Raw genomic sequence first — 80,933 nt, forward strand, 5'->3', positions numbered from 1 at the left:
CCGCGTCCCGCATGGCCCCGTCGGCGACGATGGTCACGCCCTCCATCAGGTTGGCGTCCGGCCCCGGAGCGTCCTCCGCAAAGCTGGCTACGACCTGCTGGAACTCGGCGATCGCGGTGATCGCGAGTCCATTCCAGGCGGCTACCACCTTGTCGTCGCGGGCCGGCTGCGGGCGGGTGTCGCGGACCATCAGCAACCGGTGCGCGATCTCCTGCCAGCGGGACTGCACCTCCGGCGCCGCGTCGTCAACGTCCCGGGCCAGCCGGAGCACGCTGGCCGACTGCTCGGCGGCTTCCGCCCCGGTTCCGGCTGACCCGGCCGGCGCGGCAGCGTGGGGGGTGAACGAGCCCTGCTCGGTGACCCCGAACAGGTCGGCGGCCCACCGGCCGTCCGCCTCGCCGAGGGCCGCGACGAGCTGGGCGGGGGTCCAGACGTAGGTCAGCCCCTCCACCCCGGCGGCATCGGCGTCCAGCGCGGAGGCGAACCCCTCACCCGGGCGGTGCAGCTCGTCGGCGAGGAAACGGGCCGTGTCCCGGGCGATGCGGCGGGCCATCGGGTCACCGGTCAGCCGCCACAGGTGGGTGTAGACCCGCAGCAGCAGGGCGTTGTCATAGAGCATCTTCTCGAAGTGCGGCACCAACCACTGCCCGTCCACGCAGTAGCGGGCGAAACCCCCGGCGAGTTGGTCGTACAGGCCGCCCCTGGCCATCGCCTCCGCGGTGTGTCGGACGAGCTCCAGGGTCCGTTGGTCGCCGGTGCGCTGGTACTGCCGCAGCAGGAAGAGCAGGCTCAGGTGCGGCGGGAACTTCGGCGCCCCGCCGAACCCACCGTTCGTCTCGTCGTACTCCGCACCGAGCCGGTCGGCGGCGGCGTCGAGCAGGTCGGCGGTGAGCGGGGCGGCCGGGCCCCCGACCGCCTGGGCACCGCCAATCGCCTCGACGACCGCGGCACCCTGCTGGAGCACGGCGCTGCGCTGGTCCCGCCAGGCGGTGGTGACCGACTGGAGCAGCCGGAGAAAGTTGGGCTTCGGGAAGTAGGTGCCGCAGAAGAACGGGGTTCCGTCCGGGGCGGCGAAGACCGTCATGGGCCAGCCACCCTGCCCGGTCATGGCCTGGGTCGCGGTCATGTAGACGGCGTCGACGTCCGGACGCTCCTCGCGGTCTACTTTGATCGCCACGAAGCCCTCGTTCAGCAGCGCGGCCACCTGCTCGTCCGCGAAGGACTCGTGCGCCATGACGTGACACCAGTGACAGGCGGCATAGCCGACCGAAATCATGATCGGGACGTCTCGCCGGCGGGCCTCGGCGAACGCCTCCGCACACCACGGCCACCAGTCGACCGGGTTGTCCTTGTGCTGGAGCAGGTACGGGCTGGTGGCGTCGGCGAGTCGGTTCACGGGACGACCCTATCGGCGCGGACGGTCAGGAGGCGCCGTCGGCCCGGAGGGGAACAACCGGGAGCGCGCCCCGTTGGCCAGAGCACCGAGAACCGCACCGATCTTGTCGGCCGGCATGGGCTTGAAGAAGTGGTAGCCCTGGGCGGCCGTGCAGCCGAGTTCGGCCAGCGCGCTGCGCTGCTCGGCGGTCTCCACCCCCTCGGCAACCACCCGTAGCCCCAACTGCTGGCCAAGCCCCACCGTGGTGCGCACGATCGCCGCCGCCTCCGGCGAGTCGGCCATCCGGAGCACGAAGGAACGGTCCACCTTCAACTCGTCCACGGCGACCCGGGTGAGGAAGGTCAACGACGAGAACCCGGTGCCGAAGTCGTCCACGGCCAACTGCACGCCCATCGTGCGCAGCGCGCCGAGCACCTCGTCGATCACCTCCAGCTTGCTCATCACCACCGTCTCGGTGATCTCCAGGACGAGCCGCCGCGCCGGCACCCGGTGGCGGCGCAGCGCATCCGCGATCTCGGTCGGCAGCCGCGGGTCGAGCAGGCTACGGGCGGAGAGATTCACCGAGATCGGCAGGTCCAGCCCGTCCCGGGCCCACTGCGCCGCCACGCCGAGCGCCTTGTCCAGCACGTACCGGGTGAAGGTGCCCAGCTGCTCGCTGTTCTCCACCGGACGGATGAACTCGTGCGGGTTGAGCCAGCCGCGTCGGGGGTGCCGCCAGCGGATCAGTGCCTCCACCCCGGTCGGCGCCCCGGTGGCCAGGTCCACCGCCGGTTGCAGGACCAGCACCAGCTGGTCGTCGGCGGCCAACGCCTCGCGCAGCTCGGCCAGGAGCGCGAGCCGGTCGGTGCTGGTGGCGTCCCGCGCGGAGTCGTACGCGGCGACGCAGCCGCTGCCCTCCTTCGCCTGGTACATCGCGATGTCCGCCCGGCGCAGCAGCTCCGCCATGTCGGCGGTGCCGGCGCCGGCGACCACCACCCCGACGGCGGCCTCCACGGACATTCGGACCCCCGCCACCTCGGTGGGGGCGGCGAGCCGTTCGGTGATCTCCCGGGCCTGGCGCAGCGTGTACGCCATCGGGGCGGCGCTGTCGCCGGGCACCGGCACCGAGGTCAACAGGAGGGCGAACTCGTCGCCGCCGAGCCGGCCCAGCAGGTCCCCGCCGCGGGCCAGCCCGCCCAGCCGGTCGGCGGTCAGCCGGAGTAGCTGGTCACCGGCGGCGTGCCCGAGCGTGTCGTTGACCTCCTTGAACCGGTTGATGTCCAGCAGCAGCAACGCCACCGGCCGGTCCCGGGCCAGCCGCTGCAGCACCTGGTCTCCCTTGCTGAGCATGGCCGTCCGGTTGGCCAGGCCGGTCAGCGCGTCACTCGCCGCCGCCGTCGCGTTCCCCCGCTCGTCGCGGTGATCGAGCGCGGCGGTCGCCTCGGCGAAGGCCCGCCAGGCACGTCGATCCCGGTCGACACGGAGCTGGTGGCGGTAGGTCTGCTGGAGCAGCCAGAGCGGCAGCGGGAGGATCAACAACCAACGTGGGTCGACCTCGATGAGGGCCACCACGACCAGGCCCACCACCACGTTCCCGACGAACATCAGCAGTTTGCCGCGCAGCGCCTCCCCCAGCAGGGCACCCGTTGGGACGCCGTGGTGCAGGTGGAGGGTGACCGCATCCAGCCCGACACAGACGAGCAGGTAGGTGACCGCACCCGCGAGCATCGCGAACGCAAGCGGTGGGGTCGGTGTCGCCAGCAGCGGCCGCCCCAGCAGGGTGGTGACGAACCCGGCCAACGCCGTCGCCACGGTCAGCGACGATGCGATCCGGGCGATCTCCACCGGCCGCCGACGGGTACCGAGTAACGACATCCCCGACCAGGCCAGACCGGCGCCGAGCAGGGTGGCCGCCGGAATCCAGCCGGCGGGCACCTGGTGGAGGCAGATGACGAGCGCGGCCTCGCCCCAGGTGAGGCTGACCGCTCCCGCCGCAGCCCGGAACTGGAGTTGGGCGAGCTGCGCGAATGCGAACACCGTGACCGCGAACCCGAAGCGTGCGGGGCCGCCGAGCGGGTCGTCGCTGGGCAGACCGCTCGGCGCGGTGACCGCTGCCACGGCTGCCACCAAGGCCGTCACCAGCACCGCCGCCGTGAGCGCACGGGCCCGCTGTGACCGGCCGGAGGGACCTGCCCGCGACTGGCCGGGCAGCGCGGTGTTCACCACCCCGCTCCGGCCCCGAGCTCTCCGACAGTACGACGGGCAGCCTCAGCTGCGCTGGTCATCGGCGCCCCCTCCTGCCCAGGCCGACGAAACTTTCCGTCCCCGGCGGGAAGGCTAGGCCAATACCGGTTACCGCAACAGGGGGCTGGGGTGCCGATAGTCGTGAATCATGCGGCCAGGGCCCGTTCAGGGCTGCTGGGGCCCGGTGCCGGATTTCATCGATGAATCCGGCGCCGGGGCGCCACCGGTCGCCGCACTGGCTGCCGCAGCCGGACCAGCGCCGGACGCAACGGAGCCAGCCGCAACGGAGTCGGAGGCGGACGGAAACTGGTCGGGCAGTCGGCGCAGTCGGGCGTTCATGTTGCGGATCAGCAGAACGGTGGCGGTCGCCAGCACGAGGATCAGGAACAGGCCCATCGGGCCGGCCAGCCCGCCCGTGCGGGTGTTCCCGAAGTTGTTTTGGGCGAGCACCTCAGCGGCGGTAAGCATGGCGTCCTCCGTTGCGCGAGTGGTGACCAGCCTAGCCCGCCCCCGGGGCGGGGCCGATGGACCCCCTCATCGGGGTGCGCCGGGCTCGGCGATGCCAGCGAACAGGTCCGACTCGGGCAGGGGGCTGTCGACCAGGGACCGGACGAGTTGGAAGTCCTCCGTGGGCCAGGCGCGCTGTTGCACCTCCATCGGCACCTGGAACCAGAATCCGTCCGGGTCGATCTGGGTGGCGTGGGCGCGCAACGCGTCGTCGCGGACCGGGAAGTACTCGGCGCACCCGACCCGGGTGGTGATTCTGGGGCCCTTGTCTGTCCGGCCCTCCCAACGTGTGAGCCACTCCTCGTACGGCGACTCGAAGCCGGCGGCGAGCAGCGCCTCGTGCAGCACCAGGATCTTGCCCTTGGAGAAAACGATGTCGTAGTAGAGCTTGAGCGGCTGCCAGGGCTCGCCGAGCTCGGGGTAACGCTCGGCGTCACCGGCGGCGTCGAAGGCCGCAACGCTGATCTTGTGGGTCATGATGTGGTCGGGGTGGGGGTAACCGCCCTCCTCGTCGTAGGTGGTGACGACGTGCGGACGGAACTCCCGCATCAGGCGCACCAGCGGGCCGGCGGCCTCGGCCACGTCCTGCAGGGCGAAGCAGCCCTCCGGCAACGGTGGCAGCGGGTCCCCCTCCGGCAGCCCCGAGTCCACGAAGCCGAGCCAGGCCTGCTCGATACCGAGAATGGCCCGTGCGGCGTCCATCTCGGCACGGCGGATGTCAGCGATGTTGGCCCAGACGTCGGGCCGGTCCATCTTGGGATTGAGCACGCTTCCCCGCTCGCCGCCGGTGCACGTCACGACCAGGACGTCCACCCCCTCGGCCACGTACTTCGCGGTGGTCGCGGCACCCTTACTCGACTCGTCGTCCGGGTGTGCGTGGACGGCCATGAGTCGCAGTCGCTCTGCCAAGGTAGGCGCTCCTCATCTCTGCCCCGGCGGTCCCGCCCAGGCCGCTCGGCTACGGAACCTTCCCCGCCGTCGTGCCGCACACCGCGAACACCCGCACCCCTGGGCACTCCACCGGCGCTGACCTGCGATGCTTACGGCGCTGCTGGAGCTCCCACGGTGCCGGACCTGTCCATGATGCGTGACGTGCCGGACGGCTGGGAGAATGAACCTGCCACTCTTACCAAACCATTCTTGCTGATGGCCCCGACAACGATGCCAGGAGAGGCCCGCGGGTGAGCGAGACGCACGCCACACATTCAGCCGGCGCGCCGGTGTTCCCACCCGGCCGGTACGGGCGGCGGCGGGAACGCCGTCGGCGCCGCCCGGTGCTGACCGCGCTGGTGGGGCTCGCCCTGGTGGCGGCCCTCGGCACGATCGTGGTCCGGCTCTACCAGCAGTACGGCGGGCTGGAGTACGACGCGACCGTGATCACCTATACCGAGATCACCGACTCCCAGGTGCTGATCGACTTCCGGGTCACCGTACCCCCGGGCGGGTCGGCGGTCTGCGTGTTGCGGGCCCGGGACCGGGACGGCGCCCAGGTGGCCCGGGAGCAGGTCACGGTGACCGCCCGGCCCGACGAGCGGGAGGTACGCGCTCAGCACCGCCTGGTGACCGAGGGACGCCCTTTCATCGGCGAGGTACTTCGCTGTCGTCGCCCGGCCTGACCTGCGCTGACGGCCACGGCGGGGCGGCGTGCGAGGGGTTGGACGTTGATCGTCGGGCCGACGACGTCGGCGGGCACTGGTAACTTGGAATTTCACCTGCCGCCAGCACGACTGAGGAGATCGCCTGTGTCCACTGGCAACGAGGCGCCCGCCACCTGGCTGTCCCAGGAGGCGCACGACCGCCTCCAGGCGGAGCTCGACGCGTTGATCGCCAATCGGCCGGTCATCGCCGCCGAGATCAACGCCCGGCGTGAGGAGGGTGACCTGCGGGAGAACGGCGGCTACCACGCCGCCCGCGAGGAACAGGGCAAGGCCGAGGGACGGATCGTCTACCTGAAGGAGCTGCTCCGCACCGCTCAGGTGGGCGAGGCACCGACTGCCGACACGGTCGCGCCGGGCATGGTAGTAACGATCTACTTCGATGATGACAAGGATGACACCGAGCGTTTCCTGCTCGGTTCCCGCGAGATCTCGTCGACCACCGAGCTGACGGTCTACAGCCCCGAGTCCGCCATCGGGCAGGCGATCCTGGGCTGCCGCCCGGGCCAGACCTGCACCTACACCGCACCCAGCGGCGCGGATATCAAGGTGACCGTGGTTGCCTTCGAACCCTTCGGCAGCTGAGGGCAGCGGCTGAACCACCCGTTTCGACGTGCCGGTGGCCCGGGGCCACCGGCACGTCGGGATTTCGGGCTCCGGCGGAGCTCGGGCTGGGCGGCCTCACGCCTCGCCGGCGAAGACCACCTGGTAGCCACTCGCCCGCAGCACGCTGATCAGCGTGTCCGAATGTTCGGTGCCGCGGGTCTCCACCGACAGCGCCACCTCGACCTCGCCGAGTCGCAGGTGCGGGTTGGCCCGCTGGTGCTCGACGTCCACGACGTTCGCCCGCTGCTCGGCGATCTCATTGAGCAACAGGGCGAGCTGGCCCGGTCGATCCGAGCAGCGGACGGTGACCCGCAGATAGCGCCCGGCCGCCGCGAGCCCGTGCTCGATCACCCGCAGCATCAGAAGCGGATCGATGTTGCCACCGGAGAGCACCGTCACCACCGGCGCCTCGACGTCAACCACGCCGGCCAGCAGCGCCGCCGCCCCCACCGCACCGGCCGGCTCGACCACCTGCTTGCCCCGCTCCAACAACATCAGCAACGCCCGGGAGATGTCCTCCTCGCGCACGGTCACGACCTCGTCGACCAACGCGCGGACGTGCTGGAAGGTCAGCTCACCGGGGCGGCCCACGGCGATTCCGTCCGCGATGGTGCCGAACGACGGCAGCCGTACCGGCTCACCGGCGGCCAGCGAGGGCGGGAAGGCGGCGGCGCTGGCCGCCTGTACCCCGACGACCCGCACGTCTGGACGCAGCGCCCTAACCGCGACCCCGATGCCGGAGACCAGCCCGCCGCCCCCCACCCCGGTGACGATCGTGCGGACCTCCGGGCACTGTTCGAGGATCTCCAGCGCCACCGTGCCCTGCCCGGCGATCACATCGCGGTGGTCGAACGGGTGGATCAGCGTTGCCCCGGTGCGCTCGGCGTAGGTCTGCGCGGCCACCAACGTCTCGTCAACCGTGTTGCCGGCGAGTTCGACCTGCGCGCCGTACCCCTTGGTGGCCTCCACCTTCGGCAACGGTGCGTTCACCGGCATGAACACGGTGGCGTCCGTGCCGACCAGGCCGGCAGCGAGCGCCACACCCTGGGCGTGGTTGCCGGCACTGGCCGCGACCACACCGTTGGCGCGCTCCGCCGCCGACAGCCGGGAGATCCGCACGATGGCCCCCCGCACCTTGTACGAACCAGCTCGCTGGAGGTGCTCGCACTTGAGCCACACCGGCCCGCCGAGCGCCGCGCTGAGGGGACGGGACGGTTCCAACGGGGTGGTACGAACGACACCGGCGAGTAGCTCCCGCGCGGCCCGTACGTCGTCCAGGCCGACCAATTTCGTCATGCCCTGATCGTGCCACCCGCCCCGACCAGCGCCGGGCCTGGCCACCGCCCTCACTTCCCGCTGTCGTCCTCCAGTGCCGGGACGCCTCAACCGGCAGCCGGCGAGGGCGTCCCGCCCCGTGGATAGCCAGTGGCGTGGCGGGCCCAGGGGGCCTGCATCTCGAACTGACCGGCCACACCGAGCAGCAGGAGCTCGGACCCGGGCGGACCGACCAGCTGGACCGCCACCGGCAGCCCGTCCGGGCGACGCCCCACCGGCACCACCAGCGCGGGCAGTCCGGCGACGTTCCACGGCGCGGTGTACGGGGCGTACCGAAGGTTGGCCAGCACGTTCGCCGGCCAGGAGCGAGCCGACCAGCTGATCGCCGCCGGGGGGATGCTGGCCAGGGCCGGGGTGAGCAGCAGGTCGATCGAGTGGTCGGTGAAGAGCCCGATCGAGCGTTCCCGCCAGTCCGCCCGGTCGGCCGGGCGGACGTACCCCCGGCGCTGCACCCACTCCCCGAGCCGGACGTGCCGGCGGTTGCGCTTCTGCAGACTCCGCCGGTCCAGGCCGGCGGCCTGGACATCCGCGGCAGCCGCGGCGAACCAGGTGGCGAGGCCCTGCAGGCCGAGCGCCGTCGAGTAGCTCGGGTCGGCGGGCACGGTGTCGTGCCCGGCGGCGGCGAGCAGCCGGCCGGCGGCGGCGACCGCGTCCCGGTTCGACGCGTCCGGCGAGATGCCCCGCACCGGGGCGCGCAGGGACACGCCGACCCGGAGCCGGGCCGGCGGGACAAGCTTCTCCTGCCGCCGGCCGGCGAGCGTCTGAAAGCCGACCGCCGCGTCGGCGACGGTGGTGGTCAGCATCCCGTGCTCGGTGAGGCCGAACCAGTCGTCCGCGCCGAGTTGGCAGGGCACCACCCCGCGCCCGGGCTTGAGGCCGACCAGACCGCAGCAGGCCGCCGGAATCCGGATCGACCCGAGCCCGTCGTTGCCGTGGGCGATCGGCACCAGCCCCGCGGCCACCGCCGCGGCCGATCCCCCGGACGAGCCGCCGGGGGTACGGCCACGGTCCCACGGGTTTCGGGTCACCGCGGTCGAGTCGTCGGTCACCCCCCACAGGCCCAGCTCCGGCATCCGGGTGACGCCGAGAATCACCGCGCCCGCACCGCGCAGCCGCCGGACCACCTCGTGGTCGGCCTCCGCCACCGGGGTCTGCGCGGCGACCGAACCGTTCCAGGTGGGCAGTCCGGCGACGGCGGTGTTCTCCTTGACCGCCACCGGCACCCCGGCCAGCGGAAGGTCAGCCAGGTCCTCCAGCTCGTCGACCTTCTCCGCCTCGGTGACCGCCGCACCGGCGCGTACCCGCCGGAACGCGGCCAGGTCGGGGTCGACCCGGGCGAGGTGGTCGAGATGGTCGGCGACGACCTGGGTGGCGGAGATGTCACCGCGGCGCACGCCGCGGGCGATCTGCTTGGCAGTCGCCCCCACCCAGGTCGGTGCGATGTCCTGCACGGCCACCCTCCCCCAGCCCCTGCGATCAGCCCAGCGCCTGCTCCAGATCAGCCAGCAGGTCGTCTATCGTCTCAATGCCGACAGACAGTCGCACGAGATCGCCGGGAACTTCAAGCGGCGAGCCGGCCGCACCGGCGTGGGTCATCCGACCCGGATGCTCGATCAGGGACTCCACCCCGCCGAGAGATTCGGCGAGCACGAACAGCTTTGCCCGGTTACAGATCTCTACGGCCCGCTCCTCGCCGCCGACCGCGCGGAAGGAGACCATCCCGCCGAAGCGCCGCATCTGCTTCACGGCCACCTCGTACCCGGGGTGGGTGGGCAGGCCTGGGTAGCTGACCGAGGCGACCGACGGGTGCCCGTCCAAGAAGGTGGCGATCCGCTCGGCGTTGTCGCAGTGCCGATCCATGCGTACGCCGAGGGTCTTGATCCCGCGCAGCGTGAGCCAGGCGTCGAACGGCCCGTTGATCGCACCCATCGCGTTCTGGTGATAGCCCAGCTCGGCACCGAGCTCGGGGTCGGCAACGACCAGCGCCCCACCGACCACGTCGGAGTGTCCACCGATGTACTTGGTGGTCGAGTGCACCACGACGTCGGCGCCGAACGTGATCGGCTGCTGCAGGTACGGGGAGGCGAAGGTGTTGTCCACCACGAGCAACGCCCCCGCCTCGTGGGCGATCGCCGCGAGGGCGGCGATGTCGGCGATGCCGAGCAACGGGTTGGTGGGGGTCTCCACCCAGACGATCTTCGTCTGGCCCGGCCGGATCGCGGCCCGTACCGCGTCGGGGTCGGAGACCCGGGCCGGGGTGTAGGACAGGCCCCAGCGCTCGGTGACCCGGGCGAAGAGCCGGTAGGTGCCGCCGTAGGCGTCGTCCGGGATGACCACGTGGTCACCGGGGGCGCAGACCGCCCGCAGCAGCGTGTCCTCGGCGGCGAGGCCACTGGCGAAGGCGAGACCGACGGCGCCGCCTTCCAACGCGGCCAGGCACTCCTGCAGGGCGTCCCGGGTCGGGTTGCCGGAGCGGCTGTACTCGTAGCCCTGGCGCGGCGCGCCGACGGCGTCCTGCGCGTACGTGCTGGTCTGGTAAATCGGGGGGATCACCGCACCGGTGCGGGCCTCCGGGGCCTGACCGGCGTGGATGGCGAGCGTCTCGAAGCCGTTACTCATGACCGGAACGTTAGTCGGGCCCGGTCTGGGCTACCCTGCCGAGGGATGAGCGGATGCGTGTTCTGCGAGATCGTGGCGGGCGAGGTGCCGGCGTTCCGGGTTGTGGACGAGCCCGGTGGGGTGGCCTTCCTGGACACCCGGCCGGTGTTCAAGGGCCACCTGCTCGTGGTGCCGCGTCCCCACCTGGTCACGCTGGCGGACCTGCCGGCTCCGGCGCTGCCGGGCTACTTCGGGTTGGTCCGCCGACTCGCCGTCGCGGTGGAGGCCGGACTGGGTGCGGGCGGCACGTTCGTGGCGATGAACAACAAGGTGTCGCAATCGGTTCCGCACCTGCACACCCATGTGGTGCCGCGGACGAGGGGCGACGGGCTGCGCGGCTTCTTCTGGCCCCGCGCCCGCTACCGGGATGACGCCGAGGCGGCCGACCACGCCGACCGGATCCGCGCGGCGCTGCCCGGTTCCGCCTGAGCGCCACCATCGCGGGGTAGGGCAGCCCTCGGCGCGGGTAAGGAAGCCGTGGCGCGGGTAAGGAAGCCGTGCGCGGGTTGGGAGCCGCCATCGCGGGCAAGGAAGCCGTTGGCGCGGGTAAGGAAACCGGGCCGGCCGGCGTTGCAGCCGGGGAAGGGTATGAGAGGAGTCCCATCGTGTTCCTGCGCCGTACGAAGGCCCAGCTGATCACCCCGGAGGAGGCCCTGCCCGGCCGCCCGGTCGCGACACCGGTCACCGACCCGCACGAGGTGTTGGGCACCCCGCTGACGGGTCCGTTCCCCGAGGGAACCGAGATCGCCGTATTCGGGATGGGTTGTTTCTGGGGCGCCGAGCGGCTGTTCTGGACGCTGCCCGGCGTGCTCACCACCTCGGCGGGCTACGCGGGCGGCTACACGCCGAACCCGTCGTACGACGAGGTCTGCTCCGGCCGGACCGGGCACGCCGAGGTCGTCCAGGTCAACTACGACCCGACGAAGATCACATACGAGGACCTGTTGAAGGTCTTCTGGGAGAACCACGACCCGACCCAGGGCATGCGGCAGGGCAACGACATGGGCACCCAGTACCGGTCGGCGATCTACACGACCACCGACGAGCAGCTGACCACCGCGCTGGCGTCCCGCGACGCGTTCGCACCGGTCGTGGCCCGCGCCGACAAGGGCGAGATCACCACGGAGATCAGCCCCCTCGGCGAATATTATCTGGCTGAGGGGCATCACCAGCAGTACCTCGCGCCGACCAAGAATCCCGGCGGCTACTGCAACCACGGCCCCACCGGGCTCAGCTTCTGCGCCCCTTCCGATCAACCGGCACACCGAGACTGACCAGGTAGACCCTTCCCGGGCAGCGCGAACGGCGGCCGGCCGATACGTTTAGGCGCGTTGTCACGACCAGGTGGGGGGTACGTCGGTGCGCGACCAGCGGCAGCAGGGCTACCGGTTGAACGGGCTGCACCACACGCAGTTGGCCATCCCGCCGGAGTCGGAGCCGACCGCGCGAGAATTCTACGGCGGTGTGCTGGGCATGGCCGAGATAGCCAAGCCGCCCGTCCTCGCCGCGCGCGGTGGTTGCTGGTTCCGCTCCGGCGGGCTCGAGATCCACCTCGGCGTGGAGCTGGATTTCCGGCCCGCCCGCAAGGCCCACCCGGGAATCCTGGTGAATGACATCGACGCCTTGGCCAAGCACCTCAGCGAGCATGGGACCGAGGTCGACTGGGACGACAACTTCCCCGGGCACCGTCGGTTCTACGCCCATGACCCGCTGGGCAACCGGCTGGAGTTCCTGGAGCCGGAGCAGCCCGCCTAGCGTGGAGCTGGACCAGCGACCGCGACCACCAGGTACCCGCAGTACCAGGTTCTAGCTTGATCCGGCGATATGTGCCCAGTCGGCGATGAGCGTGACCATACCCGCCACCCGCTTGACCACCAGCTCGGCGGCCTCGTCCTGGCTGTAGTTCGACGACCCGACGTCGTTGCTGACCACCCGGCCGAGCACGGCGGGACCAAACCAGCTGAACTTCGCGGCGCCACACGCGCCGACCGCGACGCGAACCGCGTCCTCGGAGCCGGACCAGCCACCGTCCCATAAGCCCTTGAGGTAGCCGTCGATACAGCCCTCCGCGATCTCCGATAGTAGGTCCGGATCCATCAGGCCGTCCGTGAAGCTGTCCAGGATGAGGTTGGAGATGTCCTCGCCGACCGCGCCCTCTCCGGTGAACGCCCAGTCGATCAGCACCGATCTGCCGTCCACGTCGATGAGGTTGGCGGGCCAGACATCGAGGTGGCACAACGTACGCTCAACGCCCTGTGCGACCGCGAGCGTCCGGTTGCGCTCGGCCCACAGCCGACGCAGGCTCTGCCGCACTGGATCGGGCCAGAACGCGACGCCCGGGTGGCCCCAGTCGGCGTCCTCGATGTCCACCGACAGCGGCGGCCCATCGGTGAGGTACTGCCGCAGCCAACCGCGCGAGAGCCAGGGTAGGTCCGGCACCCGCCCGGTCCACCGCGCCTGCCCGGCGCCGAGTTCGTAGGCGAACCGGGCGATACGGCTGGGCGACCATTCGAAACCACCGGTGCCCCAGACGTGGTCCAGCCAGAGTTCGACCAGGCCGTCGGCGCGTACGCTGGTCTCCAGCAACTCCGGCCCGCTGATGCCGGCCTCGGCGTAGACAGTCGAGGGCACGCCTTCCGCATAGGCCAGTGACTCCCGCCGCCAGTAGTTCCAGTGCGTCGGCTCGGCGGCGGTTGGCCAGCAGCCGGTGTACCCGGGCGTACCCGGCCGGTAGATCTTCAACACGGCTTGACCGGCCGTCCCCCGCACGCGCCAGATCCCGTAGGTCGCGGCGTTTCCCTTGTTGTGCCGCAGCTCCTCGACCGCCAGGACCGGCAGACCGACCTGGGAGGGGACGTGGTGGACAGCGAGCGAATGTCCCGCCCCGATGTCCAAGATTTGCCCGGAATGCGGAGCATCGCCCATCAACAGCCTCCATCAGTCGGATCGCGACGGGTCCCGGCGGAGGAGCCAAATTTGCCCAACTTGGGCCATCTCTGTCGCCAGCCGCGGCGAGCACGGTGGGTCACTCGCGCCGACGACCCGCCCGAGGATATCGGATTCCATAAATGGGTCGATCATCACATCGGGTGACGGCGGCAGATCCTCGCAGAGTGACCACGCGTGACACGAACTGCCACCCTCACCCCCATGAACCGTCACTCTGTGCAGTGGAGGACGGGAATTCTAGCAACCCTTTTACACGACCGTCATAGTCTCAACAGGCTAATCGCAATATCCTCTGGCAGCATGGGCTGACATGTGCGGACTTGCGGGAGAGTTTCGCCGTGACGGTTCCCGGGCCGACGTGGCCGCGGTGGAGCGCATGGCGGCCACGATGAGTGACCGAGGCCCGGACGGCAGCGGGGTGTGGGCACAGGGAGCGATCGCCCTGGGACACCGCCGCCTTAAGATCATCGACCTCTCGGCCGCCAGCGGCCAACCCGTCGTGGACGCCGCCGCCGGCCTGACCGGCGTCTTCAACGGCTGCATCTACAACTACCGGGAACTACGGACGGAACTGCAGGCCAAGGGGCACCACTTCTTCTCCTCCGGAGACAGCGAGGTGGTGGTCAAGGCGTACGCCGAATGGGGCCTTGACTTCGTTGACCACCTCGTCGGCATGTTCGCCGTGGCCATCACCGAGCGGGACACCGGCCGACTCGTGCTGGCCCGGGACCGGCTCGGCATCAAGCCGCTCTACCTGGCCGAGTCGCCGGACGTGGTCCGCTTCGCCAGCACCCTGCCGGCGCTGCTGGCCGGCGGTGGCGTCAACACCGAGATCGACCCGGTCGCGCTGGCGCACTACCTGAGCTTCCACAGCATCGTGCCGCCACCGCGCACCATCCTGCGCGGGGTGGCCAAGCTCCCCCCGGCCACCATCCGGGTCTACGAGCCGGACGGCCGCAGCCACGAGCGGGTCTACTGGAATCCGTCCTTCACCCGGAACCCCGAACGCGCCGGCTGGTCGGCCCAGGACTGGCAGGACGCCCTGCTGGGCTCGCTGACCACCGCCGTACGGCGACGGATGGTCGCCGACGTACCGGTCGGCGTGCTGCTCTCCGGCGGCCTGGACTCGAGCCTGGTGGTGGCCCTACTCGCCGGGGAGGGCCAGCGCGGCCTCTCCACCTTCTCCATCGGCTTCGACTCGGTCGGGGGCCGGGAGGGCGACGAATTCCGCTACTCGGACCTGGTGGCGAAGACCTTCGACACTGACCACCACCAGATCCGCGTCCCGTCGCAGGACCTGGTGCCGCCGCTGGAGGCGGCGGTCGCCGCGATGAGCGAGCCGATGGTCAGCCATGACTGCGTCGCGTTCTACCTGCTCAGCCAGGAGGTGGCCCGACACGTCAAGGTCGTCCAGTCCGGTCAGGGCGCGGACGAGATCCTGGGCGGCTACCACTGGTACCCGCCACTGGCGCAGGTCGCACGGGAGGAGGCGCTCGAGACGTACGCCCGGGCGTTCTTCGACCGGGACGCGGCCGGGCTGGCGCGCGTACTCGACTCGGCCTGGCTGGCCGACGGGGACCCGGCACGCGAGTTCGTCGCCGCCCACCTGGCCCAGGCCGGGGCGCAGACCGCGGTCGACGCCGGCCTGCGGATCGACACGCAGATCATGCTGACCGACGACCCGGTGAAGCGGGTCGACAACATGACCATGGCACACGGGCTGGAGGCCCGGGTCCCGTTCCTCGACCACGAGTTCGTGGAGCTCGCGGCGGCCTGCCCGCCGGAGCTGAAGCTGGCCCAGGGCGGCAAGGGCGTGCTCAAGGAGATCGGCCGGCGGGTCCTGCCGCACGAGGTCATCGACCGGCCGAAGGGCTACTTCCCGGTTCCGGGCCTCACCCACCTGGAGGGCAAGCTCCTCGACCGGGTCCGCGACGCGCTCTCCGCGCCGGAGGCCCGCCGGCGAGGGCTGTACCGCACCGACTACGTCAACGCGCTGCTCGACGACCCGAACGCCGAACTGACCCCGTTGAACGGAAACAAGCTGTGGCAACTCGGACTCCTGGAAATGTGGCTCCAGAACCACGGAATCGGTTGACCATGTCGGGAAGCCTCGCGACCGGGGTAGCACTGGCAGATCAGGTACGGGGCCGGAGCCGTCGGTTCGAGCGGGTCGGCCCCGGCGGCGACCCGGTTGCCGCCGCGGCCACCTCAGCCAGCCCGGCCGTCGCACCCGCGGCGGAGCACGTCGACGACGCGCCCGCCGCGGGCGTGGTGCTCGACTGCGGCTGGGGCCGGTTGGTGTTCGGCCAGACCTACGCCGACCAGGCCGACGTCGCCGACGTACTGCGCTCGGAGGCGGCCGGCGCCCGGGACATCTGCATCTACCTGGACGATCCGCACGTACTCGTCTCCCGGCTGCCGGACGAGCTGTTCATCGACCCGTCGCTGACCTTCCGGCTGCCGCTGCACGGCGAGGGGCTCGCCGCCCCGGAAATCCCCGGCCTGCGGATCCGGCCGCTGCGGGACGCGCAGGACGCCGAGGACGTCAATCGGATCTACGCGGCCAACAGCATGGTGACCGCGCCGGTGGAGGTGCTCGTCGCCAACGCCGCCACCGACAGTTTCCTGCACCTGGTCGCCGAGAACGCGACCGGCGAGATCGTCGGCACCATCACCGGGGTGGACCACGTCGCCGTCTTCGACGACCCGGACGGCGGTTCCAGCCTCTGGTGCCTGACCGTGGACTTCAACGCCGCGCCGCCCGGCACCGGCCAGGCGCTCATCACCGAGCTGGCGGCCCGGTTGGTCAACCGGGGACGGGCGTACGTGGACCTGTCGGTGCTCGCCGAGAACGAGGGCGCGATCCGGCTCTATGAACGGCTCGGTTTCTACCGCGTCACCGCGCTCTGTGTGAAGCGGAAGAACCCGATCAACGAGCGGCTCTTCCTCCCCGCCATGCCGGAGGGGTACGACGAGCTCAACCCGTACGCGCAGATCGTCGCGGACGAGGCGATGCGCCGGGGAATCCGGGTGGAGGTAACCGACCCGACCTGGGGTGAGCTGCGGCTGACCAGCGGGGGCCGGACGATCCTCACCCGCGAGTCGCTCTCCGAGCTGACCTCGGCGGTAGCGATGAGCCGCTGTGACGACAAGCGGGTCACCCGGCGGATCCTCGCCCAGGCCGGGCTCTCCGTACCGCGGGGCCGGACGGCCACCGGGGACGGGGCCGACGCCGCGTTCCTGGCCGAGGTCGGTGGGTTGGTCGTGAAGCCGGCCCGGGGCGAGCAGGGCAAGGGAATCACCGTCGGCGTACACACCGCCGAAGCCCTGCGGACGGCCGTCGAGCTGGCCACCCGGTACTGCCCGGAGGTGCTGCTCGAGGAGTTGCGCGCCGGTGAGGATCTACGCGTCGTCATGATCGATCATGAGGTGGTGGCGGCCGCGGTGCGCCGGCCAGCGTCGATCATCGGTGACGGGGTGCACGACATCGCTGAGCTGATCACGCGACAGAGCCGCCGTCGGGCCGCCGCAACCGGCGGCGAGTCCCGCATTCCACTGGACGAGATGACCCGCGAGGTGGTCGCCGAGGCCGGCTACACCCTGACCGACATCCTGCCGGAGGGCGAGCTGCTGATCGTCCGCCGGACCGCCAACCTGCACACCGGTGGCACGATCCACGACGTCACCGCGGAGCTGCACCCGGAGATCGCCGAGGCGTGCGTGACCGCGAGTAGGGCACTGGACATTCCGGTGACCGGGCTGGACCTGTTGGTACCCGCCGCGGAGAACCCCGAGCACGTCTTCATCGAGGCGAACGAGCGACCCGGCCTGGCCAACCACGAGCCGCAGCCGACCGCCGAACGCTTCGTCGATCTCCTCTTCCCCGGGACCCGTGCACCGCAACGCCTCTGGTCCCCCGCGGGTGCGGCAAGCTCTGGAGTATGACCCCGAGCCAGCCCATGCCCCTCCCACTCGACCTCGACTACCTACGCCACGTCCTGGTGGAGCTACTGGAGATCCCGAGCCCGGCCGGCCGCACCGACCACGTACAGCAGTACGTGGGCGAGCGGCTGGCGGCGCTCGGGATCCCGTCCACGCTGACCCGACGCGGCGCGCTCAGCGCCTATCTGCCGGGTCCCCGGACGACCGGGGCCGACCGGGCGATCGTGGTACACACCGATGTCATCGGCGGGATGGTAAAGCGGCTCAAGGAGAACGGGCGGCTGGAGCTCCAGCCGATCGGGACGCACAGCGCACGTTTCGCCGAGGGCGCCCACGTACGGGTCTTCACCGACCACCTGGATCGGGTGGTCACCGGTCAGGTACTGCCGTTGAAGGCCAGTGGGCACCGTTACAACGACGCGGTGGACTCCCAGGGCATCGGCTGGGAGTTGGTCGAGGTCCGGGTGGACGAGCCGGTGTACGACACCGCCGGCCTCCGGGCGCTGGGGATCGACGTGGGCGACTTCGTGGCGCTCCTGCCGAACCCGCAGGTCACCCCCGCCGGGTACGTGAAGTCCCGCCACCTGGACGACAAGGCGGGCGTGGCGGCGGTGCTGACCGCCTGCAAGGCGTTGGTTGACGCCGGGGTCACCCCGGCGGTCAGCGCGCACCTGTTGATCACGGTCACCGAGGAGATCGGCCACGGCGCCTCCCACGGGCTGGATCCGGATGTGGCCGAGATCGTCTCGGTGGACGCGGCCGTGGTCGCCCCCGGCCAGCAGTCCCGGGAGGACGCGGCGACCCTGGCGATGGGCGACGGGGTGGGCCCGTTCGACTACCACCTGACCCGCAACCTGGCGGCGATCGCCCGCGAGAACGGCGTCGACCTGGTCCGGGACGTCTTCGACAACTACCGTTCGGATGTCGCGGCGGCGGTCGAGGCCGGTGCGCATGCCCGGGTGGCGCTGCTCGGATTCGGGGTGGACGCCACCCACGGCCATGAGCGCACCCACCTGGACGGGCTGCGCCACCTGACCCAGCTGCTCTGTCTCTACCTCCAGAGCGAACTGGTCTTCCCGGAGTGGGATGCGGAGCCCGCGGGTGAACTCGCGAAGTTCCCGTCGCTGGCCGTGCAGCCCGCGCAGGAGGACGGACCGCGTGAGGGTCCGATCGGCCTGCCCGACCTCCGCTGAGCACGCCCAACGACCTCCGCTGAGCACGCCCAACGCCCGGCGGCCCGCAACCGGGCGGCCCCGCAACCGGGCGGCCCCGCACCCGGACGGCCCCGCACCCGGCGGCTACCGCGAACTCGATCCGCCTTCCGGCCGCTTGTGATCGAAATCCGTTGCCCCGGGCACAGCGCTGTGGATAGCGTGACGCTACACGGGAAAGGAGGTGGTCCAGACTTGTATAGCAATCGGACTCGTGAGGTGGCTGCCCGCTAGCCGCTGTCCTCGACAGTCGTCCACCCCACCGGGTGGGCGGGAAAGATCGTCGAGACCGTGTGGCAGCGGTGCGGCGAATCCATGACAGCCACCCGACCCCCGGGGTGCCGGCCCAGTCCAGCCGGCCCGCGCGTCAGCGCGGAAGCCCCGGGGGTCGTTCATTCCCCAGCAGCGGCCAGGGCAACAGGAGGGCGGCATGTCGACGCGGGAACTGGTGGTACTCGGGACGGCCAGCCAGACGCCGACCCGCACCCGAAACCACAACGGGTACGTCCTGCGCTGGGACGACGAGGTGATCCTCTTCGATCCGGGGGAGGGCAGCCAGCGGCAGCTGCTGCACAGCACGGTCACCGCCACCGACCTGACCCGGATCTGTGTCACACACTTCCACGGCGACCACTGTCTCGGGCTCCCCGGCACCATTCAGCGGCTCTCCCTGGACCGGGTGTCGCACCCGGTCACGGTCCACTTTCCGGCCGGCGGTGCCGAGTACTTCGCCCGGCTGCGGCACGCGTCGAGTTTCTACGAGACCGCCGAGCTGGCCGTCGTACCGATCGCCACCGACGGGCAGCAGATCGCGATCCGCGGCGGCATGCTGGAGGCCCGCCGGCTCCGGCACCCGGTCGAGACGTACGGATATCGGCTGGTCGAGCCGGACGGGCACCGGATGCTGCCGGAGCGGCTGGCCGCCCACGGCATCGCCGGCCCGGCCATCGGCGAGCTGCTCCGCATCGGCCACCTCGACGTGGCGGGGCGGCGGGTCACCCGGGAACAGATGAGCGCGCCGCGGCCGGGCCAGCGGTTCGCGTTCGTGATGGACACCGGCCTCTGCGACGCGGTGTACGACCTCGCCGACAACGCCGACCTCCTGGTCATCGAGGCCACCTTCCTGGCCTCGGAGGCCGCGCTCGCCGCCGAGGTTGGGCACCTGACCGCGGGGCAGGCGGCGCAGGTCGCCACCGAGTGCGGGGTACGCCGCCTCGTGCTCACCCACTTCTCCCAGCGCTACCCGGACCTGGACCGCTTTGCCGCCGAGGCCCGGGAGCACTTCACGGGTGATCTGGTGGTCGCCGAGGACCTGACGACCGTGCCGGTACCACCCCGGCGGGTACCCTCGGCACGGTGACTTTCACGCTCCGCCCTGGGACGGTGGACGACCTGATCGCGGTCGGGGCGCTGCACCAACGTTCCCGAGTCGCCGCCTACGCGCCCTTCCTGAGCACCGAGATGCTGGCCGAGCCGACCCCGGCGGCGCTGGGACAGTACTGGCGGGAACGCTGGAGTTACGAGCGCGCCGACCACGTGCTGACCGTGGCGGAACGGGATGGCCACTTGGTCGGCTTCAGCTACCTTGGCCCGGACGACCAGGGTGACCCCGCCACCGGGCTGCTCCACGCGGTCTACCTGGAGCCGGCGGAGCGGGGCCGCGGGCTGGGCCGGAGGCTGGAGGCCGACGCCCTGGCCGAGATGCGCTCCCGTGGCTGGCGGGTCGCGGCCCTCTGGGTGTTACGGCAGAACGGACCGGCCCGCCGCTTCTACGAGCGGGACGGGTGGCGGCCAACCGGCGTCACCCAGGAGGAAATGATCGGCTCGACCCCCGCCGTGCTGCTCCGCTACCGGCGGGAGTTGTAGCTCCGGTTGGGCAAGGTGCCCGGCAGGGCCCCGGCCCACGCCCAGGTCGGCGAGGGCCCTGCCGGTTGAGCCAGCGTCCGTCAGCGGGAACCGAGGTGGGCGAGCAGGTCCTGCCGGGTGAGAACCCCCTTCGGTTTGCCGTCGATCAGCACCAGAGCGGCATCGGACTTCTCCAGCAGGGCCACCGCCTCGCTGACCGGCTGCCCACCGCCGATCATCGGCAGTGGCGCGGCCATGTGCCGCTCGATGGTGTCGTGCAGCTGCGCCTGGCCGGTGAAGAGCGCGTCGAGCAGGTCCCGCTCCGCGACCGACCCGGCCACCTCGCCGGTTACCACCGGCGGTTCAGCCTTCAGCACCGGCAGCTGGGAGACGCCGTACTCGCGCAGGTAGTCGATCGCGTCCCGCACCGTCTCGGTCGGGTGCACGTGCACCAGCTCCGGCAACCCACCCGGCTTGCCGGCGAGGGTCTCGGCGATGGTCGGCTCGTTGCCAGAGTTGTCCAGGAAGCCGTACCGGGCCATCCACGAGTCGTTGAAGATCTTGGACAGGTAGCCGCGCCCCCCGTCCGGCAGCAGCACCACGACCACGTCGTCCGGACCGGCCGCACGGGCCACCTCCAGCCCCGCGACCACCGCCATCCCGCAGGAGCCACCGACCAGCAGCCCCTCGGTCCGGGCCAGCCGACGGGTCATCTCAAACGACGCCTTGTCGGAGACCTCAACGATCCCGTCGGCGATCTCCCGGTCGTAGGTCTCCGGCCAGAAGTCCTCACCGACCCCCTCGACCAGGTACGGCCGCCCGGTGCCGCCGGAGTAGACCGACCCCTCGGGGTCAGCGCCGATCACCTTGACCCGCCCCTCCGACGCCTCCTTCAGGTAGCGCCCGATACCGGAGATCGTGCCACCGGTGCCGACCCCCGCGACGAAGTGGGTGATCCGACCCTCGGTCTGCGCCCACAGCTCCGGACCGGTGGTCTCGTAGTGGGAGCGGGGGTTCGCCGGGTGGGCGTACTGGTTGGGCTTCCAGGCGCCAGGGATCTCCTGGGCCAGGCGATCGGAGACGTTGTAGTAGGAGCGGGGATCCGCGGGCGCGACCGCGGTCGGACAGACGACCACCTCGGCGCCGTAGGCGCGCAGCACGTCCTGCTTGTCCTGGCTGACCTTGTCCGGGCAGACGAAGACGCACCGGTAGCCCTTCAGCTGGGCCACCAGCGCCAGCCCGACCCCGGTGTTGCCACTGGTCGGCTCGACGATCGTGCCGCCCGGTCGGAGGATCCCCGCCTGCTCGGCGTCCTCCACCATGCGCAGGGCGATCCGATCCTTGACCGACCCGCCGGGGTTCAGGTATTCCACCTTCACCAGGACGGTGGCCTGGATGCCCTCAGTCACGTTGCGCAGGCGTACCAGCGGGGTGTTGCCGATCAACTCGACGACGTTGTCGTAGTACTGCACCTGGTTGTGCCCTTCTCCTCCGGTGCCGCCGGGTGGGGCGGCCGGGCAGACGAATACGGATGTCGCGCGCTCAGCCTACGTCCCGTCAGCCCGCCACCTCGCCCGGGACGACCGAAGCCTGGCGCGCCTCCCACTCCAGAAACCGCTCGGTCTCGGCGAGTACGCTGCCGGCGAGCCAGGTGACCATGACCGCGTCGTCGGCCAGCCCGAGCAGCGCCAGCCCAAGCTCCGGCAGCAGGTCGACCGGCGAGACGATGTAGGCCGCGGCGGCGGTCATCAGCGCCAGCCGGAGGCCCCCGTCATACCGTCCCCGGACGGTCGCCAGGATCATCCGGGGCAGCGCCGCCACGCGCGCCCCGAGCCCCGGCCCGCCTCGTACCCCGACCACGAGTGCCCGGGCCAACGCGAGGAACGCCGCCCGCCGGTGCAGTGTCTTCCCCATCTGCTCACTCCTTCCCCACACCAGCGTGCCGCCCCGACACAAGTCGGGCCGGACCTGTGCCCGGCAGCGGGGAGCCGTCTCGGGCGACGGTGTCCGGTGGCGGGTTCGCGTAATGTCGGTGCATGGGGGTCGCTGATTCCGTTGTCCCGGCCGGTCCACGCTGGCAGGTCGCCTGGCGCGTCACCCGGCTGGTGGTGCTCGGCGCGGTCGCCACGGCCGCCGCCGCGGCGACCGCCGGTGGTGTCCTGATCGGCCAGGCCCGGCAGGCACGACGAAGCATCCCCACAGCCGAGGCGCCGCCACCACGCTGCGATGGAGTCTACGGGGCAAAGCTGCCCGGACCAGCGGTCACCATGGTCGTACTGGGCGACTCCTGCGCTGCCGGCTACGGCGTGCACCGCCGCCGCGAAACACCGGGGGCGCTGCTCGCCACCGGGGTTTCCCGCCGGCTACACCGACCGGTCCGGCTACACCGGTTCGCCGTGGTGGGGGCGCTCTCCGCCGTCCTGCGTCACCAGGTCGAGGCGGCGCTCGAAGCGCGACCCGATGTCGCCGTCATCCTGATCGGCGGTAACGACGTCACCAACCGCACCCCGCCCGCCGTGGCCGTGCGTTACCTGATCGAGGCGGTGACCACGCTTCGCGGCGCTGGCTGCGCGGTGGTCGTCGGCACCTGCCCGGACCTGGGGGCGATTCGCCCCATCCAGCCGCCACTGCGCTGGCTGGCCCGCCGCTGGAGTCGCCAGCTCGCCGCCGCCCAGACGGTAGCCGTGGTCGAGGCCGGTGGCGCGACGGTCTCCCTCGGCGACCTGCTCGGTCCCCGGTTCACGGCCGAGCCGGCCCGGTTGTTCGCCTGGGACCGGTTCCACCCATCGGCGGAGGGCTACGCGATGGCTGCCGCCGCGCTACTGCCGACCGTCCTCTCCGCCCTCGGGGCAGGGCCGGAGCGGGGGGCTGCGCCAGCACGGGTCCGCGGCGTACGGTCGCTGCCGGAGGCCGCCCAGGAGGCGGCGCGGCACGCGGGGACCGAGGTCAGCGGCGCCCAGGTTCGGGGCCACGACCGCGGTCCGGCGGGTCGCTGGGCGCAGCTGCGCCGACGAGCCTTCTTCGGTGCCGTGACCCAATCCGACCCGGCCGTGGACCCGCCCCACGATGGAGAGGATGGCATGCAGGAGCGGAACGTTGAGCGCGGGGCGGTAGCACCGTGACTGGCCACTTCCGCCCGGGCTTCTCCCGCCGACTCGGGCGGGCCACGGCCGGCTGCTTCGCCGCCGCGGCGGTGGGGGGCGCCGCTCTCCTGGCTGGACAGGCCGTCGCCGCCCACCATCGGCGTTATGCCCAACCCGAGCTGGGGCTGGCCCTGCGGGCCACGATCGGCCAGGCCGACGCTCCCCCGTTGCGGCTCGTGCTGCTCGGGGACTCGTCCGCCCTCGGGGTCGGCGTGAGCCGGCTGGCGGAGACCGTCGGTGGGCAGCTCGCCCACCTGCTCGCTGAGGGGCCGGCCGGGCAGCTGGTCCACCTCTCCAGCGTGGGCGTCTCGGGCTCCCGCTCCACCGACCTGGCCACCCAGGTCGCTCGGGCACTGCTCGGGGAACGACCCGATGTGGCGGTGATCCTGATTGGTGCGAACGACGCCACCTCCCTGCGTCGGTCGACCACCGCCGCGGCCTGCCTCGGGGCCACGGTGCACCGGCTCCGTGAGGCGCGGGTGGAGGTCGTGGTTGGGACCTGCCCCGACCTCGGGGCGGTACGCGCGATCGCGCCCCCGCTACGGCACCTGGTCGGCTGGTCCGGACGGCGGACGGCGCGGGCCCAGACCCTCGCGGTACTCACCGCCGGTGGGACGGTGGTGGATCTCGCCACCGAGGCCGGTCCGGTCTTCCGGGCCGACGCCGGCACGCTCTGCCACGACGGATTCCACCCGTCTGCCGACGGGTACCGGGTGTGGGCGCACGCTCTCTTCCCGGCGGTGGCCGCTGCGGTAACGATGGCGGCTCGGCACGGCCCGCCACGGTGACATTTCCCGGGCCCGGCACGACTTCCGCCTGATGTTACTGACCGGTTAGGTTTGGTCCATGCCGATTGAGTCGTCCCGCGACGCTGTCATCGTCGCCACCACCCGCTCCCCCATCGGCCGGGCCCGCAAGGGGTCCCTGCGCGAGTTCCGCCCGGATGATCTCACCGCCACCATCGTGCAGGCCGCCCTCGACAAGATCCCCCAGCTCGACCGGAGCGAGATCGACGATCTGTACCTGGGTTGTGGTCTGCCCGGCGGTGAGCAGGGCTTCAACCTGGCCCGCGTGGTCGCCACCCTGATGGGGCACGACGACCTGCCCGGAGCCACCCTGACCCGCTACTGCGCCTCGTCCCTGCAGACCACCCGGATGGCGATGCATGCGATCCGGGCAGGCGAGGGTGACATCTTCGTCTCCGCCGGCGTCGAGGCCGTCTCCCGGTACGCCCGGGGCACCTCCGACAGTCTGCCGCCGGAGGCACAGGCGCTGGTCGGTGGGGGCTGGGAGAACCCCCGCTTCAGCGCCGCGCGGGAACGTTCGGCGGCGCGCGCCAAGGGCGGGGCCGAGGTGTGGACGGATCCACGGGACACCGACGACCTGCCCGACATCTACCTGGCCATGGGGCAGACCGCGGAGAACCTGGCCCAGGTCCACGGCGTCACCCGGGCCGAGATGGACGCCTTCGGCGTGCGCAGCCAGAACCGCGCCGAGCAGGCGATCGCCGCTGGGTTCTGGGCTCGGGAGATCACCCCGGTGACCACCCCGGACGGCACCGTGGTCAGCGCCGATGACGGTCCCCGCCCCGGTGTCACGCTCTCCGCCGTCGCCCAGCTGGATCCCGTCTTCCGACCCGACGGCCGGATCACCGCCGGCAACTGCTGCCCCCTCAACGACGGCGCCGCCGCCGTAGTGATCATGAGCGCACAGCGGGCGAGTGAACTCGGCGTCACCCCGCTGGCGCGAATCGTCTCGACCGGCGTAACCGCGCTCTCGCCGGAGATCATGGGGCTCGGCCCGGTCGAGGCGTCGAAGCAGGCCCTGAAACGGGCTGGGATGACCATTGACGACGTGGACCTGGTGGAGATCAACGAGGCCTTCGCCGCACAGGTGATCCCCTCCTACCGGCAGTTGGGCATAGCGGAGGAGAAGCTGAACGTGATGGGCGGCGCCATCGCGGTCGGCCACCCGTTCGGCATGACCGGCGCGCGGATCACCGGCACCCTACTCAATGCCCTGCAGTGGCACGACGCGACGATCGGCCTGGAGACGATGTGCGTCGGCGGCGGCCAGGGTATGGCCATGGTGATCGAGCGTCTGACCTGAGGGTTTGCGGGAGCCGGCCCGGTACGGGCCGGCTCCGCGCGGGTCGCCGCGGCCGCGCGGGTCGCCGTGGCCGCGCGCGGGTGGCGCTCAGAGGGCCGCGCGGGTCGCCGTGGCCGCGCGGGCGGCCTGCGCCAGCGCTGCGTCCGATGCCCTCGCGGCAAGCAGATCGGCCGCCACCACCCGCAGCTGGTCCGGCAGGGCAACGTCGTGGTCAAGTCGGGGCACGAGCCGGTGCGGCCGCGCCTCGGCGTCGGCCGCCAGATTCGCGAGCTCCTGCACGAGCCGGTGCACGAGATCGGCCCGGGAGACATCTCCGCCGGCAGCGCTGGCGGCCCACCGTGGCTGCTGCCAGTGCCCCACCTGCCGCACGATCAGCTCCACCGTCCGCCTCAAGTCCCCGGCCTGCTCCACCCCGCCGAGTCTACGCCGGGCACCTCGGCCGCATGCCCGTCGATCTCGCTGACCAGCGTCGTCGCCCTCGGGCGACGAACCGCCGCGGAGCAGCCAGCCGCGATCATCAAAACCGGCGATGCCCGGCCCCATGAGCGGGCCGGGCATCGCCGGTTCAGCGGAGCCGATCAGTCGTCGCCCTGGAAGTAGCTCAACAGTCGAAGGATCTCGATGTAGAGCCAGATGAGGCTCACCAGGATGCCGAAGGCGGCGACCCAGGAGTAGCGCTGCGGCAGCCCCATCCGGACGCCGTCCTCGACCTCCTTGAAGCTCAGCACGAAGCTGAGCGCCGCCACGACGATGACGACGAGGCTGAACCCGATCGCCAGCGGGCTGCCGTCGCGGAGCCCGGTGTTGATGCCGAAGAGCGACAACACCAGGTTGATCATGATGACCGCGAAGAGGCCGGCCATCACCGCGACCATGCCCTTGACGAACTTCGGGGTGGCCCGGATGGCCTTGGCCCGGTAGAGCATCGCCATCAGGAAGAAGACGCCGAAGGTGGCAACCACCGCTTGGAGCACGATGCCGTCGTAGAGCGTCTCGAAGTACTTGCTGACGGCACCAACAAGCACGCCTTCGACGACGGCGTACGCGACAACCAGCGCCGGGTTCGCCATCCGCGAGAACGAAATGATCAGGCCGAGCACCAGGCCGACCATCGCGGCGCCAATCCACGCGACGCCGAGCAGCGCCTCCGGGATCATGATCCACGAGGCAGCGGCGACCACGCCGAGGATGCCGAGTAGGCTGACCGTCTTCACCACCACGTCGTCAACCGTCATGGTGTTGACGGTCGGCGGCGCAGCCGGGTAGCCGGCCTGCGTCGGGTACTGCTGGGGGTAGCCGGGCTGTCCGTACGGCCCGGTCGGGGCGTACCCGGTCGCCCGCTCCCGCTCGGCCGCCTGGCCGAGCCGGGCGAGCACCGGGTTCGAGGTCTTCACTGTCAGGCCTCCCTCAGGGGGTTGGTGCACGTCAACGTGCAGCATCAAGGATAAACGGCCAACAGGATTCGTGGAGATCGCACAGTGGGGCGGTGTTGAACGACGCTCCGACGAGGGCTGACCGCAGGTGCCCGGGGCGGGGATCGAACCCGCACGCCTTGCGGCAGCCGCTTTTAAGGCGGCCGTGTCTGCCATTCCACCACCCGGGCGGGTGACACCGGCACGTCGACACGCGACGGTGCAGTGCCACCGTAGCCGGTCTTTGGCCAGCAGGCGTACCCGCAGTCCCAGGTGCCCGGGCGTCGCCGGGGCTCGCCGGCGCCGCGCCGCCCCCGGGGGCGAGCCCCGCCCCGGCTACCGGGGGTTGACCGGCTGGGACGCCTCGGCGAACTCCTCACGCGGATCATGCAGCTGACCGAGGGCGACCACCTCACGCCTGAGAAAGAACGCCAACGTCCAGTCGGCGACCACCCGGACCTTTCGGTTCAGCGAGGGAATCCGGCTCATGTGATACGTCCGATGCATGAACCAGGCGGGCAGGCCCCTCATCTTGATGCCATAGACCTGCGCGACCCCCTGGTAGAGGCCGAGGCTGGCGACACTGCCGGCGTGCCGGTGCTGGTAGGGCACCGGCGCCCGGCCCCGGATGACGTTGACGATGTTGTCGGCCATCCGGTTCGCCTGACGTACCGCGTGTTGGGCGCTCGGCGAGCAGTAGCTACCAGGCTCCTTCGTCAGATCCGGCACCGCGGCGCAGTCCCCGGCGCTCCAGGCGTCCGCCACCACCCGATCACCGTCGACGACCTGCAGTGTGGGTTGACAGGTGATCCGCCCCCGCTCGTCGCGGGGGAAATCCGTCGCGTCCAGCATCGGCGAGGGCTTCACCCCAGCCGTCCAGACGATCGTGTCGGCCGGAAAGCTGTCGCCGTCGGAGAGCGTCACCAGCCCGTCAACGCAGGACTCCAGCCGGGTACCCAGCCGAATGTCCATCCGGCGCCGGAGGAGCTGCCGCACCGTGTAGGCACCCATGTCCGGGTCGACCTCGGGCAGCACCCGCTGCGTCGCCTCGACGAGCACCCACCGCATGTCGCCCTGGTTCAGCTCCGGGTAGTACCGCAGCGCGCTCCGGGTCATGTCCTCCATCTCGGCGAGCGCCTCGATGCCGGCGTAACCCCCGCCGACGAAGACGAACGTCAGAGCCCGCTGGCGCAGCGCCGGATCTGGCGTGGCCGCGGCGACATCGAGCCGATCCAGCACATGGTTGCGCAGGTAGATCGCCTCGCCAATGGTCTTGAACCCGATGCCATGCTCGTGCAGCCCGGGAATCGGCAGGGTCCGGGAGACCGAACCGGGGGCGATGACCACCTGGTCGTACCGGATCTCGCGGGTCGGACCGACGATCGGCTGGACCGAGGCGGTCCTGGCGGCGTGGTCGATCCGGGTGACCGCGCCCACGACGACCGTGCAGCGGCGCAGCTCCCGCCGCAGCGGCACCACGGAGTGCCGGGGCGAGATGCTGCCCGCCGCCGCCTCCGGGAGGAATGGTTGATAGGTCATGTGGGGCTGCGGGTCGACCACGACAACCTCGGCCTCCCGCGGGCCGAGCTTCTTCGACAACCGCAGCGCCGCGTAGAGCCCGACGTGTCCGGCACCCACCACAAGGATCCGCTTCGGATTCACGCCTCTATCTTTCCTCGGTGACCCGGCAAATCCCCGGCTACGGAGCCGGTTGTGACCCAACACAACCAGTGACCCCACCTAACCCGGACATACCACCGTCAACGCCGACGGAGTAGCCACCCCAGCAGCGCGGTCACCAGCACCGCCACCACCAACCCGGCCACCGTCACCGCCTCCAGCCCCTGCGCTCCGCCGACACCGGCCAGCTCAACCAGGAGCACGCCGAGCACCGCCGTACCGAGCAGCACGGCGACCGCCCGGAGTAGCCAGCGCAGTACCACGGCCGGATCCACCACCGCGTCGTACGGCAGCACGGCTACCAGCGCGCACAGGGTGTGGCTGAGATAGAGCGCCGCCGCCACGGCAAACAACCGCCAGAGCGCGACCGGCCGGTCGTAGCCATCGATTGCCAACACCCACCCGCCCACGGTCAGCAGGGCGACGACGGTCGGCCAGATCCGCCGCGGCCCCACCGCCGGCAGCAGCGCCACCACCGGCACCACCACCAGCAGCTGCCCCCGCAGGACCTCCGCCGGTAACGCGAGCAGCAACCCGACCAACGCACTGAAGAAGATGCCCGCCCGGAGCAGCAACGGCGCCAGCGCGATCCGGGTCACCGCGCGCCGGGCCGCGCGGGCCCGGGCGACGACGGCGCTCATCGCCGCCCGCCCTCAGCCCGGGCAACCACGGCGCACATCGCCGCCCGGCCTCGGCCCGGGCCGGCCCGGTTCACCGGGCACCCGCTCTCGGCGCAGTCGCCAGCCGAGCCACGTCCCGCAGCACCTCGTCCAGGCTGCCCGCGCCCGCCCACTGCACCACCGGCACACCGTGCTCCCGCAGCTGGCGCTGCATCGTGTCCCGATCCAGCCGCCACAGCCGGTGCGCCGCCTCCGACCACCGCCGCTCCCGCGACGGGGTCAGATCAACCGGGAGGGTATCCACCGCCACGACGAAGCGCCCCGACCAGGCCAGCCGGGCCAGCATCTGCGCGGATCGTTCATCCAGCAACGGCGTAAGCACCACCACCAACGCGTCCGAGGAGAACAGCTGCGGTCCGAAGCCCGCGTCGTGCAGCTCATCTGGGGAGGACTGGGGATGCACGTCGAGCAACCACTCCAGCACTGTCAGATAGTGGCGGCGGCCGGTGGCGGCACGTAGCCGACGGCCGGCCGGGCCGTACTCCAGCAACGACACCCGGTCGCCCCGGTGCAGGTAGTGTTCCGCGATCGCCGCGGCGCCCCGAACCGTCGTGTCCAGCACCGAGGCGGTGCCCCCGACCCCACCGGAGCGGCCCGCCTCGGCGAGCACGTCGAGCAGCAGCACCACCTCAGCATCCCGGTCGGAGAGGGTGGCCGCGACGTGCAGCTGTCGCGCCCGCAGCGAGACCCGCCAGTCCACCCGCCGCAGCCGGTCACCGGGGCCGAAGACCCGTACGCCGGCCAGCTCACCGCCTTCGCCGGGGCGACGCGAATGGTGCGCACCAACCAGGCCCGCGGCGCGGGGCATCGCCTCCACCGCATCGAAGGGGTCAGTCACCGGGTAGGTACTGACCGGGACCGCCTCGGCCACCACCGCGTGGGAGACCAGTAGGCCGAGCGCGGCGTAGGCCTGGACCCCGACGGGCCCCAGCGGATGCCGTCCCCAGCGGCGCACGGTGCCGGCGAGTTCCACCTCGACCAGGGCACCAGCCGGTACGGCGGTCGCCAGGGGACGGTCAACGACCGACTGCCCGCCGCGCGAGGCGGCGTGGCTCGCCGCCGCACCGGCAACGGTCACCCGATCGACCCGCAACCAGCGCGACGCTCGGCTCCGCAGCAACGCAAGGTCATAGTCGACCGGGTCCGGATTACCAACGGTGATCTGCCCGGAGAGCTCGCCCCCCTCCACCTGGTTTCCCTCGGCGGCGAGCTGGACCAGCGGCGACGCGGCGGGTCGGCGACGCAGGGCGTACGCGGTGCCGAGCGCGAACGGAGCGGCCAACACGACCAGGTCCACCCGCCCGAGCAGCACGCCGGCGATCAGGAGCAGACCGGTCAGGAGTACCGCCCGGCCGAAGGCCCAGGTCGGCGTCCAGCCACCGGTCTGCTCCGGTGGTGACGGCACGGTGGGCAAGGTCATCAGCGGACGGGCAGGCCGGTGGCGTAGCTGGGCAGCGCGCCGCTGGCCGGAGCCGGGGTGTCCGCCAGCACCTCGTCAACGACGATCGCCGGAGCGACCCGACGCAGCCACAGCTCCGGACGGAGCGTGATCCGGTGCGCCAGCGCCGGTACCGCCACCTCCTTGACGTCCTCTGGCACCACGTAGTCCCGGCCGGCCATCATGGCCCGGACCCGGGACAGCAGCAGCAGCGCCAGCGAACCGCGCGGGGAGGCACCGACCAGCACCGAGGGGTGCTCCCGGGTAGCCGCGGTCAGCGCGACCAGGTATTGACCGATCGAGTCCTCCACCACCACGTCCTCCAGCGCGGCCTGCATCGCGCGCAGGGTCGCGGCGTTCACCACCGGTTTGATCTCCGCCTCCTCGCGACGGCGGGAGATCCGGCGGCGCAGCACCTCCCACTCCTCGCCGGGCTCGGGATATCCGAAGGAGACCCGGAGCAGAAAGCGGTCCAGCTGGGCCTCGGGCAACGGGTACGTGCCCTCGTACTCGACCGGGTTGGCGGTGGCGAGCACATGGAACGGCTCATCCAGCCGGTAGGTGACGCCCTCCACCGAGACCTGTTTCTCCTGCATCGCCTCCAGCAGCGCGGACTGGGTCTTCGGCGGAGTGCGGTTGATCTCGTCGGCGAGGAGCAGGTTGGTGAAGACCGGCCCGGCGCGGAAGGCGAAGTCCCCGCTGCGCTGGTTGTAGAGGAAGGAGCCGGTGACATCGGCGGGCAGCAGGTCCGGAGTGAACTGGAGCCGCCGGAAATCGAGCCCGAGGGCCTGGGCGAAGGACCGGGCGGTCAGCGTCTTTCCCAGCCCGGGCAGGTCTTCGAGCAACACGTGCCCGCCGGCCAGAATCCCGGCGAGGACCAGCTCCAGCGCCTCTCGTTTTCCGACCACGACCTCGCCCACCGCGTCCAGCACCACGTGGGCAAGGTGGCCGACCTCCGTGGCGGGTAGCTTCCGGTCCACGTCGTTCATCACAGTTTCTCCAGTTCGGCGACGATCGCCGCGAGCTCGCGCGGCGACGGCGGGCGGCGAGGCGGGTGCTCCAGGAAGGTAGCCAGCCGATCACCGAGCAGTACGCGGGCGCGGGCGGGATCCGACCCACGGGTCACCCCGTGCCGCAGCCGGATCCTTTCGTCGGCCAGCTCGCCGAGTCGGGGCAGGATGGTCCCGTTGAACCGCTTGGCCCGGGTGGCCGCCCAGTCCAGCGGACTCTCCCAACTGTTGATCGCCGCGCCCAGCGCGTCGTGTTGGTCGCCGCGATTCCCGCGGAGCTCGGCCGGGTCGGACAGGGCCAGGTGGACAGCCGGCGACGCAGGTGGTGGGCGGAGCGCCCGAACAACGTGGCGGACCAGGAAGAGCGCGAGTACGCCAGCGACCAATACCGGCAACGACACCTGGAGCCCGACCGCACGTAGACCGGCGACCACGACGACCAGTACGGCCCCGACGCCGGCCAGGTTACGCAGCACCAGCCGCAGCGGTCGGTCGCGAGCCGGATCCCGGCGTGGGCGTCGCTGCGGGCCCCGCTCCTCCGCGCCGCTGAGTAGGTCGTCGATGCTGGTGCCGCTCACCGCGACACCTCCTCGTACCCGGTCGGGCGTCCTCGGTTGATCACGCCGGCCCCTCCCCGCTCGCGCCGGCCAGCGCGGTCAGCTCCCCGCGGAGCCGACGCAACGCGGCCCGGGCCTGGTCCCGGGTACGCTCGTCCACTGGCCGGGTAGCGTAACGCGCCTCCCGGTAGACATGTGCGAAATCGGCCAGCACGTCGGCGCTGGCGATCGCGGGCACCCCGGCGGCCGGGTCACCCTGCAGGAGGCGCACCACCAGCTCGGTGGGGGTGTCGCCGGCCAGTTGACGCACCCCGGCGCTGGCGGCGGCTTCCTCCAGGCGAACCCAGCAGGCGATGACCACCGTACGCGGATCGGTGCCGGTGTCGTCGAGGTCGACCAGGCCGGCGTCGAGCGCGGCGACCACCTCCCGGGCCGTGCCCTCGGCGGTGCGCGGGACCCGGCCCTCGGGGCGGCGCCGAGTGCTTCGCCGCAGCACACTGCGCAGGAGCGTCCCGGCGAGGACGCCGGCAACGGCCAACCCGGCCAGCCCGAGCACCGCAAGGAGTGCGGTTCGCAGCCAGTCGGGGCGCCGCTGGCTGTTCAGCTCACCTGCGTCGCGCGGTTCTACCGGGATCGACGCGGCCGGCTCGGCCGTCGGGTATTCCGGGACGAGCGGCAGCTGCTCGGCCGCGGGCGGGATGCGGCTGGCCCCGAGCGACGAATGCGCGGCCGCGGCGGTGGCGGCGGCCAACAGGAGCAGCACCGCTGCGAGCGGCCACCACCGGCGCAGCACACCACTGTCGGCGGGAAGCGAGGATGCGGATCGGCGCTTCCGGTCCGTCATCCCAATGCCCCGCAGCCCCTACTCCACCCCGGCCAGTCGTTTCGCCCGGGCGAACACGTCGTCCAGCATCTCTGGTGTCAGCCGCCCGGTGAAGGTGTTCTGCTGGCTGACGTGGTAGCAGCCGAGCAGGTCCGGTGCGCCGTTCCCGGACCAGTGTGCCCCATGCGTGAAAGCGGGTCGCGGGCTGGGCGGGGACATCCCGTACACGCGGTGCAGAGTCGGCCACCACGCCGCCCAGGCGAAGGCGCCCAGCGCGACCACCACCCGCAGGTTCGGCCGGAGCAGTGCGACCTCGCGGTGCAGCCAGGGCCGGCAGGTATCGCGCTCGCCCGGCGTGGGCTTGTTGGCCGGCGGCGCGCAGCGCACCGCCGCGAAGACCCGGGTGTGGCGCAGGGTCAACCCGTCGTCGGCGGCGACGCTGGTCGCCTGGTTGGCCAGCCCGGCCCGGTGCAGGGCGGCGAAGAGGACATCGCCGGAGCGGTCGCCGGTGAAGACCCGGCCGGTCCGGTTGCCGCCGTGCGCGGCCGGCGCGAGGCCAAGAAGGCCGATGCGGGCCCTCGGGTCGCCGAAACCGGGCACCGGGCGCCCCCAGTACTCCTGCTCCCGGAACGCCGCGCGTCGAGTGCGGGCCACCTCTTCCCGCCAGTCGACCAGGCGGGGGCAGGCGAAGCAGTCGCTGATCGCCGCATCGAGTGCGGCGAGGCTGGTCGCCCCGGCCGCTGCCCCGGTTACCTGCTCGGCGGTGCGTGGCCGGGCTGCGACCACAGGTACCCGCGGCACACGCCGCATCCCGGCGGGCGTTCCGCCGGGATGCACCGATCCGTGGTCAGCCAAGCTTCGCCCGGAAGAGTTCCAGGGTGCGGGCCCACGCCGTGGCGGCAGCCCGTTGGTCAAAGTTCTCCGGCCGGTCCTCGTTGAAGAAGGCGTGGGCGGTACCCGGGTAGTCGTAGGTCTGACAGGTGCCGCCACCAGCCTCGATGGCCCGACGAACGAGCTGCACTCCCGGGTCGGCCGAGGTGCCGTCGGCCTCGCAGCAGTGGATGGCGGCGGCCTTGCCCGCGTACTCCGACCCCTCCGGACGTATCCCCTCCCCGGGCAGCCGAGGGTAGAAGGCCGAGGTCGCCACGATCCGCTCGGTGCGGGCAACGGACCAGAGCGCCAGACTGGCCCCCGCGCAGAAGCCGACGCAACCGATCTTGCCGACAACCTCCGGCCGGCCCGCGAGGTAGTCGGCCGCGGCGGCGACATCCGCCGCCGCGGCGTCCAACTGCCCGCTGTTGAGTAGTTGCCGGGGTTCATCCGGCTTGCTGGCCGGCCCGCCGCGCCGCAGGTCCGGGGCGAGGGCGACGAAGCCGGCCTCAGCGAAGCGGTCAACCACCGCTCGGACGTGCGACGCCAGGCCCCACCAGTCCTGGATCACAATGACCGCCGGGCTGGCCGTACCGCCAGGCGGTACCACGAGATACCCCTCGCCCGTACCACCGTTGCACCGGTACGTCACCATGTCGCCCATCGGCCGTCCTCCTAGCGGTCAGTCATCGTTGGCTGGTCGCCCAGTGGTCCTACGTGCCGGTAGCCTGCCACGCCACACGGGCCCCGGGAAGACGCCGGAGAAGTGGCGTTCACCTCCCGGACACCAGTCGATGGCTCGGGTACGGCGACGGCGGCGCGGTGACACCGCGCCGCCGTCGCCGTACTCCCGTACGCCGCTCAGGAGTTGTCGGTCAGGCAGAGCAGATAGCCCGTCTTGCCCGGAGTGATGTTGCTGAAGATGTAGTACTCCTCGTTCTCCTGGAAGAACTGGTCACACGCTTCGCCGGACTCGGCCTGCGCCTCGGTCTGATCCTCTGCGCGACCGACGACCTTGTACCTCGCCTCGGCGGAGGCACAGTCAACGACCTTGCCGCCGTCAACCGCCTCCATCTCGTCGCCGATGGTCGCGGGTAGCTCGGCGATGCAGTCACCAGCCTTGGCATCCGCGGTCTCGTCTGTCCCGCCGAGCACCGTGCCCAGGCCGAACTTGAGGCCGGCGATCACCAGGAACACGACGATGGCGCCAACGATGCCCAGAACCTTCTTGCGACCGGACTTCGGAGCTGGCTCTGGGGCTGGGGGGCCAGCCTCGGGCACGCCGGTTGACGGCTGAAAGCCAGCCGGCTGCGGGACGTTGGGTTGGGCGGGGGGTACGACCTGCTCCGGCACGAATTTTCCTTCCAGGGGTTAATAGTGCGGAGGACACGGTAGACGATCAACAACCGCCCTTTTGCCCCGCAGCCTCATCCCTTCGGCCACTTTCATCGCTACGGAAATATGAGTTCCCACCGTGGAACTGGGAGGGGCAGCGCTTCCCGGAGCGCTCACCCGGTGGGCGCGACACCCGGCGCGGGCGCGGAGGTCGGCGGCGCGGGCGCGGAGGTCGGCGGGGTCTCCGGCACCTCCGGTGTGGTCCCCGGTGTGACCGGCGAGGGCTCCGATGTGGTTGGTGCCGTCTCCGGTCCGGCTGGTGCGGCAGTGGAGTCCGGTTGGACCGTCCCGGGTGGAGCGGGGAGGGCCGGTGGGGACGCGTCAGCCGTGGGCCGCGGCCCGAACGGTGCCGCCTCCGGGCAGTACGGGTAGCCACGCAGCAGCGGGTTGGTGCTATTGATCTGATCCCGGCGAATCACATCGCGTGCGGCAGCGCAGTCCGGGTAGCCGAGCCGGATCGGATCGCCGTTCTGGTCGAACAGCCGCGCGTAGTCCACCAGCTGACCCTCGGTGTCATAGACGAAGACGTCGCGGATGTGGTCGTACCGGCTGTCGACCGAGATCGGCGCGTAGTAGTTGCCCTCATCGCGCCGATCCTCCAGGTGCACCAGCCCCACCAGCCCGAACCCGACGAGCACCAGGTTGCCGAGCACCAGCAGCCGTCCCGGCCAGATTCGCGACCGGGCTCCGCGGCGACCGAGCATGACCGAGGCGACGACCAGGGCCGCCAGCATCATCAGGCCAAGCGACAGGTGGCCGCCGAACCTGGGCAGTAGCCCGATTCTGCCAGTGGTGAGCACGGCCAGCAGCATCGCCGCGAGGTAGCCGCGCAGAATCCACCAGCCCGGGGTGAGTAGGTGCAGGAAGGCGCGCACCGTCGGATACCCGAGGGGTGGGCCGAGTTGCCGGTCGAGCGTGTGCAGCCGGGCACGGACCCGGTCAACGACGGCGGTCAGCTCTCCGGTCGTCGACCGGCGACCGGCCCCGGCCCCGGCCCCGGCCGCGATCCGCAGCTCGGAGGCGTACGCCTCCGGCTCGCCGAGCCGTTCCACCAGCGTTCCGTCGGACTCGGCGGCCACCACGGCGAGGTGCTCCGGCAGGTCTTCGGTCAGCTCGTCGCGGACCGCCGGCGGCAGGTCGGTCAGGGCGCCTCGAACCCGGGCGACGTAGTCGGTTATCTCCTGCTCAGTGACGGTCATGCCGCCCTCCCCCGATCGTCGAGCAGCGTGTCCATGGTGCTGGCGAATGAGCGCCAGAGCTTGCCGGAGCGCGCGATCTGGTCGCGGCCGGCGGCGTTCAGCGAGTAGTACTTGCGGTGTGGTCCGGATTCGCTGGGCACCACGTACGTGGTGAGCAGCCCCGCCGCGAAGAGGCGCCGCAACGTGCCGTAGACGGAGGCGTCGCCCACCTCGGTCAGGCCGGCGTCGCGCAGGCGACGCAGGATGTCGTAGCCGTAGCCGTCCTCTTCCCGAAGCACCGCGAGGACAGCCAGGTCCAGCACGCCCTTCAAGAGCTGTGTGGTGTCCATACAAAGGACAGTACTATTCAATGCACAGTAGCGTCAAGCCTGCGTGGAGCAGCTGCCGGCACGGCCCGCCCGGCTAGTTGAGCCCACTCCAGGGCAGGCGAGCCGGAGCGGGAAACTTCGCGTGATAGATGGCGGCAGAGGCCTCCCGACTCCACTCCGGCATACCCTCGGGCACATCCGTTGGATCGACGACCACCTCGACAAAGGTCAACCGCTCCGGAGGCTCGTCGATGTCGGACAGGATCTCGGCCAGCTCGGCCTCGGTGCGGACCGTGCGCGCGACGAAGTCCTCCTCCTCCGCGAACACCGCCAACAGCTTGCCGTACCGCCAGTCGGGTATCTCGGCGTAACCCTGGGACTCTTCCCCGATCGCTTTCTCGAGCACCCGCTCGGTAGTGTAGCCACGATTATTGACCATGAAGACTATCGCCAATTGCCCGAAGTCGAACATGTGGCCGAGTTCCTGCGGGGACATCTGCACTCCACCGTCACCGGTGATCAACACCACCCGCCGGTCCGGTCCAGCGACTCCGGCACCGAAAGCGGCAGGAATCGCGTAGCCGGCCGAGCTCCAGATTGGCGCCGCCAACACGGATACCCCGGTGGGCAGACGCATCATTTCCAGGCCAAAGAAGGCGGTCCCGACCTCCGCGACCACCACGTCCCCCGGCCGTAACTGAGCCTCGATCGCCGGCCAGAGTCGTTCGTGGGTGATCGACTTGCTACCCGCCCTGTCCAGTTCCGACAATCCCTTCGACTGGATCACCCCGCTCGACCAGCCGCTCGTACGACGGACAGCCAGCTGATGCAACCGGCCCAACGCCGCAGCCATCGCGATCGGGCCGAAACGGGTACCGGCGACCGACGCGGCATCAGGCCCCAGATTAATGATCCGATCCGGATCCAGTTCCGCGGTGAACAGGCCATTCCAGTCAAAGAACGTGGTTCCCAGGCACACCACGACGTCGGCGCCTTCGACCACCTCCCGGACCGCGGCCCGGCTCTCCAGGCCAGAATAGACCCCGACATAACGAGAGTCAGCCTCGTCAAACAGACCCCGACCGAGCGCCTGCGCGGCAACGGGCCAGTTGCACTCGCTCGCGAACGCGGCGACAGCTGGTGCCAGACCCAGCCGGACCGGCACGTTACCCACCAGCAGTACCGGCCGTTGGGCGCCGGCGAGCCGGCGGTGCGCAGCGGCAGCGAACGCGTCCAGTTGCGCCGCGTTCGTGACCGGCTCCGGGCGCCGGAAGGGTCGCGCAGGTCGCGGGACGGAAGCCACCGCCACATCACCCGGAATTCGGATGTACACGGGACGCTGCTGCGACCAACACGCGCCCAGCACCCGATCGATGTCCCGCAGCGCATGCTCCGCGGTCAACGAGGCTTGGGCGACCGTAACCTCGCACGCCATCCGGGCCCAATGGTCAAAATCGCCATCCACGAGAGAGTGATGAACCGATGTGCGGCGGCGCATGATCTCGGTCGAGGGGCCACCGACGATCGAAACGACGGGTACGGACTCCGCCATCGCGCCGGCCAGGGCGTTGAGCACCGACAGCTCACCCGGACCGTACTGGGTAGCAGTTGCCCCGATACCAGCAATCCGCGCGTAGCCGTCCGCGGTGTAGCCGGCGTTGAGTTCGTTGGAACTGCCGATCCAGTCAATTCCGTCGAAGGCCATGACCTGATCGGTGAATTCCATCGCATAGTCGCCCGGCACCCCGAAGATGTGCCGCACACCGAGGTCGTGCAGGCGACCAAGTAGTAGTTCGCCGACGGTGACCGTCTCCTCCTTCCCGCCCACCATGCTCCCCTCGCCACGAAAAGCCGACCATGAAACAGTCTCAGCCTATCCAGACCATCCCAAAATTTGGGCTGGTTCGGGCGTATTGAGAAGGGAAACGGATCGGTGCCGCTCCTACCGCAGGCTGTAGGCGATGCCGTCCAGAATGTCGTGCTCGGAGGCGACCACGAAGTCCTTGCCCGAACGCTCCATGATCACACGAAGCACCAGGGCACCCGCCGCGATCACGTCGGCCCGCCCCGGATGCATCACCGGGATCGCCAGCCGCTGTGCACGGGTCGCCACCAGCAGGTCAGCCGTCACCTCCGCCACCGCCCGACCCGACACCCGGGCGTGGTGGATACGCTGCGGGTCGTACCCGGTCAGCCCTTCGGCCATCGCGACCACCGTGGTGACGGAGCCAGCGAGCCCGACCAGCGTGGCGGCCTCCCGACCGGGCACCGCGTCGAGCGCCCGGTCCACGGCAGCCACGATGTCCACCTCGGCCGCCCTGATCTCGGCAGGATCCGGTGGGTCACCCTGCAGATGCCGCTCGGTCATCCGGACACAACCGATGTCCACCGAGATCGCGGCGTCCACACCACCGCTGCTGGTGCCCACGACGAACTCCGTCGAACCACCGCCGATGTCGACCACCAGGTACGGCTCCCGGGTCGAGTCGGGCAGGCCACGAACTGCCCCGGTGAACGAGAGCCGCGCCTCCTCCTCCCCGGTCACCACCTCCGGGGCGACCCCCAGCGTCCGCTCCACCATGTCGCGAAAGTCGGCCGCGTTCTCCGCATCCCGGGAGGCCGACGTGGCACACATCCGCACCCGGTCGACGCCCAACTTCTCGATCTCGGCGACGTACTCCGCCAGCGCCACCCGGGTCCGCTCGATCGCCTCCGGGGCCAACCGGCCGGTGCGGTCCACGCCCTGGCCCAGCCGAACGGTCTCCAGTCGGCGGCTCAACTCGACCAACGGTGCGCTCGCCCCGGCCCCCGAATCCGGCAGCTCGGCGACCAGCAGGCGAATCGAATTGGTCCCGCAGTCGATGGCGGCCACACGCGTCGTCACGCCCGCAACCCTACGGCAGGCCGGACGGCCCGCTCAGAGCCGCAGCAGCATTCGGGTGTTGCCGAGCGTGTTCGGCTTGACCCGCTCCAGGTCGAGAAACTCCGCGACACCCTCGTCGTACGAGCGCAGCAGTTGTTCGTAGACCGGGTGTGGCACCGGCGCCCCGTCGATCTCGGTAAACCCGAACTGACCGAAGAAGCGGGTCTCGAAGGTGAGCACGAAGATCCGAGCCACGCCCAACTCCCGGGCACCGTCGATCAGGCTGCCCACGATCTGGTGCCCGATCCCGCTACCCCGACAACTCGGGTGGACCGCCACCGTCCGGATCTCCGCCAGATCCTCCCACATGACGTGCAGGGCGCCACAGCCGACCACGTCTCCGGTGGGTGTCACCGCGACCCGGAACTCCTGCACGTGCTCGTACAGGGTCACGGTCGCCTTACTGAGTAGCCGCCGACCGTCGGTGTACGTGTCGATCAGCCGCCGGATCCCCCGAATGTCCGCCGTCCGGGCTCGACGGACCACGAGTCCGCCGGCAGCGGTCATCTCACTCGTCCGCTGGCGTGGCCACGCATGGTCCTCCCGCCCACCACGGCTCGATCAGCCGCAACACCTCGTCCCCGAATGGGTTGACACCGGGACCGGCGGCGAGCGCATGCCCGAGGTGCACGTGCAGGCACTTGACCCGATCCGGCATCCCACCGGCGGAGATTCCGGCGATCTCCGGCACGTGACCGATCGCCTCCCGGCGCCGGAGGTAGTCCTCGTGCGCGGCGCGATAACGCGCGGCCAGCTCCGGATCCGCCGCGAGCCGGTCTGCCATCTCCTTCATCAGCCCGGCGGACTCCAACCGGCTACAGGCCGCCGTCGCCCGGGGACAGGTCAGGTAGAAGAGCGTCGGGAAGGGCGTGCCGTCGGCGAGCCGCGGCGTCGTCTCCACCACGTCGGGCATACCGCACGGACAGCGGTGGGCCACCGCCCGGGTGTCCCGGGGCGGACGGCCCAGCTGTCCCGCCACCGCGGCCAGGTCAGCTGGGGTGGCCGGCTCGCGTCGCGGCAGCGGTACGGAGGATGCCGCCGGCTCCTGCGGTGGTACGACTGTCACGGTGTCCTTCCTGGTGCAGTGCCGGCACTCACTCGCCGGACCGTTCCTGATCCGCGGCCGTCACGCTCGACCACAGGGTGTCGTACCACCGATCGGCCCCGGCCAGACCGTCCTGACCTGCGGACTGATCCGCCGCCGCGGCCGCTCTCGGTTTGGGGAGCACGATCAACAGCTCCTCGCCTTCGACGCCCATGAAGAAGCGTTCCCGGGCCTCGGCCGCGATGTACTTCGGGTCCTGCCACTTCGCGGCCCTGGCGGCAAGCTTATCGATCTCCGCCCGCTGCGCTGCCTGTGCGGCCTCCATCCGGGCGATATCAGTCTGCTGGTCCAGGTAGACCCGGACCGGGTAGGTGTAGCCGAGAGCGAGGGCGATCAGCACCGCGACCAGCACGGTCGCCCGCCCGGTGCCCCGTCGGGGGCGGGGGGCGGAGAGCCGCTTCACCGCACTGCCGGAGGCCGACCGCCGAGCGGCGGGCCGGTTCGCCGAACGGGCTCCGTCGGCGCCCCGGACCATGCCCGGCGCGCGGCCGGCGGTCGCCCGCGGCTCGGCGCGGACGCCGCCCACCCGAACCGGCCGGGCACCGCCCGACCGGCCGGCCTGACCGGGCCGGCGGGCCGGACGCTGTCCGCCCGGCGTGCGGCGCTGCTGCATCCCCTGCCCCTCCCCCGAAGGTTGCGCGTCTGTCAGGCAGAACGGTAGCGCGGGAACGCGCCCGATCCGGCGTACCGCGCGGCGTCAGCCAGCTCCTCCTCGATCCGCAGCAGCTGGTTGTACTTCGCGACCCGGTCCGACCGCGCCGGGGCGCCGGTCTTGATCTGGCCGCAGCCGGTGGCGACCGCCAGGTCGGCGATGGTGGTGTCCTCGGTCTCGCCGGAACGGTGGCTCATCATGCACCGGAAGCCAGCCCGGTGGGCAAGGTCCACCGCGTCCAGGGTCTCGGTGAGCGAGCCGATCTGGTTAACCTTCACCAGGACCGAATTGGCGGCATTCTCGGCGATACCGCGGGCGATCCGCTGCGGGTTCGTGACGAACAGATCGTCGCCGACGATCTGAATCCGGTCGCCGACGGCAGCGGTCAGCGTCCGCCACCCGGACCAGTCATCCTCGGCCAGCGGGTCCTCGATCGACACGATCGGGTACGCGTCGGCGAGCTTGGTGTAGTAGCTGCTCATCTCCTCCGCGGTCTTCGCGGCGCCCTCGAAGGTGTAGGTGCCGTTCTCGAAGAACTCGGTCGCGGCCACGTCGAGCGCGAAGACGATGTCGGTGCCGAGCCGGTAGCCCGCCTTCTCGACCGCCTCCGAGATCAGGTCCAGCGCGGCGGCGTTGGTCGGTAGGTTGGGCGCGAAGCCACCCTCGTCGCCGAGGCCGGTGGAGAGCCCCTTCTTCTTCAGCACCGACTTCAGCGCGTGGTAGACCTCGGTGCCGGAACGCAGGGCCTCCCGGAAGGTCGGCGCACCGATCGGCGCGATCATGAACTCCTGGATGTCGACGTTGGAGTCCGCGTGCGCTCCACCGTTGAGGATGTTCATCATCGGCACCGGCAACAGGTGCGCGTTCGGCCCGCCGAGGTAACGGAAGAGGCTCAGCTCAGCGGCGCCAGCGGCGGCCTTCGCCACCGCCAGGGAAACGCCCAGGATCGCGTTGGCGCCGAGCTGGCTCTTGTTGTCCGTACCGTCGATGTCGAGCATCTTCTGGTCGATCAGCCGCTGCTCGCTGGCCTCGTATCCGATCAGCTCGTCGACGATCTTGTCTTCAATGTTCGAGACGGCCTTGGCAACGCCCTTGCCGAGGTAGCGGTCCTTCTCACCGTCGCGCAGCTCGATCGCCTCGAAGGCACCGGTGGAGGCGCCCGAGGGCACCGCAGCACGGGCGATCGTACCGTCGTCGAGCCCCACTTCGACCTCGACGGTCGGGTTGCCCCGTGAGTCGAGAATTTCCCGGGCGACGATTCCCTCGATGGTTGCCACTGAGTCGCTCCTCGTGTGTGTTGCCGTTCGGTGATGGCCGCGACGGTGCGGCTGGGAAGGTGTTGCACGCAGCGTATCGGGCGGCGATGGAGCGCGACGCGGCACCCGGCGGTTGAATCTCCGGCCGCACTGTCGCGCGCCGGCCCTTTCCACAGAGCGGCCCGCCCGACATTCCGGTATTCTCCGATGTCAACCGACGTCGGAGTTTGCGCACACTCGATCCGATCGGCGAGGCTGGTCGTCATGTCCGCCATCTCGACCCCGCTCCGACTACTCGCCGCTGCCGCCATCGCGTCGCTCACCGTTACCGGTTGTCAAAGCCTCGACGAGGCCGGCCAGACGATCAGCCACGCTGATCTGGTCAACGACCTCGCGAACCGGCTGGACGGGTCCCTGATCCGCACCTACACGGCCGACTACCGGCTCGCGTCCGGGCAGACCGCGACCATCGCGCAGGACCAGGAGCCGGCCCGCGCCACCTACCAGTGGACGGCCGGCGCGCTGACCGCCACCGAGGAGGCGACCACCCGCTGCGAGACCGCCGATGGGCGGACAGCCTGCACGATCGCGCCGCCGCCGGATAAGCCGGACAAGCCGGCAGTGGCCGTCTTCGCCGCCGCCGAGAAGCAGGGGCTGATCACCCCACCAGCGGTGCTGGAGCTGCTGACCGCTGCCGCCCTGGATCCGGAATCCAGCATCACCCGCAGCGACACCACGCTGGCCGGGCGGCGGGCGACCTGCGTCGACGTGCGCCGGTCGGACGGCGACCTCACCGCCTGTTTCACCGCCGAGGGGGCGCTGGGCAGCTTCGCCGGTCACCTGGACGGCGAACCGGTCAGTGTGACGCTGACCAGCTACCGGGAGACCGCGGACGGCCCGATCTTCGAACTGCCGACGGAGGCCGACGTGGTCGACCGTTCGACGAGCCCGGGAACCTGACGCAAGGAACCTCAGCTACCGGCGCTGCCGGCGCGTTCGGCCCGGCGGACGGCCTCGGCGTGGGCGAGGGCGGCGCGGCGCAGGGCCGCCTCCGGATCCAGCCCGGAGGCGCGGGCTGCGGCCACCGCAGCCAGCAGCTCGGCACCGAGCCGGGCCTCCGGGTCGCCCTGCGACTGCGGCGGCGGGAGCGCGACGGCGAGCCGCACCCGGGCGACCCGATCAATGATCTTGGCGGCCAGGGCGAGAGCGGGCTGGCTCAGGGCGATGCCGTCCAGCACCGAGTCACGCGCCTTCTCCGCCCGCTTGATCCGCTCCCAGTTCTCCTCGATCTCGGCAAGGGTGCCGGCCTGCTCCTCGGCGAAGACGTGCGGATTGCGCCGCACCATCTTGTCGACCAGGCCACCGGCCACGTCGTCCACGCTCCACCGCTCGCCCTCGGGCAACTCCTCGGCGAGCCGGGCATGCAGCACCACCTGGAGCAGCACATCCCCGAGCTCCTCACGGAGCGCGTCGGTGTCACCGGCGCTGATCGCGTCGTACGCCTCGTAGCACTCTTCCAACAGGAAACCAGCCAGGCTGCGGTGGGTCTGCGCCCGCTTCCACGGGTCGCCCCCGGGTGAGGCGAGCCGGTCCAACACCGCCACCACGTCGAGCAGCCGCGCTCCGGGCGGATCCCATGATCCGTACAGCAGCTCCAACTCGGCGAGCCCCGGCTCCCGAGCCAGTCGCAGGCCCAGCTCCCGAGCGAGCGACTCGTCACCCGCCGGACCAGCGAGCCAGACCGCACCGCCGCGGGTGGTGGCAGCGTCGAGCAACGCCGGGGTGGCCGGGCCGGCCACGACGGTGACCTCGGCGCCCGCGACCCGGAGCGCCGTCGTCAACTCGCTCTCCGCCCCGGTCAGCACGGGATGCTGGCGTACGACGTCCCACGCGGCTGCGGTGAGCAGCCCGGCCGGCAGCCGTGGCGAGGTGACGAGCAGAGTGATCCGCACCGTCATGCTCAGGCCGGCTGCGGCGCCCCGGTCGGCGGCTCCGGGCTGGAGACATCGGTGACCGCGTCCGAACCGGACTCACCCAGGAGCACGCTCACCGCCGCGGCACCCGACGAGAACGGCAGCAGGGTGAAATCCAGGGGTCGGTAACGGGGATTGACCGTGACGTCGTACTCCCCAGCAGCCTCGGCCAGGGCCCGGCGGCTCGCCAACGCGTTGCGCAGCTGGGGGACGTCGAGCTGACCGGCGATCACGGCATCCGGAGTGTCCGGAGAAATTGCTCCGGCCGCCCGCCCAGCGGCGATCACCTCCGCGAGCTCCTGCTCGGTCGGGGCGACCGAGTCGCCCGCCGGCAGCCCGGAGAGGCAGGTGTGGAGGGCGGCCAACTGCCGCACATACTCCGACTCCGGGGGGAGGCCGACCCGACCGGCGACCTGAACCGGCTCCACCCGCCCCCGCGGCTGGTAGCCCCGGTCCGCGGAGACCTGGTCACACACCGTCCCGAGCACCCACGTGCCGACGACCTGAGACCGGGGCGGCAGCTCCGGGGCCGGCCCACCGAGCTCGGGCGCCTCCGCCGCGGCGCGGCTGTCCCGCAGCTCGTCGAGGATGCCGTCCACGGTGTCCTCGGTGATCTGCCGGTCACCCACGTACGCGGCGACACCCGGCTCGGTACGACATCCGGTGAGGGCGACGAGGCCGACCACCACGCTGGCGGCGGCGACAAGACGGCGAGCACGCATGACGGCAACTCTCTCACGCCGGCAGCGCCGGACCGGACGCCCCCCACGACCCCGCGTCTCCCGCCCGCCGACGCCGGACCGGACGCCCCGCGTCCGCCGGCTGTAGCTATGCCACCTCACCGCCCGCCGTGCGCCGTGGAGTTGGCGGCACCGGCCGGCTCCCGGGGCGGGCCGAGCACGTCGGCGAGGAGCTGCCCACACCACTCCAGCAGCGCCTGGTCGCGCAGCGGCTCGCCGCCGACCCGCCGGGTGCTCGGCCGGGGCACACTGACCTGTTCCAGCGCCTGCTTGTAGACCGCATCCGGGTGGTAGCGCTTGAGCCGCAGCTGCTTCGAGTCCGGTAGCGGCAACGGGCCGAACCGTAGATTGCGACCCTGCATGCTGACGTCGGTGAGCCCGTACTGGCGGGCGAGCAGCCGGAACCGGGCCACCGCCACCAGGTTCTGCACCGGGGCGGGCGGCTCGCCGTAGCGGTCGGTCAGCTCGGCGACCACCGCGCGCAGCCGCTCCTCGTCCCGGGCCTCGGCGAGCTTGCGGTACATCTCCAGGCGCAGCCGCTCCACCCCGACGTAGTCGTGCGGCAGGTGGGCATCCACCGGCAGATCGACCTTGATCTCCGGTTCCTCCTCCGGGCGTTCCCCCTTGAAGGCCTGCACCGCCTCCCCGACCATTCGCACGTACAGGTCGAAGCCGACGCCCTCGATGTGGCCGGACTGCTCGCCGCCGAGCAGGTTACCGGCGCCCCGGATCTCCAGATCCTTCATCGCCACGTACATGCCGGCACCCAGCTCGGTGTGCTGGGCGATGGTCGCCAACCGCTCGTGGGCGTGCTCGGTGAGGGGCTTGTCCGACGGGTAGAGGAAGTACGCGTACGCCCGCTCCCGGCCCCGGCCGACCCGGCCCCGGATCTGGTGCAGCTGGGCCAGGCCGAGCAGGTCGGCCCGCTCGACGATCAGGGTGTTGGCGTTCGGGATGTCGATGCCGGACTCGACGATGGTGGTGCAGACCAGGACGTCGAACTCCTTCTCCCAGAAGCCGACCATGACCCGTTCCAGGGCCTCCTCGCCCAGCTGGCCGTGCGCCACCGCGACCCGCGCCTCGGGCACCAGCTCCCGCAGCCGCCGGGCCGCCCGCTCGATCGACTCCACCCGGTTGTGCAGGTAGAAGACCTGACCGTCCCGGAGCAGCTCACGGTGGATGGCGGCGGCCACCTGCCGCTCGTCGTACGCCCCGACCGCGGTGAGCACCGGGTGCCGCTCCTCCGGCGGGGTGGCGATGGTGGACATCTCCCGAATACCGGTGATCGCCATCTCCAGGGTCCGGGGGATCGGGGTGGCCGACATGCTCAGCACGTCAACCGAGGCCCGCACGGACTTCAGGTGCTCCTTGTGCTCGACGCCGAAGCGCTGCTCCTCGTCCACGATGACCAGCCCCAGGGAGCGGAACCGGGCGGACGCCTGAAGCAGCCGGTGGGTACCGATGACGATGTCGGCGGTACCGTCGCCGGCCATCTCCAGGGTCTGCTCGGCCTCCTTGGGCGTCTGGAACCGGGACAGCTGGCGAATCGTCACCGGGAACTGGCTCATCCGGTCGGCGAAGGTGTTGTAGTGCTGCTGCACCAGGAGGGTGGTGGGCACCAGCACCGCCACCTGCCGACCGTCCTGGATCGCCTTGAACGCCGCCCGGACGGCGATCTCGGTCTTGCCGTAGCCGACATCGCCACAGATCAGCCGGTCCATCGGGACGGTCTGTTCCATGTCCCGCTTGACCTCTTCGATCGCGGCGAGCTGGTCCGGCGTCTCCTGCCAGGGGAAGGCGTCCTCCAGTTCCCGCTGCCACGGGGTGTCCGGGCCGAACGGGTGCCCCTTGGACGCCTTGCGGGCGGCGTAGAGCTGGATCAGCTGCGCAGCGATCTCCCGGACCGCCTTGCGGGCCCGGGCCTTCGACTTCTGCCAGTCCGAGCCGCCCATCTTGTGCAGGGCCGGCTGCTCACCGCCGACGTACCGGGAGAGCTGGTCGAGCTGGTCGGTGGGGACGAAGAGCCGGTCGCCCGGCTGGCCCCGCTTGCTCGGGGCGTACTCGATAACCAGGTACTCCCGGCTGGCCCCGTTGACGGTGCGCTGCACCAACTCGACGTAGCGGCCGATGCCGTGCTGCTCGTGCACCACGTGATCGCCGGCCCGCAGCTCCAACGGGTCGATGGTGTTGCGCCGCCGACTCGGCAGCTTGCGCATGTCCCGCGTCGACGCGCCCCGGCCGCCGGTGACGTCGTCCCCGGTGAGCAGGACGAAGCGGGGCGCCTCGGCGACGAAGCCACCGGTCAGTGACCCGCAGCTGACCAGGATCTGGCCGGGCGCCGGCGCCGAGGTCACCTCGTCCACCAGGCGGGCGCCGAGCCCGGCGTCGTGCAGCACCTCGACGGCCCGTTGGGCCGGGCCGTGCCCCGCGAAGACCAACGCGACCGACCAGCCCTCGCCGGCCCAACGCTTCAGTTCGTCCACCACCCGCGCCGTCTCACCGTGGTAGAGCGGCGCGGGCTGGGCCGCCACCGTCACCGCGATCGCGTCGTCCGGGGTGACGTCGACCTCGTCCGGCTCGTCCTCCCACGGCTGGCGGGCGAGGGCCGGCTCGGCCAGCCCGAACGGGGAGATCGTCCACCACGGCTGCCGCAGCTCGCGGGCCCGCGCGCGGACGTCGGCGAGCGTCCGGAACGCGGCCGCGCCGAGGTCGATCGGGGCCGCGCCGCCGACCGCGGCCGCGGCCCAGCTCGCCTGGAGGAACTCCGCCGAGGTACGCACCAGGTCATGCGCCCGGGTACGAATCCGCTCCGGGTCGCAGAGCAGCACGTGGGTCCCCGCGGACATGGTGTCCAGCAGCAGCTCCATCGAGTCGGCGCCGATCAGCGCCGGAGCGAGCGACTCCATTCCCTCGACCGGAATGCCCTCGGCCAGCTGATCGAGGATCTCCGCCAGTTCCGGGTGCTCCGCCGCCAGCACGGCGGCCCGCTTCCGGACGGCCGGGGTGAGCAGCAGCTCCCGGCAGGGCGGGGCCCAGAGTTGGTCCACCTGCTCGATGGTGCGCTGGTCGGCCACGGCGAAGGTACGGATCTCCTCCACCTCGTCGCCCCAGAACTCGACCCGGGACGGATGCTCGTCGGTGGGCGGGAAGACATCGAGAATTCCGCCGCGCACCGCGAACTCACCGCGTTTGGTGACCAGGTCCACCCGGGCGTACGCCATGTCGGTGAGCCGGCGCGCCATCTCTTCGAGGTCCGCTTCGTCGCCGGCGGACAGTCGCACCGGTTCCAGGTCCCCCAGCCCTTTGAGCTGGGGTTGCAGCAGGGAGCGGACGGGAGCGACGACCACCCGCAGCGGGCCACTGCGCCCCTGTGCGTCGGTCGCCTCGGGGTGGGCGAGACGACGGAGCACCGCCAGTCGGCGGCCCACGGTGTCGGAGCGGGGAGAGAGCCGCTCGTGCGGCAGCGTCTCCCAGGACGGAAAGACCGCCACCTGGTCGGTGGGGAGCAGGCTGCCCAGCGCGGCGGCGAGGTCGTCCGCCTCCCGGGTGGTGGCGGTGATCGCCAGCACCGGGCGCGCCGCGCCCCCCACCGGCTCGTCGGCGGCCACGGCGGCGACCGCGAACGGACGCAGCGCCGGCGGTGCGGTCAGGTCGAGCCCGTCGACCTGGGCCGCGCCGGATCGCGCCAGGTCCCGGGCCCGAGCCAGGGCCGGGTCGGCGAGGGCGGCGGCGAAAAGTCCGGTGAGCATATGATCACTTCCACGGCGACGGCACGACGATCGCCCCTCGTCCGGCCGGACGAGGGGTTGACCCGTTGACCCTATCGCTCCGGTAGCGGGTCAACAGCCACCTGACGCGGATCCCCAGCGGGCCGGAACGGCGCGCCAAGAGTTAACCAGGACACCCCGTGGGCTCCACCCGGTTCCCGCGGTTACCATCCTGGGAGTCGGACAGCGCTGTCCTTCGTACTCACGTAAGGAGCGCATCGTGACCGACCAGCACGACCACGACGGCCCCGACGCCGCCCTGCGCGCCGACATCCGCCGCCTCGGCACCCTGCTCGGCCAGACCCTCGCCCGGCAGGAGGGGCGGCCCCTGCTCGACCTGGTCGAGGAGATCCGCGCCCAGGTTCGCACCGACGCCCCGGCCGCCGCGCAGCGGCTCGCCGGGCTGGATGTCGCCACCGGCACCCGGCTGGCCCGCGCCTTCTCCACCTACTTCCACCTGGCCAACATCACCGAGCAGGTCCATCGCGCCCGGGATCTGCGGCGTCGTCGGGCGATGCAGGGCGGCTGGCTGGACCAGACCGCCAAGATGATCGCCGAGCGCGGCGTTCCCGCCGAGGAGATCGCGGCGGCAGCGCGGCGGCTGGCCATCCGCCCGGTCTTCACCGCCCACCCCACCGAGGCCGCCCGCCGTTCCATCCTGTCCAAGCTGCGCGCGATCGCCGACGAGTTGGACACCGAGACCACCAACGCGGTCCTCTACGGCGCCAGCGACGAGGGCCCGGCCAACCGCCGCCTCGCCGAGCTCCTCGACCTGATGTGGCAGACCGACGAGCTGCGGCTCGACCGGCCGGACCCGACCGACGAGGCGCGCAACGCCATCTACTACCTACGCGACCTCTACGCCGAGGCCGCACCCCAGGTGCTCGACGACCTCGCCGACACGCTCCGCACCCTCGGGGTGGAGACCTCACCCACCGCCCGGCCCCTCACCTTCGGCACCTGGATCGGGGGTGACCGGGACGGCAACCCGTTCGTCACGCCGGCGGTGACCCGGGAGGTCCTGGTCATCGCACACGAGCACGGCCTCGCCGCCACCGAGAAGGCGATGGACCAACTGATCAATGAGGTCTCCGTCTCCCGACGGTTGCGCGGGGTCTCGCTGGACCTCTCCGCGAGCCTCGCCGCCGACCTGGACGCGCTGCCCGAGGTGGCGCCCCGGTTCCGTCGGGTGAACGCCGAGGAGCCGTACCGGCTCAAGGCCCGGTGTGTGAAGTCCAAGCTCGCCAACACCCGGCAGCGGCTACGCCAGGGCACGGCGCACCTGCCGGGACGGGACTACCGCGGCTCGGGTGAGCTGATCGCCGACCTGGAGCTGCTGCGCGCCTCGCTGGCCCGCAACTCCGGCCAGCTCACCGCCGTGGGCCGGCTCGCCTCGACCATCCGTACGGTCTCTGCCTTCGGCCTGCATCTCGCCACCATGGACGTCCGCGAACACGCCGAGAAGCACCACGAGGTGTTGACCCAGCTCTTCGGTGCGGTGGGCGAGGTGTCGGACTACCCGGCGCTGAGCCGGCTGGAGCGCACCAAGCTCCTCGCCGACGAGCTGGCCGGCCGCCGCCCTCTGTCCACCCTCGACACTCCGCTGACCGAGTCGGCCCGCCGGACCTTCGATGTCTTCGGCACCATCCGGGAGGCCCAGGACCGGTTCGGCACCGAGGTGATCGAGTCGTACATCATCTCGATGACCCTCGGCGTCGACGATGTCCTCGCCGCCGTCGTGTTGGCCCGCGAGGCGGGGCTGGTGGACGTGCACAGCAGCCGGGCCCGGATCGGCTTCGTACCGCTGTTGGAGACCCCCGCCGAGTTGAACGCCGGCGGTGACCTGCTGGACGAGCTGCTCTCGCTGCCCGCCTACCGGGCCCTGGTCACCGCCCGCGGCGACGTCCAGGAAGTGATGCTCGGCTACTCCGACTCCAACAAGGAAGCCGGCATCACCACCAGTCAGTGGTCCATCCACCGGGCGCAACGCGCGCTGCGGGACGTGGCCGCCCGGCACGGCGTGCAGCTGCGGCTCTTCCACGGCCGGGGTGGCACCGTCGGCCGGGGTGGTGGGCCCACGCACGACGCGATCCTGGCCCAGCCGTACGGGACCCTCGACGGCGAGATCAAGGTGACCGAGCAGGGCGAGGTGATCTCCGACAAGTACAGCCTGCCGGCGCTGGCCCGGGAGAACCTGGAGCTGACCGTGGCCGCGGTGCTCCAGTCGACGCTGCTGCACACCACGCCCCGGCAGCCGGCCGAGATGCTGGAACGCTGGGACGCGACGATGGACGTGGTGAGTGCGGCGGCCTACCGCTCGTACCGGGACCTGGTCGAGGATCCGGACCTGCCGGCGTACTTCTGGGCGTCCACCCCGACCGAGCTGCTCGGCGCGTTGAACATCGGCTCCCGACCGGCGAAGCGACCGAACACGGGTGCCGGGCTCACCGGCCTGCGGGCCATCCCGTGGGTGTTCGGCTGGACCCAGACCCGACAGATCGTCCCCGGCTGGTTCGGCGTCGGCTCCGGGCTGGCGGCGGCCCGCGCCGCCGGCCACGGGGACGTGCTCGCCGAGATGCACCGCAGTTGGCACTTCTTCCGGACGTTCCTGTCGAACGTGGAGATGATGCTGACCAAGACCGACCTGACCATCGCCCGCCGGTACGTGGAGACGCTGGTACCGAAGAAGCTGCACCCGATCTTCCACAAGATCGAGCAGGAGTACGAGCTGACCCGGCGGGAGGTACTCGCCGTGACCGCGTCACCGGAGCTGTTGGAGAACGCGCCGGTGCTCCAGCGCACGCTGGCGGTACGGGACACCTACCTGGAACCGCTGCACCACCTCCAGGTGGCGTTGCTGCGGCAGTACCGGGACTCCGGCGCGCCGGGCCGGGCGGTGGTGACGGCGCCGGGCAGCCGGCGGGCGCCCAGCGACGGCACCGCCCTGGAACGCGCCCTGCTCACCACGGTCAACGGCATCGCCGCCGGCATGCGCAACACCGGCTGAACCCCGCGGGCGGGCCGGTTCGCCGGCCCGCGGTGGAGGCGGCCCGCGGTGGAGGCGGCCCGCGGTGGAGGCGGGCCGGCACCACCTTCGATCCGCCCGAGGCCGCCTCGGTCGTACCCGTTTGGGATGCTCGGTGCCATGGAGTTTCCGACGCTGGCCGTGGTGCTCGGCTGCCTCGCGGCGGGCGGCGCGGTGGGGTGGTACGCCGCCCGGGCCCGGTCCGCCACCGAGCTGGCCCGGCTGGAGGCCACGCTGGCCGCCGCGCAGGCGGGTGAGGGTCGGCTGGAGCAGTCCCTGCGGACGCTGGGCTACGAGGCGACCGCGCAGTCCCAGGAGGCGGTGGCCCGCGCGGTGGCTCCCCTGCACGACACGCTGCGCCGCTACGAGCAGCGGGTCGCCGAGTTGGAGCGGGACCGGGTTGACGCCTACGCCGAGCTGCGCGAGCAGGTGCGCGCCATGAGCACGGTCTCCGGTGAGCTGCGCACCGAGACCAAACAGCTCGTCGCGGCGCTGCGGGCACCGCAGGTCCGGGGGCGGTGGGGCGAGCACCAGCTGCGCCGCATCGTCGAGGCGGCCGGCATGCTGGAACACTGCGACTTCGCCGAGCAGGTAACGGCCGCGACCGATCAGCAGACGGTCCGCCCCGACCTGGTGGTTCGCCTGCACGGGGGACGGTCGGTGGTGGTGGACGCGAAGGCGCCCTTCGAGGCGTACCTGACCGCGATGGAGGCCCGCGACGAGCGGGGACGCGACGCGCACCTGGACGCGCACGCGAAGCACCTGCGGGCCCACGTGGACGCGCTGTCCGCGAAGGCGTACTGGACCGCGTTCGACCCGGCACCGGAGTTCGTGGTGCTCTTCGTGCCGGCCGACCCATTCCTCGACGTCGCCCTCCAGCGCGACCCGACCCTGCTGGAGCACGCCTTCACCCGCAACGTGGTGCTGGCCACCCCGGCCACCCTCGTCGCGCTGCTGCGTACGGTCGCCTACGCGTGGCGGCAGGCGGCGCTGGCCAGCAACGCGGTGGCGGTGCACTCGCTCGCCCGGGAGCTACACGGCCGGCTCGCCACGCTCGGCGAGCACGTGGGCCGGCTGGGGTCCGCGCTCGGTGGGGCGGTAACGGCGTACAACCGGGCGGTCGGTTCGCTGGAGTCGCGGGTGCTGGTCAGCGCCCGCAAGCTCGCCGAGTTGGGCGTCTCCGACGAGGAGTTGGCGCCGCCGGCACAGGTGGAGCTCGCCCCCCGCCAGCCGCAGGCGCCGGAGCTGCTGGAATTCACTCCGGAATGGACGGCAGATCGCTCTGCAGTGGATGGACGGGGCGCCGATTCGGTGTGACAGCGGCAAACCGTCATGTCACGAGATGGTCACAACGCACCGGTCGATAGTGACAACGGGCATCGATAGCCGAAGGATTTCGCTCACCTGTGCCCTGGAACTGAGGGGCCCTGTTCTCCGGAGGAGAGAACGTGAGCAAACCCCGAAAGCTGAGCCGGCGCACCTCCGCCGGACTCTTCGCCTCGGTCATGGCCGCCAGCGCCGTGACCGTCGCGGGCGGCGCCGCCACCGCGAGCGCCGCACCCGACACCCCATCCACCCCCGTGGAGGTGCTGGGTTCGCACGACGCCAAACTCCTGGCCGAGGCGGAGGCGAAGAAGGCCGACACCGTAACCCTGATCGTCGCGACCGAGAAGGACGAGGCGAAGGAGGTCGCCGCTGACCTGACCGAGCTCGGTGCGGCCGTCACGGACCAATACGACACCATCGGCTACGTCCTGGCCACCGTCCCGACCAGCAAGGTGATCAAGGCCGCCACCCTGCCCGGGGTCGCCGCCGTCGACCTGGACGAGACGATTCAGCTCGCCGACCCGCGACCGGTGACCAGCGGCCAGCAGGCCGCCAAGCAGGGCAGCACGCTCAGCGGTCCCGGTGCCGACACCCGCGCGGACAACCCCTACCTGCCGGCCGGCGAGACCGGCGCCGTCAAGTTCGTTGACCAGAATCCCGAGTGGGACGGCCGGGGAATCACCATCGGCATCATGGACTCCGGCGTGGACCTGGACCACCCGGCGCTCCAGCACACCACCACCGGCGACCGGAAGATCGTCGACTGGGTCACCGCGACGCACCCGTTCGAGGATGCCACCTGGCGCCCGATGATCACCGAGGTCACCGGCCCGTCGTTCGAGACGGCCGGTGGGACCTGGACGGCACCGGCGGGCAGCTACCGCTTCAACATCTTCCGGGAGGAGATCACCGCGGGCAGCGAGGTGGGCGGTGACGTCAACCGTGACGGCGACACCACCGACGAGTGGGGCGTGCTCTACGACCCGGCCACGAACGACATCCTGATCGACGTTGACCTCGACGGAGACTTCACCGACGAGACCGTCATGCGTCCGTACCAGGAGAAGTTCGACATCGGGCACTTCGGCACGGACGACCCGGCAACCGCCGTCCGCGAGCAGCTGCCCTTCGTGGTCGAGTTCCGGGAGGACGTCGACACCACCCCGATCGGCGGCCCCGGCCCGGTCGACTACGTCAACATCGGCATCGTCTCGGATGCCCACGGCAGTCACGTCGCCGGCATCACCGCCGCCAACGACATGTTCGGCAACGAGGTCTTCGACGGGGCCGCGCCCGGCGCCCGGCTCGTCTCGTCCCGCGCCTGCTCCTGGGGCGGTGGCTGCACCTTCTCGGCGCTCACCAGCGGAATGGCCGACCTGGTCATCAACCGGGGTGTCGACGTGGTCAACATGTCGATCGGTGGTCTGCCGGCGCTCAACGACGGCGACAACGCCCGCGCCGAGCTGTACAACAACCTCATCACCACCTACGGCGTCCAGCTCGTCATCTCCGCCGGCAACTCCGGCCCCGGCCTGAACACCGTCGGCGACCCGTCGGTGGCCCAGCACGTCGTCAGCGTCGCGGCCAGCGTCAGCAAAGACACCTGGCTGGCCAACTACGGCTCGGTGGTGCGGACCAAGAACGCGCTGTTCAACTTCTCGTCCCGAGGCCCACGCGAGGACGGCGGCACCAAGCCGAACGTCGCCGCACCCGGCGCGGCGATCTCCACCATCCCGCTCTGGCAGGCGGGCAGCCCGGTCCCCGAGGCCGGCTACTCGCTGCCGCCGGGCTACGGGATGTTCAACGGCACCTCGATGTCCTCTCCCCAGGCCGCCGGTGCCGCCGCGCTGTTGCTCTCGGCCGCCCGGGCGACCGACCGCGGAGTCACCCCGCAGATGCTGCGCCGCGCGCTGTACAGCTCGGCGAAGCCGATCAAGAACGTGCCCACGTACGGCCAGGGCTACGGCATGGTGAACGTGTCGAGCGCGTGGAAGCTGCTGCGCAAGGGCGTCCAGACCCGCTCGTACACCTCGGTGGCGCCGGTCTGCACCGTCCTCTCCGACCAGTTGGGGACGCCGGACCGCGGTACCGGCGTCTACAACCGGTGCCCCGCCGGCGAGGGGGGTCACCGGATCGACCAGAAGAAGACCTACCGGGTCAAGATCACCCGTACCAGTGGGCCGACCGGCAGCGTCAAGCACGACATCGCGCTGCACGGCAATGACGGCACCTTCCAGGCACCGAAGTCCGTCACGTTGCCGCTGAACCGGACCGTGACCGTCCCCGTCGTCGCCCGGCCGGACGCGGGCGCGCACGGCGCGATCATGACGGTGGACGACCCGGCGACCAACACGATCGACTTCGAGGTCTCCCTCGTGGTCGTGGCCAGCAACGACACCCGCAAGCCGGACTTCTCCCTCACGGCCGAGGGCTCGGTCCACCGCAATGGCTTCGACTCCTACTTCGTGACCGTTCCGCCCGGCACCGAGGCGCTCCAGCTAAACCTCGGCGGCATCGCCACCGGCTCGCAGACCCGATTCATCGCCATCAACCCGTACGGCGTACCGACGGAGAGCACCTCCAGCCGGGTCTGCTTCACCAACTACTCCGACCCCGACATCTGCAACCCGCAGGAGCGGGACTACCAGAACCCGCTCCCCGGTGTCTGGCAGATCGAGGTGGAGTCGCGTCGCACCTCGCCGTCGCTGAACAACCCGTACCAGCTGACGGCGCGGATCCAGGGCGTGGCGTTCGAGCCGGCCGTGGTCGAGCTACCGGCGGTTGACGCCGGTACGCCGACCCCGGTCGAGTGGAGCCTGACCAACACCTATGGCCCGGTCACCGTCACCGGCCAGGGCGGCCCGCTCGCCAGCGTCCACACCGACCGCCCCACCATCGCCGAGGGCGCCGCGCAGGAGTTCCTCGTGGAGGTGCCGGCCGACGCGGCCGAGTTCGCGGCCCGGATCGGCAACCCGGCGAACGCCGGAGCCGACCTGGACCTGTACGTCTACCGGGGCACCGAGCTGCTCGACTTTTCCGCAGACGGCGACTCGGAGGAGGCGGTGACGCTGTCGAACCCGGCTGCGGGCACCTACCGGATCGTGGTCGAGGGCTACGCGGTGGACGGCCTCGGTGGCAGCACGGCCTACGACTACCGGGACTCCTTCTCCGCCCCGGCGCTCGGCAGCCTGTCGGCACCGTCAACCCCGCTCGCCCTGGGACACGGCGACGCCGACACCTTCAGCGGCACGGTGACCGCCCTGGCGGGCCCGGCCGAGGGCCGGGAACTGCAGGGTGAGCTGACCGTGGTGACGGCGGAGGGCGCGGTCGTCGGCCGCGGCGCCGTCGCCATCGGCTCGGTGAACTGACCCGTACCCGAACCAGCAGGAGCCCGTCCCCGGTGCCCGGGGGCGGGCTCCGTCGGTTTCGACGGGCGGCTCAGCCCTGCCGGGAGGCCGTCTCCACCAAGAAGGGGATGCCCTGCTGGCAGATGGTCACCACGTCCGGCTGGATCTTCCCGGTCACCAGCACCGACGCGCCGGGGGTCAATACCGCACGGGGCCCGCCCACCAGCAGGTATCCATCCAGCAGCAGACATCCGGGCTCCACCCCGGCCTGCACGGTGCCAGTCAGGGTGGCGGCGCCCACCGGCGGCGGCTTACTCGGGCCCGCCGGCACCTTCGGGGTACGCGTCGGCACGGAGGCCGGCATCGACCTCGGGGCGGCCGGGGTGGCGGACTCGCTGTCGGCGGCCGTTGGTTCCGGATCGGCGGGGGTCGTCACGGGCGTCGCTCCCATCTCGGTCGGGGGGCCAGCACCCGCGCCCTGGCCGCTGCCGCAGGCACTGAGCGCCAGGCAGACGGCCAACGCCGGGGTGGCGAGCCAAGGGCTTCTCATACGGTTTCGGACGCTCCGGCCCGTCGGTTCGTTCCCGTCCGGTCGAAGCGGGTCCCCACCGGTCAGCCGCGGGCCGCCGCCGCCCGCATGTCCCGCTTCAGCTCCTGCGGCAGCGAGAAGGTCAACCGCTCGTCCGCGGTCACCACCTCCTCGACATCGGTGAAGCCCCGCGCCGCGAGGTGCGCGAGAACCTCCTGGACAAGCTCCTCGGGGACGCTGGCCCCCGAGGTCAGGCCGACCGTGCGGGCGCCCTCGAGCCACGCGTCGTCGATCTCGCGGGCGAAGTCGACGAGGTGGCCGGCGCGCGCACCCGCGTCCAGGGCCACCTCGACCAGCCGCACCGAGTTCGACGAATTCGTGGAGCCGACCACGATCATGACGTCGCAGTCCGACGCGATCTGCTTGACCACGTGCTGCCGGTTGCTGGTGGCGTAGCAGATGTCATCGCTCGGCGGCGACTGGAGCAGCGGCAGCCGCTTCTTCAGCCGGGCCACCGTCTCCAGCGTCTCGTCCACCGACAGGGTGGTCTGGGACAGCCACACCACCTTGTTCGGGTCCCGGACGGTGACCCGCTCGGCGTCCTGGGGACCATCGACGAGCTGGATGTGCTCGGGCGCCTCGCCAGCGGTGCCGATGACCTCCTCATGCCCCTCGTGACCGATCAGCAGGATGTCGTAGTCCTCGGCGGCGAACCGCTTCGCCTCCTGGTGCACCTTGGTGACCAACGGGCAGGTCGCGTCGATCGCCTTCAGCGAGCGGCTCCGCGCCTGTTCGTGGACCTCGGGGGCGACACCGTGCGCGGAGAAGACCACGGTCGCACCCTCCGGCACCTCCTCGTTCTCCTCCACGAAGATGGCGCCCTTGGCCTCCAGGGTCCGCACCACGTGCTGGTTGTGCACGATCTGCTTGCGGACGTAGATCGGCGCGCCGTAGAGCTTGAGCGCCTCCTCGACGGTCTGCACCGCCCGGTCGACGCCCGCACAGTAACCGCGCGGCTTCGCCAGGATCACACGCTTACCGGTCCGGGTCGCTTCAGCCTCACTCACCCGCCCATCGTACGTGCCGACCCACCACCCGCCAGCGGCCGCGACCCGCCGGGACGGTCCGTAGGGTGAGCGGGTGAGTTCGGATGGCGGGGTTACCCGCAGCACGCCCGAGGAGCCCTGGCCGGTCCGGGTGGTCAGCCAGAAGATCAGCGCCTGGATCGCCCGGCTGGGCTGGGTGTGGGTGGACGGGCAGGTCGCGCAGATCAGTCGCCGGCCCGGCGCGAGCACGGTGTTTCTCACCCTCCGGGACCCGTCGGCCGACCTCAGCCTGACCGTGACCACCAACCGCGACGTGCTCGACTCCGGCGCACCGCAACTTCGCGAGGGCGCTCGGGTGGTGTTGCACGCCAAGCCCGACTTCTATGCCGCCCGGGGCACGTTGAGCCTGCGCGCCGACGAGATCAGACAGGTGGGGCTGGGCGAGTTGCTGGCCCGGCTGGAGAAGCTGAAGACGCTGCTGGCCGCCGAGGGGCTCTTCGACCCCCGGCGCAAACGACGCCCGCCCTTTCTCCCGCGTCGGATCGGGCTGATCACCGGCCGGGCCAGCGCCGCCGAGCGGGACGTGCGTACCAATGCCCACCGACGCTGGCCGGCGGTGGCGTTCCGCACGGTCAACGTGGCCGTGCAGGGGCCGTCGGCCGTACCGCAGATCGTGGACGCGCTGCGGGTGCTGGACGCCGACCCGACCATCGAGGTGATCGTGATTGCCCGGGGCGGCGGCAGCATCGAGGACCTGCTGCCCTTCTCCGATGAGGCGCTGTGCCGGGCGGTGTTCGCCGCCCGTACCCCGGTGGTGAGCGCCATCGGCCACGAGACCGACGCGCCGCTGCTCGACTACGTCGCGGACATCCGCGCCTCCACCCCGACCGACGCGGCCAAGCGGGTCGTGCCGGACCTCACCGAGGAGGTACGCCTGATCGGGCAGGCCCGGTCCCGACTCGAACGCGCGGTGCGCAACCTGGTTGACCGCGAGGCACACCGGCTGGAGCTGCTGCGATCCCGGCCGGTGCTGGCCCGGCCCGCGGTGATGATCGAGCAGCGGGCTACCGACGTCTCCGGGCTGCGCCACCGGGCCGACCGCTGTCTCGCCCACCGGTTGACCGCCGCCGAGGACGACCTTCGGCACACCCGCGCCCGGCTCCGGGCCCTCTCCCCGGCCGCCACCCTCGACCGGGGGTACGCGATCGTACGGCGCGCCGACGGCACCGTCGTCCGCACGGTCGCCGAGGTCGCCGTGGGGGACCCGGTGCGGGTCCGGCTCGCCGACGGGGAGCTGGCGGCGACCATCGACGTCGGCGAGCACCACCCGGAGGCCCAACAGCGGTAGCGGTTCCTCCGCCGATCCGGCCGAACCCGGGCACCGCTGTCGGCGGGCCACCGACGGCGCACCGGGCACGGCGGGGGTAGCCGGAACGGGTAGGTGTGGTGGGATGTGAGCGATGACCGAGGAGACGAAGGACGAGCGGCTCAGCTACGAGCAGGCCCGCGCCGAGTTGGCGTCGGTGGTCGAACGGCTGGAGGCCGGCGGCACCACGCTGGAGGAGTCACTGGCCCTCTGGGAACGCGGTGAGCAGCTGACCGGGGTCTGTCAGGCGTGGCTGGACGGCGCCCGGGCCCGCCTGGACGCCGCTCGACAGGAACCCACCGACTGACCACGGCCCCGCCCCGCTGCCGGTTGGTCGGGTCCGGGTTTCAGCCCAGTGCCCCGGCCAACTCCCGCAGCTCGGTGTCCCGGGCATCGCCGACCACGATCACGGTGCGGTCCGGTTCGAGGAGCACGAACGCCTGCTCGTTGCCGCGGGCCGTGTACCGCTGCCAGGTGCGTCCCGCGAGGTCGGTCCGGCCCTGGGGCTGCCCCTGATCGGTCAGCTCGGTGGGGAGCAACTGCTCCGGCGGCACGCTGCTCTGCACGATCTGGGCCCCCCGCCCCTCCGGGGTCAGGTAGCCCAGGCGCAGCGTCGACCCGTCCTCGACGGTCCGGAAGTCGGCCCGGACGGTGCGCCATCCCGCGTCCAGCCCCTGTGGCTGACTGACCGGAAAGGCCGCCGCCGCCTGCGCCGAGTCCAACGCGGGCGCCGGGTCCACGACGGTTGCCTGGTCTCCCCCGAGGAAGCCCCGGTAGAAGGCGAGCAGCAGGGCGATCGGGACCAGCAGCACGAGGAGCGAGATGGCCATGTCCTTCGGCGAACGCTCCGAACGGGTGGTGTCCGCCGCAGCGGGCGGTGCCGACGACTCGCCGGCCTCCCGCGCGGCACTGGTCTCCCCGGCGCCGCTGGTCTCCCCGACGCCGGTGGTCTCGGTCGGGCCGCTGGCTGTCGCCGGGCCGGTGGCGGGCTCGACCAACGCCGGCTCCTCGGCGGTCACGGGTGCGGCCGGCTCCTCGGCGGTCACGGGCGGGGCCGGGCCGGGGGGCGCCGGCTCGACCGGCGGAAGCTCCGGTGCGGTCTGGTCGGCAGGGACGCGGTCGGCGGGCTGTGCGGGTTCCACCCCGCTATCTTCGCAGCCACCCGATCAGACGTGACCAAGCCATCACCGCCCCACCACCACGCAGTGTGGCCGATCATGTGAGGATCAGCGACAAAGCCGGCAGCGACCACGCCTGCCGGGCCACCCCGCACCGTCGCGAGGAGGAGCCGTCATGACGAACACCACGACGCGGACCCCACAGAATCTCGATCGCAACCTCGCCCTCGACCTGGTCCGGGTGACCGAGGCTGCGGCGATGGCCGCCGGCCGGTGGGTCGGCCGGGGCGACAAGGAGGGCGGGGACGGCGCTGCCGTCAACGCGATGCGCAAGTTGATCAACTCGATTCCGATGCGCGGGATCGTGGTGATCGGCGAGGGCGAAAAGGACAACGCGCCGATGCTCTTCAACGGTGAGGAGGTCGGCGACGGGACGGGGCCGGAGGTTGACGTCGCGGTCGACCCGATCGACGGCACCACCCTGATGAGCAAGGGCATGCCGAACGCCCTGGCGGTGCTGGCGGTCGCCGAGCGCGGGGCGATGTTCGACCCGAGTGCCGTCTTCTACATGGAGAAGCTTGCCGTCGGCCCGGCCTACGCCGACGTGGTGGACATCAACGCCGGCGCGGTCGAGAACATCCGACGTATCGCCAAGGTCAAGGGCACCGACGCCGCCGACGTGACAGTCTGTGTGCTGGACCGGACCCGGCACGACGGGCTGGTGGACCAGGTCCGCCGTACCGGCGCGGGCATCCGCTTCATCTCCGACGGTGACATCGCCGGCGCGATCGCCGCCACTCGCGAGGAGTCCGGCGTCGACGTGCTCATGGGCATCGGCGGCACCCCCGAGGGGATCACCGCGGCCTGCGCCCTGAAGTGCATGGGCGGCGCCCTGCAGGCCAAGCTCTGGCCCCGCGACGAGCAGGAGCGGGAGAAGGCCGTCGCCGCCGGTCACGATCTCGACCGGGTGCTCGGCACCGACGACCTCGTGACGGGCGACAACTGCTTCTTCGTCGCCACCGGAGTCACCTCCGGTGACCTGCTCCGCGGTGTGCGGTACCGGGCCGGTGGGGCGTACACGCAGTCAATCGTGATGCGCTCGAAGAGCGGCACGATTCGCATGATCGACTCCTATCACCGACTGGAGAAGCTGGCGCTGTACTCCGCCGTGGACTTCGACGGCCGCCCCCTCGCCGAGCAGGAGTAGGCAGTGCCGGGGGCGCTACACCGGCCGTCCCCGGCCCGCCGGCTGGTCGGGGTGGTGCTCGCGACCATTGCCGGAGTCGCCATCGCCGTGCAATCCCGGGTCAACGGAGAGTTGGGCGTACGCCTGGCCGACGGGGTCGCCGCGGCGGTCATCTCGTTCGGTCTGGGCCTGCTGGTCCTGCTGGTACTGGTGCCGGCGACCCCCGGCGGGCGGCGCGGACTGGCCGCCCTGCGCGCCGCGCTGACCGCCGGCAGACTGCGCCCGTGGCAGTGCCTCGGCGGGCTCTGCGGGGCGTTCCTCGTGGCGACGCAGGGCCTCACGGTCGGCACCCTCGGCGTCGCCGTCTTCACCGTGGCGGTCGTCGCCGGCCAGTCCGCCAGCAGTCTCCTCGTGGACCGGGCCGGCATCGGCCCGAGCGGACGCCAGCCGGTGACCGGTCGACGCCTGTTCGGGGCGGCGCTCACCGTGCTCGCGGTCGGGCTGGCCGTCGGCGGGCGGTTGAACGACCCGACCGCACTGACGCTGGCGGTGCTGCCGCTGCTCGCGGGGATCGCGGTGGCCTGGCAGCAGGCCGTCAACGGGCAGGTCGGCCGGGCCGCCGGCAGCCCGTTGACCGCCACGCTGGTCAACTTCACGGTGGGCATCATCGCCCTGTTGGCGGTCTTCGCGGTCGACATCGCGGTACGCGGGCTGCCCACTGGTTCACCGCCGGCCGAGCCGTGGCTCTACCTGGGTGGGCCGATCGGGATCGCCTTCATCGCGATCGCCGCCGCTGTCGTCGAGTTCACCGGGGTGCTGCTGCTCGGCCTGGCCACGATCGCCGGCCAGGTGGTCGGCGCGGTCCTACTGGACGTGCTCCTGCCGACCGCGGCTTCCCGCCCGGACGCCACCACCCTGCTCGGCGCGGCACTGACCCTGGTCGCTGTCCTCATCGCCGTCCGGCGTTAGGAGCTGCGCTGCGCCGAGCCGGCACCGGCGTCCCGGCGCAGCGCGCCGAGGGTCTCGGCGAGGGCCTCGTCGAGCGCGGTCGGCGCGATCCCGAGGGCCTGTTGGGTGGCTGAGGAGTCCAGCACGTACGGGCGATCGAACTGGTATCTCGTCTCCCGCAGCTCCCGGAGCAACGGGTTGACCAGGCCGCCCAGCCAGAGCACCGGGTAGGGCAGGCGGGTCAACCGCGGCGTGGGCGCGCCGGCCAGGATAGCGGCGCGGGTGGCCAACTCCCGCATGCTGAGCGCGGGCGGACTCGGCACGTGCCAGGCCCGTCCCCAGGCATCCGGGGCGGTGGCGACGGCGACCACTTCGGCCGGATCAAGGTTGGCCTGCCGCACCGCGACGAGTACTTCGACCACCAGATCGCGTTGATGGCCGACCTCGTCGGCCTACCCCGGTAAGCCGGTCGCCGAGGGGTCAGGTCCCGTCGGAGGAGTGCCCGGGGAAGAGGTGCGCCGCCGGATCGAGCACCACGGCGGCGTTGTTCACCGCGGTCGCGGCCTCACCGAAGCCGGTGGCGATCAGGCGAACCTTGCCCGGGTACTCGGTGATGTCCCCGGCGGCGAAGACCCGCGGCAGGTTGGTCGCCATGGTGCTGTCAACCACCAGGTGCCGGCGGTCCAGGCGCAGGCCCCACTCCGCCAGCGGGCCGAGGTCGGCGGTGAAGCCGAGCGCCGCGACGACGGTGTCGACGGGCAACAGCTCCGCCGCACCGCCCCGGACGGTGATCTCGGCACCGGTCACCGCGCCGCCCCCGTGCAGCCTCGTGACCTCCGCGTTCACCACGACCCGCACCGGCAGGGCGCGGACCCGGGCGACGGTGGCGGCGTGCGCGCGGAACTTCTCCCGGCGATGCACGAGGGTCACCGAACGGGCCAGCGGCTGGAGGGTTGACGCCCAGTCGAAGGCGGAGTCCCCACCACCGACGATCAGCACGTCCTGCCCGGTGAGGTCCGCCGGCTGCGGCACGAAGTAGATGATCCCAGCGCCGACGAAGCCCTCCGCGACCGGCAGCGGGCGGGGCGTGAAGCTGCCCAGCCCGCCGGTGATCACTACCGCGCCGCAGCGGAGCTGCTCACCCCCGGCCAGGCCGAGCACCGGCCGGCCATCGGCGTACGACAGCTTCTCCGCCCGCGTGCCGAGCAGGTAACGCGGGTCGAACGGGGCGGCCTGGGCAACCAGGTTGGCCACCAGATCCCGGCCCTTGATGGATGGGAAGCCGGCGACGTCGTGAATCAACTTCTCCGGGTACATCGCCGTGATCTGGCCACCGGGCTCGGGCAATGCGTCCACCACTGCCACCGAAAGCCCGCGGAAGCCGGCGTAGTACGCCGCGAAGAGGCCGGCGGGCCCGGCCCCGATCACCGCGACATCGACCTCGTGCATGGGCGTACCGTCGCTTTCCGCTCCCGGCTCAACCGACGCTGATCTCTGACGGTAGAGGGGCCGGAGCCGCCGGGCAAGGATGTCCGGCAGTCGGTCGTCGCCGCTCGGGTCAGCCGAAGATGCGGGTCGAGTCGGAGTAGTGCGAGCCACCCAGGCCCGGTTGACGCCGCCGGAAGACGATCGCGGCGACCACCCCGCCCAGCAGCCCGAAGAGGTGCCCCTGCCAGGAGATCCGCTCGTCGGTGGGGAGAATGCCGACGAGTTGCCAGCCATAGAGGAGGCCAACCAGAAGAACCACCGCGAAGTTCCACCAGCTCCGCTCGACGATGCCCCGGGTGAGCAGGATGCCGAGGTAGCCGAAGATGACGCCGCTCGCGCCGACCACGACGGAGTTCGGCGCTCCGGTGAACCAGACGCCGAGCCCGCTGACCAGAATGATGATCAACGTGGACCAGAGGAAGCGACGCGCACCCGCCGCGAGCACGAAGGTGCCGAGCAGGATCAGCGGGATGCTGTTGCTGTAGAGGTGATCGAAGCCGTGGTGCAGAAACGGTGAGAAGAAGACGCCGTCCAGGCCGTCGAGGCGCTGCGGGATGATGCCGGCCGCCGGGTCGAGCCCGAATGCCAGCCCCTGGTCAACGGCCTCGATGAGGAAGAGGAACGGCACCACCGCGCACATGGCGACGAAGGCCCGGCCGATCGCGGCGTAGAACGCCTCGGTGCCGAACCGGTGCGGGTCACTGCCCTCCGATAGCAGGCTCACCCGTCAACAGCTATCAGGTAGCGGCGACAGCCGCTACCTGGGCCGGCGTCAAATTTGGCCGGACGGCGACGGGGTGTGACCAAGCACACCCCGTCGCCACCCGACGATCAGTAGCAGCCCCTGCTGGAGCTCAGTACCAGCCCACGCGCTGCAGGTAGGCCCAGGCATTGCACGGCGTCTGGTAGCGACCCTCGATGTAGCCGAGCCCCCACCGGATCTGGGTCTTCGGGTTCGTCTCCCAGTCGTCGCCTTTCGACGCCATCTTGCTACCGGGCAGTGCCTGCGGAATCCCATAGGCACCGGTGAACGGGTTTCGGGCCTTGTGGTCCCAGCCGCTCTCCTTGGTGAAGAGCTTGTCCAGGCAGGGGAACTCGTCGATTTCGAAGCCGGCGTTGAGCATCTCCGCGCAGCCGATCTGCCGGTTGCCGGTGAACTCCGCACACGAAGCCGGGATCGGGCCGTCGTACGGCTTCTCCGCCTCGGCCTCGGCCTTGGCCTTGGCGAGCTCGGCCGCCGCCGCTCGGGCCGCGTTCCGGGAGGCCGCAGCGGCCTCTTCCCGGCGCTTCCGCTCGGCCGTCGCCTCGGCCACCGCGGCGTCGTGCAGCTTCTCCTGGTATTCGGTAGCCTGCTCCTTCATCGGGTGCACCTGCGGTGCGCGCAGCGCGACCTGCTCGACTCCGGCGGTCTCCGACAGGCGTTGGCCCTGATCCCGGTTGTCGCCCAGGTGGAAACCGCCGACGACGCCCGCAGCGAGCAGCGCCACCGCGGCCGTCCGGGCACCCAACCGGCTCCACAGCCGATTCACGAGGTGGTCCCTTCCTTTCGGGGCACGGAAACGGCGCTGACCACACCCGGATGGGGTGGAGTCACACCGCGAGCACTCCGACCGCGCGAGCCTCCCGGCAACTCCGCCAATGGGGACGCGGGCGAACGATCACCGACGATCCGCCGGATGTGCGAGCGCTCGGGGACACGATTGCGCACAGTAGAGCGGATGGGAAACCATCAAGCCCTATTGTGACCTGCATCACTCCCCTAGCCCACCTTTTCGCCACTCAGCGTAGTCGAGAGCCTCTCGCCCGCCGGCCGTTCACCCGCTTCGCCGAACCAGCGTCCCGGTCGAATGTCGGCCATCGGCCGGAGCCGCCGCCACGCCGGTCGCTTGCCGGCCACCAGCCGGGGCCGCCGCCGTGCCGGTGTAGGTGGTGCCGGACCGGACCATCGGTGGCGCGATGCGCTTACGCACCGGATCCACCGGTGGCGGGCCGGCGAGCGCGGACGCGATCGCCGCCTGGGCATCGCGCCGACGCCGGTTCCAGGCGCCGCGGTCACCGTCGAAGTAGCCCTGCCGATAGCCGAACCGGTAGCCGATCCGGTAGCTGAGCTGACCATGCAGACGACCGGCCGCATAGCTGGTGGCGGTCAGGACGCAGACGAGGAGCAGGGCGAGGAGTGGGCTCATCCGGCCACTCCGGACGGCGGACTGTGTGGACTCATCGTTCCTCCGGCTCAACCGGGGTGGGATCCACGACGAGTAGCTGGTCGAGGTCGGCGGTGCCGACCTGTTCGACCAGCTCGACGCGAATCCGGCACCCGTCCAGGACAACCTCGGCCACCGACGATCGGCGAATCTCACCGCCCGCGTCGTAGACGCGGGTGGTGAGCTCCGGACAACCGAGGTGGGTACGCCAGGCGTGCCACTCCGCCCGGTCCCCGACGCTCAGGGAGAGGTAACGGGAACCCCGGGCCAGGTACAGGCACCAGGGCGCGCTCAAACCGGTGGCTACCCCGGCGGCGATCAGGCCGAAGGCCTGCGCTCGGGTGGCGAGTTCGGTCACCAAGTCCCCCTCGTGCCGGAGATATCACGCATGGGAGCAAGCAGTCATCGTCTCCTGCACGGACACACGGTAGAGTGTCCCGCGAACGTGACACTATCAGCTTTTCGTCTGATTCCCCCCAGCCGCGCAAGCACCTATTAATCCCAGGTGAGGGCCGGTTTCAGTAGCACCGAACTGGACAGCGAAAAGCCGAGAAGGTCGTCACATTCACGTGACAACCGCGTGCCAGGAGACCGTTCGAGGACTCCATAGCCGTACGGTCACCAGGTGACCGAGACGGCCAACGCACGAAAGATCGCCTTCGCCACCTTCGTCCGGCGCGCGCTCGACGAGGCTCGGGCCACCCGCGCCTGGAGCGGCACTGAGGTCTCCCGGCGCACCGGCGTCTCCCGACAAACAGTCAACCGATGGGTCCGGGGCGACTGGGCCAGCGACCCCGAGGCGGAACGCGTCGTGGCGTTCTGTGAAGGACTCGGGCTCGACCCGGCAACCGCCTTCACCACGCTGGGCTGGGACCGGCGAAGCACGCTCCACCGAGCCGAGACGGCCCCGCCCCCCATGGATCCCGACGTCGAGGCACTCCTGCGCCGACTGGTCAACCCCGAGGTGTCGGATGCGGAGAAGTTCCACATTCGAGAAACCATCCGATACCTCGCGTATCGGCCCACTCTTCCCATGGCAGCGCCAAACCAGGGCAAAAAGGTTGGATGATCCTCAGATGGCGAAAGAACAGCAGGTCAGACTCATTCGTTTCGCTCCCGGGCCCGGATCGGCACGCTAGCGTCCGTACTCGTACTGCTTGGGCTCGTCGTCGGCGGGGGGACGGGAAGGCCGAACCCAGCCCTGCGGGACAGAAGGAGGGGTCTTTCCATGACCCTGAAGTGGTTGGCAGTCGTGGTCGGCACCGTGTCCCTGACGCTGTGCGTGACCGGGAACGCGGTGACCCTGGCGGTCAACGGCGAGCAGCTTCCCCTGCTCGTCAACCTCGTCACGCTCACCGCCACCGGCACCGCCGTCGTCCTGGCCGTGCTCGCCGAGCTGAACGACCGACTCAACGACCGGATCAGCGCGCTCACCGAGTTCCTGGTGGCCCGGCTCAACGAGATCGAATCCGGCACCGGTGACCGAAACTCCGGCTTCGTCGAGGGCTACCTGCTCCGGCACAGTCGGGAAGCCACCGTCGTCCCGATCGGGCGTCGGGGACGGGAAGCCGCCGAACGCTGAACGCCGCCACAAACCCAGTATCCACCCCGCCACCAGGCCCGGTGGCCGGGTACGTCGCGGCTACGATTGAGCCGCTCCGAGCGGGGTACGCTGTCGCGCGTGCCGCCGTTGAATCTGGGCAAGCAGCCGCCGAAAACCCCGTTCACCGCCGACCTCGCCTGGCAGGAAACCGCTGCCCGGGCGGCCGGAACCGTCCTCTTCTTCGACTTCGATGGCACCCTCGCGCCGGTCCGGGACGACCCGACCTCGGTGCACCCCGCACCGAGGGTGCTCACCGCGATCGAGGCCCTCGCTCCCGTCGTCCGTCGGATCGCGATCGTCTCCGCACGCCCGGTCGACTTCCTCCGCGAGCGACTCGGCGATCTCGCCGGTGTTGACCTCTACGGTCTCTACGGGCTGGAGCACAGCCACTCCGGCGGCGCCACCGTCACCGAACCAGCGGCGCTGCCCTGGGTGCCGACCATGGCAGAGCTCGCCGGGCAGGCCCGCGCCGAGCTGCCCGCGGGCACCCTGGTGGAGTACAAACGGCTCTCGGTGGCACTGCACTGGCGAACCGCCCCACAGCTCGGACCGGCGGTTACCCAGTGGGGTTACGCGCAGGCCGAGCAGCTCGGCCTGCGGGTCCAGGCCGGACGAATGGTCCTGGAGCTGAAACCGCCAGTCGACCGGGACAAGGGCATGGTCATCGACGAGGTGGTACGGGACGCGGAGGCCGCCTGGTACTTCGGCGACGACGTATCGGACATCAAGGCCTTCGCGGCGCTACGCGCCCGGGCCACCGTCGACCCGCGCTTCTTCGGCGTCTGCGTCGCCGTCGCCAACCCGGAGACCGGCGAAGAGGTTGCCGCCGCCGCGGATCTGACCATCGACTCGCCCGCAGACCTCGGCGACTTCCTCACCGCCGCCGCGCGCCGGCTGGCCTGACCCCCGGACCGGGGTGGTCAGATGCCGAAGCGACGCTGCCGGCTGGCGTAGGAGCGCAGCGCGCGGAGAAAGTCGACCCGGCGGAAATCCGGCCAGTTCAACTCGCAGAAATAGAACTCCGAATGGACGGACTGCCAGAGTAGGAAACCGGACATCCGCTGCTCGCCGCTGGTCCGTATGATCAGATCGGGGTCCGGCAGGCCCCGGGTGTAGAGGTGCTCGGTGATGTGCTCGACATCAAACGTCTCGGCCAGCTGCTCGATGTCGGTGCCGGCCTTCGCGTGCTCGTGCAGGAACGATCGCACCGCGTCGGCGATCTCACGCCGGCCGCCGTAGCCCACGGCGATGTTGACCTGTGCGCCGCCCACCCGGTCCCGGGTCCGCTCCGCCGCCGCCTTGAGCGCCGCCGCGTGCTGCGCCGGCAACACGTCGAGCGCCCCAACCAGCCGCAGCCGCCAGGGGTTACCCTCCTCGGCCAGCTCGCTCGTCAGGTCCTCGATGATCTCCAACAACGGATCGAGCTGAGCGGCCGGGCGGGTCAGGTTGTCGGTGGAGAGCAGCCAGAGCGTCACATGCCCGACGCCGGCCGCGTCACACCACCGCAGCAGCTCCTTGATCCGCTCGGCACCGACCCGGTGGCCGTCGTTGGGGTCAACGAACCCCATCTCCCGCGCCCACCTGCGGTTACCGTCACACATCACACCGACGTGCTGAGGCACCGGCTTGCCCGCCAGCTTGGCCGTGAGCCGGCGTTCGTACATCGAATAGACAACGTCCCGCAGAGTCATCACCTGCCAGGGTAGCGACCGGAGTGACGCCTCACGGCTCGGGATGCCGATCCCCGGTGGCCGGACCACGCCCGATCATGGCCAGTGTCCGGATGTCCCACCGGCCGTCACCGATCGGGAAGGACCGGCCGCCGGGCCGGGCCGGCCCCACCACCACGTCGCACTCGTCGCCCCCGTCGGCCAGCCCGGTCGCCACGTCGCGTCCCCTCTCCGCCGCCGAGCCACTGCTCTCGGCGGCCGTTGCAGGGATCATCCATCGCCCGCGGCGCCGGCCCAGCCAAAATCCGCTACTACCGCGGCTCCGCGTCGAGCCGGGCACGCAGCGCGTCCAGCTCGGCCCAGAGGACACCGGGCAGCTTGTCCCCGAACTTCGTAAACCACTCGGTGACCATCGGCAGTTCGGCCTGCCACTCGTTCGCGTCGACCTTCAGCGCGATCCGAATGTCTTCCGAGGTCATGTCCAGGCCCTCGACGTCCAGCGCATCCGCGGTGGGAACCATGCCGATCGGGGTCTCCACGGCGTCGGCCCGGCCCTCGATCCGCTCGACGATCCACTTCAGGACCCGGGAGTTCTCGCCGAAGCCCGGCCAGAGGAAGTTGCCCTCGGCGTCCTTACGGAACCAGTTGACGTAGTAGACGCTCGGCAGCTTCGACTCGTCGCCGTCGACGCCCTTGCCCATCTCGATCCAGTGCCGGAAGTAGTCACCGGCGTGGTAGCCGATGAAGGGCAGCATCGCCATCGGGTCCCGACGCACGACGCCGACCGCGCCCGAAGCCGCGGCGGTGGTCTCCGAGGAGAGCGTCGCGCCCAGGTAGACGCCGTGCACCCAGTCCCGCGCCTCGGTGACCAGTGGAACGGTGTCCCGACGCCGGCCGCCGAAGAGGATCGCGTCGATCGGTACGCCGTTGGGGTTGTAGTAGTCCTCGGCGAGGATCGGGCACTGGGTGATCGGAGTGCAGAACCGGCTGTTGGCGTGCGAGGAGAGGTTCTCGCTCTCCGGCGTCCAGTCGTTGCCCTTCCAGTCGATGAGGTGCGCCGGGGGCTCGCCCATGCCCTCCCACCAGATGTCACCGTCGTCGGTGAGGGCCACGTTGGTGAAGACGGAGTTGCCGCGGTCCAACGTCCGCATCGCGTTGGCGTTGGTCTTCCAGTCGGTGCCGGGGGCGACCCCGAAGAGGCCGTACTCCGGGTTGACCGCGTAGAGGCGCCCGTCCGGGCCGAACCGCATCCAGGCGATGTCGTCCCCGATGGTCTCGACCTTCCAGCCTGGGATGGTCGGCTCCAGCATGGCGAGGTTGGTCTTGCCGCAGGCCGACGGGAAGGCACCGGCGATGTGGTAAACCCTCCCCTCCGGCGATGTGATCTTCAGGATCAACATGTGCTCGGCGAGCCAGCCCTCGTCCCGCCCCATCACACTGGCGATCCGCAGCGAGTAGCACTTCTTGCCGAGCAGCGAGTTGCCGCCGTAGCCGGAGCCGTAGGACCAGATCTCCCGGGTCTCCGGGAAGTGCGAGATGTACTTCGTCTCGTTGCACGGCCAGGCCACGTCCTGCTGGCCCGGTGCGAGCGGCGCGCCGATCGAGTGCAGTGCGTGCACGAAGTCCGCGTCGTCGCCCATCGCCGCCAGGATCTTCCCGCCCATCCGGGTCATGATCCGCATCGAGGCGACCACGTACGGACTGTCGGTGATCTCGATGCCGAACATCGGCTTCTCGGCCTCTACCGGGCCCATGCAGAAGGGGATGACGTACATGGTGCGACCGCGCATGCAACCGCGGTACAGCTCCGTCATCGTCCGCTTCATCTCGGCCGGCGCCATCCAGTTGTTGGTCGGGCCAGCGTCTGCCTCGTCCACCGAGCAGATGTAGGTACGCTCCTCGACCCGCGCCACGTCCGTCGGATCGGTCCGCGCGTAAAACGAGTTGGGCTTCTTCTCCGGGTTGAGCCGGACCAGGGTGCCCGCCTCGACGAGTTCGTCGGTGAGACGACGCCACTCCTCTTCTGACCCGTCCGCCCAGACCACACGGTCCGGGGTGGTCAGTTCCGCGATCTCACGGACCCAGGCAAGCAGTTTGGGGTGGGATGTCGGGGCCTGATCGATACCCCGAACAGTGGCCGGAGCAACCATGACACATCTCCTTGTGGTCGACGCTGACCGGTCTATGGGATGCACGAGGCTTGACGGCGCGTCGCGTCGCCTACGTGAAACCTGGGATTGGCCTCAGCGTAAACCGGCTTGCGTCAGCAGTCAGTGGGACTGGTTGTGAAGAACTGCACAAGCTACGGTCCGGCTGCGGCATCGCGAGCTAATACCCGCTTTCACGCGCAGTTTCACGCAAATCCAGTGACGAAACAGCTGGCCCGTCGTCGTCCGGTACGGCGGCTGCGTACCGGCGTGCGCTTTGCCAGCTGGTTCGGGAGGGCCTGCCCGGGACTGCTGTCCCCGTTCATCGCCCCTGTCCGGACCAGCCATGCCGACCCGCGCTACCCGTGCCGCGGGCCCGCACCCGGTACGCTCGCTCGGTGGCAGCGACGATGACCGGGGAGCCCGGCTCCCGGCGGACCCGGCCGGGCCTGATCCACTCCCTGCTGGACCGGTTCGGTCACCTCGTCCACGAGTTGAGCAAGTTCGCCACCGTGGGCGGCATCGCCTTCATCGTCGACTTCGCCCTCTTCAACCTCCTGACCTCGGTGCAGGACGTCGAGCAGGTGACTGCGAAGACCATCTCCACGGTGGTGGCGGCGACCTTCGCCTTCCTCGGCAACCGGTTCTGGACGTGGCGACACCGCCGGGGCGGCAACCCAGCCCGCGAGTACGCGCTCTTCTTCATCTTCAACGCGGTGGGCCTCGGTATCACCGTGGCGGTCCTGGCGATCAGCCGCTACGGCCTTGGCCAGATCTGGCCAGAGGTCTTCCAGACCCCGCTGGCGGACAACATCGCCAGCTATCTCGTCGGCACCGGGCTGGCGACCCTCTTCCGGTTCTGGTCCTATCGACGGTTCGTCTTCGTGCCAGCGGGAACTCCCGCCGCACCGGAAGCGAAGCACGACCGAAACCGGGCGTGACCTGGCGCCCATCTCGCCAGGCCGGGGCGATCCCGGCCCAGCCCACTCGCCTAAGGTGTTCTGCATGCGTCTTGTCCGTCTCCTGCCCGAGCGTTGGCAGAAGTTCCTGCATGAGGCGCTCAAATTCGGCATCGTCGGGGGCGTCAACACCGTCATCAATTACGCGGTGTTCAACGCCCTTGCACTCACTGTCTTCCAGGGCGGCGTACTGAAGGCGACGGTCGTCGCCACCATCACCGCGACGATCACGTCGTACCTGATGAATCGCCATTGGACGTACCGCGATCGCCCGAAAACGGCAGTTAGACGCGAGTATGTCCTTTTCTTTCTTTTTAACGGTGCGGGGCTCCTCATCGAGCTGGGGGTGCTGGCCGCGGCCAAGTACGGCCTCGGCGTGAGCAGCCTGCTCGCCCTCAACCTCGCCAAGACGATGGGTGTCCTGCTGGCGACGCTGTTCCGGTTCTGGTCCTACCGGACGTTCGTCTTCCAGCCCGCACCGGCGCCGGCCACCAACAACTGGCACAGCATCCGCCGCGACGAGTGGGACACGATGGCGGAGATGGACCCGGTCGCCGAGCTGGCGGAGTCGGTCTCGGAGCTGGAGGAAGCCGCCCCACCACCGGGCACCCACCACCCCCTCCGCACACCGATCCAAGGGCTGACCATCCCGCTGGACGCCCGCCTCGACCTGGACCGGGAGCTGGCCGCCGAGCTCGCCGCGGAGCTCCAAACGAGCACCCGCCGATCCCGTCGCCCCTGACGCGCCCGGCTCCGGGGGCAGGACGCCGGTCGCAGCCCGCCCGGGCCCAGCTCAGCCCGCTTCCCCGGACGGCCTGCCGTCCTGGGCCTCGGCCAGTGCCTCCCGAAGCTCGGCGTCGTCGGACGGCGGCCGGTCGTACTGCGCCTCCACCAACTCGTAGAGCGTCGTCTGCACCCGCCCCACCTGCGGCACATCATCCAACACCGACCGCCCACGCTCCCCCGCGGAATCGATGGTCAGGGTTCCGCAGCCGAACAACCGCTCACTGAGGCGCTGCTGCATCGCATGGTCGGTGACCCGGGTGAGCGGAATGTCCCGGCGGTCCCGGGAAAGCACACCCTGCTGGATGAGCACCCGCTCATTGGTGAACAGGTAGTGGGTCGCCTGCCAGACCAGCGCCGGCCAGAGCGCGAACCAGAGCACCCCCACCAGCGCCGCCCCGCCCAGCACCACCAACACCGCCGCCCGGCCAGCACCGTCGGGGGCCAGCACCAGGGCGCCCACCACCACCGCGACGGCAAGAACCGTCACCACGGCCGGCCGGACCAGGACCTTCCAGTGCGGGTGCAGATGCAGCACGACGTACTCGTCCTCGGTGAGCACGTCCTCAGGAAACGCCACGGGTACCTCCAGCACAGATCGGACGCGCAGACCGTAACCGCTCACACCGCCCCACGACATCAGCCGCGCGGGCTGGGCGACGACAGCCGCTGCCGAGCCCGGCTCCGCCGGGTCAACCGTGGCCGTTCAGCGCAGGTGCAGAATGTCGCCGGCGGAGAGGTGCCGGGTGGCTTCCGGGGTGGACACCACCAGCTGGCCGTCGGAGTCAACGCCGGTCGCCGTGCCGGTCAACTCGCCACCGTCCGGCAGCAGCACCCGGACCGGACGGTCCACGGTGGCGCAGCCGGCCAGGTACGCCGCGCGCAGGCCACTGGCCACCGCATCGCCCTCCGCGGCCCGCCACCGCCCATACCAGTCGCCCAACGACCGGAGCAGCGCCCGCAACAACGGATCCCGGTCGGTCGCCGCGGCACCGGCCAACTGCAGCGAGGTCGCCGGCAGACCATTCGGGTTCGCCGGCAACTCGTCAGCACGAAGAGTCACGTTCAGACCGATGCCGAGGACGATCGCGGGGGGCCCCGCCGCCCCCGCCACCGGCACCCCCTCGGCCAGGATCCCACCGCACTTCGCGTCACCGACGAGCAGATCGTTCGGCCACTTGAGGGTGGCCTCCAACTCGGCCAGCCGGGTCACCGCCTGCACCAGCGCCACTCCGGCGAGCAGCGGCAGCCACCCGTACGCCGACGGTGGCACCGGCGCCCAGCCCCGCTCGGGCACCGCGTCCCCGGGCCGGAGCAGGACGCTGGTCGCGATCCCCGCCCGAGCCGGCGACTGCCAGTCACGGCCCCGCCGGCCCCGCCCCGCACGCTGCCGCTCCGCGACCAGCACCAGGCCCTCCGGCTCCCCGGAGCGGGCATACTCGGCCACGTCCGCGTTGGTCGAACCGGTCTCGGCGAGCAGCTCCAGCCGGGCCCACGAACCGTGCGGCGCGACCAACGCGCGACGCAGCCGCGCCACCGACAGTGGTGGGCGATCCAGATCGGTGTACGGGGAAACCAGCATCCTGCCAGCCTACGACCCTCCCGATAACCGGTGGTGAGGCGTACTGCACAGCGGCGCCGAGCTGAACCATCGTTATATTCCCTTGGTGACTACCGAGACCGGGACCAACATCCACAGCACCGCAGGCAAGCTGGCGGACCTGGAGCGTCGGATCGACGAGGCGGTGCACGCCGGGTCGGCGCGCGCCGTGGACAAGCAGCACGCACGCGGCAAGAAGACCGCGCGGGAGCGGATCGAGCTCCTCCTCGACCCCGGCTCCTTCGTCGAACTGGACGAGCTGGCCCGACACCGGTCCACCAACTTCGGACTGGCGAAGACCCGCCCCTACGGCGACGGCGTCATCACCGGCTACGGGACCATCGACGGTCGCCAGGTCTGCGTGTTCGCGCAGGACTTCACGGTCTTCGGCGGTTCCCTCGGCGAGGTCTTCGGCGAGAAGATCGTCAAGGTGATGGACCTGGCCATGAAGACCGGGTGCCCAATCATCGGGATCAACGACTCCGGCGGGGCCCGGATCCAGGAGGGCGTCACCTCGCTCGGCCTCTACGGCGAGATCTTCTTCCGCAACGTACGGGCCAGTGGCGTCATCCCACAGATCTCGCTCATTCTCGGCCCGTGCGCGGGCGGCGCCGTCTACTCGCCCGCGGTCACCGACTTCACCGTCATGGTCGACCAGACCTCCCACATGTTCATCACCGGCCCAGACGTGATCAAGACCGTCACCGGTGAGGACGTCGCCATGGAGGAGCTGGGCGGCGCCCGTACGCACAACTCGCGCAGCGGCAACGCGCACTACCTCGCCACCGACGAGGAGGACGCGATCGAGTACGTCAAGGCGCTGCTGTCGTACCTGCCGTCGAACAACCTGGACGAGCCGGTCACGTACCCGGTCGACATGGACCTCGAGATCAGCGACGAGGACCGGGAACTGGACACCCTCATCCCGGACTCGGCGAACCAGCCGTACGACATGCACCAGGTCATCGAGCACGTCCTCGACGAGGGCGAGTTCCTTGAGGTGCAGCCGCTGTACGCGCAGAACCTGATCGTCGGCTACGGCCGGGTCGAGGGCCGGCCGGTCGGCGTGGTCGCGAACCAGCCCATGCACTTCGCCGGCACGCTGGACATCGCCGCGTCGGAGAAGGCCGCGCGCTTCGTCCGCACCTGCGACGCGTTCAACATTCCGGTACTCACCTTCGTGGACGTGCCCGGCTTCCTCCCCGGCACCAGCCAGGAGTGGGAGGGCATCATTCGCCGGGGCGCGAAGCTCATCTACGCGTACGCCGAGGCCACCGTCGGAAAGGTCACCGTCATCACCCGCAAGGCGTACGGCGGTGCGTACGACGTCATGGGCTCCAAGCACCTCGGCGCGGACCTGAACTTCGCCTGGCCGACCGCCCAGATCGCGGTGATGGGGGCGCAGGGGGCGGTCAACATCCTGCACCGGCAGGAGCTGGCCGGCGCCGCCGACCCGGCGGCGCGACGGGCCGAGCTGATCACCGAATACGAGGACACCCTCGCCAACCCGTACATCGCCGCCGAGCGCGGGTACATCGACTCGGTCATCCCGCCGCACGAAACCCGGGCACAGATTGTCCGGGCGCTGCGGGTACTGCGTACCAAGCGCGAGACCCTTCCCCCGAAGAAGCACGGCAACATCCCGCTGTAGGTGCGCGGTCGGCGTGGCTCAGCAGGGCGGGCTGGCGGCGGTGCACATGCGACGGGCCGCGACGTCGGCGAGGCGGACCAGTTCCGCCTCGCCGGCCATGCTGACGAAGAGCACCGTCACCAGGTCATCGACGCGCAACACGACCCGCAGCTCCGGCGAGTTCACCACGGCCGGCAGTTCGCCCGTCGTGGGGTTGGCGGACAGGGAGGACGAGTGCCGCAGCAGGAGCGACTCCTCGCCGGCGAAGTCCACCCGCGGGGTGTCCCAATGGTGCAGCGCTTCCAGTTCCACCGCCCGGCCTTCGTAGTCGGCCGTCCAGACCTCCCCCTGCTGGGGGCAGGAAGCGATCGCCTGCCGGACCTCGGCCAAGAAACGGGCCGCGTCATCATCGCGGAACCGATACAGATCCTGCACAACCAGGATGTCACCGAGCCGATCGGGGCCACCGGCCGACCACCGCAGCAGCGTCTGCGACCGGCTCATCCACGCCTCCACCTCCGGGCCGGGGCCACATCGGTCACGCCCGATCCCCAGCGTGACGGTTCCGCCCAGGGCGGCCTCGCCGAGGTGCAGTTCCGTGCGCACCACCAGGTCCGACTGTTGGACGAAGAGCTCGGGTGGAAGGTCGGAACGCACCGCCGCGACCGGCCCGGCAGGCGACGCGGGGGTGCTTCCCACCGCGGCCTGCACCGGTACCGGGGTGGCCGGTGAGTAGCTCCACGGGGGGTTGAGCACCGGGACGGAGACCACCGCCAAGGTCCCCACCAGGACGATCCCTGCCAACAGGGCGGTACGCCGGCTGCGGCGGCGGGCCCGAGCACGGAGTTCCGCCGCCTCCAGCCAACGGACGTCGCGCAGGCCGCGTTGCATCGGCTCGACGACGCTCATCTCGTCACGCATCGACGGCCTCCTCCAGATCGACGACGGCCAGCAGCCCGGCGAGAGCCGCCCGGCCGCGAGACAGCCGGGCCTTGACGGTGCCGACCGGGGCGTTGGTCTCCCGGGCGACCTCGACGACGGGCATCCCCACCAGGTAATAGAGCGCGATCGCGATGCGCTGCTCCTCCGGCAGCCGGCGCAGTGCGGCGACCACCGCCACCGTGTCGGTGCTGGGCGCCGGGACGCTCTCGGTGGCACCGTGCCGCAGGTACGCCCGAGCGCGGCTGCGTAGGCTGCGCCACCGGCTGACCGCAACCCGGCTCGCCACCACCCGCACCCACGCCTCCGGGTCGTCGTACCCGCTCACCGTGGACCAGCGCTGCCAGGCCCGGATATACGCCTCCTGCACCGCGTCCTGGGCCTCGGTGAGATCACCGGTGAGCACGTACACGAAGCCGAGCAGCCGCTGCCGGCTCCCCCGATAGAACTCGTCGAACCCCTCGATATCCGGCACCTGGCTACCTCCCGTGGCGGTCGCAGAGGACACGCACCAGCGCCGGCCCCAGGTTGCCGGCTGCTCCCGGCTTTTCCGCCTCGACTGGGCCATCCCGGGCGGCCCGGCTCAGCCGATCAGCCCGTACCCGGTCCAGGCCGGGCCGGCCAGAAGCACCGCGCCGAAGCCCAGCACGACCAGGTTGACCAGGGCGAAGACCGTGACCCAGAAGAACGCGGGGAAGGGGGTGATGCCGGCGAGTTGGTCGGCGTCGGAGGCGGGCATCCGGCCACGGGCGCGTAGCCGTTGCAGCTCGACCACCGGGCGGATACCGCCGAGCAGCAGGAACCACACCCCGGTGTACGCGAACGCCGCCTGCACCTGCGGTGTGGCGTACCAGGAGACGGCGAGTACGAGCCCGCCGGTGACCAGCAGCGACAGCACTCCGAAGACGTTGCGGATCAGGACCAGCATGGCCAGCAGCAGTGCGACGGCGATCCACAACAGCAGGGTGATCCGGTTGCCACCGAGGATTCCGGCGCCGGCGAGCCCGACCAGCGGTGGAGCCAGGTAGCCGGCGAGCAGGGTGATCACCATGCCGGGGCCGGTGGGGCGACCGGCGGAGAGGGTGAGCCCGGAGGTGTCCGAGTGCAGCCGGATGCCGTGCAGGCGACGGCCGGTGAGCAGGGCGGCCAGGGCGTGCCCGCCCTCGTGGGCGATGGTGACCGCGTTGCGGGCGACCCGCCAGGGTAGCCCGGTGCTGACCACGACCAACGCCCCCACTCCGGTCAGCAGCACCAGCAGCGGAGGCGGGTCCGGCTGCGCGCCGAGCAGTGTGTCCCAGATACCGGTCAGACCGTCGATCGACACCATGGGCGGGGAGCCTACCGCCCTCGTCCCGGCCGACCGTCGGCCCGATCTGGCCGCCCTCGGCCAGCCGGGACGAGATCAGCTACGTACTGGCACAAACCCGGCGGCGATGATCTCGAAAACCGACTCGTTCGCCGCCCAGTCGTCCTCCGGGCAGTCCCAGCGGATCGCGTACCCCTTGTCGGGCGCGGTCACGAAGCCACGGTTACGGACGTGCAGCCGACGTCCGCGGTCGTCATCGAAGATCCACTCCCAGTCGGCGGCCTCATCCCAGTAGTCCACTGAAACGATCTTGACGTGCTGGTAGCCACGGTAGCCGTCGCGTCGGGCAGCCTCCTGCTTACGCCAGTCCGCCACAGCATCGTCCAGCGGCGTCGTCGTCTGGTCGATGAGCAGGGCCCGCCCCGCACCGTCGGAGAACCGGACCCGATAGTCCTCCGGCCCCCGACCCCATTGCCGGCGGTAGTCCAGGTCGAACCCCGGCGGCACCGGCACCACAAATCCCGTGGCGTCCCGGTGCAGCTTCCAGCCGGCCGGCAGGGCCGCGCCCGCCGTGCCACTCGGGGTCGGGCTGGACGCTGGAGGGCTGGCGCTGGTCGGCGGGGCGCTCGTCGGCGCCGTGGCACTCGGAGCCGAGTTGGCCGGAGCCGTGGTGGCCCCGGCACCGGTCGCGACAGCACCCGGATCCGCTCCGTCATCCTCCGTGGCGAGCCAGGGATAGGCCACCACGAGACCGAGCAGAAGCAGGGCCACCACGGCACCGATCAGCAGGTTGCGGCGGGTGGCGTGACGCCTCGTACCGGCCTCGGGTCCGCCGGGCGGGGGCACCGACCATGCCGGGGCAGCCGACAGCCCACCGAGCATCGCCGTCGGGTCGGCGTCCGGTCGCTCCACCGGAGGATTGACCGGCGCGGTCGGGCCGGTACCCGTCACCTTCGCGGTGCGGGCGGCATCGGCCGGCGGCTCGGCCGCCGGTGGTGACGCACCGGACGACGGCGGGGATGCCGGTGCCCCCGACGCCGGGGGTTCAGGCAGCGTCGGCGCCGGTCGCGGCGCCGGCACCGGCGCTGGCGTCCGCCCCTGGCCACGGTTCGGCCCAGGCCGGCGTACGCCGGACAGCATCGGGATGAGCTGCGAACGTTTACCGCCGGCTCGGCGCAGTAGCCGCTCTGCCACCTCGGCGGTGACCCGCTCGGTCGGATCCTTGCGCAGCAGGCCGTTGAGCACCGGGCGCAGCGGGCCGGCGTTCTTCGGCGGCGGCGGCGACTCGGTGGCCAGCGCCGCGAGAGTGGCGATCGCCGACGGACGGGCGTACGGCGACTTGCCCT

Annotated in this window: 75 protein-coding genes, 1 tRNA gene and 4 pseudogenes (1 of these 80 only partly in view); 29 read left to right on the forward strand and 51 right to left on the reverse strand. The window is 71.0% G+C overall.

The window, feature by feature from the left end:
- The 4 genes and pseudogenes from H0524_RS10000 to mca all read right to left on the reverse strand — a co-directional run.
- Nucleotides 1-1,396 carry the 5' portion of a thioredoxin domain-containing protein gene (locus H0524_RS10000; protein ID WP_180198374.1) on the reverse strand. The gene continues 704 nt to the left of window position 1, outside the view, so 1,396 of the gene's 2,100 nt are visible here — the first part of the coding sequence; the start codon lies at nucleotides 1,394-1,396; its stop codon lies off the left edge, out of view.
- A gap of 25 nt (nucleotides 1,397-1,421) precedes the next feature.
- Nucleotides 1,422-3,601 (reverse strand): annotated as a pseudogene (locus H0524_RS10005) (putative bifunctional diguanylate cyclase/phosphodiesterase).
- Between the two features lie 183 nt (nucleotides 3,602-3,784).
- Nucleotides 3,785-4,087 (reverse strand): hypothetical protein, encoded by a 303-nt coding sequence (locus H0524_RS10010; protein WP_180198375.1) that lies wholly within the window; start codon nucleotides 4,085-4,087, stop codon nucleotides 3,785-3,787.
- Nucleotides 4,088-4,153: 66 nt separating this feature from the next.
- Complete coding sequence (mca, locus tag H0524_RS10015; protein ID WP_180198471.1) at nucleotides 4,154-5,014, reverse strand: mycothiol conjugate amidase Mca; 861 nt, start codon at nucleotides 5,012-5,014, stop codon at nucleotides 4,154-4,156.
- A 293-nt stretch (nucleotides 5,015-5,307) separates the two neighbouring features.
- On the opposite strand from mca, the gene H0524_RS10020 reads away from it, so the two are divergent.
- Both H0524_RS10020 and greA read left to right on the forward strand, forming a co-directional pair.
- Nucleotides 5,308-5,742, forward strand: coding sequence for a DUF4307 domain-containing protein (locus H0524_RS10020; RefSeq protein ID WP_018218640.1), 435 nt, complete (start codon nucleotides 5,308-5,310; stop codon nucleotides 5,740-5,742).
- A 126-nt stretch (nucleotides 5,743-5,868) separates the two neighbouring features.
- The gene (greA, locus tag H0524_RS10025; protein ID WP_018727144.1) at nucleotides 5,869-6,366 is read left to right on the forward strand and encodes a transcription elongation factor GreA; all 498 of its coding nucleotides are present in this window, start codon (nucleotides 5,869-5,871) and stop codon (nucleotides 6,364-6,366) included.
- Nucleotides 6,367-6,462: 96 nt separating this feature from the next.
- On the opposite strand, the gene ilvA is transcribed toward greA, so the two are convergent.
- From ilvA to H0524_RS10040, 3 genes are all read right to left on the reverse strand, one after another.
- Nucleotides 6,463-7,683: a threonine ammonia-lyase gene (ilvA, locus tag H0524_RS10030; RefSeq protein ID WP_018727143.1), complete on the reverse strand. Its 1,221-nt coding sequence runs from the start codon at nucleotides 7,681-7,683 to the stop codon at nucleotides 6,463-6,465.
- Nucleotides 7,684-7,769: 86 nt separating this feature from the next.
- Nucleotides 7,770-9,179, reverse strand: a complete 1,410-nt coding sequence (locus H0524_RS10035) for an amidase (protein WP_180198376.1) — start codon at nucleotides 9,177-9,179, stop codon at nucleotides 7,770-7,772.
- A gap of 19 nt (nucleotides 9,180-9,198) precedes the next feature.
- Nucleotides 9,199-10,341, reverse strand: a complete 1,143-nt coding sequence (locus H0524_RS10040) for a cystathionine gamma-synthase (protein WP_180198377.1) — start codon at nucleotides 10,339-10,341, stop codon at nucleotides 9,199-9,201.
- Nucleotides 10,342-10,398: 57 nt separating this feature from the next.
- Between H0524_RS10040 and H0524_RS10045 the strand changes: the two genes are divergently transcribed.
- The 3 genes from H0524_RS10045 (at nucleotide 10,399) to H0524_RS10055 (ending at nucleotide 12,135) form a co-directional block, all read left to right on the forward strand.
- Nucleotides 10,399-10,809 (forward strand): HIT family protein, encoded by a 411-nt coding sequence (locus tag H0524_RS10045; RefSeq protein WP_180198472.1) that lies wholly within the window; start codon nucleotides 10,399-10,401, stop codon nucleotides 10,807-10,809.
- Between the two features lie 176 nt (nucleotides 10,810-10,985).
- Nucleotides 10,986-11,654, forward strand: coding sequence for a peptide-methionine (S)-S-oxide reductase MsrA (gene msrA / locus H0524_RS10050; RefSeq protein WP_180198378.1), 669 nt, complete (start codon nucleotides 10,986-10,988; stop codon nucleotides 11,652-11,654).
- 85 nt (nucleotides 11,655-11,739) lie between these two features.
- The gene (locus tag H0524_RS10055; RefSeq protein WP_180198379.1) at nucleotides 11,740-12,135 is read left to right on the forward strand and encodes a VOC family protein; all 396 of its coding nucleotides are present in this window, start codon (nucleotides 11,740-11,742) and stop codon (nucleotides 12,133-12,135) included.
- A gap of 51 nt (nucleotides 12,136-12,186) precedes the next feature.
- Here H0524_RS10055 and H0524_RS10060 read toward each other — a convergent pair whose 3' ends face one another.
- Complete coding sequence (locus H0524_RS10060) at nucleotides 12,187-13,305, reverse strand: phosphotransferase (RefSeq protein WP_255435856.1); 1,119 nt, start codon at nucleotides 13,303-13,305, stop codon at nucleotides 12,187-12,189.
- A 334-nt stretch (nucleotides 13,306-13,639) separates the two neighbouring features.
- Between H0524_RS10060 and H0524_RS10065 the strand changes: the two genes are divergently transcribed.
- The 5 genes from H0524_RS10065 (at nucleotide 13,640) to H0524_RS10085 (ending at nucleotide 20,348) form a co-directional block, all read left to right on the forward strand.
- On the forward strand, nucleotides 13,640-15,424 hold the full coding sequence (locus tag H0524_RS10065; protein WP_180198380.1) for an N-acetylglutaminylglutamine amidotransferase: 1,785 nt from the start codon (nucleotides 13,640-13,642) through the stop codon (nucleotides 15,422-15,424).
- Between the two features lie 2 nt (nucleotides 15,425-15,426).
- Nucleotides 15,427-17,274 (forward strand): N-acetylglutaminylglutamine synthetase, encoded by a 1,848-nt coding sequence (gene ngg / locus H0524_RS10070; protein WP_180198381.1) that lies wholly within the window; start codon nucleotides 15,427-15,429, stop codon nucleotides 17,272-17,274.
- Nucleotides 17,271-18,464, forward strand: a complete 1,194-nt coding sequence (locus H0524_RS10075; RefSeq protein WP_180198382.1) for an osmoprotectant NAGGN system M42 family peptidase — start codon at nucleotides 17,271-17,273, stop codon at nucleotides 18,462-18,464. Before ngg ends, H0524_RS10075 begins: the two co-directional genes overlap by 4 nt.
- A gap of 448 nt (nucleotides 18,465-18,912) precedes the next feature.
- Nucleotides 18,913-19,842 carry a ribonuclease Z gene (locus H0524_RS10080; protein ID WP_180198383.1) on the forward strand — a complete coding sequence of 310 codons (930 nt, stop codon included), beginning with the start codon at nucleotides 18,913-18,915 and terminating at the stop codon, nucleotides 19,840-19,842.
- Complete coding sequence (locus H0524_RS10085; RefSeq protein ID WP_180198384.1) at nucleotides 19,839-20,348, forward strand: GNAT family N-acetyltransferase; 510 nt, start codon at nucleotides 19,839-19,841, stop codon at nucleotides 20,346-20,348. The genes H0524_RS10080 and H0524_RS10085 overlap by 4 nt, the downstream gene beginning before the upstream one ends.
- An 80-nt stretch (nucleotides 20,349-20,428) precedes the next feature.
- On the opposite strand, the gene H0524_RS10090 is transcribed toward H0524_RS10085, so the two are convergent.
- Nucleotides 20,429-21,799 carry a cystathionine beta-synthase gene (locus H0524_RS10090; RefSeq protein WP_018727131.1) on the reverse strand — a complete coding sequence of 457 codons (1,371 nt, stop codon included), beginning with the start codon at nucleotides 21,797-21,799 and terminating at the stop codon, nucleotides 20,429-20,431.
- A gap of 85 nt (nucleotides 21,800-21,884) precedes the next feature.
- The gene (locus H0524_RS10095) at nucleotides 21,885-22,241 is read right to left on the reverse strand and encodes a DUF1232 domain-containing protein (RefSeq protein ID WP_180198385.1); all 357 of its coding nucleotides are present in this window, start codon (nucleotides 22,239-22,241) and stop codon (nucleotides 21,885-21,887) included.
- Between the two features lie 122 nt (nucleotides 22,242-22,363).
- On the opposite strand from H0524_RS10095, the gene H0524_RS10100 reads away from it, so the two are divergent.
- Genes H0524_RS10100 through H0524_RS10110 form a run of 3 tightly spaced genes read left to right on the forward strand, consistent with a single transcriptional unit; the run spans nucleotide 22,364 to nucleotide 25,579 of the window.
- The gene (locus H0524_RS10100) at nucleotides 22,364-23,449 is read left to right on the forward strand and encodes an SGNH/GDSL hydrolase family protein (protein ID WP_180198386.1); all 1,086 of its coding nucleotides are present in this window, start codon (nucleotides 22,364-22,366) and stop codon (nucleotides 23,447-23,449) included.
- Nucleotides 23,446-24,258, forward strand: a complete 813-nt coding sequence (locus H0524_RS10105; protein ID WP_180198387.1) for an SGNH/GDSL hydrolase family protein — start codon at nucleotides 23,446-23,448, stop codon at nucleotides 24,256-24,258. Before H0524_RS10100 ends, H0524_RS10105 begins: the two co-directional genes overlap by 4 nt.
- Before the next feature lie 58 nt (nucleotides 24,259-24,316).
- Nucleotides 24,317-25,579: an acetyl-CoA C-acetyltransferase gene (locus H0524_RS10110; protein WP_180198388.1), complete on the forward strand. Its 1,263-nt coding sequence runs from the start codon at nucleotides 24,317-24,319 to the stop codon at nucleotides 25,577-25,579.
- 87 nt (nucleotides 25,580-25,666) lie between these two features.
- Here H0524_RS10110 and H0524_RS10115 read toward each other — a convergent pair whose 3' ends face one another.
- The 20 genes from H0524_RS10115 to eno form a co-directional block, all read right to left on the reverse strand.
- Complete coding sequence (locus H0524_RS10115) at nucleotides 25,667-25,990, reverse strand: hypothetical protein (RefSeq protein ID WP_309225058.1); 324 nt, start codon at nucleotides 25,988-25,990, stop codon at nucleotides 25,667-25,669.
- A 167-nt stretch (nucleotides 25,991-26,157) separates the two neighbouring features.
- A complete protein-coding gene (locus H0524_RS10120) occupies nucleotides 26,158-26,973 on the reverse strand; it encodes a Bax inhibitor-1/YccA family protein (protein WP_018727124.1) in 816 nt (271 codons plus the stop codon).
- Nucleotides 26,974-27,101: 128 nt separating this feature from the next.
- Nucleotides 27,102-27,182: transfer RNA gene (locus H0524_RS10125), tRNA-Leu, on the reverse strand.
- A gap of 145 nt (nucleotides 27,183-27,327) precedes the next feature.
- Nucleotides 27,328-28,653, reverse strand: coding sequence for an NAD(P)/FAD-dependent oxidoreductase (locus H0524_RS10130; protein ID WP_180198389.1), 1,326 nt, complete (start codon nucleotides 28,651-28,653; stop codon nucleotides 27,328-27,330).
- Between the two features lie 98 nt (nucleotides 28,654-28,751).
- On the reverse strand, nucleotides 28,752-29,312 hold the full coding sequence (locus H0524_RS10135) for a hypothetical protein (RefSeq protein ID WP_180198390.1): 561 nt from the start codon (nucleotides 29,310-29,312) through the stop codon (nucleotides 28,752-28,754).
- Nucleotides 29,313-29,382: 70 nt separating this feature from the next.
- Nucleotides 29,383-30,771, reverse strand: coding sequence for a DUF58 domain-containing protein (locus H0524_RS10140; RefSeq protein ID WP_180198391.1), 1,389 nt, complete (start codon nucleotides 30,769-30,771; stop codon nucleotides 29,383-29,385).
- Nucleotides 30,771-31,778, reverse strand: a complete 1,008-nt coding sequence (locus H0524_RS10145) for a MoxR family ATPase (protein ID WP_180198392.1) — start codon at nucleotides 31,776-31,778, stop codon at nucleotides 30,771-30,773. Before H0524_RS10145 ends, H0524_RS10140 begins: the two co-directional genes overlap by 1 nt.
- Nucleotides 31,778-32,377 carry a hypothetical protein gene (locus tag H0524_RS10150; protein ID WP_180198393.1) on the reverse strand — a complete coding sequence of 200 codons (600 nt, stop codon included), beginning with the start codon at nucleotides 32,375-32,377 and terminating at the stop codon, nucleotides 31,778-31,780. The genes H0524_RS10145 and H0524_RS10150 overlap by 1 nt, the downstream gene beginning before the upstream one ends.
- A gap of 40 nt (nucleotides 32,378-32,417) precedes the next feature.
- Nucleotides 32,418-33,200 carry a DUF4129 domain-containing protein gene (locus H0524_RS10155; RefSeq protein ID WP_180198394.1) on the reverse strand — a complete coding sequence of 261 codons (783 nt, stop codon included), beginning with the start codon at nucleotides 33,198-33,200 and terminating at the stop codon, nucleotides 32,418-32,420.
- A gap of 18 nt (nucleotides 33,201-33,218) precedes the next feature.
- Nucleotides 33,219-33,989: a uracil-DNA glycosylase gene (locus H0524_RS10160; protein ID WP_180198395.1), complete on the reverse strand. Its 771-nt coding sequence runs from the start codon at nucleotides 33,987-33,989 to the stop codon at nucleotides 33,219-33,221.
- 37 nt (nucleotides 33,990-34,026) lie between these two features.
- On the reverse strand, nucleotides 34,027-34,713 hold the full coding sequence (locus H0524_RS10165) for a dienelactone hydrolase family protein (RefSeq protein ID WP_180198396.1): 687 nt from the start codon (nucleotides 34,711-34,713) through the stop codon (nucleotides 34,027-34,029).
- A 197-nt stretch (nucleotides 34,714-34,910) separates the two neighbouring features.
- Nucleotides 34,911-35,402: a hypothetical protein gene (locus H0524_RS10170; protein WP_180198397.1), complete on the reverse strand. Its 492-nt coding sequence runs from the start codon at nucleotides 35,400-35,402 to the stop codon at nucleotides 34,911-34,913.
- A gap of 155 nt (nucleotides 35,403-35,557) precedes the next feature.
- Nucleotides 35,558-36,643, reverse strand: a complete 1,086-nt coding sequence (locus tag H0524_RS10175) for a hypothetical protein (RefSeq protein WP_180198398.1) — start codon at nucleotides 36,641-36,643, stop codon at nucleotides 35,558-35,560.
- Entirely contained in the window at nucleotides 36,640-36,972 is a 333-nt protein-coding gene (locus H0524_RS10180; RefSeq protein ID WP_018218608.1) for a PadR family transcriptional regulator, read from the reverse strand. The genes H0524_RS10175 and H0524_RS10180 overlap by 4 nt, the downstream gene beginning before the upstream one ends.
- A 73-nt stretch (nucleotides 36,973-37,045) precedes the next feature.
- Nucleotides 37,046-38,782: an alpha-keto acid decarboxylase family protein gene (locus H0524_RS10185; RefSeq protein WP_180198399.1), complete on the reverse strand. Its 1,737-nt coding sequence runs from the start codon at nucleotides 38,780-38,782 to the stop codon at nucleotides 37,046-37,048.
- A 111-nt stretch (nucleotides 38,783-38,893) separates the two neighbouring features.
- Nucleotides 38,894-39,823 carry a Ppx/GppA phosphatase family protein gene (locus tag H0524_RS10190; protein WP_180198475.1) on the reverse strand — a complete coding sequence of 310 codons (930 nt, stop codon included), beginning with the start codon at nucleotides 39,821-39,823 and terminating at the stop codon, nucleotides 38,894-38,896.
- 45 nt (nucleotides 39,824-39,868) lie between these two features.
- Nucleotides 39,869-40,381 (reverse strand): amino-acid N-acetyltransferase, encoded by a 513-nt coding sequence (locus H0524_RS10195; RefSeq protein WP_180198400.1) that lies wholly within the window; start codon nucleotides 40,379-40,381, stop codon nucleotides 39,869-39,871.
- A 1-nt stretch (nucleotide 40,382) separates the two neighbouring features.
- Nucleotides 40,383-40,940 carry a DUF501 domain-containing protein gene (locus H0524_RS10200; protein WP_029128249.1) on the reverse strand — a complete coding sequence of 186 codons (558 nt, stop codon included), beginning with the start codon at nucleotides 40,938-40,940 and terminating at the stop codon, nucleotides 40,383-40,385.
- 28 nt (nucleotides 40,941-40,968) lie between these two features.
- Nucleotides 40,969-41,592, reverse strand: a complete 624-nt coding sequence (locus tag H0524_RS10205) for a septum formation initiator family protein (protein ID WP_180198401.1) — start codon at nucleotides 41,590-41,592, stop codon at nucleotides 40,969-40,971.
- A gap of 32 nt (nucleotides 41,593-41,624) precedes the next feature.
- Nucleotides 41,625-42,908: a phosphopyruvate hydratase gene (gene eno, locus H0524_RS10210; RefSeq protein ID WP_018727108.1), complete on the reverse strand. Its 1,284-nt coding sequence runs from the start codon at nucleotides 42,906-42,908 to the stop codon at nucleotides 41,625-41,627.
- 243 nt (nucleotides 42,909-43,151) lie between these two features.
- On the opposite strand from eno, the gene H0524_RS10215 reads away from it, so the two are divergent.
- Complete coding sequence (locus H0524_RS10215; protein ID WP_180198402.1) at nucleotides 43,152-43,847, forward strand: hypothetical protein; 696 nt, start codon at nucleotides 43,152-43,154, stop codon at nucleotides 43,845-43,847.
- Nucleotides 43,848-43,858: 11 nt separating this feature from the next.
- Here the strand turns inward: H0524_RS10215 and H0524_RS10220 are convergent, their stop codons facing one another.
- The 3 genes from H0524_RS10220 to mfd all read right to left on the reverse strand — a co-directional run bounded on the left by H0524_RS10220 (nucleotide 43,859) and on the right by mfd (nucleotide 49,349).
- Nucleotides 43,859-44,845, reverse strand: a complete 987-nt coding sequence (locus H0524_RS10220; protein ID WP_180198403.1) for a nucleoside triphosphate pyrophosphohydrolase — start codon at nucleotides 44,843-44,845, stop codon at nucleotides 43,859-43,861.
- 2 nt (nucleotides 44,846-44,847) lie between these two features.
- Nucleotides 44,848-45,582, reverse strand: coding sequence for a hypothetical protein (locus H0524_RS10225; protein ID WP_180198404.1), 735 nt, complete (start codon nucleotides 45,580-45,582; stop codon nucleotides 44,848-44,850).
- Between the two features lie 116 nt (nucleotides 45,583-45,698).
- Entirely contained in the window at nucleotides 45,699-49,349 is a 3,651-nt protein-coding gene (gene mfd / locus H0524_RS10230; protein ID WP_018727104.1) for a transcription-repair coupling factor, read from the reverse strand.
- A gap of 238 nt (nucleotides 49,350-49,587) precedes the next feature.
- Here mfd and ppc point away from each other — a divergent pair, with 238 nt between their 5' ends.
- From ppc to H0524_RS10245, 3 genes are all read left to right on the forward strand, one after another.
- Nucleotides 49,588-52,374 carry a phosphoenolpyruvate carboxylase gene (gene ppc, locus H0524_RS10235; RefSeq protein ID WP_180198405.1) on the forward strand — a complete coding sequence of 929 codons (2,787 nt, stop codon included), beginning with the start codon at nucleotides 49,588-49,590 and terminating at the stop codon, nucleotides 52,372-52,374.
- A 126-nt stretch (nucleotides 52,375-52,500) separates the two neighbouring features.
- On the forward strand, nucleotides 52,501-53,709 hold the full coding sequence (locus H0524_RS10240) for a DNA recombination protein RmuC (protein WP_180198406.1): 1,209 nt from the start codon (nucleotides 52,501-52,503) through the stop codon (nucleotides 53,707-53,709).
- A gap of 131 nt (nucleotides 53,710-53,840) precedes the next feature.
- The gene (locus tag H0524_RS10245; protein WP_180198407.1) at nucleotides 53,841-57,086 is read left to right on the forward strand and encodes a S8 family serine peptidase; all 3,246 of its coding nucleotides are present in this window, start codon (nucleotides 53,841-53,843) and stop codon (nucleotides 57,084-57,086) included.
- A gap of 70 nt (nucleotides 57,087-57,156) precedes the next feature.
- Here H0524_RS10245 and H0524_RS10250 read toward each other — a convergent pair whose 3' ends face one another.
- Together H0524_RS10250 and H0524_RS10255 are read right to left on the reverse strand one after the other, a co-directional pair.
- Nucleotides 57,157-57,615 carry a hypothetical protein gene (locus H0524_RS10250; RefSeq protein ID WP_180198408.1) on the reverse strand — a complete coding sequence of 153 codons (459 nt, stop codon included), beginning with the start codon at nucleotides 57,613-57,615 and terminating at the stop codon, nucleotides 57,157-57,159.
- A 62-nt stretch (nucleotides 57,616-57,677) separates the two neighbouring features.
- Nucleotides 57,678-58,661, reverse strand: a complete 984-nt coding sequence (locus tag H0524_RS10255; RefSeq protein WP_018727098.1) for a 4-hydroxy-3-methylbut-2-enyl diphosphate reductase — start codon at nucleotides 58,659-58,661, stop codon at nucleotides 57,678-57,680.
- A 73-nt stretch (nucleotides 58,662-58,734) separates the two neighbouring features.
- Between H0524_RS10255 and xseA the strand changes: the two genes are divergently transcribed.
- Nucleotides 58,735-59,988, forward strand: coding sequence for an exodeoxyribonuclease VII large subunit (gene xseA / locus H0524_RS10260; RefSeq protein ID WP_180198409.1), 1,254 nt, complete (start codon nucleotides 58,735-58,737; stop codon nucleotides 59,986-59,988).
- A 112-nt stretch (nucleotides 59,989-60,100) separates the two neighbouring features.
- Nucleotides 60,101-60,313, forward strand: coding sequence for an exodeoxyribonuclease VII small subunit (locus H0524_RS10265; RefSeq protein WP_018721170.1), 213 nt, complete (start codon nucleotides 60,101-60,103; stop codon nucleotides 60,311-60,313).
- A gap of 40 nt (nucleotides 60,314-60,353) precedes the next feature.
- Here H0524_RS10265 and H0524_RS10270 read toward each other — a convergent pair whose 3' ends face one another.
- On the reverse strand, nucleotides 60,354-61,148 hold the full coding sequence (locus H0524_RS10270; RefSeq protein WP_180198410.1) for a DUF4245 domain-containing protein: 795 nt from the start codon (nucleotides 61,146-61,148) through the stop codon (nucleotides 60,354-60,356).
- Between the two features lie 151 nt (nucleotides 61,149-61,299).
- Between H0524_RS10270 and glpX the strand changes: the two genes are divergently transcribed.
- Together glpX and H0524_RS10280 are read left to right on the forward strand one after the other, a co-directional pair.
- On the forward strand, nucleotides 61,300-62,331 hold the full coding sequence (glpX, locus tag H0524_RS10275) for a class II fructose-bisphosphatase (protein ID WP_180198411.1): 1,032 nt from the start codon (nucleotides 61,300-61,302) through the stop codon (nucleotides 62,329-62,331).
- A gap of 3 nt (nucleotides 62,332-62,334) precedes the next feature.
- Entirely contained in the window at nucleotides 62,335-63,279 is a 945-nt protein-coding gene (locus tag H0524_RS10280) for a DMT family transporter (RefSeq protein WP_180198412.1), read from the forward strand.
- On the opposite strand, the pseudogene H0524_RS10285 reads toward H0524_RS10280, so the two are convergent.
- A pseudogene (locus H0524_RS10285) lies at nucleotides 63,276-63,629 on the reverse strand (NAD-dependent epimerase); the annotation flags it as partial. The gene H0524_RS10280 and the pseudogene H0524_RS10285 overlap by 4 nt on opposite strands.
- Between H0524_RS10285 and H0524_RS25380 the strand changes: the two are divergent.
- Nucleotides 63,630-63,722: pseudogene (locus tag H0524_RS25380) on the forward strand (TetR/AcrR family transcriptional regulator); the annotation flags it as partial. It lies immediately after the preceding pseudogene.
- 16 nt (nucleotides 63,723-63,738) lie between these two features.
- Here H0524_RS25380 and H0524_RS10290 read toward each other — a convergent pair.
- The 5 genes from H0524_RS10290 to H0524_RS10310 all read right to left on the reverse strand — a co-directional run bounded on the left by H0524_RS10290 (nucleotide 63,739) and on the right by H0524_RS10310 (nucleotide 67,308).
- Nucleotides 63,739-64,707 carry an NAD(P)/FAD-dependent oxidoreductase gene (locus H0524_RS10290; RefSeq protein ID WP_180198413.1) on the reverse strand — a complete coding sequence of 323 codons (969 nt, stop codon included), beginning with the start codon at nucleotides 64,705-64,707 and terminating at the stop codon, nucleotides 63,739-63,741.
- 109 nt (nucleotides 64,708-64,816) lie between these two features.
- Entirely contained in the window at nucleotides 64,817-65,470 is a 654-nt protein-coding gene (locus H0524_RS10295; protein WP_180198414.1) for a rhomboid family intramembrane serine protease, read from the reverse strand.
- 130 nt (nucleotides 65,471-65,600) lie between these two features.
- Nucleotides 65,601-66,275, reverse strand: a complete 675-nt coding sequence (locus H0524_RS10300) for a lytic transglycosylase domain-containing protein (RefSeq protein WP_180198415.1) — start codon at nucleotides 66,273-66,275, stop codon at nucleotides 65,601-65,603.
- 285 nt (nucleotides 66,276-66,560) lie between these two features.
- Nucleotides 66,561-66,932, reverse strand: coding sequence for a hypothetical protein (locus tag H0524_RS10305; protein WP_180198416.1), 372 nt, complete (start codon nucleotides 66,930-66,932; stop codon nucleotides 66,561-66,563).
- A 31-nt stretch (nucleotides 66,933-66,963) separates the two neighbouring features.
- Nucleotides 66,964-67,308 (reverse strand): hypothetical protein, encoded by a 345-nt coding sequence (locus H0524_RS10310; RefSeq protein ID WP_018727088.1) that lies wholly within the window; start codon nucleotides 67,306-67,308, stop codon nucleotides 66,964-66,966.
- 267 nt (nucleotides 67,309-67,575) lie between these two features.
- On the opposite strand from H0524_RS10310, the gene H0524_RS10315 reads away from it, so the two are divergent.
- The 3 genes from H0524_RS10315 (at nucleotide 67,576) to otsB (ending at nucleotide 69,456) form a co-directional block, all read left to right on the forward strand.
- Nucleotides 67,576-68,019 carry a helix-turn-helix domain-containing protein gene (locus H0524_RS10315; RefSeq protein ID WP_180198417.1) on the forward strand — a complete coding sequence of 148 codons (444 nt, stop codon included), beginning with the start codon at nucleotides 67,576-67,578 and terminating at the stop codon, nucleotides 68,017-68,019.
- Nucleotides 68,020-68,178: 159 nt separating this feature from the next.
- Nucleotides 68,179-68,532: a hypothetical protein gene (locus H0524_RS10320; RefSeq protein WP_018727086.1), complete on the forward strand. Its 354-nt coding sequence runs from the start codon at nucleotides 68,179-68,181 to the stop codon at nucleotides 68,530-68,532.
- Nucleotides 68,533-68,631: 99 nt separating this feature from the next.
- Nucleotides 68,632-69,456, forward strand: coding sequence for a trehalose-phosphatase (gene otsB / locus H0524_RS10325; RefSeq protein ID WP_180198418.1), 825 nt, complete (start codon nucleotides 68,632-68,634; stop codon nucleotides 69,454-69,456).
- A gap of 17 nt (nucleotides 69,457-69,473) precedes the next feature.
- On the opposite strand, the gene H0524_RS10330 is transcribed toward otsB, so the two are convergent.
- The 3 genes from H0524_RS10330 to H0524_RS10340 are packed head-to-tail and all read right to left on the reverse strand — an operon-like array spanning nucleotide 69,474 to nucleotide 72,373.
- On the reverse strand, nucleotides 69,474-70,244 hold the full coding sequence (locus H0524_RS10330) for an isoprenyl transferase (RefSeq protein WP_180198419.1): 771 nt from the start codon (nucleotides 70,242-70,244) through the stop codon (nucleotides 69,474-69,476).
- Nucleotides 70,245-70,275: 31 nt separating this feature from the next.
- Nucleotides 70,276-70,497, reverse strand: coding sequence for a hypothetical protein (locus H0524_RS10335; RefSeq protein ID WP_180198079.1), 222 nt, complete (start codon nucleotides 70,495-70,497; stop codon nucleotides 70,276-70,278).
- A gap of 37 nt (nucleotides 70,498-70,534) precedes the next feature.
- Nucleotides 70,535-72,373, reverse strand: a complete 1,839-nt coding sequence (locus tag H0524_RS10340) for a phosphoenolpyruvate carboxykinase (GTP) (RefSeq protein WP_180198420.1) — start codon at nucleotides 72,371-72,373, stop codon at nucleotides 70,535-70,537.
- 135 nt (nucleotides 72,374-72,508) lie between these two features.
- Between H0524_RS10340 and H0524_RS25585 the strand changes: the two are divergent.
- The 3 genes and pseudogenes from H0524_RS25585 to H0524_RS10350 form a co-directional block, all read left to right on the forward strand.
- Nucleotides 72,509-72,593: pseudogene (locus tag H0524_RS25585) on the forward strand (GtrA family protein); the annotation flags it as partial.
- Nucleotides 72,594-72,735: 142 nt separating this feature from the next.
- Nucleotides 72,736-73,311: a GtrA family protein gene (locus H0524_RS10345; protein ID WP_180198421.1), complete on the forward strand. Its 576-nt coding sequence runs from the start codon at nucleotides 72,736-72,738 to the stop codon at nucleotides 73,309-73,311.
- Between the two features lie 64 nt (nucleotides 73,312-73,375).
- Entirely contained in the window at nucleotides 73,376-74,071 is a 696-nt protein-coding gene (locus tag H0524_RS10350) for a GtrA family protein (protein WP_180198422.1), read from the forward strand.
- 51 nt (nucleotides 74,072-74,122) lie between these two features.
- Here H0524_RS10350 and H0524_RS10355 read toward each other — a convergent pair whose 3' ends face one another.
- Together H0524_RS10355 and H0524_RS10360 are read right to left on the reverse strand one after the other, a co-directional pair.
- Nucleotides 74,123-74,752: a PH domain-containing protein gene (locus H0524_RS10355; RefSeq protein WP_180198423.1), complete on the reverse strand. Its 630-nt coding sequence runs from the start codon at nucleotides 74,750-74,752 to the stop codon at nucleotides 74,123-74,125.
- A 66-nt stretch (nucleotides 74,753-74,818) separates the two neighbouring features.
- Nucleotides 74,819-75,694, reverse strand: coding sequence for a biotin--[acetyl-CoA-carboxylase] ligase (locus H0524_RS10360; protein WP_180198424.1), 876 nt, complete (start codon nucleotides 75,692-75,694; stop codon nucleotides 74,819-74,821).
- A gap of 85 nt (nucleotides 75,695-75,779) precedes the next feature.
- On the opposite strand from H0524_RS10360, the gene H0524_RS10365 reads away from it, so the two are divergent.
- Complete coding sequence (locus tag H0524_RS10365) at nucleotides 75,780-77,363, forward strand: acyl-CoA carboxylase subunit beta (RefSeq protein WP_180198425.1); 1,584 nt, start codon at nucleotides 75,780-75,782, stop codon at nucleotides 77,361-77,363.
- An 18-nt stretch (nucleotides 77,364-77,381) separates the two neighbouring features.
- Here the strand turns inward: H0524_RS10365 and H0524_RS10370 are convergent, their stop codons facing one another.
- The 4 genes from H0524_RS10370 to H0524_RS10385 all read right to left on the reverse strand — a co-directional run.
- Nucleotides 77,382-78,263, reverse strand: coding sequence for a hypothetical protein (locus tag H0524_RS10370; protein ID WP_180198426.1), 882 nt, complete (start codon nucleotides 78,261-78,263; stop codon nucleotides 77,382-77,384).
- The gene (locus H0524_RS10375; RefSeq protein ID WP_018727075.1) at nucleotides 78,256-78,756 is read right to left on the reverse strand and encodes a sigma-70 family RNA polymerase sigma factor; all 501 of its coding nucleotides are present in this window, start codon (nucleotides 78,754-78,756) and stop codon (nucleotides 78,256-78,258) included. The genes H0524_RS10370 and H0524_RS10375 overlap by 8 nt, the downstream gene beginning before the upstream one ends.
- A 108-nt stretch (nucleotides 78,757-78,864) precedes the next feature.
- Nucleotides 78,865-79,608: a M50 family metallopeptidase gene (locus H0524_RS10380; protein ID WP_180198427.1), complete on the reverse strand. Its 744-nt coding sequence runs from the start codon at nucleotides 79,606-79,608 to the stop codon at nucleotides 78,865-78,867.
- 75 nt (nucleotides 79,609-79,683) lie between these two features.
- On the reverse strand, nucleotides 79,684-80,933 hold a 1,250-nt coding region (locus tag H0524_RS10385), incomplete at its 5' end, for a serine/threonine protein kinase (protein WP_180198428.1).

This window comes from Salinispora sp. H7-4, from assembly GCF_013416675.1.
In the GTDB taxonomy this organism is placed as follows: Bacteria; Actinomycetota; Actinomycetes; order Mycobacteriales; family Micromonosporaceae; genus Micromonospora; species Micromonospora vitiensis.

Excerpts from the sequence above, each read along its gene's own strand:
- H0524_RS10160 (WP_180198395.1), bottom strand. The coding sequence starts at position 33,989 with ATGCGGCGTGTGCCGCGGGTACCTGTGGTCGCAGCCCGGCCACGCACC.
- H0524_RS10380 (WP_180198427.1), bottom strand. The coding sequence starts at position 79,608 with ATGGTGTCGATCGACGGTCTGACCGGTATCTGGGACACACTGCTCGGC.
- H0524_RS10305 (WP_180198416.1), bottom strand. The coding sequence starts at position 66,932 with ATGAGCCCACTCCTCGCCCTGCTCCTCGTCTGCGTCCTGACCGCCACC.
- glpX (WP_180198411.1), top strand. The coding sequence starts at position 61,300 with ATGACGAACACCACGACGCGGACCCCACAGAATCTCGATCGCAACCTC.
- H0524_RS10140 (WP_180198391.1), bottom strand. The coding sequence starts at position 30,771 with ATGACCTTGCCCACCGTGCCGTCACCACCGGAGCAGACCGGTGGCTGG.
- H0524_RS10290 (WP_180198413.1), bottom strand. The coding sequence starts at position 64,707 with ATGCACGAGGTCGATGTCGCGGTGATCGGGGCCGGGCCCGCCGGCCTC.
- H0524_RS10320 (WP_018727086.1), top strand. The coding sequence starts at position 68,179 with ATGACCCTGAAGTGGTTGGCAGTCGTGGTCGGCACCGTGTCCCTGACG.
- H0524_RS10060 (WP_255435856.1), bottom strand. The coding sequence starts at position 13,305 with ATGGGCGATGCTCCGCATTCCGGGCAAATCTTGGACATCGGGGCGGGA.
- H0524_RS10065 (WP_180198380.1), top strand. The coding sequence starts at position 13,640 with ATGTGCGGACTTGCGGGAGAGTTTCGCCGTGACGGTTCCCGGGCCGAC.
- H0524_RS10250 (WP_180198408.1), bottom strand. The coding sequence starts at position 57,615 with ATGAGAAGCCCTTGGCTCGCCACCCCGGCGTTGGCCGTCTGCCTGGCG.
- H0524_RS10205 (WP_180198401.1), bottom strand. The coding sequence starts at position 41,592 with ATGCAGCAGCGCCGCACGCCGGGCGGACAGCGTCCGGCCCGCCGGCCC.
- H0524_RS10180 (WP_018218608.1), bottom strand. The coding sequence starts at position 36,972 with ATGGACACCACACAGCTCTTGAAGGGCGTGCTGGACCTGGCTGTCCTC.
- mfd (WP_018727104.1), bottom strand. The coding sequence starts at position 49,349 with ATGCTCACCGGACTTTTCGCCGCCGCCCTCGCCGACCCGGCCCTGGCT.
- H0524_RS10165 (WP_180198396.1), bottom strand. The coding sequence starts at position 34,713 with ATGGGCGACATGGTGACGTACCGGTGCAACGGTGGTACGGGCGAGGGG.
- H0524_RS10225 (WP_180198404.1), bottom strand. The coding sequence starts at position 45,582 with ATGCGTGCTCGCCGTCTTGTCGCCGCCGCCAGCGTGGTGGTCGGCCTC.
- H0524_RS10330 (WP_180198419.1), bottom strand. The coding sequence starts at position 70,244 with ATGACTCTGCGGGACGTTGTCTATTCGATGTACGAACGCCGGCTCACG.
- ilvA (WP_018727143.1), bottom strand. The coding sequence starts at position 7,683 with ATGACGAAATTGGTCGGCCTGGACGACGTACGGGCCGCGCGGGAGCTA.
- H0524_RS10195 (WP_180198400.1), bottom strand. The coding sequence starts at position 40,381 with ATGACCGCTGCCGGCGGACTCGTGGTCCGTCGAGCCCGGACGGCGGAC.
- H0524_RS10175 (WP_180198398.1), bottom strand. The coding sequence starts at position 36,643 with ATGACCGTCACTGAGCAGGAGATAACCGACTACGTCGCCCGGGTTCGA.
- H0524_RS10145 (WP_180198392.1), bottom strand. The coding sequence starts at position 31,778 with ATGAACGACGTGGACCGGAAGCTACCCGCCACGGAGGTCGGCCACCTT.
- H0524_RS10340 (WP_180198420.1), bottom strand. The coding sequence starts at position 72,373 with ATGGTTGCTCCGGCCACTGTTCGGGGTATCGATCAGGCCCCGACATCC.
- H0524_RS10360 (WP_180198424.1), bottom strand. The coding sequence starts at position 75,694 with ATGCTGGTTTCCCCGTACACCGATCTGGATCGCCCACCACTGTCGGTG.
- H0524_RS10355 (WP_180198423.1), bottom strand. The coding sequence starts at position 74,752 with ATGTCGTGGGGCGGTGTGAGCGGTTACGGTCTGCGCGTCCGATCTGTG.
- H0524_RS10215 (WP_180198402.1), top strand. The coding sequence starts at position 43,152 with ATGTCCGCCATCTCGACCCCGCTCCGACTACTCGCCGCTGCCGCCATC.
- H0524_RS10240 (WP_180198406.1), top strand. The coding sequence starts at position 52,501 with ATGCTCGGTGCCATGGAGTTTCCGACGCTGGCCGTGGTGCTCGGCTGC.
- H0524_RS10370 (WP_180198426.1), bottom strand. The coding sequence starts at position 78,263 with ATGCGTGACGAGATGAGCGTCGTCGAGCCGATGCAACGCGGCCTGCGC.
- H0524_RS10040 (WP_180198377.1), bottom strand. The coding sequence starts at position 10,341 with ATGAGTAACGGCTTCGAGACGCTCGCCATCCACGCCGGTCAGGCCCCG.
- H0524_RS10265 (WP_018721170.1), top strand. The coding sequence starts at position 60,101 with ATGACCGAGGAGACGAAGGACGAGCGGCTCAGCTACGAGCAGGCCCGC.
- H0524_RS10185 (WP_180198399.1), bottom strand. The coding sequence starts at position 38,782 with ATGGTGGGCGGGAAGGAGGAGACGGTCACCGTCGGCGAACTACTACTT.
- H0524_RS10110 (WP_180198388.1), top strand. The coding sequence starts at position 24,317 with ATGCCGATTGAGTCGTCCCGCGACGCTGTCATCGTCGCCACCACCCGC.
- H0524_RS10095 (WP_180198385.1), bottom strand. The coding sequence starts at position 22,241 with ATGGGGAAGACACTGCACCGGCGGGCGGCGTTCCTCGCGTTGGCCCGG.
- H0524_RS10135 (WP_180198390.1), bottom strand. The coding sequence starts at position 29,312 with ATGAGCGCCGTCGTCGCCCGGGCCCGCGCGGCCCGGCGCGCGGTGACC.
- H0524_RS10220 (WP_180198403.1), bottom strand. The coding sequence starts at position 44,845 with ATGACGGTGCGGATCACTCTGCTCGTCACCTCGCCACGGCTGCCGGCC.
- H0524_RS10080 (WP_180198383.1), top strand. The coding sequence starts at position 18,913 with ATGTCGACGCGGGAACTGGTGGTACTCGGGACGGCCAGCCAGACGCCG.
- H0524_RS10010 (WP_180198375.1), bottom strand. The coding sequence starts at position 4,087 with ATGCTTACCGCCGCTGAGGTGCTCGCCCAAAACAACTTCGGGAACACC.
- H0524_RS10335 (WP_180198079.1), bottom strand. The coding sequence starts at position 70,497 with ATGATCCCTGCAACGGCCGCCGAGAGCAGTGGCTCGGCGGCGGAGAGG.
- mca (WP_180198471.1), bottom strand. The coding sequence starts at position 5,014 with ATGGCCGTCCACGCACACCCGGACGACGAGTCGAGTAAGGGTGCCGCG.
- H0524_RS10075 (WP_180198382.1), top strand. The coding sequence starts at position 17,271 with ATGACCCCGAGCCAGCCCATGCCCCTCCCACTCGACCTCGACTACCTA.
- ngg (WP_180198381.1), top strand. The coding sequence starts at position 15,427 with ATGTCGGGAAGCCTCGCGACCGGGGTAGCACTGGCAGATCAGGTACGG.
- H0524_RS10155 (WP_180198394.1), bottom strand. The coding sequence starts at position 33,200 with ATGACGGACCGGAAGCGCCGATCCGCATCCTCGCTTCCCGCCGACAGT.
- H0524_RS10350 (WP_180198422.1), top strand. The coding sequence starts at position 73,376 with ATGCGTCTTGTCCGTCTCCTGCCCGAGCGTTGGCAGAAGTTCCTGCAT.
- H0524_RS10100 (WP_180198386.1), top strand. The coding sequence starts at position 22,364 with ATGGGGGTCGCTGATTCCGTTGTCCCGGCCGGTCCACGCTGGCAGGTC.